We start from the raw sequence: 115343 nt of genomic DNA, 5'->3' as shown, positions 1-115343 counted from the left end.
GGCGTCGTGGTGGCGCAGGAAGTCGAGCAGAAGATCGGCTTGAGAACCGCGGGCTCCGAGATGGACGTCGGAGATGAACAAGGTGCGAAAGCGCCGCTCCGGGCTCTCGTCACTCATATCGTAACTTCCCATGCGCCAGCCTGTAACAATGTCCCGTGACAGGGGGATGACCGATTGAACCTTGAGGCACCTCAGATACGAATCAAACTTCGCCTCGCCCGCCCCGCGAATATCAGTCGCATGCGACAATCAGGCGACATGGCGCCGCAGAAGGTGATCGTCATGCCCGGGCTTGTCCCGGGCATCCACGTTCTTCGTGCTGCGTGGCAAGGCGTGGATGGCCGGGACAGGCCATGACGATGTGGGGGCTAGCGTGCCCCCAACGTGCACCGCGGCGGCGCTGCCGCGGGCGGCCCGCCTCAGTAGAATCTGTGGAAATGATGGATCGGCCCGTGGCCGTGCCCGACGCTGAAGCGGTCGGCGGCGCCGATCGCGGCGCTGATCCAGGACTTGGCATGGCGCACGGCGTTTTCCAGGTCTTCGCCCTTGGCCAGCCCGGCCGCGATCGCCGAGGACAGCGAGCAGCCGGTGCCATGGGTGTTGCGGGTGGCGATGCGCGGCGCCGCGAGCGCGATGGTGCTTTCCGCACCGACCAGATAGTCGATGCTCTCCGCGCCCTCCCCATGTCCGCCCTTGACCAGGACGGCGCGGCAGCCGAGCGCCAGCAGACGGCGTCCCTGGCTTTCGATCTCGGCCTCGCTCCCCGCGACCGGCTGGTCGAGCAGAGCCGCGGCCTCCGGCAGGTTCGGCGTGATCACGGCGGCCAGCGGTATCAGCCTGGTGCGCAGGGCGTTGACGGCCTCCGCGGCCAGCAGGCGGTCGCCGGAGGTCGCCACCATCACGGGATCGAGCACGATGTGCCGGGGCCGCCAGCGCGACAGCGCGGCCGCGATGGCATCGATGCTGGCGACTTGGGCCACCATGCCGATCTTCACCGCGCCAATTTCGAGATCGGAGAACACGGCGTCGACCTGTTCGGTGACGAACTCGGCCGGCACCGCGTGAATGCCGGTAACGCCGCGCGTGTTCTGCGCCGTCAGCGCCGTGATCACGGAGGCGCCGTAGACGCCGAGCGCGGCAAAGGTCTTCAGATCCGCCTGGATGCCGGCGCCGCCGCTCGAATCGGAGCCGGCGATGGTGATTGCGACCGGGGTCGTCATGACGATTTTCCGCGTTTTCAAGCCATGGCCCGTCTTAGCAAGCCCGCGCCAAACCCGGCAAGTTCGCTTGCTAAATCCGGCCGGTTTTGGCCTATTAGCCGGAAGAATACGCTTTCGGAGTGCCCGCGATGGTTCCTTTTTTTGTTCAGATCAAATGCAAGCTCGGCCAGTCCTATACGGTGGCCAATGCGCTTGCCGAAGCCGAGATCGCCTCCGAGATCTACTCCACGGCCGGCCAATACGACCTCCTGGTGAAGTTCTACGTCGACAAGGACACCGACATCGGCCATTTCGTCAACGAGAAGGTGCAGGTGCTGCCGGGTATCCAGGACACCCTCACCATCATCACCTTCAAGGCGTTCGGCACGGGCTAGCGTTTGCTACGCTAGCTCGCCTGCTTGCGTTTCGGCGGCGTCGGCCCGTCCACCGGTGGCAGCGATTTGAGATACTCCGCCATCGCCGCGAGATCCTGGTCCGGCAATTGCGAGGTGTTCTTGATCACGCGCGTCATCGCGCCGCCGACGCTGTCGCCGTCCGGCAACTCACCCGTCTTGAGGAAATTGGCGAGATCCTTCGCGCTCCACTCGCCAAGGCGCTTCTGGGTGATGTTCGGAACCCATCCCTCGCCTTCCGGATTCGGACCGCCGGCAAACCGCTGGCCGGCGATGATGCCTCCCAGCGCATTGCGCGGGCTGTGGCACTCGGCGCAATGACCAAAGCTGTTGACGAGATAGGCGCCGCGATTCCATTGCGGCGACTTGCTGCCGTCGGCAACGAAAGGCTTGCCGTCCATGAACAGGAACTTCCAAATGCCGATGTTACGGCGGATGTCGAAGGGAAAGCCGACGTCGTGGTCGCGCACCTTGCCTGCAACCGCCGGCAACGTTTTCAGATACGCGAAGAGATCAAGCACGTCCTCGCGCCTGGCGTGCTGATAGGACGTATAGGGAAACGCCGGAAAGTAATGCTGTCCGGCCGGCGAAACCCCGTGCATCACAGCATTGACGAAATCGGCGTCGGTCCATTTGCCGATGCCGTCGTTCGGATCGGGTGAGATGTTCGGCGCGTAGAACGTTCCAAACGGCGACTTGATCGCGACGCCGCCGCCAAGCCTGAGACGATCAGGCTGATTGGGAACGGCATGGCAGGACGCGCAGCCGCCGGCGTTGAACATCACCTCGCCGTTGGCGAGATCGGGCACATGGGCCGGTGCATTGGCCGCGGCCGCCACCACCGGCGCGCTGAGCCACCAATAGACGCCGGCCGCAGCGACCGCGGCGAGCAGCGCCACCAGACTTGTTCGTTGCAACATGCGCACCCATTCACTCGTTGCGGCGAACCTATGACCGATGTCGTCGCGGCTCCAACCACGAAGAATTTAGCCCGCCCTGGCCGGAGACGGGAATAAACTGAAATGCCGGCTGTTGGAAGTTTGGCAGCCCCATCGGGTTCAACAGGGAGAATGTCATGAACAAGACCGCCATCGCCGTGTTAGCGCTCGGGGCCGTCGCTTTTGCGAGCCCGGCCGGCGCGGAGAAGCTGAAGGCAACGCTCGACGGCAAGGCCGAGGTGCCGGCGACGACCAGCGGCGGCACGGGAACGGCCGATCTGAACTACGACGCCGCCAGCAAGAAACTGTCCTGGACCGTCACCTATTCCGGCCTCTCCGGCCCCGCCACCGCCGCGCATTTCCACGGGCCTGCCGAGGCCGGCAAGAACGCCGGCGTCGCGGTGGCGATCCCGAATGCGGCCTCGAGCCCGGTCAAGGGCGAAGCGACGCTCACGGACGCGCAGGCCGCCGATCTGCTCGGCGGCAAGTACTACATCAACATCCACACCGCGGCCCATCCGGGCGGCGAGATCCGCGGCCAGGTGACGAAGTAAGCTTCAAGGCTGCTTCGTTGCACGCGAAGGCCGGGCGCAAGAGGGGGCGTCCGGCCTTTTCGATTCCCGGGGGGCGCTCAAGCCGCGTTCAGCGCTTGCGCGAGATCGGCGATCAGGTCCGACGGGTTCTCGATGCCGATCGACAGCCGGATCGTGGAATCGAGGACGCCGATCTTGCGGCGGATGTCGGCGGGAACGCCGGAATGGGTCATGGTTGCGGGCAGGCTCGCAAGCGATTCCGTTCCGCCAAGGCTGACCGCCAGCTTGAGGATCTGCAGCGCATTGAGGAATTTGACCGCCGCCTCCTTGCCGCCGGCAATGTCGAAGGAGAAGGTGGAGCCCGCTCCCAGACACTGGCGCGCGAACACGCGCCCCGCGGGCGAGGCCGCCTCGTGATGACCGAGGTAGTGAACCTTGGCGACCTTGGGATGATCGCGCAAGAAGTCAGCCACGAGGCGCGCGTTGTCGTTGGCCTTCTCCATCCGCAGGCTCAGCGTCTCCAGCGAGCGGTTGATCATCCAGCAGGAATGCGGATCGAGCTGGGTCCCGATGGCGCCGCGCAACGCCTTGATCCCTTTCATGATCGCCTTCGAGCCGAGCGCGGCCCCCGCGATCAGATCGGAATGACCGCCGACATATTTGGTCAGCGAATACAGCGAGAGATCCGCACCGTGCTCGATCGGCCGCTGAAACACAGGTCCGAGCAGCGTGTTGTCGCAGGCGATGATCGGAGTGTGTCCCTGCGCCTTGCCGATCGCGTCGGCGATACGGCGGATCATCGCGATGTCGACCAGGCCGTTGGTCGGATTGGCCGGCGTCTCGATCAGGATAATCGAAACCCGTCCCTTGCCCATCGCCTCTTCCGACGCCTGCCTGACTGCCGTTTCGTCGACGCCATCGGCAAAGCCGACGGCGCCGATCGACAGGCGCGCAAGCGTGTTCGTCAGCAAGGTTTCGGTCCCGCCGTACAGTGGCTGGGAGTGCAGGATGACGTCGCCGGGGCGGACGAAAGCCAGGATCGTGGTCGCGATGGCCGCCATGCCGGATGAGAACAGCGCGCAAGTCTCGGTGCGCTCGTAGATCGCGAGCCGGTCCTCGACGATCTCGCTGTTTGGGTGGTTGAAGCGCGAATAGACGAGGCCAGCGCCCATGCCTTCGGGCGGCTCGCGCCGGCCGGCGACGTAGTCGAAGAAGTCCTGCCCGTCCTCGGCCGTCTTGAACACGAAGGTGGAGGTCAGGAACACCGGCGGCTTGATGGCGCCCTCCGACAATTGCGGATCATAGCCATAGGTCAGCATCAGCGTTTCCGGATGCAGCATATGGTTGCCGATATGGGTCTTCGACGGGAACGGTTTTGCCATGGCCTGTCTCGCTGTCCTGATTTGAGATCCTCGCCGCGGGCCGGAACGCCTGACGCCATGAGGCAGTCGGAAACGAGATGCGCCAGCAACCAACAGCTCACACCGACGCGGCGTCGGGAGCAAGGATAACTGCTCCGGCCGCGATCCGTCAGGCCTTGCAAATAATTTCCTGCCGCGTTGGGAGTCGCGGCCATGGTCGCACAAAAAAGGCGGCTGCTTTCGCAACCGCCATCTTCTTGATCCTGGGACCCCGGCTACTTCAGCTTCACCCGATAGGTCTCATGGCAGTCGGCGCAGCGATCGTTGATGCTGGTGTAGGCGGCCTTCAGGCTCGCGACGTCCTTGATCTTGCCCTTGACGGCGGCGATCGCCTTCTGCACCGGAGGAATCTTCGAGTCGAAATCGGCCTTGTTCTGCCAGACCTTTTGCGAGGAGCCGTAGGTCGCGTCGACCACGTCCTGCTTGGGATTGACCTCGAAGGTCTTGGCGATCTTGGCGACGTCGGCCTCGAGATTGGCGATGGCCTCGTCGACCGCCTTCTGATTGTACGGGATGTCGCCTTTCGTCATCTTCTGGATGACCGTGTACAGGCTCTTGGCTTGCGAGCGCATCAGATTGTCCTGCTGAACGGCGATCTCCTGTTGCGCCATCACGGCGCCGGCGCCCAGCAAAAGGCTACCCGCGACAATCATCATTCGTTTCATTGGCTAGCGTCTCCGGCTCGCAGAGGTGAGGATGGGTCCATCATGGATAGAACCCCGCAGGGGACGTTTATTCCCGCCGGGGGAAAATCGCCGCCTACAGGCTGTGGCGGCGATGGTGCTCGTTGATCGCGATCCACACCCGCTCCGGCGTTGCCGGCATGTCGATGTGGTCGATGTTGTACTCGCGCCAGAGCGCGTCGACGATGGCGTTGACGACGGCCGGACAGGAGCCGATCGCACCGGCCTCGCCTGCCCCCTTCACTCCCATCGGATTGGTCTTGCAGGGGATGTTGTGGGTCTCGAACACGAAGGCCGGCCCGTCCGCCGCGCGCGGCAGCGCATAGTCCATGAAGGTCGCGGTGATGAGCTGGCCGTCCGTGGCGCCATACACCACCTGCTCCATCAGCGCCTGGCCGATGCCCTGCATGGCGCCGCCATGCACCTGTCCCGCCAGCAGCAGCGGATTGAGCGTCTTGCCGAAATCGTCGACGATCACGTAGTTGACGATCTTGATGATGCCGGTGGCCGGATCGATCTCGACCTCCGCGACATGGGTGCCGTTTGGATAGGTGCCGTCGGCGCTGGCAAAGGTCGCGCTGCCGTTCAGCTTCGATGGATCGACGCCGGGCCGCTTGGCGAGATCGGCGAACGAGATCGAACGGTCGGTGCCGGCGATGCGCACCACGCCTTCCGAAATCTCGAGGTCGCCGGCACTGGCTTCCAGCGCCTGTGCCGCGATCTCCTTGAGCTTCTGGCCGAGCTCACGCGTGGCTCGTTCGACGCTGACGCCGCCCGAGGGGATCGAGGCCGAGCCGCCGGTGCCGAGGCCCGTTGCGATCTCGTCGGTGTCGCCTTGGTGGATGTGGACGCGCTCGGGCGCGACGCCGAACTGTTCGGCGACGATCTGCGCATAGGCGGTCTGGTGCCCCTGCCCGCTCGATTGAGTGCCGATCAGGACGGTGACGTCGCCATTGGGATCGAGCCGCACATTGGCGGTCTCCTCGCCCATGGTGCCGCACACCTCGACATAGCTCGCAAGGCCAATACCGCGGATCAGGCCGTGCTTCTTGGCGAGCTTGGCGCGCTTGGGAAACTCCTTCCACTCGGCGATCTCCATCGCGCGCTTCAGGTGCGCGGCGAAGTCGCCGGAATCATAGACCTTGCCGGTCGCGGTCTTGTACGGCAGCGCCTTCGGTTGAATGAAATTCTTGCGGCGAATGGCGTCCGGCGTCATGTCGAGTTTTCGCGCGCACGCGTCGACCAGGCGTTCGATCACATAGGCGGCCTCCGGCCGGCCCGCGCCGCGATAGGCATCCACCGGCACGCTGTTGGTGAAGATGGTGCGCACCCGGCAGTGGAAGGCCTGGATGTCGTAGAGGCCCGGCAGCATGCCGGCGCCGCCGTGCGGGATGTAGGGGCCGAAGGTCGACAGATACGCGCCCATGTCGCCCATCAGGTCGCAGTCCATCGCAAGGAACTTGCCGTCCTCGGCCAGCGCCATCTTCGCGGTGGTGACGTTGTCGCGCCCCTGCGCGTCGCCCATGAAATGCTCGGAGCGGTCGGCCGCCCACTTCACCGCCTTCTTCAGTTTTCGCGCGGCGACGGCCATCAACGCGTATTCCCGGTACGGAAACAGCTTCGTGCCGAACCCGCCGCCGACATCGGGGCAGATCACCCGCATCTTCTCGGTGGGGATGTTGAGCACGTTCTGGCACAGGATGTCGCGCAGGCGATGGCTGCCCTGGCTGCCGACCGTCAGCGTCAGATGGTCGCGCTTGGAATCGTATTCACACACCGCGGCGCGCGTCTCCATGAAGCTCGCGACCACACGCGGATTGACGATCGAGATCTCGGCGACCGCATGCGCCTTGGCAAACGCTGCTTCCGTCGCCGCCTTGTCGCCGATCGAGACGTCGAACAGCACGTTGCCGGGCTTGTCCGGCCAGACCAAGGCTGCGCCCTTCTTCACGGCGTTGACGACGCCGGTCACCGCCGGCAGCGGCGACCATTTGACCTCGATCGCCTCGATCGCGTCGCGGGCCTGGTCGATGGTCTCGGCGACCACGAAGGCGATGGCATCGCCGACATGGCGCACCTCGTCCCTGGCCAGGATCGGGTAAGGCGGGCCGGTGAACGGATCGGTCTCGAGGTTGAACAGGCAGGGCAGATTGCCGAGGTCCTTGACGTCGTCGGCGGTCAGGATCAGCGCGACGCCCGGCAGCGTGCGGGCACGGCTCGCATCGATGGTGTATTTGGCATGCGCGTGCGGCGAGCGCAGCACCAGGCAGCGCAATGCGGCCTGCGGCGCGTAATCGTCGGTATAGCGGCCCTTGCCGCGGATGAGCGCGTCATCCTCCTTGCGCAGCACGCTTTGGCCAACGCCGAACTTGATGGGAGCCGCCATTTTATCTTCCCGTTCTCATGGTTGTTTTGCGGGCATATTGCCGTGGAAAAAGGAGCAGTGCAAACGGGTTTAGGCGGGCCGCTCCCTGTCGGGGCCGATGATTCGACGCCACTCTCGACAGTTCTGGCGCGACCAGGCGGGGCAGCCGTTCGGAAGAGCGTCAGTGGCTGAATTTTCTGACCATGAAGTGCTTGTCATACCTGGTCTCCCCCATGCGGACGGCAGCCGGATCAGTGCCGTAGATTTCGAAGCCGTTACGCTGGTAAGTCCTGATCGCAGCCGTTGCTTCGACCAGGACGGCAAGGTGCACCTGTTCGACGCAGGCCTCGGCGTGGGCGATAAGCTCCTTGATGAGCCGATCTCCAATCCCTTGACCTCGGCCGTCCTCTCTGACGTAGACCGTGTAGATGTGGCCCCTGTGCTGCAAACGCTTGTCCGACGAGACATAGAACCCCCCGACACCGATCAGACTGCCGCGCCCAAAAGCGCCAAGGACCATTCCACCCAGCCAACGACGATACGCCGCCATCATCGCCTCACCGCCCTCGTCCTCTTCAGGAGAACTAAAGGTTTGAGGATGAGTTCGAAGCGCCTCCGCGCGAATGTCGCGAAAAACGTCGAGATCATCGACCGTCAATCGTCGGATTTCCACGTCCGCCTGGCGGCGGGCAGCATGCGATATCATGATCGCCTCCTCTCCTTGTCGCAGTAAAGAACGGCAGGAACGATGATCCGTCACAACCCGCCGCGGACCCACATCGTGCTGTCTCTCAATCTCTCGATGACGCGTTCAGGCGCGATGCAGTCGATCTCGCTGCGCGTCAAGCCGATGTCCAGCAGCGCCCTGTCGCTGAGGTCATGCACGGTGATTCGTGCGCGTGGCCGCTCCTGAAACGCACGCCAATATCGCCTGACGAGGCTCAGGACGACGGAGAGGTCGAGGCGAAGTCTCGCGGCGCCTTGCTCCGTCGCGGCTGTGATGTCCGTCTGTTGGGGTGGCATCGGATGCTCCTGCTGTTGAGCCGGCAGGAAACGTGGCCAACGAAAAGGCCCCGTCCGATGCCGGCGGGGCCTGGTGGAAAAGATGTCGTCGTCGAATTCCTAGCGCACGACTCCTCCCACCGCCCAGCCGAAGCGGGTGATGTGATTGCGGTTGAGGGTGCGCGAGCATTTGGTCATGGGGCCATCGATACCACGGCGATCGCGCAAAATCAAGAGATGTGCGGATACTTACCGCACGCTGGAGGCGAGCGACCCTGCTCGCCTAGCCGCGCACCAGCGAGACCAGCCAGCTGCGGCCGAACAACACGAGGATCGCGAGCGCGTAGACGATGGTGCCGCCGACGGCGAGCAGGACCAGCGTCACTTCGTCCCGGAAGTGCATCGCGCCAAGCCAGGAACCGCTGAAGCGCGCGATCAGCCAGAACGCGGCGGCGAGAACGATTCCGGTCAGCAGGAATTTGCCGAGCGACATCAGCCAGGCGCGGTCCGGCACGAGAAAGCCGCGTCGCACGGCGAAGAACAGCACCAGCAGGAGATTGGTCCAGACGCCGACGGCGGTGGCCAGCGCGAGGCCGATCTGGGCGAGCGATCCCATCAAGGCGACCTTCAGCGCGACGTTGACGGCGATGCCGGTCAGCGACGCCCGCACCGGCGTCGCCGTGTCCTTGCGCGCATAGAAGGTTGCGACCGCGCTGCGGATCAGCACGAAGGGGATCAGGCCGATGGCATAGGCGGCGAGCGTGCCGCCGGCAGCGACCGCATCGGCCTTCGAGAAGGCGCCGCGGGCGAACAGCGCGCGCATGATCTCGTCGGGCACGGTGAGGAAGGCCGCCACGAACGGAATCGAGAACAGCAGCGTGAAATCGAAGGCGCGGCGCTGCGCCTTCATCGCGCCGTCATGGTCGTTGGCCGTGATCCGCCGCGACATTTCCGGCAGCAGCACCGTGCCGATGGCGATGCCGATGACGCCGATCGGAAGCTGGTTGAGACGATCGGCGTAGTAGAGCGCCGACAGCGCGCCCGCAGGCAGGAAGGTCGCGATGATGGTGTCGGCGAACAGCGCGACCTGCGTCCCCATCGAGCCCAGCGTCGCCGGACCCAGCGCCTTGAAGAAGCCGCGAACGTCTTCGTCGAGCTTGAGCGGCGCAAAGCGCGGCAAGCCGCCATGGCGGGCCAGATCGCCCGCCAGCAGGAAATATTGCAGGAAGCCGGAGATCAGCACGCCCCAGGCCGCGGCGTGGCCCGCGGTCGGAAACCATGCGGCAAGCGCCAGCGTCATCATCATCGCGACATTGAGAAAGATCGACGCGGCTGCCGCGCTGGCAAAGCGCTGCATCACGTTGAGCATGCCGCCATAGAGCGTCACCAGCGTGATCAGCAGCAGATAGGGAAAGGTGATCCGGGTCAGCTCGATCGCGAGCTTGCGCTGCTCGGCATCCTCGGAAAAGCCCGGCGCGAGGATGCTCATGGCCTGCGGCATGAACAGCCAGGCAACGACCAGCAGCAGAACTTGCGAGGCCAGCAGCAGCGTGAAGATGCGGTCGGCGAACAGGTGCGCGGCCGCCTCGCCCTTCTCGCCATGGACATGCGCATAGGCCGGCACCCAAGCGACGTTGAAGGCGCCCTCGGCGAAGATCGCACGGAAATGATTGGGCAGCCGCAGCGCCACGAAAAAGGCGTCGGCCACCGGGCCGGCGCCGAGAATCGCCGCAAGCATGATGTCGCGGGCAAATCCCGTCAGCCGCGAGAGCAGCGTGTAACCACCGACCGTGAAGATGCGTCCGAGCATGCGCCTGTTTTAGAGCATGGCGCGATTAGGTCTAGGTGCAAGCTGCGGAGAAGGGTTGTCTGGCAAGACTATCGCAAACAAGAAATGTGTTGGCCAGCTTGCCCGCAAGCGCATCCTTCGAGACGCCCGCCTGCGGCGAGCCCTCAGGATGAGGACGGAGTGCGTGGCAACATTTCGAGAGGCCAGGCTGCCGTTTAGCCTCATCCTGAGGAGACCGCGGAGCGGTCGTCTCGAAGGACGAGGCGCTTGCTCAGAATCCGCCGCGGGCCCAGGCGCGCAGATACGATTCGCGCGACGACCTCTCCCACAGGGGGAGAGGGTAAGACATCACCCCGCCAGCGCCCCCCGCACGGCGGCGATGATTCGCTCCTGGTCGGCTTCGGTCAAATAGGCGTGCATCGGCAGGCTGATGACGTCCTGCGACAGGCTCTCGCAACCCGGCAGCCCGCCTTCGGCGACCGGATAGTGCTTGTAGGCGGTCTGCTGATGCATCGACTTGCCGTAATAGATCGCGGTCGGCACGCCCTGGGCCTTCAGCGCGGCGGCGAAGCCGTCGCGATCGGTGCCTCTGGGCAGGCGGATGGTGTATTGCGCCCAGACCGAGGTGTTGCCGGGGCTGAGGTGCGGCACGGTGACCACATTGCCGAGGCCGCGCGCGTAGCGCTCCGCGACCTTGTTGCGGGCGGCGATCTCGTCGTCGAAAATCTTCAGCTTCTCGATCAGGATCGCGGCCTGCATGGTGTCGAGCCGGCCGGTCAGGCCGAGGCGGACGTTGTCGTATTTGTCCACGCCCTGCCCGTGCACGCGGATGCTGCGCAGCGTGGCCGCGAGCTCGTCGTCATCGGTGAAGATCGCGCCGCCGTCGCCGAAGCAGCCGAGCGGCTTGGCCGGGAAGAAGCTGGTGGCCGTGGCGTGCGCCAGCGTGCCGAGCTTGCGGCCCTTGTAGCTCGCGCCAAAGCCTTGCGCGGCATCGTCGAGCACGAACAGGCCTTCGGCCCTGGCGATCTCGGCGATGGCGTCGTGATCGGCGGGTTGGCCGAACAGGTCGACCGGAATCACCGCGACCGGCTTGAGGCCGGCCTTGCGGGCGGCCGCGATGCCGCGCTTGAGCGACTCCGGGCTCATGTTGAAGGTCGTCTCATCGACGTCGACATAAACAGGCGTCGCGCCGGTCCGCGCCACCGGCGAGGCGGTCGCGATGAAGGTGAAGGACGGACACAGCGCGGCATCGCCCGGCCCGAAATTCTTCGCCATCATCACCATCAGGATCGCGTCGGTGCCGCTGGCGCAGCCGATGACGTGCTTGGCGCCGCAATAGGCCGCGAGCTGCTTCTCGAGCTCGAACACCTCCGGGCCATTGACGAACTGGCAATGATCGAGCACGCGCTTGACGGCGGCATCGAGCGAGGCGCCGAGCCGACGCCGCTGCGAGGCGACGTCGATGAAGGGAATGGGTTCGGAACGCAGATGCTGGTTCATAGTCTGGTTCTTGGCGCCTTGTGACGTTTGAGCGGTCGACATGGAAAAGGATCAGCCGGCGATCCGGCGCGGAGCCTTGCGGGCAGGCGCGGTCGCGGCGGGACGCGAGGGCGTCTCCAGGCATTGCGTGGCGATTTCGAGGCTGGCGACGCCTTCATCGCCGGTTACCGCCGGCGTCTCGCCATGTCGCACCGCCTTCAAGAACGCGATCAGCTCGGCGCGCAGCGGCTCGTCATGACCGACAGGCAGATGCCGCATCGAATAGCTGCCGTCGGGCTTGAAGCCGAAGCATTCGGTGACCTGGCGCGTGAGCAGATCGCCCATCACGTATTTGCCGCGGGTCGCGACCGTGACGCTGCGTGCCTTGAACGGCGTCAGCCAGTTGGTGTTGATGTGGGCGAGCACGCCGTTGGCGGTGCGGAACTGCAGAAGCGCGATGTCCTCGCGCTCGGCAACCGCGCTCGACAATTGCGGCTGCACCTCGACGATGTCGGATTCGGTGAACCAGCGGATCAGATCGATGTCGTGCACGGCGAGGTCGATGACGACGCCGACATTGGACATGCGCGGCGGGAACGGGCCGACGCGCGTGATGGCGATGGAGAGAATGTCCTCGCCCGCGATCGCCTGCTTGACGGCGGCGACCGCCGGATTGAAGCGCTCGACATGGCCGACCATCAGCGTCACGCCCGCCTTGTGCGCGGCGGCAACGATCTCGCGACCCTCTTCGACCGTGGACGCGATCGGTTTCTCGACCAGGACATGGATGTTCTTGGCGATGCAGGCAAGCGCGACCTCGTGATGCAGATGCGTCGGCGCCGCGATGGTGACGGCATCGACGCCGGCCGCGAGCAACTCGTCGAGCGTCTCGAAGCTCGGGCAGTTGGCAAGCTCCGTCGCGCGGGTGCGATGCGCGTGCGAAGGATCGACGACGCCGACGAGGCTGACGCCGGGAAGACCGGCAAGCACGCGCGCGTGGTTGCTGCCCATCACGCCGGCACCAATGACGCCGACGCGCAAGCCGACCTTCGCCGGTGCAGATCCTTTGGAACTCATCTGAGCAAACCCCGATTCAACCCAAATCCCCGGCGCCTCTCCTAGCACGGCCGCCACATTTGTGGCGAATGCGGAGCTGGGAGCCCGGACACGATTTGATTCAAAAAGTTACACATTCCCCGGGCCTTAGGCCGCAAAAGATACCGCCTTCCCGGCCCGGGTCGCGTGATTCGGAGTTTGCTGGTTACGACCTTTGATAGTCGTCTTCAATCCGGATGATGTCGTCTTCCCCGAGATAAGAGCCGGTCTGGACCTCGATCAGTTCCAGCTGGATCTTGCCGGGGTTCTCCATCCGGTGGACGGCGCCCATCGGGATGTAGATCGATTCGTTCTCATGCACCATCTTCACCGTCTCATTGACGGTGACCTGGGCCGTGCCGCGCACGACGATCCAGTGCTCGGCACGATGGTGGTGCTTCTGCAGCGACAGCCGCCCGCCCGGCTTCACCACGATGCGCTTGACCTGGTGGCGCTCGCCATTGTCGACCGACTGGTAGCTGCCCCAGGGCCGGTGCACCTTCAGATGCTCCTCGGTGACCTTCGGCGCGACCGCCTTCAGCTTCGTCACGAGACGCTTCAGGCCGTTGGCATCCTTCTGGCGCGAGACCAGAACGGCATCCGCAGTTGCGACCACGACGAGATCGTCGACGCCTTCGAGCGCGACCAGCGCGGAATCGGTGGTGACGTTGCAGTTGCGGGAATCCTCGAACACGGCGGTGCCATGCGCCGCATTGCCTTGCGCGTCCTTGTCCGAGAGCTCCCACACCGCGTGCCATGAGCCGACGTCGGACCAGCCGCACGACACCGGCACCACGGCGGCGCGCGAGGTCTTCTCCATCACCGCATAGTCGATCGAAATCGCCTTCGCCGCGCCGAACGCATCCGGCTCCAGCGTGACGAAACCGAGATCGCGCCCGGCATTGTTGACGGCGTCGGTGACGGCCTCGACGCTCGCGGCATCGACCCTGCGATATTCGTCGAGCAGCACGGCCGCCGGAAACATGAAGTTGCCGCTGTTCCAGAGATAGCCCGAATTGACGTAGTCGGAGGCCTTCACCGCATCCGGCTTCTCGACGAAGCGCGCAACCGCGTGCACTTCGCCGGAGATCACCTCGCCCGGGTTGATGTAGCCGTATTCGGTCGCCGGCCGCTCCGGCTTGACGCCGAAGGTGACGATGCGCCCGGCGCTCGCGGCGGTGAGGCCTTCGCGGCAGGCCGCGACGAAGGCGGCATTGTCCTGCACCACGTGGTCCGCGGCGAGCGCGAGCACGATCGCTTCACTGGCGCGGTTCTGCGCGAACACCGCGCCTGCCGCGATCGCGGGGCCGGAATCGCGCCGCATCGGCTCGAGGATCACGTCCGCCTCGATGCCGATCTCGGCGAGCTGCTCCAGCACCATGAAGCGATAGGACACATTGGTGATGACAATCGGACGATCGAACAGCGAGGGATCGGACACGCGCAGCAGCGTGTCCTGGAACGTCGAGCGCGTTCCGAACAGCGGCAGGAACTGCTTGGGGCGCACCTCGCGCGAAGCGGGCCACAGCCGCGTGCCGGCACCGCCGCACATGATCAGGGGGATTATGCGTTTGTCCATCGTGATCTCAAACCTTGAAGTAGTCCCGATACCAGGTGACGAAATTATGGACCCCATGCTCGATCGGCGTTGACGGTGCAAAGCCGGTGTCGCGCATCAAATCCTCGACATCCGCGAACGTTTCCAGCACATCTCCCGGCTGCATCGGCAGCAATTCTTTGATCGCCGTCCGGCCCAGCTCCCGCTCCAGAAGACCGACGACGTGCATCAGCTCCTCCGGATGGTGATTGCCGACATTGTAGAGCTTAAACGGCGCATTTGCGGCAGCCGGGTCGTCCGCGGGCACAAGATCGATCAGCTTCGATACGACGCGGGTCACATCGTCAATATAGGTGAAGTCGCGGCGCATCTTGCCGTGGTTAAAGAGCCGGATCGGCTTGCCCGCCATGATGGCGTTCACGAACAGAAACATGGCCATGTCGGGCCGGCCCCACGGGCCGTAAATGGTAAAGAAGCGCAGCCCCGTGACCGGCAGGCGATAAAGATGGCTGTAGGACTGCGCCATCAATTCATTCGCCTTCTTGGTCGCAGCGTAGAAGCTCACGGGATGATCGGTGCGGTCCGCAACCGCAAATGGCAGTTTTGTGTTGGCGCCATAAACGGAAGATGACGAGGCGTAGACGAGATGACGACAGCCATTGTAGCGGCAGCCCTCGAGCACGTTGAGAAAGCCCTGGAGATTGGAATCGGCGTAGGCGTACGGCTGCTCGATCGAGTGGCGCACGCCGGCCTGCGCCGCGAGATGCACGACTTTGGCAAAACGATGTTGCGCAAACAGCCTCGCCATCGTCTCGCGGTTGGCGAGGTCGGCCTCGACGAAGGAGAAGCGGGAGTCGCTCTTCAGCAGCGCAAGGCGCGCTCGCTTCAGCGCCGGATCGTAATAGCTGTTGAGATTGTCAAGCCCGACGACGGGACGGCCTTCGCCCAGGAGCTGCCTGGCGACGTGGCAGCCGATGAAGCCGGCGGCACCCGTGACCAAAATCGCCTGATCCATCATCCTGTTCCCTGGGGATCCCTAAAGCATGATCCGGAAAAGTGCGCGGCGGTTTCCCGAAAAGATCATGCTTAAACAACAACCTAAAGCGCGATGACGATTCATCCTAATCGCATCGCGCTTTAGCCGGATCCTGTTTAGCCGCCGGCCTGATGGGGTCGCAATAGGCTCGCCGCCGCTCGTGAGGGCTCTGCCAGCGCCCCCGACGACGGCTATTGCAAGATCGGCGCCAAGACCATACCAAAGCGGCCGAATTCGGCGCCTCGCGTCGGGTTGCCTCAAATCCTCGCAAACCCTGTTCATGCGGACGAGATGCGCCGAATCCTGCTGTCGACGGCCAAGATCCTGATTTCCGCGGCGCTGCTCTATCTGGCGCTGCGCAAGGTCGACCTGTCCGAACTGTTTTCGCGCTTCACCGTGACCAGCCTGTTCTGGATCGGCGTGGCGATCGCGGTCACGTTCCTGCAGATCTTCGTTGGCGTGCTGCGCTGGCGCGAGATCAGCGCGGTCTGCGGTGCGCCGCTCGAGCTCGGCCGCGCCATGCGCTACAACGTGATCGGATCGTTCTTCAACCAGACCCTGCCGTCGGCGATCGGCGGCGATGCGGTCCGGCTGTGGCTGGTCGCGCGCGCCGGCGCCGGGTGGCGCGCGGCGACCTACTCGATCTTCGTCGACCGCGCGATCGGCTTGATCGCGCTCGCGGTCCTGATCGTCGCCAGCCTACCCTGGAGCTACACCCTCATCACCGATCCGCACGGGCGCTCGGCCCTGCTGCTCGTCGACCTCCTGGCGCTCGCCGGCGGCATCGGCTTTCTGATTTTCGGCGCACTGAAATGGCCCTGGCTGAAGACCTGGTGGGCGACGCATCACATTCACGCCTGCGCCGTCATCGCCAATCGCGTGATCTTCAGCCGCACCCGCGGGCCGGTCATCGCAATCCTGTCGGTCCTCGTTCACGTGCTGGCCGTCGTCATCGCCTGGTGCGTCGTTCAGTCGATTGCGGCCCCGGTTCGCTTCAGCGACGTCTTTCTGCTCGTGCCGCCGGTGATGCTGATCACGATGATGCCGATCTCGATCGCCGGCTGGGGCGTACGTGAAGCCACGATGAGCCTTGCATTCGGCTTCGCGGGACTTGCCGCCAGCGAGGGCGTCAACGTCTCGCTGCTGTTCGGCGCCGTGTACTTCATTGTCGGTGTGTTCGGCGGCCTGGTCTGGATCCTCAGCGCGGAGAAAGCAGCGCAAGGGTCGGCCCCGATCGGAGTGCCGGAGTGAACCCTGCCACCGACGCCCTCGCCGCCGCGCCTTCGCTGCTTGCCGTCGCGATCGCCGCGCTGATCTCGGCGCTCGTCACCTGGACCGGCCGCCCGCTGCTGCAGCGCTACGCACTGGCGCGGCCGAACGCGCGCTCCTCGCATCGCATTCCGACCCCGCAGGGCGCGGGCATCGCGGTGATCGCAGCAACGCTCCTGGTCGCCTCGCTGTGGGCCGCCTGGGCGAACGTCGCGATCCCGCCGGTGCTGATCGGCGCGACGGTGCTGATCGCGCTGGTCGGCTTTGCCGACGACATCAAGTCGCTGCCGGTGATCGTGCGGCTGGTGCTGCAGGCGGCCTGCGTCGGCGCCGTCGTGTTCACTTCGCCCGAGACCGCGCGCATCGTGCCGGCGCTGCCGCTTGCTCTGGAGCGCGGCCTCATCGTCCTTGCCGGGGTCTGGTTCGTGAACCTCGTCAACTTCATGGATGGGCTCGACCTGATGACGGTGGCGGAAGTCGCGCCGGTCACCTCTGCGCTGCTGCTGCTGGGAATGCTCGGGGATCTCTCATGGCCGGCCGTGCTGATCGCCACCGCGCTGTGCGGAGCCATGCTCGGCTTTGCGCCGTTCAACCGTCCCGTCGCAAGAGTCTTCCTGGGCGATGTCGGCAGCCTGCCGATCGGCCTCCTGCTCGGCTGGTGCCTGCTGGAGCTCGCCTTTCGGGGACATCCGGCCGCGGCGCTGCTGTTGCCCGCCTACTATCTTGCGGATTCCACCATCACGCTGTTTCGGCGCATCATCAGGCGCGAACCGTTCTGGTCGGCGCACCGCACGCATTTCTACCAGCGCGCCACCGACAACGGGTTCACGGTGCCGCAGGTGATCGGCGAGGTCTTCCTGCTCAACCTCGTGCTCGCCGGGCTCGCCATCCTCACCATCCGCGCCGCAGCCCCGGCGATCATCACGCTTGCGCTCGTCGCCGGCGCGCTCGCGGTCGGATTCGTGCTGCGCCGCTTCTCCCGGCCTCAGGGCTCCTGATCCGACACCGCCAGGCGCAAGCCCTCCTCGAGGGTGACCTGCGGCTGCCAGCCGGTTGCGATCGCCTTCGAGATGTCGAGCTCGAGCGAGCCGATCAGGCCATCATGCATATCCCGACGGCCCATCACGCGAAGGGCCGCGCTGAGCAGGTTTGGCGGCATGCCGAAAAGCCGGGCAGTCCTGCCCGAGGCTCTCGCCAGGCACGCGATGAATTCAGGCGTCGAGACCCGCTCCCGGTCGGCGAGCAGGAAGATCTCGAAATTGCTCGCGGGGTCGGGATGGCCGAGCCGGTGCAGGATGAACGACGACAGGTTCTGCACGGAAAGAAAGTTGCGACGATTGCGGATTGCCGCAAAGGGCAGCGGCAATCCCCGCCTCACCGCGCGCGTCAGCAGCGCGAAATTGCCCTTGGCGCCCGCGCCATAGATCAGCGGCGGCCTGATCACCGAGATTTTCATGTCGCTGTCGCGCGCCAGCGCCCTCAGGCCCGCCTCGGCCTCGGCCTTGGACGTGCCGTAGAGACCGCGCGGCGTCGGGACATCGCTCTCGCTGAACGGCGGACGGCCGTCATTGCTGCGGCCGTGAACGAGAACGGTGCTTATGAAGATGAACTGGCGCACGCCGGCCATCGCCGCGGAGCGCGCCAGATGCAGCGTGCCGTCGACATTGACGTCGCGGTAGAGCTCGACCGCGTGCTCCTCGTTCTTGTAGTGCACCCGCGCGGCGAGATGGACGACGGCGTCGACGCCATCGAGCGCGGCCTGCCAGTCGGTGTCGGGGCCGATCGGCTTGATCACGACCTCGCCGTCGGTCCCGTCCGGGCTGCGGACCGCACGGCGGACCGACCACCCCTCCCGCGTCAGCGCAGGCACGATATGGCGGCCAAGGAAGCCGCTCGCCCCCGTCACCAGCGCGACCGGCCTTGTCTCGCTCATCGTCGCCCCGTCGAAGCAGCGTTGCGCAACAAGTCGGACGAAGCGGCACAGGCGACGACGATCTTGCCTCGAGGCTGCATGGTCAGGCCGCGGTCGATCCGAATTCGGGGACCGCATCCTTCAGGATGGTCCTGATGGTGGCGCGATCGTCGCGCGCGATCGCCTGCTCGAGCGCCGCAATCCATTTGCGCAGCGTCTGCATCGGCGGCTCGTTGGGCTGCGCCGCCATGATGCCGGCCACGCCGATCTCGCGGGTCGGCTCTTCGGAGGCAAACAGGATCTCGTGCAGGCGCTCGCCCGGCCGCATGCCCGTGAACACGATCTCGATGTCGTAGCCCGGCTGAAGCCCGGAGAGCCGGATCATGCGTTCGGCGAGATCGACGATCTTCACCGGCTGGCCCATGTTGAGCACGTAGACAGAGACGTCCGAATGCTGCGCTCCGAGCGCGTGCGTTGCCGCCGTGATGACGAGATCGCAGGCTTCGCGGATGGTCATGAAATAGCGGACCATGTCGGGATGCGTCACGGTCACGGGGCCGCCGGCCTCGATCTGGGCCTTGAACTTCGGCACCACCGAGCCGTTCGAGGCCAGAACATTGCCGAACCGGACCGAGATCAGCCGCATCGGCGGCTTGGCGCCGCTGCTCGCCGCCGCAAGATCACGGTCGAGCGCCTGGCAGTACATCTCGGCGAAACGCTTGGTCAGGCCGAGCATCGACACCGGCTCGATCGCCTTGTCGGTCGAGATCATCACCATGGCTTCCGCGCCGGCGGCGAGTGCTGCGTCGGCCACGTTGATCGAACCGAAGATGTTGGTCTTGACGCCCTCGCTCCAGTCGCGCTCGAGGATCGGCACGTGCTTGAGCGCCGCGGCATGGAACACGATGTCCGGCTTGAACTCGGCCATCAGACGCGCGATGCGCTCGCGGTCGCGAATGTCGGCGATCCGCCCTTCGATCTGAGCCGCCGTGCCATGCGCAGCGAGCGCTTCCGTGACCGCGTAGAGCGCCGGTTCGGAATTCTCTACGATCAACACCCGCGCGGCGCCGAAAGCGACGACGCGCTCGCAGATCTCGGAGCCGATCGAGCCGCCGCCGCCGGTGACGATCACCGCCTTGCCCCTGATCAGGGTTTCGAGGCGTACATGGTCGATCTTCTCGCTCGGCCGCAGCAGGAGGTCTTCGACCGCGACAGCCGTGAGCCGCGGCGTGTCGCCGCTCTCGAGCGAGGGCATGCGGTTGACGATCACGCCCAATTTGCGCGCCCGCATCAGGATCGATTCCGGATGCGCCTCCGGCTCGAACGCCGATGGCGTCATCACGAGGCGGGCTATCGGCTTGTTGCGCTTGGCGAAGTCCGCGATGACGTCCTCGATATCGTCGATGCCGCCCAGCACCGGAAGGTTGCGGATGATCTGGCCCCGATCCGCCAGCGACGGCGACAATACGCCGACTGGCCAAATCCGCTTGATCGCCCCGCTCTCGATTCCACGCAGCAGCACCTCCGCATCCGCGGCGCGGCCGATCAGCAGCGTCGGCGCGGCGTCATCGGTCCTCGCATGACGCCGCACCCGCGTATAGCGGAAATAGCGATAAGCCATGCGCAGCGCGCTGAGAAAGGAGATCTCCAGGAGCCAGTAGAGGACAATCGTCACCTTGCCGAGGAAGAAGGCGCCACGAACGTTGGGCGCGACGAAGACGTAGTCGAGCACGAGCAGCGCAACCGTCAGCACGGTCGCCGCGCGAATGATGTTCAGCGCGTCCGGCAGTGAGATGAACCGCCATTTCGTCGTGGTCAGGTTCAAGACGAAGAACACGACCACGCTGAAGGCAAGAAAATACGGCAGGATCTGGAACAGCAGCGGCAAGCGTTCGAAGAAGCCTTCGCCGCCCTCGAATCGCAGATAGAAGGCGGCAAAGAGCGCCGCCGTGGTCGCCATCAGGTCGTGGAGCGCGATCAGGAAATTGCGCGAGGTGAGATGCGAAAGACGCGTCATCCGCCGACCGATGAAAACCCTGTTAGATGCAACCCGACCGCGCTGATAGCCCATCTCGCCGGGACATGCCAGCGAAGGCTTGCGAGATGACGCTCCCGGTCGAGCCCTGCGGCGGCCGGCGTCGTTCAGGAACCCGCCTCGCCCGGTTTCGCCCCGCCCTGTCGTGCCCGGATCACCATGCCGCCAGCAACGCCGACGCCGATGACGTACATCCAGCCCTCGTGGAAGTCGAACAGATGCGAGTTGAACAGCGACGTGAAGACGTTCTGCACCACCACAAGGAGCCCGATCCAGTCGGCAAGCCCCTCGCCGCGAAACAACAGCAGATGCAGGATCCAGATCGCGTAGAGAATGGCGATGCCGATGAGGCCCCATTGCACGGCGACGTTCAGCGTCTGGTTATGCGGATTGCCGATCACTTCGGCGGACGCCTGGTACTGACCACTGGGTGTCGCGACCCGCTCGAACAATCCGCGCGTCGAGCCGGTGCCGTGCCCCATGATCGGCGCCTCCGCGAAGAAGCCGAGCGATTTCCGCCAGAATTCCAGCCGCAGTCCCATCGAAGTCGGCTCGCCCCGTTCCACATAGCCCCTGTAGTCCCCGGCAAACCTCTCCGCGGTCTGCCGCAGATGCGGCGAGGCCTGCCAGGCAAGAAAGGCCCCGACGAGCAGGGCTGCGGAGATGATCGCAATGCTGCGCCCTCTCAGGTGAAGCAACGCGAACACGCCGAACATGATCGGAATGGTAACGAGCGCCGTGCGCGACACCACCACGAAGACCATGTTGACGAAGAAGCTGAGCGCAAGCGCCGTGAGCAGGGCGGCGAGCCAGTACCGCTTCTCGCGCAGCAGCATCACGATCGGATAGGCGAGCGCGACCGCGCAGAGTGCGAACTCCTGGCTCTGGTCGATGTAGTTCTTGACGAAGATGCCGCGCTCGGCCGGATCGGTCTTGAGCGCAAGATTGGGATAGAAGGCGACCAGCCACGACATCAGCGACAACAGCGCGCAGGACACCAGGAAGGCGATGAACACCCAGTGCCCACGCGGCGAGCGCTCGAAATGATAGAGCAGGACCGGCAGCACGAGCAGTTTGACGGTCGGATTGACCGCATAGAAGCGCGCGCCCCAGGCCGCATCCGACCACAGCGTCCCGACCAGCGCGAGAACGACCAGCGCGATCGGCGCCGCACAGATCGGACGCCTCAGCGATTGCAGGAAGGAGCGGAGGTCGAGGAACGGCACCATGCAGAGCAGCATCAGCGCGTTGAAGATCCCCGCAAGCGACGTCGACCAGGGCAGCGAGGCCGCGGTCAGGATCGCAAACAGGTCGACCGTCTCGCGCCAGGCCGCCGGACTGCGCAGGCGCCGCCGCAACATCTGGCCGGGGGTCTCCCGGGCAAGTGCCGTCGATTGGCTTGTCACTTGCCCCCTCCCCGGGCGCGATGAACCAGCGCCGTCGTGCTGAAGCCCTGGAGGATGTCGACCAGCACGACTGTTCCGCCCGCGGCCTCGACGACCTCGTGGCCGACGACCTGCTCGCGCGTGTAGTCGCCGCCCTTGACCAGCACGCCGGGCTTGATCCTGCTGATCAGGTCGATCGGCGTGTCCTCCGCGAAGATGACGACCAGATCGACGGCCTCCAACGCGGCGAGCACCTCGGCACGCGCGCGCTCGTCCTGCACCGGACGATCGGCGCCCTTGAGCCGCCGCACCGAGGCGTCGCTGTTGAGCCCCACGATCAGACGGTCACAGGCCGCGCGCGCCGCAGTCAGCACCTTGACGTGACCGGGATGGAGGATGTCGAAGCAGCCATTGGTGAAGCCGACGCGCTGGTCTTGCCTCTTCCATTCGGCGAGTTGCGCATCGAGCGTATCAGGATCGAGCACGATCTTCTCCTCGGCCGCGAGAGTGGCATGCGGCAGGATCTTTCGCCGCAGCTCGGCCGTGCTCACGCTGGCGGTGCCCTGCTTGCCGACGGCGACGGCGGCGGCGGCATTGGCCACGCGCAGCGCCGTGTCCCAGTCCGCACCGGCCGCAAGCGATACCGCGAGCGCGGCGGCGACGGTATCACCGGCGCCGGAGACGTCGCGCACCTTCACCGGGAAAGCCGGAACGTGCACGGCCGCGCCGTTGCGCGGCACCAGCGTCATGCCGTGCTCGCCCTGCGTGACCAGGATCGCCTCGCAATCGGCGAGCCGCATCACATCCTCGCTGGCCTCGACGATGCTCTGCACCGTCTCGGCGCGGCTGCGGGTCGCTTCCGAAAATTCCTTGCGGTTGGGCGTAAGCAGCGTGGCACCGCGATAGATTGCCCAGTTCAGGCTCTTGGGATCGACGACCACGGGCTTGCCGAGCTTTCGCGCGGCATCGATGGTGTGGCGGATCACGCGGGCGGTCAGCACGCCCTTGGCGTAGTCGGACAGCAGCACGATGTCGGCGCGCGCGATCCGCGGCAGGATCGCGTCGATCAATTTCGTTTCGATGTCATCGGACGCGGGCAGCGCCTGCTCCCAATCCGCGCGCAGCATGTGCGTGGAAAAATGCTCGGAGACGAAGCGGGCTTTTCGCGTGGTCGGCCGCGAGGGGTCGCACACCAGCACGCTTTCGATGCCGGCCTGCTCACCCAGCGCCGATGCCAGCCGCCTGCCCGCATCGTCCTCGCCGACGAGCCCGACGAAGATGCAGCGCGCGCCGAGCGAAGCGACGTTGCGCGCGACGTTGCCGGCGCCGCCGATGTGAATCTCGCTGCGCTGTGCGGCGATGACCGGCGTCGGCGCTTCCGGCGAGATCCGCGACACCTCGCCATAAACGAACTCGTCCAGCATGATGTCGCCGATGCACAGCACCGTGCGGCCTGAGATCGTTTGCGCGAGGGCGTCGAAATCGAGAATGGGCGTCGCCATGATCAAAAAGCCTCAGCGGAAGCGGTCGGGCCGGTCGAGATAGTCCCCGACATAGGCCTTCACCGCGTCCTCGAGCGTCGTGAAGCCGCCGTTATAGCCGGCGCGGCAGAGGCGATCGACCTCGCTCTGGGTGAAGTACTGGTAGCTGTTGCGGATGCTCTCGGGCATGTCGATGTATTCGATGTTGGGCCTGGTGCCGAGCGCGGCGTAGGCGGCCAGCATGAGGTCCTTGAAGCTGCGCGCCTTGCCGGTGCCGACGTTGAACAGGCCGGACACCGACGGCGTCGCCAGCAGCCACATGATGACGCGCACGACGTCGTCGACATAGATGAAGTCGCGGCGCTGGTCGCCGTCTTCGATGCCCTCGCGATGCGACTTGAACAGCTGCACGACGCGGCCCGCCTTGACGTCGTCGAACCGCCGCGCCAGCACGCTCATCATCGAGCCCTTGTGGTACTCGTTGGGGCCGAACACGTTGAAGAATTTCAGCCCGGCCCATTGCGGCGGGAGCGGATCGCCGTTCGCTACGCGCTGGGCAACGGTGAGGTCGAACAGGTGCTTGCTCCAGCCGTAGAGATTCATCGGCCGCAATTTCTTCAGCGCCGGCAGCGAGGCGTCGTCGTCAAAGCCGGCCTCGCCATTCCCATAGGTCGCCGCCGAGGAGGCATAGATGAATGGCACCGCATTCGCCGTGCACCAGTCCAGGAGGCGCATCGACAGGCGGAAATTGGTCTCGACCACGAGATCGCCGTCGGTCGCGGTCGTCTCGGAAATCGCTCCGAGATGGATCATGGCCTCTAACTTGCGGCCCTTCAGCCAGCCCTCCAACTCGGCCGGGGGGACGATATCCACAAGCTGCCGCTTGGCGAGGTTGCGCCACTTGCCCTCGGTGCCGAGCAGGTCGCAGACCACGACGTCGCTGCGGCCGGCCTCGTTCAGCGCAGCCACGACATTCGATCCGATAAAACCGGCCCCGCCGGTCACCAGCAACATTCCAATTACCTGCCCGATTTTCTTGGTGCCCGGTCCTGCCGTAGCGCATGATCCGCCAAAGTGTAAGCGGTTTTGGGATTGCGCTTCTGCCGGCTTTACCTGCCGGTCCGGAGCGGCTACCGAACCGCCAACATCAGCACGTCTTCAGCCCTATTAACAAATGAATAATGATTCGCAATTTGTTGGAGATGCAGACCGGAGCGACACGCGCCCGATCCTGATTATTCCCTACATGTGGATCGGTGATTTCGTGCGGAATCATACCGTGGTGCGGGTCCTGAAGGAGCGCTGGCCGAACCGGCCGGTCGATCTCCTGACCACGTCGCTGTGCGCCCCGCTGATCGACTACATGCCCGGCGTACGCGCTGGCATCGTCTGGGACATGCCGCGTGGCCGGCTGGCAGTTAGCCGCCAGTTCGGCCTGGCAAAGCTCCTTCGGAAGCGGAACTACGGCACCGCGCTGGTGCTGCCCCGGACCTGGAAGGCGGCGATCGCGCCGGCGCTGGCCGGTATTCCTGAACGGGTCGGCTTCGTCGGCGAGTTCAGGTTCGGCCTGATCAACCGCTGGCGCTGGGGCGAGAAGAAGCTGCCCCGCTTCATCGACAAGAACGCCGCGCTGGCCCAGCCCGACGGCACCCCGCTGCCGCCGGAATGGCCGGTGCCGCAACTGCGGGTCCCGGCCGAGGAGATCGTCCGCTGGCGGCAGGCCAACGGCCTCAGCGCCGGCGCCGCCGTGGCGCTCGCCCCAGGCTCGGTCGGCGTCTCGAAACGCTGGACCTACTATCCCGAGGCCGCCCGGCTACTGGTCGAGCGTGGCCTCGAGGTGTGGGTGGTCGGCGGCCCCGCCGAAAAGGGCCTCGCCCAGGAGATCGTCGCCGCCGGCGGCCCGGGGACCGCTGGCGGCCCGGGGGTGCGTGACCTCACCGGCACCGATCTGCGCAACGGCGTGCTGGCCATGGCCGCGGCCGGCGTTGCGATCTCCAACGATTCGGGCCTGATGCACATCGCAGCCGCCCTGGGCACGCCCACCATGGGCATCTTCGGCCCCACCAGCCCCTATCTTTGGGCTCCCCTCAACGGCCTTGCGGCAACCGTGGTGCAGGACAAGGAGGAGCTGTCCTGCCAGCCCTGCCAAAGCACGACCTGCAAGATGAACGATCACCGCTGCATGCGGAATATCGCGGCGAGCGAGGTGGTGGGGATTGCGGAGAGGGTGCTGATGGAGGCGGGGGCAAGGGCGATGACGTGAGGCGCTCGGGGCTCGCGCCGATGGTGACATCATGCCAGTGTTTTGCCCGACAAGTCAAACGCGATTCGAAAAATCCGCAATCAATCAAGCTCTCGGCCAAGCCATTGATCTTGCTGACCCCGGCTACTGTGCATGGGGTTGTTTTCGCGATTTTTGTTTGCGCCCCCGGAAACCGCGTCAGAGCAGCGGCCGATAGACCTCGCCGATCCGCGCGGCTTCGGCGTCGAGGCTGAACCGTTCAAGCACCCGCGCCCGCCCGCGCTCGCCCATCACTGTGGCGGCGGCCACGTCGCGCATCAGCGGCTCCAGCGCCGCAGCGAGCGCATCGGCATCACCGGTCGGGATCAGCACGCCCGTGACGCCATCCTCCACCACGAGCTCCGCCGCGCCGGCGCGTGACGCGACGAGTGCGCTGCCGGCCGCCATCGCTTCGATCAGCGTCAGGCCAAAACCTTCGTTGCGCGAGGTGAAGGCGTAGATCGTCAGCCGCTGATACCAGCGCTGCACCGCTTCGATCGGCAATTCGCCGGTGATGACGATGCGCGTTTGCAGATTGGCGGCTTCGATCCGCTTCTTCAGGTCGTTGGCAAAGGGCGTTTGCTCTGGCGTGACCTGACCGACGATGACGGCGGTGAAATCGGGATGGCGCGGCAACAGACGGCACATCGCATCGACGAACACATCGGTGCCCTTCTGCGCGCGCACGCGGCCGAAGCAGCCGATGGCGTAGCGGCCCGGCAGGCCGCTTTCGGCAAAGGCCGCAGCGCGATCGGTCGACGGCGCGTAGACGTCGGTGTCGACGCCGTGCGGGATCACCGTCGCCTTCACCTTCAGAAACGAGGCCGAGAGATCTGATGTCGCGATGATCGCGTCCATGCGCCGGATCAGCCAGCGCGTGATCCAGCTGTGATGCCGCTGCGCCGCCGAGGTGAATACGAGCTTCAGCGGCCAGCCGAGCGTGCGCAACGCGACGCCCGCGATCATCTCGTTGTTGCGGCGCGCATGCCAGATCACGGGCCGGTCGCGGCGCCACAATTTCAGAAAATCGGCAATGCTCAGCCGCGCGATCCCCTCCGGCGCGTCCGAACCGAACCAGGCGGCGCGAAACAGCCTCGCCGCCCGCGGCGCCACCATCCGATTGGTGGCGGTGACCCCGGAATAGCGCCTGTGCAGATTTGGCACGATCACTTCGAGATCATCAGGGGGATTCGCCACGTCATGCTCCGTTTGACAGGCCCCCTATACGCAACATTAAGCATAGTGGCCAGTTCAGCCGCGCCGATACCCCCTCTTCACCACGCAAGCGCTAGTTTGCGCGTTGATCGAAGACGGGTGAGATCATGACTGTGCTAGTCACCGGCGGCGCCGGCTACATTGGAAGTCACACGGTCCTGGCGCTGGCGGAAGCCGGCGAGGACGTCGTGGTGATCGACGATCTCTCCACCGGTTTCTCGGCCTACCTGCCCGAAGGCGTGCCGCTGTTCATCGGCGATGCCGGCGACGAAAACCTGCTCGAAGGCGTGATCGCCCAGCACGACATCGAGAGCATCATCCATTTCGCCGGCTCGGTCGTCGTGCCGGACTCGATGCGCGATCCGCTCGGCTACTACCGCAACAACTTCATGACCGCGCGCAACCTGCTCAACGTGGCGGTCAAGCGCGGCATCGGCCGCTTCATCTTCTCCTCGACCGCCGCGGTCTACGGCAATCCGGACCAGGTGCCGGTGCCCGAGCACGCGCCGACGCGGCCGCTGTCGCCCTACGGCTCGTCCAAGCTGATGACCGAGATCATGCTGCACGACGTTGCCGCCGCCTACGGCATGCAATACGTGACGCTGCGTTACTTCAACGTCGCCGGCGCCGATCCGCAGGCGCGCATTGGGCTCGCCACCGTCGGCGCCACGCATCTGCTCAAGATCGCGGTGGAAGCCGCGACCGGCCAGCGCGCCAAGATCGACGTGTTCGGCACCGACTATCCGACGCCGGACGGCAGCTGCATCCGCGATTTCATCCACGTCACGGATCTGTCGCAGGCCCATCGCTCGGCCCTTGCCTATTTGCGCAACGGCGGCGCCTCGACCACGCTCAACTGCGGCTATGGCCGCGGCTATTCGGTGCTGGAGACCATCGACGCTGTGCGCCGCGTTTCGGGCCGCAGCTTCGCCGTGCAATACGCGCCGCGCCGGCCCGGCGACATCATGACCATGGTCGCCGATACCAGCCGCATCCGCGGCCTGCTCGACTGGCGGCCGCAATACGAGGACCTCGAGACCATCGCCGCGCACGCGCTGGCCTGGGAGGACAAGCTGTTCCGCGAGCGCCATGGCGAGCTCCGCCACGCCGCCTCGGCCTAGAATCATCCCAAGCGCAAGCCCTTAATTGGGCTTGAAAAACCCGGCTTGAGCGGGCACAGAGGCCCATCGATCCCTGACGCGCGGGCAGGCTTTGTCCCGCACCGTCAATGGACACCGGATGGCCCAGTTTCCAAAGAAAATCACCGACGATCCCTATGCGGCAGCGGTCCTGATTCGCCGCCTGGTCACGGAACAGGGCATCGTCTACTGGCGGCGCTACCTCGTCGCCTTCGCGCTGATGGCTCTCGCCGCCGGCGCGACCGCAGGCGCGACCTATGTGCTCGGCCAGGTCATCAACCAGGCCTATGTCGACAAGAACATCCCGGGCATCGCGATGTTCTCCGGCATCACCGTCGCGTTGCTCTTCATCAAGGGCGTGGCGACCTACGGCCACATGGTGATCCTGACCAAGATCAGCAACGCCATCCTCGCCACCAACCAGCGCCAGCTGTTCGCCAAGCTGATGCGCGAGAGCGTCGGCTTCTTCTCCGAGCGGCATTCCTCCGAGTTCCTGGCGCGGCTGACGGCCGGCGCGAAATCCATCACCGACGTGCTCAACATGCTGGTCAATGCCATCGGGCGCGACCTGTTGATGCTGCTCGCCATGATCGGCGTGATGGTGTGGCAGGACCCGCTGATGTCGTTCATCGGCCTCGTCGCGGTGCCGCCGGCGATGCTGGTGCTGCGCAAGCTGGTCAAGCGCATCAAGGGCCTCGCCTTCAACCAGTTCACCGGCACCGCCGACATCATGGAGACGATGCAGGAATCGCTGCAGGGCATCCGCACCGTCAAGGCGTTCACGCTCGAAGAGGCCATGCAGGCCCGCATCGACGAGAACATCGCGATCGTCGAGCGCAACGCCAACAAGATGGCCCGCGTCGCCAACCGCTCCAACCCGCTGATGGAAATGCTCGGCGGCTTCGCGGTCGCCGGCTGCCTGATGTACGGCGGCTATGCCGTGGTCGCGCTCAACGCCACGCCCGGCGCGTTCTTCTCCTTCATGACCGCGTTCCTGATGGCGACCGAGCCCGCCAAGCGGCTGGCGCGGCTCAATATCGACCTCAACAGCCAGCTGGTCGGCGCCCGCATGCTGCTCGAAGTCGTCGACAGCCCGGCGAGCGAGCGCTCCGACGACGACAAGCCGGCGCTGAAGCTGTCGGATGCCCGCATCGAGCTCCGCGACGTCAGCTTCTCCTATCGCAATGGCGAGACCGTGCTCAACCGCATGAGCTTCGTCGCCGAGCCCGGCAAGGTCACCGCGCTGGTCGGCCCCTCCGGCGGCGGCAAGTCGACCGTGCTCGCGCTGCTCTTGCGCTTCTACGAGGTGACGCAGGGCGACATCGTGATCGACGGCCAGTCGATCGGCGCGGTCTCGCGCAAATCGCTGCGGGCGCAAACCGCCTATGTCGGCCAGGACGTCTATCTGTTCCGCGACACCATCCGCAGCAATATCGCCTTCGGCCGGCCGGGCGCGAGCGAGAATGAAATCATCGAGGCGGCGAAGGCGGCCTGCGCGCACGACTTCATCATGGGCTTCCCGCTCGGCTACGACACGCCGGTCGGCGAGCACGGCACGCAGCTGTCCGGCGGCCAGCGCCAGCGCATCGCGGTGGCCCGCGCGCTGATCAAGAACGCGCCGATCATCCTGTTGGACGAAGCCACCGCAGCGCTCGATTCGGAGTCCGAGCGGCAGGTGCAGGAGGCGATCGAGCATCTCTGCCGGAACCGCACCACCATCGTGATCGCTCACCGGCTGCACACCATCATGCACGCCGACGCCATCCTGGTGGTCGAGGGCGGCGAGATCGTCGAGCAGGGTCGACATGACGAGTTGCTCCGCCGCGGCGGGCGCTACGCCTCGTTCTTCCGCTTGCAGCACCACGATTCCGGCGCTCTGGCGCCGATCAGCGCAACCGCCTAGAGTTCCTCGTCAACCTCAAGAGCCGCGAGACCTTACATGAACGCCGCCTCCTACGTCATCCCGCTTCCGCCCCAGGCTTCGCTTCCCGTCGTCGGCGAGAGCGGCCGTTATCCGGTGCGCCGCATCTGGTGCGTCGGCCGCAACTATCTCGAGCACATCCGCGAGATGGGCAACGACGAGCGCGCCCCGCCGTTCTTCTTCGCCAAGCATGCCGACATGCTGGTGCCCGATGGCGCCACCATTCCCTATCCGCCGCTGACCAAGGACCTGCACCACGAGGTCGAACTGATCGTTGCGATGAAGAGCGGCGGCCTCAACATTCCGGCCGACAAGGCGCTGGACCACGTCTACGGCTACGCCGTCGGCATCGATCTCACCCGGCGCGATCTCCAGATCGCCTCGCGCAAGAAGGAGCGTCCCTGGGAGATCGGCAAGTCGTTCGACTATTCGGCGCCCTGCTCCGCGGTGCAACCGGCCTCGAAGATCGGCCATCCTTCCAAGGGCAAGATCTGGCTGACGGTCAACGGCAAGGAAGCCCAGAAGGGCGACCTTACCGAGTTGATCTGGAACGTGCCGGAGATCATCTGGCAACTCTCGCAGCAGGTGAAGCTCGCGGCCGGCGACATCATCATGACCGGAACGCCGGCCGGTGTGTCGCAGCTCCAGCCAGGCGACAAGCTCGAATGCGGCGTCGACGGCGTCGGCACACTGAAGGTGAGCATCGGCCAGCCGGAATAGGCTGCACAAGCCCGGCAATCAAAAGGCCCCGGACCATCCGGGGCCTTTTTGTTTTCACCAGGCCTTCACCGGCCGGTTGGCGTGGCTTGCCTGCGGCACACCGCGGTTGAGCGACATGTGGGAATGCACACACAGCCAGCCGTCGGCGGTCTTGGAGAACACCATCGTCGCCCGGCCCGGCCGCGGAAACGCGCCGCCATCGGGATGATAGCCCGTGCTCGTCCACGGCGCGATCACGGTTGCCATCATGCCGTCTGGCGATGCCAGAACGGAAGTCTGATCGAGGACGAAGCGGAAGTCGGTGGTCTTCGGCCAGACGTTGTCCCATTGCGTCTTGACCCATTGATCGAGGCCGGGGATGACGTCGTTGTGGGTGCCGAAGGCGAGCACGTCCGGATGGAAGAGCGGCCGCGCCGAAGCGTAGTCGACCTCGCGGACATAGCCCGCGAAGGCCTCCAGCCAGTTGCGGAAGAACTGCGTGGCCTCCGCGTCAGCAATCGGCAACGAGGCCATTGGCCGGATCATTCATTCACCGCAATGCCGACATCACGATGAGGCCGAGGATCAGAGCCGTCAGCGAGTATTTCAGCGTGTAGTAGACGTTGCGGTTCCACTCCTTGACCTTGCGGCTGCCGAGATGGATCTCGTAGAGCTTGCCGAATACCTTGTTGAGCACGCCGACATTCTCGCCGTCGACGTTCTGCGTTGCAGAGGCCTTGACGATGTGGTGGCTGACCCAGCGGTTGATCGCGGTCATGAAGCCGTACTTCATCGGGCGCTCGACGTCGCAGAACAGGATGATGCGGTTGACGTCTGTCGCATTCTCGGCGCTATGGATGAAGGTCTCGTCGAACATGAAGGCCTCGCCGTCGCGCCAGACGCATTCGACGCCGTCGACCAGGATGCGGCACTTGTTCGAATTCGGCGTGACGAGGCCGAGGTGATAACGCAGCGAGCCTGCGAAGGGATCGCGGTGCGCGCCGAGCTTGCCGCCCGGCGGCAGCATCGCGAACATCGCGCCGTGCACGCTCGGGATCGACTTGAGCAGCTCCACCGTCTTCGGACACAGCGTGTTCGCCGACGGCAGGAAGTCGTCGTACCACTTCAGATAAAACCGCTTCCAGCCGCTCTTGAAGAACGAGTAGAAGCCCCAGTCATTGTTCTTGGCGGCGGCGCGGATGAAACCTTCGTCGAACAGGCGTACCGCCTCGTCGCGGATGGTTTCCCAGTTCTCGCTCAGCGGCTTCAGCTCGGGAAACTGCTCGACCGAGATCACCGGCTTGTTCGGCACCGCCGAGCCCGCATACATCAGCACGTTGTACGGCGCGAGATAGGTCGAGTGATCGCCGAGCTGGCGCGCGAAGCGCAGCCGCTGCTTGCCGCGGAAATGGACGTAAATCGTCGAGGCCGCAAGCACGTAAAGAATGACAAGTTGCGGCGCAAAAAGCTGTTTCAGCATATCCCCGTTCCCCAGTGACCCAGCCGGGGTGTCGTGTAGCTCGCTCAGGCGCCAGCGGCAAGATATTCGCCGGTGGGTTGCGGTCACACTGGGGAGAACAGGAGAATGGAACCGACGCCGAAACGGCCGAAACGAGCCGAATCAAGCCCGCGACAGCGCCTGGAGACCCTTGAATGTCAAACGCTTGGGATCGGTGACGCCGGCGAGATAGAGCCGGCGGATGAATGCGATGACAGCATCCCGGTCGCAATCGGTCAGCGCGACGACGGCGTCGACCGCAATCTTCTGGGCTTCCATTGGGCTCACCTCGGCCTTGCGAGTAACCCCGGCCGAGACAGCCTAGGACTCATCCGTTAAATCGGCGTTAACCGTTCTGGAACCGTCGCCGATTCAGCCGGGCCGACGTATACGCAAAACAACGCATTGCGGGGGCGCGAAGCGGCTCAGCGCGCCTTGATGTTCCGCTTCAGCAACGCAAACTGCTTCCTCAGCCGGGGCACCGCGAAGTCGGTGAAGGCCCGCACCTTCGGCACCGAGAGCCGGCCCTGGGGGCAGATCAAATGCGCGGGCATCTCCGGGTCCTCGTCGCCGGCCAGCGCGATCTCGAGCTCGCCGCGCGCGACCTGCTCGGCGACTTGGTACGAGTACATCCGCGCCACGCCGCGCCCGGCGACGGCAGAGGCCACTGCCGCATAGGTGCTGTTGACGACGAGCCGCGGCGTGAACTGCACCGAGCGCGGCACCGATGAACCCGCCTGCGGCGCGAAGGTCCAGGAATTGGGCAGGTGCGCCATGGCGACGATCTGGTGCTTGGCGAGATCGCCGGGCTCGCCGATGCGCGGATGCTGTTTCAGATAGCGCGGCGCTGCCACGACGACGCGGCTGATCTCGCCGACCCGCATGGCGATCATCGCCGAATCCGCGAGATGGCCAATGCGAAGCGCAACGTCGACGCCCTCCTCGATCAGATTGACCGTGCGATCGAACAGCAGGAGCTTGGCCGACACTGTCGGATAGGCGTCGAGAAATGCGTCGAGGATCGGCCGCAGGACCATCTCCCCCGACACCACCGGAGCGGTGATCGTGAGCAGGCCGCGCGGCGGCGTGCGCGGTCCGGCCGCGATGTCATCGGCCTCCTCGAGCTCGGTGAGCACACGGCGGCAGATCGCGGCATAGCGTTCCCCCTCCTCGCTCAGCTTGATCGAGCGCGTCGTCCGGTGCAGCAGCTCCGCGCCGACGCGCTCCTCCAGAAAGGCGATGGCCCGGCTCACCGCGGCCGGCGAGCGGCCGAGCTTGCGCCCTGCGGCAGCCAAGCTGCCCTCGTCCACCGCAAGAACGAACGCTTTCATTGCATCCAGACGATCCATTCCCTTCCCGTCGCCCCTGAGCTTCCGCCCGCAGGCTAAAGCATGATCCGGAAAAGTGCGCAGCGGTTTTCCGAAAAGATCATGCTTAAACAACAACCTACAGCGCGATGACGATTCATCCTAATCGCATCGCGCTTTAGGCGTTCGGCGCAACCTCGACAACCACCGCCGGGCGCCGAGCCCGCATTCGTTCGCGCCGCGAAAGAGTGTCTGCCGGACGGCGGATATTCGCACCCGGGCCGCCGCGGCGTACCTCAGCACGCAAGCCAGCCGCTGCTGGCGAGGTTTTCAAGCCAACCACAGGAGCCCATCATGGGCATCGAGCAGAAGGTCGCCATCATCACCGGCGCGTCGCAGGGTATCGGCGCCGCCCTGGTGCAGGGTTTTCGCAATCGCAATTATCGCGTCGTCGCGACGGCGCGCTCCATCAAGCCGTCGGGCGACGACGACGTCCTCGCCGTACCCGGCGACATCGTCGACCGGGCCACCGCCGAGCGCGTCGTCTCGCAAGCCATCGCCCGCTTCGGCCGCGTCGACACGCTGGTCAACAATGCCGGCATCTTCGTCGCAAAGCCGTTCACGCAATACACGGCCGAAGACTATGCGGCGGTGATGGGAACGAACGTCGCGGGCTTCTTCAACATTACGCAGCTCGCCATCGCGGAGATGGAGAAACAGGGCTCCGGCCACATCGTCCAGATCACCACCACGCTGGTCGATCAGGCCAATTCCAACGTGCCCTCGGTGCTCGCTTCGCTGAGCAAGGGCGGACTGAACGCCGCGACCAGGTCGCTTGCGATCGAATACGCCAGACGCGGCATCCGCGTGAATGCTGTGGCGCCCGGCATCATCAAGTCGCCGATGCACGCGGTGGCGACGCATGCGCAGTACGGCGCGATGCATCCCCTGGGCCACATGGGCGAGATCTCCGACATCGTCGATGCCGTGCTCTATCTCGAGGGCGCCTCCTTCGTCACCGGCGAGATCCTGCATGTCGACGGCGGCCAGAGCGCCGGCCATTGAGCCGAGGAGACGCACGATGCCCATCGTCACCATTCAAGTGACCCGCGAGGGAGCGACGCCGGGCGCGGCGTCGCTCACGGCCGAGGAGAAGGCCGCGCTGATCAAGGGATCGAGCCAGCTCCTGCTCGACGTGCTCGGCAAGCCGCTCGATTCGACCTTTGTGGTGATTGAGGAGGTCGACACCGACAATTGGGGCTGGGGCGGCCTGCCGGTGCAGGAATTCAGGCGCCGCCGTGCCGCCCAGACAAGATGATCCGCGCCCCCTTGCGCGCGGGAGGATGAAATGACGAACGCAGACACGAAGCGACACGTCGAGACCCGTCCGCAACCGCGGCCGGGCTCGGCCTCCCGAGCAAGCTGGCGGTATGCCGTGGCCGGTTTGTCCGCATCGCTGGTCGGGCTCGGCCTCGCCCGCTTCTCCTACACGCCCCTGATCCCGGCTTTGATCGCCGCAAAATGGTTCAGCCCATCCGACGTCGTCTATCTCGGCGCCGGGAACCTCGCCGGCTATCTCGCCGGCGCACTCGCAGCACGAGCGCTTGCCACCCGCATCGGCACGGTCCGCGCGTTAAGGGCGATGATGCTGCTCGCCACTCTCTCCTTCTTCGCCAGCTCGGCTCCGTTGTCGTTCAGCTGGTTTTTCGCGTGGCGCTTCCTCGCCGGTCTCACCGGCGGCATCATCATGGTGCTGGCGGCGTCCGTCATTCTGCCGCATATCTCGGCCGCGCGGCGCGGCATCGTCGGCGGTGTGATCTTCGCCGGCGTCGGCCTCGGGGTCGCCGCATCGGGCACGCTGGTGCCATTGTTGCTGCAACAGGGCTTGCAGGAGAGCTGGTATGGCCTCGGCATGCTCTCCGCCCTGCTCACGCTCGCGGGTTGGTGGAACTGGCCTGCTGAGACCAGGGCCGATGCTGCGCCTTCGCATCAAGCCAAACCCCATCGCGCCTCGCCAGCCGCCCGCGCGCTGCTGGTCCAGTACGGCCTTAATGCGGTGGCGCTGGTGCCGCACATGGTGTTCATCGTCGACTTCGTAGCGCGCGGCCTTGGCCAGGGCATTGCCGCAGGGTCGCGCTATTGGGTGCTGTACGGCCTCGGCGCGATCGTCGGCCCGCTGGTCACCGGTCATCTCGGCGACCGCTCAGGTTTCGGCCCGGCGCTCCGCGCGGCCTTCCTGATCGAGGCGGCCGCGGTGCTGCTCCCGACCGTCAGCACCGCACCGCTCTCACTGATCGTGTCGAGCGTCGTGGTCGGCGGCTTCACGCCCGGCATCGTACCGCTGGTTCTGGGGCGCATCCATGAGCTCGTGCCTCACTCCAGCCAACAGCAACGCGCGATATGGAGCCATGCCACCACCAGCTTTGCGCTGTTCCAGGCGGCCGCCGCTTACGGCTTCTCCTGGATCTACGCCCAGACGGGCGGCGATTATCTGGCGCTGTTCGGCCTCGGCGGCGGCGCTGTGATGCTGGCGCTCGCGATCGATCTTGGGTTCGCGCTCACCACGCGCAAGGCATAGCTGCCAGCGAGCGGCGCGATCAGGAATATTGCATCACGCCGTCGTCGATCCGGCCGAAGCGCAGGGACACGATGTCGAGCGCATAGTTCTGGTGCAGCCGCCACGGCCGCTTGGATCCCTGCTTCGGCAGCATTGCGACCGAGCGCTGCACGTAGCCCGAGGTAAAATCGAGCGAGGGCTGCGCGGTGACTTCAGGATCGTCATTGTGCGGCATGCACTGGCGGAAATTATGCCGGTCCATGTAGTTGATGAGACGGCAGACATATTCGCAGGTGAGATCGCATTTCAGCGTCCAGGATGCATTGGTGTAGCCGAACGCCGAAGCCATGTTCGGCACGTCGGCATACATCATGCCCTTGTAGGTCAGCGTCTTGGCAAAATCGACGGCACGACCGTCGACGCTGACCTCGAGGCCGCCGACGACCTGCAGCACCAGGCCGGTCGCCGTCACGACGATGTCGGCTTTGAGTTCGCGGCCGTCCTTGAGGCGGATGCCGTCATGCGTGAACGTATCGATCTCGCTGGTGACGACGCTGGCGCGCTGCTCGCGGATCGCCTTGAACAGGTCGCCGTCGGGCACCAGGCAGAGACGCTGGTCCCAGGGATTGTAGCGCGGCGTGAAATGGGTCGCGACGTCGTAGTCGGAGCCGAGCGCCATCCGCACGCCCTTGAGGATGAGGTCCTTCACCTTCGCAGGCCTGCGTCGGCTGAGCTGGAAGAAGAACATTCCCCACATCACGTTGCGCCAGCGGATCAAATGATAGGCGAGCCGCGCCGGCAGATTGCGGCGCAGCTTGTTGGCGACGGGATCCTGCGCCGGCCGCGAGACGACATAGGTCGGCGAACGCTGCAACATGGTGACCTGCGCAGCCTTCCTGGCGAGCTCCGGCACCAGCGTCACCGCGGTCGCGCCCGAGCCGATCACGATGACGCGCTTGCCCGCATAGTCGATATCCCCTGTCCATTTCTGCGGATGCACGATGCGGCCGGCGTAGTCCGCAACGCCCTTGAACTCCGGCGTGTAGCCCGCCTCGTATTTGTAATAGCCCGAGCACAGAAATAAGAAATTGCAGGTGAACCGAACGAGCTCGCTCGCGCCCTCGCCCGCAATGCGCTCGGCCTCGACGGTCCAGCGCGCCTCACTTGTCGACCACGAAGCGCGCTTGACGCGGTGATGATAGCGGATGTGCCTGTCGATGCCGTTCTCGGACGCGGTTTCGCGCACATAGTTCAGGATCTGCGGCCCGTCGGCGATCGCCTTCGGGTCGGTCCACGGCTTGAAGGAGTAGCCGAGCGTGAACATGTCGCTGTCGGAGCGGATGCCGGGATAGCGGAACAGGTCCCAGGTGCCGCCGACGCAGTCGCGCCCCTCGAGAATGACGTAGCTCTTGGCCGGGCACTTCGTCTGCAAATGATAGCCCGCGCCGATGCCTGATAGCCCGGCGCCGACGATCAGCACGTCGACATGTTCTGGTTGCATGGTTTCCTCCGCCGCCGGCGAGTGTCCGCCCGCCGCCGCTGGCCGTCAATCGGCAATCAGCCGTTCTGCAACTGAAAAGCGAGCCGAATTCCATGCGCCGAAACAACGAAGCCCCGGACTGCTCCGGGGCTTCGCGTCGGTGATCGATCAGATCGGTGGATCAATAGCGGTAGTGGTCGCTCTTGTACGGACCTTCCTGCTTCACGCCGATATAGTCGGCCTGGTCCTTGCGCAGCTCGGTGAGCTTGACGCCGATCTTGGCGAGGTGCAGGCGCGCGACCTTCTCGTCGAGCGTCTTCGGCAGCACGTAGACCTTCTTCTCGTACTTGCCGTCCTTGTTGTTGGCGAACAGCTCGATCTGCGCCAGCGTCTGGTTGGTGAAGGATGCCGACATCACGAAGGACGGATGGCCCATGGCGTTGCCGAGGTTCACGAGGCGGCCTTCCGACAGCATGATGATGCGGTGCTTGTCGGGGAATTCGATCTCGTCGACCTGCGGCTTGATGTTGGTCCACTTCAGATTGCGGAGCGCCGCGATCTGGATCTCGTTGTCGAAGTGACCGATGTTGCAGACGATGGCGCGATCCTTCATCGCGCGCATGTGCTCGATAGTGATGATGTCCTTGTTGCCGGTGGCGGTGACGAAGATGTCGGCGCGGGGCGCGGCGTCTTCCATGGTCACGACCTCGTAGCCCTCCATCGCGGCCTGCAGCGCGCAGATCGGATCGACTTCCGACACCATGACGCGGCAGCCGGCCTGGCGCAGCGAGGCCGCCGAGCCCTTGCCGACGTCGCCGAAGCCGGCGACCATCGCGACCTTGCCCGACAGCATCACGTCGGTGCCGCGGCGGATGCCGTCGACCAGCGATTCACGGCAGCCATAGAGGTTGTCGAACTTGGACTTGGTGACGCTGTCGTTGACGTTGATGGCCGGCCACAGCAGCGTGCCCGCCTTCTGCATGTCATAGAGACGATGCACGCCCGTGGTGGTCTCTTCGGAAACGCCCTTGATGCTCTTGGCGATGCCGGCGAAGTAGCCCTTCGGCTTCTCCTTGAGCTGCTTCTTCAGAAGTGCGAAGAAGACTTCCTCTTCCTCGGAGCCGGGCTTGTCGAGGAAGGCGGCGTCGCCGTTCTCGGCGCGCAGGCCGAGATGGACGTACATGGTGGCGTCACCACCGTCATCGAGGATCATGTTCGGGTGACCGCCGCCGTGCCAGTCGAACAGCTTCGCGGTGTAGTCCCAGTATTCGGTCAGCGTCTCGCCCTTGACGGCGAAGACGGGAATGCCGGCGGCCGCGATCGCGGCGGCAGCGTGATCCTGCGTCGAATAGATATTGCAGGAGACCCAGCGAATGTCGGCGCCGAGCGCTGCCAGCGTCTCGATCAGCACGCCGGTCTGGATCGTCATGTGCAGGGAGCCGGCGATGCGCGCGCCCTTCAGCGGCTGCTTCGGGCCGAACTCCTCGCGGGTGGCCATCAGGCCGGGCATCTCGGTCTCCGCGAGCGAGAGCTCCTTGCGGCCGAAATCGGCGAGCGAAATGTCCTTGACGATGTAATCGGTGAAGCCGGGCTTGGCGTTCATAGGGGGTTCCTGTCTGTTTGGCTCGTCATTCCGGGCCGCTCGCGACAAGAGCGAACCCGGAATCCGTAAGGTTCGAGATTCCGGGTTCGCCGCTGTCGCGGCGCCCCGGAATGACGCAAGAGAACTAGAGCGCGCGCTTGAGCTGCTCGACGAGGTCGGTCTTCTCCCAGGAGAAGCCGCCCTCGTTGTCCGGCGTGCGGCCGAAATGGCCGTAGGCCGCGGTGCGCGCGTAGATCGGGCGGTTAAGGTCGAGATGGGTGCGGATGCCGCGTGGCGTGAGATCCATCGCCTGCGCCGCCGCCTTCTCGAGCTGCTCCTCCGGCACCTTGCCGGTGCCGTGGGTATCGATGTAGATCGACAGCGGGCGCGCCACGCCGATGGCGTAGGCGAGCTGGAGCGTGCAGCGGTCGGCAAGACCGGCGGCAACGATGTTCTTGGCGACGTAGCGCGCGGCATAGGCCGCCGAACGATCGACCTTGGTCGGATCCTTGCCGGAGAACGCGCCGCCGCCATGCGGCGCCGCGCCGCCATAGGTGTCGACGATGATCTTGCGGCCGGTCAGGCCGGAGTCGCCATCGGGACCGCCGATGTAGAACTTGCCGGTCGGGTTGATGTGCCAGATCGTCTTCGACGTGATCCAGTCCTTCGGCAGTGCCTCGCGCACATAGGGCTCGACGATGTCGCGCACCTGCTTGGAGGTGAGGTCCTCGATCAGATGCTGGTGCGAAACCACGATCTCGCGCACGCCGACCGGCTTGCCGTTCTCGTACTGCACCGTGACCTGGCTCTTGGAATCCGGACCGAGCACCTTCTCCTTGCCGGAGTGACGGGCTTCGGAGATCAGGCGCAGGATCTTGTGGGCGTAGAAGATCGGTGCCGGCATCAGATCGGGCGTCTCGTTGGTGGCGTAACCGAACATGATGCCCTGGTCGCCCGCGCCTTCTTCCTTGACCTCGCCCGGCTGCAGCGCATCGACGCCCTGGGCGATGTCGGCCGACTGCGGATGCAGCAGGATCTCGATGTCGCAGGTCTTCCAGTGGAAGCCCTCCTGCTCGTAGCCGATGTCCTTGATCGCGCCCCGGACGACGCTCTCGATCTGCTCGTTGTCCACCGACTTCGGACCGCGGGTCTCACCGGCAATCACCACCTTGTTGGTGGTCGCGAGCGTCTCGCAGGCGGCGCGAATCTGCCAGGGATCGATGCCGGCCTTCGGCCCTTCACGATAGAACAGGTCGACGATCTCATCGGAGATCCGGTCACAGACCTTGTCCGGATGGCCCTCGGACACGGACTCGCTGGTGAAGAGATAGGACGCGCGCATCAGTAACCCCTTGTTCCGCCACTAGCCGGCGGGCGTTTGCGATGTTCACTTTTGATGATGTCAATCACGCCGACGCGAGATGACGTAGGATTCGTCGAGAAACCAGAGCCCATTGTACTTTCGCAGCACATCCCTGGCGGCATCCAGGGTGCGGCCGTTTTGAGTCATTTCCGTCAACCGGTCGTCCTCAATCTGAGCGACATACACCGCCGCATTCCACGCTGCAAAGGCCGTCGAGGTTCCGATGGTACCCGTGACCTCGTTGGGCAGCGCTTCCATATCATACCTGAAGATCGAACGGTTGTCCGCGTAGGCATTAAAGTTTAAGTCGCGGCCCACCGATCCAAGTTCATACTTAACTGCGCGCAATAGCTCATGGCGGCTCACGGAGAAAGGATTTTCTCCAGGCCAGATCGCCTGGATCATTTCCATGCCCGGATCCTGGCCGTGGGAGTGGATTCCGATCAGTCGCCCCCCCGGTCGAAGCGCCCGCGCCAGGGGTGCAATGATGCGCTTGGCGCGGAAATTGACCGAGGACAGGGCCCGGTAGGGCTGGGAAGCGATGACGAGGTCGAAATTGGCCTCGGTCTGGCCCGGCCGCGGAATGGTCGAATCCAGGAGGAATCTGTGGTCCTCGCGATAGAGCACGAGGACGACGGGCCGCTCGTAGAGCGGCATGGCCGTGCGGGGGCTGATCGCGGCGCGCCAGTTCTGTTCCAGGAACGGCCTCAGCTCCGCGATCTGCTGCTCGAACTCGCCCGATGAAGCGCCGCGGAGCGGGACCTCGTGCCAGACGATGGCAGCCGCCGCCGCAGGCGATGCCGGCGTGAGCCAGGGCGCCTCCGCGTAGAACATGTTGGTGAAGACGAATACCGACGCCGGATGCTCGAAAATGCGGTCCGGCACCTTCTCCAAGGTCAGGCGCAGGTCCTCCAGGCTGAGCTCCTTGCCGGCGACGTAGAACGGCATGTGCGGGAAGCGCTGGTGCGTTGCGCGCAGTACCCGCGCCAGCACCGTGCCGTCGCCGACGCCGGCGTCGAACATGCGCAGGGCCGGCGGGCGCGGATGGATGGAGGCCAGCTCCAGCGCGACCCTGTCCGCAATCACCCGCTTTTCGCTGCAGGTGTGGACGAACAGCAGATATTTCTGGCGGTTCTCGAAGAAGCGGAAATTGCCGCGCGGATCGCGCTTTTCCGGCGGGACCTGAAGTCCCCGCGGCGGCGGCACGCCGCCGGCCATCGATGCGGCCATATAGGCCTGGATCCGCTCCAGCGTGTCGATGGTGATGCGTTTTCCCTCGCGCAGGCGATGCACGAGCTTCCCATCATTCACCGCGCGCCGGCCGAACGTCGATTCCGCCATGTCCGCCTTGCGGCAGAACTCCGTGATCTGGCTCAGGATTTCGTCGTTCTTCATGGGTGGGAAGCGTTGGGCAGATGAATTGGGTCAGGCTTCCTAGCAAGTTCTGCCCACTTAGGGAATAGCGGGATCGAGGCGAACACGGCGAGCTGGCCGCTTATCGCGTCCACGGCGGCGCGGGCACGCCGCTCGCAACGCCGAAGGTGCTAAAACGTCGTGCTCCTCGGCTCTCGCCCCATGTCGGCAAGCCGGCCTGGAGCTGCAGCAGGTGGTGAAACGGGTGCGGACTGAGTGTCGCGGCAGCGAGGAACACGCAGGTGCCGTGGCCGAACTCGTCGCTGCTCGGCGAGGTTTATTTGGCGGAGAAGTGAGGGCTTGGGTTCGATCGGCCCCGCATGTCGCTTTGCTCATGCGGGCTACGGCCTCGCGCTTCACTCGGTGTCATCGCCCGGCTTGACCAGGCGATCCAATACTTCGTGACGCCAGTGATTGAGCCGAGAAGCCGCGACGGACTGGATTCCCCGCTTTCGCGGGGAATGACAGTGAGCATGTGGTGAGGCCTCGCCGTACTCATGCGCCGGAGCGCGTACGCGTCAATTGCCCCACACTTCCTTCGCGATCTCGACCGCAAGGCTGAGCTTGGCCCATTGCTCCTCCTCGGAGAGGATGTTGCCTTCCTCGGTCGAGGCGAAGCCGCATTGCGGGGAGAGCGCGAGCTGCTCCAAGGGAGCGAACTTGGCGGCTTCCTCCAGGCGGCGCTTGATGTCGTCCTTCTTCTCGAGCTGTCCGAATTTAGAGGTGATGACGCCGACCACAACGACCTTGTTACCCTTGGGCAGGAAGCGAAGCGGCTCGAAGCCGCCGGCGCGGTCGCTGTCGTATTCCAGGAAGTAGCCATCGTAATTGGTGCCGGCGAGCATGGTCTCGGCGACCGGCTCGTAGCCGCCCGAGGAGATCCAGGTCGAGCGGAAATTCCCGCGGCAGACATGTGTCGTCACCACCATGTCGGCCGGCTTCTCGGCCAGCGCGTAGTTGATGATGCGCGCATAGATCTGCTGCAGGCCGTCCGGATTGTCGCCGCGCTCACGCGCCTTCTGCAATTCGTCCTGCGAGCAGAGATAGGCCCAGACGGTATCGTCGAACTGGAGATAGCGGCAACCGGCGTCGTAGAACGCCTTCACCGCCTTGCGGTAGGTCTTGCCGAGATCTTCGTAGAAGGCGTCGAGATCGGGATAGACGTCCTTGGAGATCGACTTGCGGCCGCCGCGGAAGTGGAGCACCGCCGGCGAGGGGATCGTCATCTTGGCGGTGACGTGGGCCTGGTCGGCGTACTTCTTGAGGAAGCGGAAGTGATCCAGCATCGGGTGGTTGTCGGGAAAGTCCAGCTTGCCGATGACGCGGACCGCATCGTGCCGGGTCTGCACGCCTGCGAACTGGATACCGGTGTCGGGGTGGAACAGCTCGCAGCCGGTGAGCTTGGCCAGGAAGTCGAAATGCCACCAGGAGCGGCGGAATTCGCCATCGGTTGCGAGCTTCAGGCCGATCGAGGCCTGCTTGTGCACGACCTTCTCGATCTCCATGTCCTCGATCTTGCGCAGATCGTCGGCCGAGATCTCGCCCTTCTCGAGCCTGGCGCGCGCGTCCTTGATCTTGGCCGGACGCAGGAGACTGCCGACCTCGTCGGCGCGGAAGGGGGCTCTGGTTCGCTGCATTCTTGTGTCTCCCGAAATTTCAGTCGGCGCTCGTTGTACTCCCTCCCCCCGCCTGCGTGGAGAGGCGAAGATCAGTGGGCCGCCCCTGTGACGCCGAGATGGCGCTCCAGGACCGAGGGGTTGGCCTTCAGCGCGGCGCTCGGGGCGTCGTGGACGATCGTTCCGCGCTCCAATATCACAACGCGGTCGGCCAGCCCCAGAATCTTTTGGGCATTCTGTTCGACGATGATCGAGCAGATGCCCCCGGCCCGGGTGATGGTCCCGATTGCCTTCAGTAGCTCCTCGACGATGATTGGGGCAAGACCCTCGGTCGGCTCGTCCAGCAGCAGGACTTTCGGGTTGAGCGTGAGTGCGCGGCCGATCGCCAGCATCTGCTGCTCGCCACCGGAGAGCTGGTTGCCAAAGTTGCTCCGCCGCTCCTTCAGCCGCGGGAACATCTGGTAGACCTTCTCGACCGTCCAGGGGCCGGGCTGCGCCACCGCCGTCATGTTCTCTTCCACCGTGAGCGAGCGGAAGATGTTGCGCTCCTGCGGCACCCAGCCGATGCCGGCGCGCGCCCGCTGGTCGGGCCGGAGCGAGGTGACATCCGCGCCTGCAAGCGCGACCGCCCCAGAGAAGCGGCGGGTGACGCCGACGATGGAATTGATCAGCGTGGTCTTGCCGGTGCCGTTGCGCCCGAGCAGCGCCAGCACCTGCCCCTCGGCGAGGCGCAGTGACATGTTCGGCAACACCACCGCTTCGCCATAGCCGGCGCGAAGTGAATCGATCGCGAGCAGGTCAGACATTGACCGCCTCCTCGCCAAGATAGACCGCCTTCACCTGCGGATCGCGCGCGACCTGTTCGGGCGGCCCCTCCGTCAGCAGCGCGCCCGAGACCAGCACCGAGATGCGGTCTGCGAACGAGAAGACGAGGTCCATGTCGTGCTCGATCAGGAGCACGGTAACGTCGCGCGGCAGCGCGCCGACGACGGCGAGAATGTCGTGGCGCTCGTTCTCGGGAACGCCGGCGGCGGGTTCGTCCAGCAGCAGCACGCGCGGCTTGGCCGCGATCGCGACCGCGATCTCGAGCAGGCGCTGCTTGCCGTAAGGCAGCGTCACCGTCTGCTCGTTCATGACGTCGAGCAGGTGGAAGCGCGTCAGGAGGTCGGCGATCTCGCCGTTGACATCGTTGCGCGTGCCCATGCGCCGCCACCAGTCGCCGCCATGGCCGAGGCGTTCGGAGACGGCAAGGCCGATGGTCTCGAGCGGAGTCAGGTCGGGATAGAGCTGGTTGATCTGGAAGGTGCGCGACAGGCCGCGCAGCACGCGCTTGTGTACGGGCAGATCGGTGATGTCCTCGCCCTCGAGCAGGATGCGGCCCGAGTTCGGCTTCAGCACCCCGGTGAGCTGGTTGATGACGGTGGTCTTGCCGGCGCCGTTCGGGCCGATCAGCGCGTGGCGAGCGCCCTGCTCGACCTTGAGCGAGAGATCGCGGGTGACACGCAGCCCGCCGAACTGCTTTTCGAGATTCTTCGTTTCGAGCGCAATGGTCATGCGTCGCTCTCCGGCACGGCGACGACTGCCTTGCGCCCGGCCACCTGCCTGACGATCAGGTTGGGCACATAGAGCACCCAGCGGTGCAGGCGCTGGCGGCCGACCAGCACGATCACGACCAGCACGAGCCCGATCCAGAACTGCCAGTATTGCGGGGTGATGGTGGAGAACCATTCCTGGAGCATGCGGAAGATCACCGCGCCGATCAGGCCGCCATAGAGATAGCCGGTGCCGCCGATGACGAGGACCAGCATCAGGTCGGCGGATCGCTCGAAGGCGAACACATCGAGCGAGGCGATCGCCGTGGTCTGGGTGAACAGCGCGCCCGCGATGCCGGCATAGAAGGCGGCCAGCGTGTAGATCGCGATCAGGCGGCGGTTGACCGGAATGCCGATGGCGGCCGCCCGCAGCGGATTGTTCTTGATCGCTCGCAGCGACAGACCGAACGGCGAATGCACGACGCGGCGGGCGAACAGGAAGAGGAGGAACAGCACGGCCAGCGAATAGAAGAAGCCGGCCTTGCCGAACATGTCGAACGGAATTTGCCCGAAGATCGGCTGCATCTCGATGCCCTGCAGGCCGTCGGTTCCGCCCGTGATGTTGGAAAAGCGCTCGGCGAGCGCCTCCAGCAGCAGCGCAATGCCGAGCGTCACCATCAAGCGCGTCAGGTCGACGCCGCGGATCACCAGGAAGCTGGTGGCAAAGCCGAGCACCATCGCGGCAAGGCCGGCGGCGATGAGCGCGAGCACGGGCTCGTTGACGATGCCGTGCAAGGCAAGCAGCCCCGCGGCATAGGCGCCGACGCCGAAGAACGCAGCGTGGCCGAGCGAGACGATGCCGGCATAGCCGAGGATGAGATCGAGCGACATCGCGAACAGCGCAAGCCGCAGGATGTCGGTCATGATCAGATAGCGCGTGGGGAATGCGAAACCGCAGGCCAGCACGAGCAGCCAGAAGGCGATTTCGCCGTAGTGCCACCGCGCCTGGCGCTGGGCATGATAACCGACGTCGGAAGAACCGCTCATTTGGCGAACTCAACGCGCGGCCGTGCGACCGAACAGGCCGTTCGGGCGCCAGATGAGGATCACGATCATCATGGTGTAGATCACGAACGGTCCCATCTTCGGCACGTAATATTTGCCGGCGACGTCGCCGATGCCGAGCAGGAGCGAGGCCAGGAACGGACCGGTGATCGAAGAGGACCCGCCCACGGTGACCACGATCAGGAAGTAGATCATGAACTTCAGCGGAAAATAGGGATCGAGGCCGAGGATCTCCGCGCTCAGCGCGCCGCCGAGGCCCGCGAGCCCGCAACCAAAGGCAAAGGTGAAGGCGAACACCTGCGGCACGTTGATGCCGAGGCCGCTGGCGGCGCGGGGGTCGTCGACCGCGGCGCGCAGGCGGCTGCCGAAGCGCGTTTTGGCCAGCACCATCTGAAGCGCGATGGTCAGCAGGCCGCAGATCACGATGATCATCAGCCGGTAGCGGCCGATGCCGACGCCGAACAGGTCGAACTGACCCTGGAGCGCGGCCGGCAAATTGATGAACACCCGCGACGAGCCCTGGATGTAGTCGACCGCAGCAACCGACATGAAGGTCAGGCCGATCGTGAACAGCACCTGGTCGAGATGGCTGCGCGCATAGAGGTGGCGGTACAACGTACGTTCGAGCACGATGCCGATCGCGGCCGCGGAGACGAAGGCGAGCGGCAGGGCTGCGAAGAACGGCCAGCCCATCCGGTTGACCAGCACCATGCAGACGTAACCGCCGGCCATGGCGAACGCACCATGGGCGAGATTGACGAAGTTCATGAGGCCGAGCGTGACCGCGAGCCCGCAGGCGAGCACGAACAGCAGCATGCCGTAGGCAACGCCGTCGAACAGGTTGGTGAGGATTGCGGTCATCGGCGACAGGTGAACCTTGGTAATCACTCGTCATTCCGGGGCAGCGCGGAGCGCTGAACCCGGAATCCATTTCAACAAATTCGAGATCCCCGATGCGCGCTAAGCGCGCTCGGGGATGACGCGCTTTCGCGCGTCACTTCTTGGTCTTGCCGAGGTCCTTGACGGCTTCGAAGGTCGCGAACTCGACGTTGTAGAGTTCGCCGTCGACCTTTTCGACCTTGCGAATATAGATGTTCTGCACGATGTCGCGGGTCTCGGGATCGATCGAGATCGGGCCGCGCGGGCTCTCCCACTTCTGGCCCTTCATGGCTTCGATCAGCTTGTCGCCATTGGTATCGCCGCCCGTCTTCTTCAGTGCCTCGTAGATCAGGTGGATGCCGTCATAGCCGCCCACGGCCATGAAGCCCGGACGGTTGCCGAAGGCCTTCTTGTAGGCTGCGACGAAATCCTTGTTCATCTGCGAGGGATGCGCCGCGGAATAGAGGTGCGCAGTGACGGTGCCGAGCACGGCGTCGCCCATGTTGTTGAGGAGGTCGTCGTCGGTGACGTCGCCGGGACCGATCACCTTGATGCCGGCCTTGTCGAGGCCGCGCTCGGCATATTGCTTCATGAAGTTGCCGCCCTGGCCCGCCGGCACGAACACGAAGATGGCGTCGGGCTTGGCATCCTTCATGCGCTGCAGGAACGGCGCGAAATCGGGGTTTTGCAGAGGCACCTTGACCTCTTCGACCACCTCGCCACCTCCGGCCGTGAAATGCTGCTTGAAGAAGTTCAGCGCGTCATTGCCCGGCGCATAGTCCGAAGTCAGAGTCGCGACCTTCTTGATGCCGTTCTTCGCCGCCCAGTCGCCGATGATGGTGGAGGACTGCGCCAGCGTGAAGCTGGTGCGCACGATATAGGGCGAGCGCTCGGTGATGATGGAGGTGCCGGCCGCCATCACGACTTCCGGAATCTTCGCCTGCGTGGCGAGCGGCGCGGCGGCAAGCGCGGCCGGCGTGACGCCGAAGCCGGCGATGAAGTTGACCTTGTCGTTGACGATCAGCTCCTGCGCGGCGGTCTTCGTCTTGTCCGGGATCGCGGCGTCGTCCTTGACGATGATCTCGACCTTCTTGCCGGCGACGGTGTCGCCCTTCTGCTGCATGTAGAGCTTGATCGCGTTCTCGATCTGCTTGCCGGTCGAGGCCTGGCCGCCGGTCATCGGCAGGATCAGACCGACCTTGACGCTGTCCGCGGCCTTGGCGGGCGCGAGGTCGGCGAGGCCTGCCATGGCCACAACGGCAGCGGCCCAAGCCGCCTTGGAAGTCGCCGTATGAGGCAGTTGTTTGCGTTCGAACATCGGATGTCCCTCCCCTTCATTCCAGACTCTTGTGCCCTGGGCCGAGTGCCCGGCCCTTGCCTTGATTTTAGCCCGCGTGCGAGTGCTCTCGCGCGCCACATGGGCGTCTTTCGCGCCCTCCTTGTCAATCGGACGTTTGGCGGCCTTCGGCGCAGGCCTCGCGTTCCGACCGGGAGCGCGCCGCGGTTACGTCGGAACAACTCGATCGCAATCGCGCTCATTTGTACGAATGTACAAACAAAATGGACTTGTCAACGAAAACCCCTGCCGCGGAGCAAGCCATGTTGTCGCGAGCCTCGCACCGAGTCTAGGAACGGCAGGGATCGCGTGCATGGAGGATTTTGTCTTTCTTTTGCAGAATCTGAACATCCGCATACCTCATGCGGTCGCAACTCGGTAATAAATTACCCACCTCGAATAAGTCTATTTTACCTTGTTGAAGGCTACTCCTCTTCCCGCCGGCCAGAGCCGGCGTCCAATGACCGAACACGCGTGCCCCCACAATGCCCAGGACTCTTCGTTCCGCCCTCGTCCTCGTTGCGCTCGCCGCGGGGCTATCCGGCTGCGGGACGGTCAACGAAAAACTCTCGGCCGGCATGGGCGACTACGTCCCGCAATGGGCCGGCGGCCTTCCCGCCGATGCTCCGCCGCGACCGGGCACACCGCAATACGACGCCTACATGAAGGAACGCGAACGCAAGCGGCTGCTGCCGGCCGCGGATCGCGAAAAGGAAGAGCAGGCCCAGAAGGGCGCGACGGGGACGACGTCGGCCGGCACGGTGCGGTAGGCCGTCATTCCGGGGCGATGCGTCAGCATCGGACCCGGAATCTCGAGATTCCGGGTTCGCCTCTTTGAGGCGCCCCGGAATGACAGCGCATCAATCCACGAACACCACGGTCTTGCGGCCGTTGAGGATGACGCGGTCATCGAGATGGTAGCGGATGGCCCGTGCCAGCACGCGGCGCTCGATGTCCCGGCCCTTGCGGACCAGGTCTTCCGGCGTATCGCGATGGCTGATGCGCTCGACGTCCTGATCGATGATCGGGCCCTCGTCGAGGTCGCGCGTGACGTAATGCGCAGTGGCGCCGATCAGCTTGACGCCGCGCTCATGCGCCTGGTGATAGGGCTTGGCGCCCTTGAAGCCCGGCAGGAACGAGTGGTGGATGTTGATGCAGCGCCCCGACAGCTTCGCCGAGAGATCGTCCGACAGGATCTGCATGTAGCGGGCGAGCACCACGAGGTCGGTCTTCGTGCTGGCGACGAGATCGAGGATCTGCCCCTCCTGCTCGCGCTTGGTCTCCCTGGTGACAGGCAGGTGATGGAACGGGATGCCGCCCAAATCGAGCCCGGCATAGACCTCGCGCGGATGGTTGGAGACGATCGCGGTGGGGATCATCGGCAATTCGCCGGTGCGCCAGCGATAGAGGATGTCGACCAGGCAGTGGTCGGATTTCGACACCAGCAGCATCACCTTGCGATGCGCGGCCCGGTCGCGCATCTGCCATTCCATGCCGAAACGCTCGGCGATCGCGGCAAAGCCGGTCTGGAGCGCCGACAGCCCCACGGCGAGGTCGGCCGCAGTGAACACCACCCGCATGAAGAATTTCTGGGTCTCGACGTCGTCGAACTGCTGGGCGTCGAGGATGTTCTGTCCGTTGTGGGCGAGGAACGTCGACACCGCCGAGACGATGCCGGGGCGATCCGGACAGGACAGGGTCAGAACATATTGATGGTCGGGCATGGCTCTTGATGAAGGTTTGGGCAAATGAAGCGGAACGACCCGCGATTTGCGCCCCGCTCTAGCACTGACCCACTCTTGCGCCAATCCCGGGCGCAGAGTCAGGATGAACGTATCATTGCGATTTTGACCGGAGCACGCCCATGGCCGACCGCTTGAACGGCACCCGCATCCTGATCCTGGAAACGCGTGAGGAGGCGCAGTTTTCGAAGCTTCTGGCCGAGCAAGGTGCCGAGGTCGTGCAGTGCCCAATGTTCACCATTCACGACGCGCCGGACCCGGCCCCGGTCGAGGCCTGGATCCGCCGCGCGATCGACAAGCCGTTCGATGACCTCGTGTTGCTGACAGGCGAAGGCCTGCGACGGATCATGAAGCTCGCCGTCGCTCGTGGCCTCGATCAGGCCCTCGTGGCAGCGCTTGCCAAATCGCGAAAATTCACCCGCGGCCCGAAGCCCGGCAAGGCGCTGCGCGAGGTTGGCCTCGATGCGCAGCAGACCACGGAGAAGCCGACCACCGAGGGCGTGATCGAGATGCTGGGCAGGCTCGGCCTGAAGGGCCACCGTCTCGGTCTCCAGCTCTATCCGGACAAGGACCACAGCGCGCTGACCGGCGCACTTGCCGAGCAAGGCGCCGAGGTCGATACCGTGCTGCCCTACGTCTACGATTCCAAGGCGGCAGATGCCAACATCGTCGCCGCGATCGACGCCATGGCCGAGGGGCGGATCGATTCCATCGCGCTGACCAATCTCGGCCAGGTCCGCCGCCTGTTCGAGGCCGCGAAAGCGCATGGCAGCGAGGCGCGCCTTCGCGCCGGACTCGAGCGGACGCTGATCGCCTCGATCGGCCCGGCGGTCTCGGGCGAGCTCGCCGCGCACGGATTGCGCGCCGACGTCTCGCCGGCGGAAGATCATTATTTCATGCGCCCACTGATCTCGGCGATGGCTGCCGCACTCGCCGAGAAACGACCGAGGGTGGCGGGTTAATCGCCAAGATTCATCGCCAAGATTCCTAGCCTGCCACCTGCGAGGCGGCCGACATCAGCTCCTGTGGACTCGGCGCTCCGAACATGCGCTGGCCGCCGCCGGGAACCTCGGTGAACGTCCAGCGCACGATCCCTTCGCGGTCGAGCAGGAACTGGCCAAACAGCTGCCCCGTGCCTGTTGCCGCCATACGCTCGTCGGCTTCGGTCATCTCGTAACCGTCCTTCTTGTTGAGGTACTCCGCGGCTGCCGGCCGGATCATCGGGCTGGGCAACTCGCCGGGCATATCCACTTGCATGCTCATGACCACGTCCATGCCCACCTTGCGTGGCCACTCGGTTTCGTTCTCCGTGAACTCGATATTAGGCAGGCCGAATGCGCGGTGCGAGACCCGATCGGGGTCGGACGCGGCGAGCAGATTGGGCAATGGATGATAGCGGAAATAGAGCCGCGCCCGGTCGATCGGCGTGTTGACGACCGTGAGACTTTCGATGCCTTTCTCGTGCAGCGCGGCGTCAAGTTGCGCCTGCGCCGCGATATGGCGTCGGCAGAACGGACAGTGCAGACCTCGAAACAGGCCCACCAGGATTGGACTATGCCCCCGATAATCCTCGAGCGCGATCTTTCCGTCGCGCGTGATGGCGTCCAGGACGATATTCGGCGCGCGATCGCCCGGCTGGAGCGGTCCATCGACATGATGTTCTGACATGCTTGAACTCCCTCACGTTAGCTAACCTTATCTAGCCTGCCACCTGCGACGCAGCCGACATCAACTCTTGAGGGCTCGGCGCCTCGAACAGGCGCTGCCCGCCGTCTGGAATCTCGGTAAAGCTCCAGCGCACAATCCCCTCGCGATCGAGCAGAAACTGCCCGAATAACTGACCCAAGCCGGTCGCTTCCATGCGCTTGTCGGCCTCCGTGATCTCGTAACCGTCCTTGTTATTGAGGTACTCGAACGCCGCCAGTCGATTCATCGGCTCGGGCAATTCGCCTGGAATATCGACCTGCATTCTCCTCACCACATCCATGCCCACCTTGCGCGGCCACTCGGTTTTGCTCTCGGTAAATTCAAGGTTAGGCAAGCCGAATGCGCGGTGCGAGATCCGCTCGGGATCGGACGCGGCGAGCAGATTGGGCAGCGGATGATAGCGGAAATAGAGTCGTGCGCGCTCGATTGGGGTGTTGACGACCGTGAGACTCTCGACGCCTTTCTCGTGCAGGGTGGCGTCAAGTTGCGCCTGTGCCGCGATATGGCGTCGGCAGAACGGGCAGTGCAGGCCTCGAAACAGACCGACCAATATCGGACTCTGCCCGCGATAGTCTTCGAGCGCGATTTTTCCGTGGCGCGTGATGGCATCCAGCACGATGTTAGGTGCACGATCGCCCGGCTGAAGTGGTCCACCAACATGGCTTTCGGACATGGTTGAACTCCCTCACATTGGCTAGTCAAGGAACGGCAGTACGATCAGCCCTGCGGGATCGAGCCCGTGCCGGGCGCAGACATCATGGGCCAGCGCGAAATACCGCTCGGCCTCGGCCATGTCGCCTCGATCAAGGTTCAGTGTCGCAAGACCATCATAGCATGGAAACAGCTGCTGCGGCTCGCCGGTCTCGCTCGCCACCTCGATGGCCTCGTTGTAGCAGCGCGCGGCCATGTCGGGGCGGAAGTGGCACTGATGGATCTGCCCGAGCACGATGAGGGGGACCGGGAGATGCTCGCGCTGATCGAGCGCGCGGTCGATCTCGATCGCCTTTTCGGCAGCCGGCACCCCCTCCTCGGTACACCTGTCCGTGAAAGTGCAACAGGCGACGGCAAGGTTGGCAAGAAGGCGCGCCTGAAAGCCGAGATCGCCGATACGACTCGCGACATCGAGGCCGCGCCGGCAAACCGCCATGGCTTGCGCCGGGTCGACGATCGTGTAGAGCACGCCAAGGTTGGTGTAGCCGCGGCACGCCACGTTGAGGAGGCCGGCGGCCTCGGCTGCCGCGACACTTTGCTCCACCTCGTTCACCGCCTCCTGGTGCCGCCCAAGCCGTGCCAGCGCAACCCCCTTGGTGTTGAGCGCCTCCGCAATGGCGCGCGCCGCCTCGAACCCGGCCTGCTCGCCCGCATCGCTCGGCACCGACCGCGCGTAGCCGAGCGCGTCGTCCGCCCACCGCGCGGCGGCGACATGATCGCCCACACGGAACGCAAGACGGCCGCGCTCTTGCTGGAGATGAGCCCACTCCAAGAGGTGTGCCCACTCGATCGGCGCGCCGGTCTCGCCAAGCCGTTCAGCCGCCTCGGCATAATGCGTCTCTGCCCTGACGCGCTTGCCGGCGTCCCACAACAATCGACCGAGCTTGCGAAGCATGCGCGCCTCGCCGATGCGGTCCCCTGCCGTGCGGTGTCCCTCCAGCGCACTCCGGTAGTGCTCCTCGGCGGTGCTTCGGCGGCCAGTCACGCAACAGAGATCCGCGACGCGCTCGTTCAGGATCAGGCGTTCGGGCTCCTGTTCGCCGGCGGTCGACAGCACGGCGAGGGATTGCTGATAGAAACGGAGGGCATCGTCGTTGGCATAGCTCGCACGTGCGCGATCGCCGGCCGCGCGCAAATAGCGCGCGCCTTTCGACTTGCTCGCGCTCAGGCTGAAGTGATGTCCGAGCAATATGAGATCCTCGAGCTGCTCGGGCTCTTTGCCATAGAGCCGCTCCAGCGCGGCGCCAATCCGTCCATGGAGCTCGACCCGACGCTGCAAGAGCAGATTTTGATAGATCACGTCCTGAAGCATGGTCTGCGTGAAGCGATAGGTCCGCAGCGACATCGAGCCCGAGCCCGCGACCTCCTCGATGATCTCGGCGTCGCGCAGAAGTTCGAGCCCTGCTTCGACCCTTGCCGGCTCGGTTGCCGCCGCACCGAGAACAGCCGCATCAAAGCGCGGACCGATCACCGCGGCCTCCTGGGCCACTTGGCGCACCTGATGCGGCAGCCGGTCGAGGCGCGCCAGCAACAACGCCTGAATGCTTGCTGGAATATCGGCGGCGGCTTCATCCGATCTCATCCGCCACTGCGCGCCGTCACGCTCCAGCGCCCCGCCTTCGATGAGGCCGCGGATGATCTCCTCGAAGAAAAGCGGATTTCCGCCTGCGCGATCGAGGATTCGGGTGAACAAATCTCCCGGCGGCTCCCGCCAACCGTGACTGAAATACGCCGCGAGCAGCCTTCGTCCGTCAGCATCGCCAAGCGGAGACAGCCGAATGGTCGTGTGACTGATCCTGCTCGAACCGAACTGATCCACCAGCGCTGGCCGATGTGTAAATAGCAGCATCAGCCGCGTCCGCTCCAGCCGGTCCATCAGAAACCGCAGCGCTTCAAGCGACACCGCGTCGGCCCAATGCAGATCCTCGACGATGATCAGAAGCGGCGACAAGGCGAGGCGGCGTTCGAAGACGGTACGGATCGCGAAGAAGATCTGCCGCCGGAGCTGTTCCGGTTCGACATGCCTGAGCACGGCGTTGGGATCGCCAAGGCCGAGAACGTGCAAGTAGAGAGGCATCAGACGGTCGGCCTCCTCGGCCTCGAGGCCGAGCTCCGATAGCGCGTCCGAGACTTTCGCCTCTGCCTCCGCGGCGCCCGCCTTCTGTGCAATGCCATAGGCGCTACGCAGCACGGCGGCGAGTGCTCCGTAGGATTGTTCGCCGAGCGGCGAGCAGGCCGCCCGCCGGATCGCCACGCCTGCGAAGCGATCCTCATCGCGCATGCGGGCGACGAATTCGTTCACCAGCCGCGTTTTCCCAATGCCCGCTTCGCCAACCAGCCGCACCAGTTGAGCCGCGCCGCCGCACGCGCGATCAAGGCTGCCGATCATTCGCGCAAGCTCGGCGTCGCGCCCGATCAGTGGTGCATCGAGGCCCAGCGTGTCGAGGCCGCGTGCCGCGCGGGGCATATCGAGCGGTCCCTTCAGGCGATGGACCAGAACGCTGCCCATCTTGCCCTTGAGCGAGATCTCGCCGAGCGAGTCATAGGAGAACGCATGCCGCGTCAGACGGTGGGTCAACGGTCCGACCAGCACCTCGTCCGGAGACGCCATCGACTGCAATCGCTGCGCCGTGTTCACGGTATCGCCGGTCACCGAATAGGATTTGGCAACGCCCACGCCTAACCCACCCGCGACGACGTGGCCGGTGTTGATGCCGACGTGGAGCTGCAACGGTGAACCAGCATAGGCCTTCGCGCGCTCGCTGAGGCGCGCCGTCCGGCTGATCATGTCCAGGGCAGCGCGGACCGCCCGCTCGGGGTCGTCCTCGTGCGCAGCCGGCGCGCCAAATAGCGCGAGCAGCGCATCGCCGATGAACTTGTCCACGAAGCCGCCAAAGCTCTGCACCGCCGCCGTCAACTCCTCGAACAACTGGTTCTGAAGCGTCTGCATGACCTCTGGGTCGAGCCGCTCGCTCATCGCAGTGAAGCCGCTGAGGTCGGCAAACAGCACGGTGATGGTGCGGCGGTTTGCTTCGCTATCGACATTGTCCGACTGCGATCGAAATGCGTGTTGAGCCGTCTGCGGGAGCGGTGGCGAGGACGATCTGATTGGGAGTGTCGCCGGGCTCGTCTGCGCCGATGCGTGTCCGCCGTCGTTGGTGGCCCCGCTGATGAGGGAGCCGCATTTCGGGCAGTAGATAAAATCCGGTGCACATGGAAAGCCGCAGCCGGGGCACGCGTTCGGCTGCTTCGTGCCGCACTTCGGGCAGAAGGCAAAGCCGCTCTGAACCTCGAAACCACAGCCCGAGCAGTTCATGGCTCAAGACCTCGCGGAAGCCGCGATGGCGCGATGTGCAGGCCCCTACCGAATGGGTCCCAGCACGCAGACCAGAATGGGCTCTGCGCGCCGGAAGAGCAAGCGGCGGCGGCCTACCTCTCAGTATGGGCGACGAAGCAATGCTGCGGGCGCACAGGCGCACCGCACATCGTCGGCAGAGCATGGTGGCATGCGGTAGCGTCAATTGACAGGGGCATTGCCGGGGCTACCCTGCCGAACAGAAGAACAAATAAATGAGGGCAGGGAATCGCCTTGAAACCCGTCACCGCATCTTGAGCACATCCGCACGACCTTCCGCGCTCGCGCCATTTCGCATCCGCAACTATCGTTTCCAGTGGCCGTCCGACCTGCTCACCTCCTGGGCCTTCGAGGTCGAGACGTTGGTGCTCGGCTGGTACATCATTGTCGAGACCGGCTCGGTGCTGCTGCTCACCGTGCTTGCGTCACTCCAGTTCGTGGGAACACTGGTCGCGCCCGTGTTCGGCATGATCGGCGACCGCATGGGTCATCGCGATCTCCTGGTCGCGATGCGTCTTGCCTATACGGCGCTCTCGTCGACCATCATGGTCCTGGCGCTGACCGGTCAGCTGTCGCCGCTGAGCGTCATGATCATCGTCGCAATCATGGGCCTGATCCGCCCTTCTGATCTCGGCGTCCGGGGCGCGCTGCTTGCCGAGATCATGCCGGCCGAGCAGCTGGTGGGCGCCATCAGCGTCGCGCGCACGACCCAGGACAGCGCGCGCATCGCCGGAGCATTGACCGGCGCCGGGCTGTTCGCCATCCTCGGCATCGGCCTGGTCTATGTGGCGATCGCCGGTCTCTACCTCGCGGCCGCGCTTCTGATGCTCTGCCTGACCCGACCGAAAAGGACCGTCACCACAAGTGATCTCCCGGCGAACAGCCACGCCGTTTCGAGATTGCTGGGCGATCTGAAGGAAGGCATCGTCTATGCCTGGAATGGCCCGGGAATGCGCGCGGCGCTGTGCGTCGCGTTCCTGGCCAATCTCACAGCATTTCCCTTCACGGGCGGACTGTTGCCCTACATCGCCAGGGAGATCTTTCATACCGACCAGACCGGCCTCGGCTATCTCTCGGCGAGCTTCGCCGTCGGTTCGCTGATCGGCTCCATCACGCTCAGCCTGGTCAGTGGAGTGCGGATTGCCCGGCTTCTGATCGGCGCGACACTGGCGTGGTACGCCATGCTGCTGGTATTCGTCGAGATCAGGACCTTGCCGGTGGCGATGGCCTGCCTCGTCCTCGCCGGCATCGCCCAGAGCATGTCGATGATCTCGGCCGCCGTCATTCTGATGCGCACCGCGAGCGCACATCTGCGAGGCCGCGTCATGGGCGTCCGCATGATGGTGATCTATGGCTTGCCGATCGGACTGCTCGCGGCCGGCAGCCTGATCGACATCATCGGATATTCCGCGACGGGTTCGCTCTATGCCGTCGCCGGCTTCATCGCGATGATGGCGATCGCCGTGCGCTGGCGCGCCGACCTCTGGCCGGAACATGCCCCCGCCAATGCGCGGTGACGAGGCGGAGGTCCACGCCTCCTAATCCCCGTAGCCGCGCAGCCGCTCGACGTCGAGGATGGTGACCCCGCCATATTCCAACCGCAGCAGTCCCTCCTTCTCGAGCCGATTCAGCGCGCGGTTGGCGTTCTGGCGGGACATGCCGGAAAGCGCGCCGATCTCCTCCTGGGTGATCTCCAGATGCGCGGTCGATTCCGGATAGAGGATCGGGTTGAACAGCGAGGCGATGCTGCGGGCGAGGCGCGCGGTGGCATCCAGGGTACGGTTGACCTCGAGCATGCCGATGAACTGGCCGAGCCGCTCGTTGAGCTGGCGCACCAGGAAACGGTTGAAGCCGACGCTGTTCTCGAACAGCCACATGAAGGCGCTGCGTTCCATCAATGCGACGCGGCTGTCGCGCAGCGCGACCACGTCATAGCGGCGCGGCTCGTTCTTGAGCACGCTGCCCTCGCCGAACCAGGCCCCTGCCGTCAGCCCGGCGAGGCTGGTCTCCTTGCCGTCGCGCGAGACTCCGCCCATGCGGGCAAGGCCGCTGACCATGCCGGCCCAATAGGCGAAAATGTCACCGCGCATGAACACGGTCTCGCCGGTGCCGTAGGACCGCTCCGTGATTCCGGCACGCGCGACCTCGATCTCTTCTTGCGTGAGCTCGCGCGACCAGGCGGCGACGCGCTTCAGATGATCTTCTGAAATCATGATCTCGCGGCCAGCCGCACCGTTTCGTCACTCCGCCTTCTGCTGCATTGCAACATGATGGTTTCGACCGCCATTCGACCAAAGATGCAGGCCGCTGCCGCCGGCAAACTTTGTCGCAGAATTGTCAGCCGGGAGACATTTAAAAATAGCGCTTTCCCCTATTGAGGACCACCTCGGGCGATACGGCTTTCGGTCCCAAACGGGAACGAGAGTGGCGCGGCTCCGGTCGAGACCATCTGCTGCATGGCCTCACCGCCACCGCCGTACTAGGATCGCTCGACAGAACGGACGAAGAGCGCCGCAAAAAAGCGCCATCACCGGGAGGGATTCGTTTGGTGGCTACCAGTCTCGAAGTGCGCGGCGTGTCCTTGCGATTCGGCGGCGTCCGAGCGTTGACCGACGTGGGCTTCGCCATCAAGGAGGGCGAGCTGTTCTCGATCATCGGCCCCAACGGCGCCGGCAAGACCTCGATCGTGAACTGTATTTCCGGTCGCTACAAGCCGACCGAAGGCCAGCTGTTCTACCAGGGCCGCGACATTACCGGCCTGACACCGAATGCCCGCGCTTCGCTCGGCATCGGCCGCACCTTCCAGAATTTGGCGCTGTTCCACCACATGAGCGTGCTCGACAACATCATGGTCGGCCGCCATCACCTGCTGAAGAACAATTTCCTCACGGGCTCGCTGTACTGGTTCACCGGGGCGCGCAAGGAGGAACTCGAGCACCGCCGCAAGGTCGAGGAGATCATCGACTTCCTCGATCTCCAGTCGGTGCGCAAGGCAACCGCCGGCACCCTCTCCTACGGCCTGCGCAAGCGCGTCGAGCTCGCTCGCGCCATGGCGCTGGAGCCGCGCCTGATTCTTCTCGACGAGCCGATGGCCGGCATGAACTTCGAGGAGAAGGAGGACATGGCCCGCTACATCGTCGATCTCAACGAGGAGTTCGGGATGACGGTGGTGATGATCGAGCACGACATGGGCGTGGTGATGGATATCTCCCATCGCGTCATGGTGCTGGATTTCGGCAAGAAGATCGCCGAGGGCGATCCGGGCACGGTGCTCGCCGATCCCCACGTCAGGCGCGCCTATCTCGGCGAGGAGGACGAGGTGCTGGTCGATCCCGACGATGCTTCGCCGGCGCAGGAGAGCGCGGCATGATGGATTATGCGGGCCGGGTCGCCCAGGCCGATACCTATCCCAAGATGCTCCGGCTCAACGCGAAGGAGCACGGCAACGAGATCGCACTACGCGAGAAGGATCTCGGGCTGTGGCGCATCTTCACCTGGAACGACTATCAGATCCGCGTGCGCGATTTCGCGCTTGGCCTCGTCGAACTCGGCCTTGGCCGCGGCGACGTCATCGGCATCATCGGCGACAACCGGCCGGACTGGGTCGCGGCGGAAGTCGCAACGCATGCCATTGGGGGCCTCAGCCTCGGGCTCTATCGCGACGTGCTCGACGAGGAGGCCTCCTATCTCCTCAACTACGGCGAGGCGCAACTTGTCTTTGCCGAGGACGAGGAGCAGGTCGACAAGCTGCTCGCCCTTGCCGAGCGTGCGCCGAAGCTGAAGCACATCATCTATTCCGATCCGCGCGGGATGCGGAAATATGACGATCCCAGGCTGATCTCGGCCGATAGGTTCGCCGAGCTAGGCCGGGCACGTGCCGCGCGCGAGCCGGAGCTTTACGACAGACTGGTCGATGCCACCAACGGAGAGGACGTCGCGATCCTCTGCACGACGTCGGGCACCACATCCCATCCCAAGCTCGCGATGCTCGCCGCCGGCCGCGTGCTCGGCCATTGCGCGACCTATCTCGCTTTCGACCCCAAGGGACCGGACGACGAATACGTCTCGGTGCTGCCGCTGCCCTGGATCATGGAGCAGGTCTACGTGCTCGGCAAAGGCCTCTTATGCCGGATGAAGATCAACTTCGTCGAAGAGCCCGATACCATGATGAACGATCTGCGCGAGATCGCGCCGACATTCGTGCTCTTTGCTCCACGGGTCTGGGAATCCATCGCCGCCGACGTCCGCGCCAAGGTGATGGACGCAACGCCCTTCAAGCAGCGCCTGTTCGATATCGGCATGAGGAGCGGCCTCGCCGCGCTCGAACAGGGCAAGCGGTCCGGCTTTGCCGACGCCATCCTGTTCCGCGCGCTGCGCGACCGCCTTGGCTTCACCCGGCTGCGGTCGGCCGCGACCGGTGGCGCCGCGCTCGGGCCTGATACGTTCAAGTTCTTCCAGGCCATGGGCGTGCCGCTGCGCACGCTGTACGGCCAGACCGAGCTGTTGGGGGCCTACACGCTGCACCCCGAGGGCAAGGTCGATCCCGACACCACCGGCGTGCCGATGGCCGACAACGTCGAGATCCGCATCGACAATCCCGACGTCCACGGCGTCGGCGAGATCGTGGTGCGGCATCCCAACATGTTCCTCGGCTACTACAAGAACCCCGAGGCGAGCGTGGCCGACATCAAGGACGGCTGGATGCTGTCGGGCGATGCCGGCTATTTCAACGCCGACAGCCAGCTCGTCGTCATCGACCGTATCAAGGATCTCGCCGAAACCTCGCGCGGCGAGCGCTTCTCGCCGCAATTCATCGAGAACAAGCTGAAGTTCTCGCCCTATATCGCCGAGGCCGTGGTGCTCGGGGCCGGCCGTGACGCGCTCGCGGCGATGATCTGCATCCGCTACTCCATCATCTCGAAATGGGCGGAGAAGAACCGCCTCTCCTTCACGACCTACAGCGATCTCGCCTCGCGGCCCGAGGTTTACGCGCTGCTCCAGAAGGAGGTCGAGACCGTCAACGCCACGCTGCCGCAGGCCCAGCGCATCTCACGCTTCCTGCTGCTCTACAAGGAGCTGGATGCCGACGATGGTGAGCTCACCCGAACGAGAAAGGTGCGCCGCGGCGTCATCAACGAGAAATACGAGGGCATCATCGACGCCATCTACCGCGGCGATTCCGACATCCCCGTGGACACCGTGATCCGCTTCCAGGACGGCACCACGCAGCGGGTGCGAACGACGCTGCGCGTGGTGGACCTCGGCGGGCACGGGCACATGGCGGAGGCTGCGGAGTGATGTCGTTTCACAGCGCGCTGCCAGTCGGTGCGCCCTCTCCCCTTGTGGGAGAGGGCTTCTCCGCAGCCAACCACACCCTCACTCGGGTGAGGGGTCCTCTCTCCGCACTGTCGCTGCCGAGGGAGCCCCTCACCCGTCTTCGCTTCGCGAAGCCCCCCTCTCCCACCATGGGAGAGGGGAAGAGCGCGCCGGACTCGTCATCGAGCATCACAACATGAACACCGCCTTCCTCATTCAGCTCCTGGTCAACGGCCTCGTGGTCGGCACGCTCTATGGCGTGGTCGCGATGTCGTTCGTACTGATCTACAAGGCGACGCAGGTCGTCAATTTCGCGCAAGGCGAGCTGCTGCTGGTCGGCGCCTGGGTGTGCTGGGCGCTGCTGGCGAAATACCAGGTGCCGTTCTGGATCGGCATGCCGATCACGCTGGTGTTCATGTTCGTGTTCGGCATCGCGGTGCAGGTTCTCATCCTGCGGCCGATGATCGGCGAGCCCATCATTTCGGTGATCATGGTGACGATCGGCCTGTCGACCGTGCTGCAGGCGACGCTGAAATGGATGTTCGGCGTCAACCCGCAGCCGTTCCCGCGCGTGTTCGAGAGCCAGTCGGTCGGCCTGTTCGGACTGCAGATCCAGACTGTCTATGTCATGAGCCTCGTGGTCTCGGTCGCCATGATGATCGGCATGGCCTGGTTCTTCCGCGCCTCGAAATATGGCCTCGCCATGCGCGCCACCGCGTTCAACCAGCAGGTCGCGCAATCGCTCGGCATCTCCGTCAAGAGCGTGTTCGCGATGGCCTGGGCGATCTCGGCCACGGTGTCGGCGGTCGCGGGCGTCGTGGTTGCGGTCGTGAACGGCGTGTCCTCGGGGCTTGCGGCCTACGGCATCAAGGTGTTCCCGGCGGCCATCCTCGGCGGGCTGGATTCCGTCGGCGGCGCCGTGCTCGGCGGCATCATCATCGGCCTGCTCGAGAACGTCGCCCAATATGTCGACAGCGAGTATCTGCACTGGGGCAATCTCTACGAGATCGCGCCGTTCTACGTCCTCATCATCGTGCTGATGATCAAGCCCTACGGCCTGTTCGGCACCCACGACATCGAGCGGATCTGACCCATGGCCGGCCCTACCCTCATTCCTGCTGGTGATTTCCGCACCTCCTATGCGGCCGACACCACGATCTTCCCGACCACCACCAGCCGCAACTTCGCGATCGCGGGCGTTGCGCTGCTGTGCCTCGCGCCGCAATTCTTCAGCGGTTACTGGCTCAGCATCCTGATCCAGATCGGCATCTTCTCGATCGCGGCGCTCGGCCTCAACATCCTGGTCGGCTTCACCGGCCAGATCTCGATCGGGCACGCCGCCTTCTTCCTGCTCGGCGCCTTCACCTCGGCCTACATTTCCAATAACGCGCCGATCCCCGTGTTCTTCGCGATCCCGCTCGCCGGAATCGTTACTGCGCTGGTCGGGCTGATCTTCGGCATCCCGGCGGCGCGGCTGAAGGGACTCTACCTCGTCATCGCGACGCTGGCCGCGCAATACATCCTGCTCGACTTCTTCTCCCGCGCCGAATGGTTCTCGGGCGGGTCGGTGCCGGCCAGCGCGGAGCCGTTCTCGATCTTCGGCTACACGCTGCGCGGCGACAGGCAGTATTTCTACGTCGTGCTGGCCTATGTGCTGGCGAGCTACATCCTCGTCACCAATCTGATGCGCACCCGCGATGGCCGCGCGCTGGTGGCCATCCGCGACCATTATCTCTCCGCCGAGATCATGGGCATCAATCTCACCAAGTACCGTACGCTGTCGTTCGGCCTCGCCGCCTTCTTCGCCGGCATCGCCGGCGCGCTCTATGCGCACTACCAGCTCGTCGTGTCGCAGGAAGGCTTCGGCATCGAGCGCTCGATCCTGTTCCTCGCCATGATCATCATCGGCGGCACCGGCTCGGTCATGGGCACGCTGATGGGAACCGCTTTCGTGGTGCTGCTGCCGGAATCCATGGAATTCATCAGCCTGTATTTGAAGGGCGGCGCAATCGACAAGGCGCTGTCGCTCAACACCAACATCACCTTCCTGCGCGAGATCGCCATCGGAGTGATCATCATCGCATTCCTGATGTTCGAGCCTGACGGGCTCGCGCATCGCTGGCGGCAGATCAAGGCGTACTGGAAACTCTACCCGTTCTCGCATTGAGCGCGGGCAACTTCACTTAAACAATAAACAGGAGGAACCGACCCATGAAGACAAAGTCCCTTTTGAGCACCGCATCGCTCGCCCTTGCGATCGCCGCGTTCTCGGCAAGCGCAAAGGCGCAGATCGCGATCGGGCATCTCGCCGATTATTCCGGCGGCACCTCGGACGTCGGCACCCCCTTTGGGCAGGCCGTCGCCGACACCTTTGCCTGGGTCAACAAGAATGGCGGCATCGGCGGCAAGCAGGTCAACCTCGACACCAACGATTATGGCTATCAGGTGCCGCGCGCGATCGCGCTCTACAAGAAATGGTCGGCACCGGACAGCAAGGTCGCCGCGATCATGGGCTGGGGCACCGCGGACACCGAGGCGCTGACCGGCTTCCTCGCCCAGGACAAGATTCCCGACATGTCCGGCTCCTATGCCGCCGCCCTCACCGATCCCGAAGGCGTCAGCGGCAAGGCCAAGCCCGCTCCCTACAATTTCTTCTACGGCCCGAGCTATTCGGACTCGCTGCGCGCGATGCTGATGTGGGCCGCCGAGGATTGGAAGGCCAAGGGCAAGCCCGGCAAGCCGAAATTCGTGCATATGGGCGCAAACCACCCCTACCCGAACGCACCGAAGGCCGCCGGCGAAGCGATGGCGCAGCAGCTCGGCTTCGAGGTGCTGCCGCCGCTGGTGTTCGCGCTCGCGCCGGGTGACTACAGCGCGCAGTGCCTGAGCCTGAAATCCTCGGGCGCCAACTATGCCTATCTCGGCAACACCGCGGCCTCCAACATCTCGGTGATGAAGGCCTGCAAGACCGCCGGTGTCGAGATCCAGTTCCTCGGCAATGTCTGGGGCATGGACGAGAACGCCGCCAAGACGGCCGGAGATGCCGCCAACGGCGTGATCTTCCCGCTGCGCACCGCAGTGAGCTGGGGCGGCGATGCGCCCGGCATGAAGACGGTGATGGAGATCTCGAAGATGTCCGACCCGACCGGCAAGGTCTATCGTCCCGTGCACTACGTCGCGGCCGTCTGCTCGGCGCTGTACATGAAGGAGGCGATCGATTGGGCCGCTAAGAACGGCGGCGCCACCGGCGAGAACGTCGCCAAGGGCTTCTACCAGAAGAAGGACTGGGTGCCGGCCGGAATGGAAGGCGTCTGCAATCCCTCGACCTGGACCGACAAGGACCATCGCGGCACGCTGAAGGTCGACCTCTATCGCACCAAGGTGTCAGGCGCGACCGACGGTGACCTCAACGATCTCATGACCAAGGGCACGATCAAGCTCGAGAAGGTCAAGACCGTCGAGCTGCCGCGCAAGCCGGAACTGCTGGGGTGGTGAGCCACGTTGCCCCACACACAACTGTCATCCCCCCGCGAAGGCGGGGGATCCAGTACGCCGCGGCTTCTCGATGAGTCTCCGGCGCCTCTGGAATACTGGGTCGCCCGGTCAAGCCGGGCGACGACAGCGGAGTAACAAAGCATGACCGAGACCGCAGAGGCCGTTCGTCCCACTCCCACCGCCGTGCCGCCCGCCGCCCTCCTCGCCGTGCGCAACATCGAGGTCGTCTACGACGACGTCATCCTGGTGCTGCGCGGGCTCAGCCTCGACGTGCCCAAGGGCGCGATCGTCGCGCTCCTCGGCGCCAACGGCGCCGGCAAGTCGACGACGCTGAAGGCGATCTCCGGGTTGCTCAAGACAGAAGACGGCGAGGTGACGCGCGGCGAGATCCTGTTCGAAGGTGAGCGGATCAACGGCATCGACCCCGACAAGATCGTCCGCCGCGGCATCTTCCAGGTGATGGAGGGCCGGCGCATCGTCGCCGACATGACGTCGCTGGAGAACCTCAAGCTCGGCGCCTTCACCCGCAGGGACCGCGAGGTCGATGCCGACCTCGACATGGTCTTCAACTACTTCCCGCGCCTGAAGGAGCGCACCGGTCTTGCCGGCTATCTCTCCGGCGGCGAGCAGCAGATGCTCGCGATCGGCCGCGCGCTGATGGCGCGCCCGAAGATGATCCTGATGGACGAGCCTTCGATGGGCCTGTCGCCGCTGCTGGTGAAGGAGGTGTTCTCGATCATCCAGAAGATCAACCGCGACCTCGGCGTCACCATTCTGCTGGTCGAGCAGAACGCGCGCGCTGCGCTCTCGGTGGCGAGTCACGGCTACATCATGGAACAGGGCAAGGTCGTGCTCGACGGCAGCGCGGACGAATTGCGCGACAACGAGGACGTCAAGGAATTCTATCTCGGCGGCGCCGGCGACCAGCGCAAGAGCTTCAAGAACCTCAAGAGCTTCAAGCGGCGCAAGCGCTGGCTCTGACAAAGCGTTTTCGAGCGAAGTGGGGACCGGTTCGCGTGAAGAAAACGCGTCAAAACAAAAGAGCCTTACTCGAGCACCTGCTCCGCTTCCGTGACTGCGCAGAGAACATGATAGAACGACGACGCAGGAATGACGTCGATCAGCGATTTGCCGTCGCGATCGAACTGATCGTACCAGCCGCCCTTCACGGGATGGCTGAGATAGTGCCGTTCGAGCCGCACCAGCGCCGCGCGCGCCTCGTCCGCCGCGCCCGCCTCGCCGGACTCCGCCTGCGCAATCCACGCCTTCGCGATCTCGGTCTGCGGCCACAGCCGGCGCGTGCTGCGACGGATGTTGCCGACGTCGTCCCCTTCGTCGATCAGGCAGCCCGTGGCCTCGTCGCGATAGCGCAGCGCGGTCGACAGCAGTTCGGCACGCCGCTGACCGGTCGGGCAGCCCGTGATGCGTTCGAAACCCTTCAGCAGCCAGACCCATTCCGCCTGGTGGCCCGGCTCGACGCTGACCGGCTCGATCTTCGACCAGTCCTCCTCGAAATACTCCGTCAGGATGCGCTTCTGCTTGTCGTAGAGATTGGCCAGGAACAGCGCGAAGAATTCGCCGGCGCGGTTCTGGAACGAGAGATCGTGGGTCGCCTCGAAGCACGCGATCATCGCCTCGAACAGATGCATATGCGGGTTCTGCCGGCGCGGCAGCGAGACCGGAAGGCCCTCGTGAACGCCGCCATGCGGCGAGCGCAGATGGCCGTCGAGGAAGGCGAGCAGCGCATCGATCTCGGCGCGGACCTGCGCATCCTGGTCGAGAGCGTAGACGCTCGCGAGCGCAAACAGGATGAAGGCGTGGTCATAGGCATCGCGCCGGCCATCCAGCACCGTCCCCTCCGGCGTCAGCCGGTGCACATAGCCGGGCCGGCCGTCGGGCGCCTTCGCTCTCGCCAGCAGATGCTCCAGCCCCTTCAGCGCGATGGAGCGCCCCTGAGGGTACCAGCCCATCTGCGCAGCCTTGGCATAGCACCAGATCTGGCGCGCCTGCACAAACACGCGCCGGGGCGCGGCCGCATCCGCCACGCCGTCGCGGTGCAGCCTGTCGATGAAGCCGCCTGCGGCGTGATCCCAGCCGACGGTCGACCACAGCGGCAGCGCCTCGTCGATCATGCGGCGCTTCAGGCGCGCGACGACGTCCGCAGCCTCATCCGCCGCAATGCTTCCTACGTCCGCCATCGGGTCCTCTCTCGGCCTCGCCACTGGCGGTCTGATACCCATGCCGGTGGCGGCGCGCAACGGATGCAAATACGGAAACAACAGCCATGACCGCCCATTACGACGCCCGCGAGACGCGAGAGCCGGCAGCCCGCGAGGTCGATCTGTTCTCCCGCCTGCCGGAGGTGCTGCGAGCCGCGATGGCCGCCCCGGCCTATGCCGAGCGGCTCAAAGGCTTGGATCCCGCCGCCGTGACGTCCAGGGCGGCGCTGGCGGGCCTGCCGGTGTTGCGCAAGTCGGAACTGCCCTCCCTGCACAAGGCCTCTGCGCCCTTCGGAGGCTTCGTGGCGGACGCCCCCGGCTCGTTCGCCCGTCTCTTCACCTCCCCTGGGCCTATCTTCGAGCCGGAAGGGCGGCAGGCCGATCCGTGGCGCGGCGCAAGGGCGCTGTTCGCGGCCGGGTTCCGTCCCGATGACATTGTCCTCAACACCTTCAGCTACCATCTCACCCCCGGCGGCTTCATCTTCGATGCCTCCGCACGCGCGCTCGGCTGCGCGGTCATCCCGGCCGGTCCCGGTAATACCGAGCAGCAATTCGAGCTGATCGAGGCCTACCGGCCGGCGGGTTACAGCGGCACGCCGGACTTCCTGAAGATCCTGCTCGATGCCGCGGCGAGCTCGGGGCGCGACATCTCCTCGATCAAGCGCGCGCTGGTTTCAGGCGCCGCGTTCCCGCCCTCGCTCCAGGCCGAGATCAAGGCGCGCGGCATCGACGCCTACCAAGCCTTCGGCACCGCCGATCTCGGCCTGATCGCCTTCGAGACCGAGGCGCGCGAGGGCATGGTCGTGAACGAGGACCTGATCCTGGAGATCGTCAAGCCCGGCACCGGGGATCCGGTAGCGCCGGGCGACGTCGGCGAGATCGTCGTGACCTCGCTGGACCCGCACCATCCCTGGATCCGGCTCGCGCTCGGCGACCTCACTGCGGCCTTGCCCGGCACGAGCCCTTGCGGACGCACCAATATGCGCATCAAGGGCTGGATGGGCCGCGCCGACCAGACCACCAAGGTCAAGGGCATGTTCGTCCGGCCCGAGCAGATCGCCGAGATCGGCAAGCGCCATTCCGCACTCGGAAGACTGCGCCTCGTCGTCACGCGCCAGGGCGAAGCAGACGCGATGACGCTGAGAGCGGAAACGGCAGCCGCGAACGAGGCCTTGCGTGAAGAGATCGCGGCCAGCTTGCGCGCCGTGACGAAACTCGGCGGAAGCGTCGAACTGGTCGGCCCCGGCACGCTGCCGAATGATGGCAAGGTGATCGCGGACGAACGCTGACTTCAACAGAGTCCGGCAGCGCGGTCGCTTTCGCGAACGCATCGATCAGGCGACCGTACAGCGAGTTGCTGTCCGCATGGCGCCCTGATGCGTGAAGCGCATTCCTTCAGCTGCGATCACCCCGCCGTCGCGCAGCAGCACCGCGCACGTCGTGATGCGCGTATTTGAGCCCGAGCTGATTCCAATCGCGGCCAATTCGTGTGGACCTGTTACGGAGCCATCGATATAAGCCGCGGCCGATGTAAATCGGCCACTGCGCGGCCGAAGCGCTTGCCTGGCGTAATGTCCCCGGGCGCAGGAACCTTGCATCGTCCCTGCCGCTCCCGTATTACCAACCTTGCAACGATATGGCCGGAATCGGCCCTTTCTGGACCCCAAAACGTGCTTGAACGAACCCTCGTCACCATCGCCGAGACCGAAACCATTGAGGAAGCCTTTCGGCGCCTGAATGCGAATATGCTCGGCATCCTGTTCGCGCAGGACGCGAGCGGACGTATCGTCGGCGCCGTGACGGACGGTGACATCCGCAGGCGCATGCTGACCGGCATCACGATCCAGGACCGGGTTGCGTCCTGCATCAATCGCAACTTCGTCTGGGCGCCGACCGGCGGACCGCGCGAGCAGATCCTCAAGCTGCTCGACCAGCGCGTGCACGTGGTGCCGATCCTCGATGGCGAGGGACGGCTGGTCGACGTATTCAGCCGCGAGCTGTTCAATCTGTCGGAAGAGAGCGAGGTGTTCGCCCGCGCCCGCTCGCCGGTGCGGATCAGCTTCTCCGGCGGCGGCACCGACCTGACGCATTACTTCGTGGCGAACGACGGGGGCGCGGTCATCAGCGCCACGATCAAGATGTACGCTCACGCGACGCTGCGGCGCCGGAGCGATCCCAGCATCCGGATCTACTCGCACGATTTCCGCCGCACGATCGAGGCCGACAATCTCGCAGAACTGGGAACGGGCGGAGATCTCGCGCTGATCAAGTCGGTCGTGCGCCTGATCAAGCCGACTTACGGATTCGAGCTCGAGGTGTCCGCCGACTTTCCGGTCGGCTCCGGACTCGGAGGCTCGGCGGTGGTCTCGTCGGCGATCATCGGCTGCTTCAACGAATTCCGCGGGGATCAGTGGGACCGCCACGAGATCGCGGAGATGGCCTTCCAGGCCGAGCGGCTGATGCTCAACATTCCCGGCGGCTGGCAGGACCAGTACGCCACCGTGTTCGGCGGCTTCAATCACATGGAGTTCTTCTCCGACCAGAACACCATCGTGCCGCTTCGCCTCGATCCCAACATCATCGCCGAGCTCGAGGAGAGCCTTGTGCTCTGCTACACCGGCTCGGGCCGCGATTCCGGCGCCATTCACCGCGACCAGAAGGCTCAGCACGAGACCAGCGACGCCGTCGCCGCGGCTGCCAAGCAGAAGGAAGTGACGCGCGACATCAGGCGGCATCTGCTGCGCGGCCAGCTGCTGGAATGCGGCCGGCTGATCGACGAGGCCTGGCACGCCAAACGGAAGCTGAGCTCGAAGATCTCGTCGGAGACGATCGACGCGATCTACGACTTCGCCAAGCAGCACGGCGCGGTCGGCGGCAAGCTCCTGGGCGCCGGCGGCGGAGGTTACTTCTTGTTCTTCGTGCGTCCGTTCGAGCGCTACCAGCTCATCGCAGCGCTGGAACAGCAGGGGCATAGCTGTTCGCGCATCATGTTCGAGGAGAACGGGCTGCGGACGTGGAAGTCGCGCTTTCCCGCGCAGCTCGCGTGACGCATATGAGACGAGAATGTTGATGACATCGCCCAAACAGCCTGCTCCGGTCCGCATCGGCAACCGCCTCCTGGGCGATGGCGAACCCTGCTACGTCATCGCCGAAATCGGCAACAATCATAACGGCGACTTCGACCGCGCCATTGCGCTGGTCGATGCCGCGGTCGCGGCCGGGGCAGATTGCGCCAAGTTCCAGATGCGCAAGCTCGACGAGGTGTATCGCGCCTCGAGCCTGTCCGGGAAGGACGACGACCTCGCCGTCGAATATACGCTCGATCTGTTGCGCCGCTTCGAGCTGCCGACCGCGCAGCAGAAGAAGATCGCCGGGTACTGCGCAGCCAAGGGTATCGAGTACCTCTGCACGCCCTGGGATGCGAAGAGCGTCGCCGTGCTCGAAGGCTTCGGCGTGCAGGCCTACAAGGTCGCCTCGGCCGACCTCACCAACCTGCCGCTGCTCGCTCGCCTCTCCGCCACCGGCAAGACGCTGATCGTCTCGACCGGCATGAGCACGACGGACGAGATCAAGGCCGCCGCGAAATTCCTCGACGACCGCAATGCCAGCTACGCCCTCCTGCATTGCCAGAGCACCTATCCGGCAGCGCTTCACAACATCCATCTGCGTTTCATGGAGACGCTGCGCGAGATTCATCCGGTCGTCGGCTATTCGGGTCACGAGCGCGGCATTGCCGTTTCGACGGCCGCCGTCGCGCTAGGCGCGGTGATCATCGAACGCCACATCACGCTCGACCGCGAGATGGAAGGTCCGGACCATGCCGCGAGCCTCGAGCCCGAGGAATTCAAGGCACTCGTCTCCGGCATCCGCGAAGTCGAGGCGGCACGCGGCGAGAAGCTCGCGGAACGCGCGCTGAGCCAGGGTGAGCTGATCAACCGCGAAAATCTCGCCAAGAGCCTGGTGGCCGCACGCGACCTTCCGGCCGGCACGACGATCTCCGAAGGCGACATCGCGGTGAAGAGCCCCGGCCAGGGCCTGTCGCCGCTGAAGATGCCGGCGCTGCTCGGCCGCAAGCTGACGCGGACGATGGCGGCGGACGACTATTTCTTCCAGAGCGACCTCGACGAAGGCGTCGCAAAGGCACGGCGCTACCGTTTCGACCGGCCCTGGGGTGTGCCGGTGCGTTATCACGATACCGCGCGCTTCCTGGAGATTTGCGAGCCCGACATCATCGAATTCCATCTCAGCTACAGCGACATGGAGCGCGATCCCGCGGCCTATCTCTCCGGCACCTATGATCTCGGCTTCGTCGTCCACGCGCCGGAGCTGTTTGCCGGCTCCAAGCTGATGGACCTCGCAACCCCCGACGAGGCCCTGCGGCGCTACTCGCTGGAGCAGACGCAGGCGGTGATCGACATCACGCGGGGCCTAAAGAAGTTCTTCCCCAGGACCAAGCGCCCGCCCATCGTCGCCAATATCGGCGGCTTCACCATGGACGAGCCGCTGCCGGCGGAGGAGAAAGCCGAGCGCTACCGCATCTTTGCGCAGAGCCTGACCGAGCTCGACATGGACGGCGTCGAGCTGACGCCGCAGACCATGGCGCCGTTCCCCTGGCATTTCGGCGGCCAGCGTCATCAGAACATCTTCATCTTCCCGGATGAGTCGGCCGCGTTCTGCGCCAAGCATGATCTGCGCATGTGCGTCGATATCTCCCACACCAAGCTCGCTGCCAATCATTTCGGCTTCGACTTCGCCCAAGGCCTCGCCCAGCTCGGGCCGCACACCGCGCATCTGCATTTCGGCGACGCCAGGGGGCTCGACGGCGAAGGACTCCAGATCGGCGAAGGCGAGATCGATTTCGACGAGATCGGACAGGTGCTGCGCAAGCATGCGCCGACGGCGTCGTTCATTCCCGAGATATGGCAGGGCCACAAGAACATGGGCGAAGGCTTCTGGACCGCGCTCGAGCGTCTCGAGGGACACATCTGATGGCGCGCAAGACGCTGGCCGTGATCGCCGCGCGCGGCGGCTCGAAGGGCATCCCGCACAAGAACCTGCTCGATCTCTGCGGCAAGCCGTTGATCGCGTGGACCGTCGAGCAGGCCCGCGCGGCGCGCGGCGTCGACGTGGTGGCGGTCTCGTCGGACAGCGACAAAATTCTCGCCGCGGCCGAGGCCGCAGGCGCGGTCGGCGTGCGGCGTCCGGATGACATCTCGGGCGACCTCGCCTCCTCCGAATCCGCCTGGCTGCATGCCCTCGATGCGACCGAGGCGCAGATGGGACGGTTCGAGCGCATCGTCGCGCTTCAGGCCACATCGCCGATCCGCGAACCCGGCGACATCGAGAACGCGCTTGCGACCTTCGATCGCGACCATCTCGACAGCCTGCTCTCGGTCTGCGAGGTCGAGGATTACTTCAACTGGCGGATCGGCGCGAGCGGACCGGAACCGATCAACTACGACTACCGCAACCGCCGCATGCGGCAGCAGATCGAGAAGCGCTACCTCGAGAACGGCTCGTTCTACGTCCTGATCCCGTCCCTCCTGCGCGAGCAGAACAATCGTCTCGGCGGCAAGATCGGCTTCCACCTGATGGAGCGTCACAAGATGTTCCAAATCGACCGTCCCGAGGACGTCAAGCTTTGCGCCGCCATCATGCGCAGTTACGGCTATGCCTGATCTCAGCGCCTTCTCTCTCGCAGGCAAGATCGCGGTGGTCACCGGCGCCTCGCGCGGCATTGGCGCGGCGATTGCGGGCGGCCTGCAGGATGCGGGTGCCGCGGTGTTCGGCCTCAGCCGGTCCGGGACCGCGCCGCAGGGCGTTACCGCCATCGCCTGCGATCTCTCCGACGACAAGGCGATCGAGAGCGCGTTCCGCGCCATCGCCGCACAAGCCGAACGCATCGACGCGCTCGTGAATGCCGCCGGCATCAGTCTTCCGGGCCAAAGCGCCGAAAGCGAGCTCGCGCGCTTCCGCGCCACGGTCGCAACCGACCTCACCGGCGTCTACGCCACGATCCTCGCCGCCTATCCGCTTCTGAAGAACGCCGACTCGGCGGCGATCGTCAACGTCACCAGCATCAATTCGGTCCGCGGCTTTCCCGGCAATCCCGGCTACGTGGCGGCCAAGGCGGGCCTTGCCGGGCTGACGCGCGCACTCGCCGCCGACTACGCGCCCGACGGCATCCGCGTCAACGCGCTTGCGCCGGGCTATGTCGCGACCGAGATGACCGCGAAGAGCTTTGCCGATCCCGTCATGCACGAGGCGAGGCGTCGTCACACCATGCTCGACCGCTGGGGACAGCCCGCCGATATGGTCGGCGCCGCCATCTTCCTGGCCTCGGACGCCTCCGCCTATGTGACCGGCCAGGAAATCTTCGTCGATGGCGGCTGGACCACCAAGGGCCTCGCCATCAGCTCGGACAGAACATCGTGACCGCAACACTGCAACGCATCGGCTTCATGCAGGGACGTCTGTCGGCACTGGTCGACGGCAAGATCCAGGCGTTCCCGTGGAATGAATGGCGCGAGGAATTTCCCCGCGCCAAGGCGCTCGGCCTGACGCGGATGGAATGGACCATCGACCAGGAAAGGCTGCGCGAGAATCCGCTGACCACCGAGCCGGGACAGCAGGAGATTCTGACGCTGTCGCGCGAGAACGGCGTGCGCATCCCGAGCCTGACCGGCGATTGCTTCATGCAGGCACCATTCTGGAAGGTCGATGCCGTGGTGCGCGACGCGCTCGTCGCCGACCTCGATCTCCTGATCGCCGCCTCTGGCCGCATCGGCATCGAGTTCGTGGTGATCCCACTGGTCGACAACGGCAAGATCGAGCGCGGGAGCGAGAGCGATACGTTGAAGCGCGTGCTGCTCGCGCGCGCGGAATCGCTTGCAAGACGAAATGTCAGGATCGTCTTCGAATCCGATCTGCCGCCGCGCGAGCTCGCCCGGTTCATCGAGGAATTTCCGGCGGACGTCTTCGGCATCAACTACGACAGCGGCAACAGCGCTTCGCTCGGCTACGACAGCAGCGAGGAGATCGACGCTTACGCAGCGCGCATTCTCAACGTCCATGTCAAGGACCGCGTTCGGGGCGGCACCACCGTGCCGCTCGGCACCGGCGATGCCGATTTGGCGAAGACGATCCGGCTGATCGAGCGCTCCGGCTACAAGGGACAGTACATTCTGCAGACCGCGCGAGCCGGCGACGGCGATCACGCCGGTGCGCTGGCGAAATATCGCGACATGACCGTTCGCTGGATCGAGGATGCCGCGCGATGAAGCTCGAGCTGAATGATCGCGTCGCTCTCGTCACCGGCGCCAGCCGCGGGATCGGGCTTGCGATCGCGACGGCGCTCACCGCGGAAGGTGCCAAGGTGGCGATGGCCGCGCGCGGCGCCGACGCGCTCGAAGGCGCGCGGATCGCGGTCGGCGGCGGCACGTCGGTACACGTGGCCGATGTCACCGATCCGGCTGCCGCCACGGCGCTGGTGCAGCAGGTCGAACGGCAGTGGGGGCGCCTCGACATTCTCGTCTGCAACGTCGGCAGCGGCGCTTCCGTACCTCCTGGGAAAGAAACCGCCGCGGAGTGGTCGCGGGTGATGGACCTCAATCTCTTCGCCACGACCAACATGATCGAGGCGGCCCGGCCGCTGATGGCGCGCGGCAGCGGCGACCGCGCCATCGTCTGCATCTCTTCGATCGCCGGCATGGCGGCGCTCGGCGCGCCCGTCACCTACCACGCCGCGAAAGCCGCGCTGAATGCGACCGTGCGTGGCCTGGCCCGCCCCCTGGCGCTCGAAGGCATACGCATCAACGCGGTTGCACCGGGCAACATCCTGGCCCCGAACGGCACCTGGGCGCGCAAGCTCGCGGAAAACAGTGCTGCGGTCGAGGAGATGCTTGCGCGCGAGGTGGCGCTGCGCCGGCTGGGCAGGCCGGAGGAGGTCGCCGACCTCGTTACCTTTCTCGTCTCGTCCCGTGCGGCATTCATCACCGGCAGCATCATGGTCGCCGACGGCGGTCAGCTGCGTTAGCCGAACAGGAGCCTCCCGATGGCAAGCCCGTCCTCACGCCATGATCTGACCGGCCACACCGCTCTCGTGACCGGCGCCGGCGGCCTGCTCGGGCGGCAGCATGTCGCCGCGCTTTCGGAGGCGGGCGCGCGCGTCGTCGTCACCGACGTCGGACTTGCGCAGGCCGAAGCAGCCGTTGCCGCGCTCAGGCAGAGCGCGCCGTCCGCCGACCTGATCGCGCTGGCGATCGACGTCACCTCACTCGATTCGGTGCGGGCTGCAAACGAGCAACTTTCCGGCCGCGGCGTCTCAATCGACATCCTCGTCAACAACGCGGCGATCGACCCCAAGGTGACCTCCGCACCCGGCGTAATGCATTCGTCCCGTTTCGAAGCATTCCCGGTGCCGCAATGGCAGACCGAGATCGCCGTGGGCCTGACCGGCGCGATGCTGTGCGCGCAGGTGTTCGGCGGTGAGATGGCCAAACGTGGCCGCGGCGTGATCCTCAACATCGCCTCCGATCTCGGCGTGATCGCGCCGGACCAGCGGATCTACCGCCAGCCACAGGTTTCACGCGAAGAAGAGCAACCGGTGAAACCGGTGACTTACTCGGTGATCAAGCACGGCCTGATCGGGCTGACGAAATATCTGGCGACCTATTGGGCGGACCACGGCGTCCGCGTCAACGCGATCTCGCCGGGCGGCGTCTTCAACAACCAGGACCCGGCTTTCGTCGAGCGACTGACGCGCCTGATCCCGATGGGCCGCATGGCCGAGGTCGACGAATACCGCGCTGCGGTGCAGTTCCTCTGCTCCGATGCCTCCAGCTACATGACGGGGCAGAACCTGGTGATGGACGGCGGACGGAGCGTCTGGTAGCGGCGCTGGAAGCAGTTGAATGCGCAGATTTCCGTCGTGACGGTCTCCTCGTTGCGCCGACGGAGTGCGGCGGGTGGATAGCCGCTCGACACCCTTTCCGATCTGCACTGCCTGAACAGCCGAATCATCGGCTCTCGGACGTCACACCGCGGAACGGCGAAACCGAAGAGGCCTGTCGGTCAGCACCCACGGGAGAATGGGCCGGCCAGACCTCTGCGCCCGTTCCTCCATGATGATTGCCGCGAACAACGCAGCAATCTTCACCCAATATGTCGGCGTCGCGACAAAGTTCAGCATGCCGCCGATGTACATCACGTAGATGCCGTACAGCACGTAGAAAGATAGAGCTGCCGTCAGATATCGTTCGGCGACGATCGACCGGATCATGAGAGCGGAGAGGAGCGCTGTGAGCCAACCGGCTCCCAGCAGAAATATCCAGCCGAAATCGGGACCAAACAGCTCGAAGAAAATTTCGGGAAACCCGCCTGCGAACTGAAAACCGCCTGTAACGTGTTCCGTCGTCCGCGGCTCACCGATGGTCTCGGACATCAGGAACTGCGGGGTCGTGTTTCGTCCCGCCACGATGGGGCGCTCGAACAGAAAATCGAAGGCGTGGCGCGCGTCCCAGTCTCCGTTGACCAGAACGCGCTGATAGGACGCCCATCCTATTTCCGACGGCTGCACCAGAACGCGCTCGATGAAAGTGTCGAGCGCAGCCTGACCTTCGTACCCTCGGACCCTCGTCAAATTCCAATAGAGCGCGAATGCAATCATCGCGGCCGTCAGCGCAATGCCGCCGACACCGGCCAGCACGATGCGGCGGTCGGCAATCCGGGGCATCAGGCTGAACAGGCTCGCGCTTCCGATATCTCGCGCCTGAACGAGCAACACCGCGGAAAACGGTATGATAAAGAACGCACAGGATCGGTAGAAAGGCGAGAAGCGCCCGCCGACGAGAAACATGTAAAAGATGAGGACGGCCAGCAGACTCACAAAGCGGTAATCGTAGCGCTGGCGCCGCAATCGCTCGGCGACGAACATGGTCCCCCACCAGAAGCAGAGCATGTCGCCTCGCTCGATCACCAGGCGATGCAGGAAATTGGCCTGTTCGTTGAAGGTCCATCGCTCGATCTTGGCAAATAGCGGAATGACACCTCCCTGAATCAGGGCACCGAAGAGCAAGATCAAGAAGAGGATGGATGCGTAGAACGTGACGTCCGAAAGGGTCAGTTGAGACTGGGTCGCAGGTAGTCCGGGAGTTGGAGCCGACCGCGCCCACTCATGGAGCGCCCTCGAATTGAAGACCCAGAGGAAGGGAAGAAGCGTCAGAAAATACGCAATCGACTGGAACACCGTCATGACGCCGGGTCCAAGGAACATCTGAAACTGGGACGAGAACACGGGCCCCGAGAGATCGATATAGAGCGACGAAATCGTCCGCCATGCGAAGGTAAACAAAAGGAACGCAAGACAAACGAAGATCGTCGACCTGAACAGTCCCAGCCAGCCGATGAAGAGTAGTACGGAGACTCCAGCCAGAAGGGTCATTGCCGAAGTCCTAGCCGAGACGGGCCGGCCGCCTCAGGAAGAAAGTCAACAGGCTGACGAAAAAAAGGATGCCCAAGCCCGCGAGGATGGCTCTTTGCACGAGATTGATTTCCCTCGGCCCTTCCACGACGGGAGACGAGCCATCCTGTGGACCCGTCATCCTCGCAGTGCGTTCGAGATAAGCCAGTAGAGCGATGCGCGTATCGACGTTGAGCATCATTTCCACGGAAGTCCCTGGGCTCTCCACGAAGGCAGGCCCGGTGGCAATCCCGTCCGGCCGAGCCGGCGTGAAGTCCGTCTTGCTCTTCTTCAACGCATCGTCGAGCAGCACTTTCGCGTCCTGCAGGCGCGCGAGCACCGAATGCAACAACTCCATTCTCGGCTCGAACAATCTCTGGTGTACTGCCTGGATCGCAGAGACAGCCTGTCGAAGCAGGGTCAACGCCTCCTCCTTCGACGCGGAACTCGCCTCCAGACGGATCGACGAATCGCCAACAACGACCCCGCGCAACGAAGCTCCGGCGAACGCCCCTCGCGAATCGGGAAGCGCCTTGCGAGCATCGGCCAGAACAGTGTTTTGAAATTGGACCGCTCCGATTCGCGTCACCAGGTCACGGGTACTCTCCAGGGGTTCAACCGCCGCCCCAGCGAGCCCGCGAATCCCGTCAAGAGTGGGCACTGTACCAATCGCGATCGTCGAGGTCGCGGTCCAGGATTCCACCTTCCGCCCGACGGCAAGGGAACCAAGAGCAGCCAACAGGATCGCCCCGATCACGAGCGAAAGTACCCAATGTGTCCGCACTGCTATGGCAGCAACATGGAACCATCTCGCGAGCTGCAGTGGAGCTCGCGGCGTACGCTCGGCCATCGGCATGTGATTCTTGTCCCCGGCACCCCCCACAACATGTCTGGGGAACCAATCATCATCATACTGAGCTATCTATGGTTGATCAATCGGCCCATAGCAAAAGGCTCTCGATCAACGATCATCGCATGACGGCCCGCTGCCCTCCGCCGGCCGCTTCATTCAACAAGAGGCTCCACGACGTCTCCCTTGCTCGTTGCTTCCGGGCGTCGCTACGCGTAAACAGAGCGCACGACAGTTCCCGTCGCGGCGAGCAGCACGCCATTGACAGGCGTTGGTGCGGGGTCTTTGTCTCTCGGTGTTGCGTCCTCCAGGCCTTATCCAAGATCGACCGACGCTGGGCGAAGATCCGGCCGCCACAGCTCAATCCAACGAGAAGCCAGAACCTTGAGACAGACACTTGCTGCACACCTTCGACTGAGGTTCCGAGGGGGAGAGCCTTCATGTTGAGGCAGGCTGTCGTCCTCGTCGGGGGACTCGGCACCCGCCTCGGCGAACGCACCAAGACCGTGCCGAAGCCGATGCTCGAGGTCGGCGGGCGGCCGTTTCTCGACACGCTGCTCGACGAGCTCGTGCGCTACGGCGTGTTCGATGAGATTCTCCTGCTTGCGGGCCACAAGGCGGAGATCGTCGAGACGCACTACGCCGAGGCCGCGAGGGAGGGCGCGCGAATAATCGTGTCACGCGAGCTCGAGCCGCTCGGCACCGGCGGCGCGCTCGTGAACGCGCGCGATCTGCTGCACGATCGTTTCCTGCTGCTCAACGGAGATTCGCTGTTCGACTTCAACCTGCTCGACCTGATCGCTCGCGCGCAAGGCGGGCGTGTCCACATGGCATTGCGTGACGGCGTGGTCGGGGATCGCTACGGGCGCGTCGTCCTCGACGGTGACATGGTCCGTGACTTCATCGCCCCGGGTGCGGGTGCCACGGGACCGGTCAATGCCGGCATCTACGTCATCGACAAGTCCGTTCTTGCCGACATCACAAAGCTTCCCGCCTCGCTCGAGCAGGACGTCTTCCCTGGCCTGGCCAAGTCCGGCGCCCTGCGCGGCACGGCCTATCGCGGTTACTTCATCGACATCGGCATTCCCGACGACTTTGCGCGCGCCGACCGCGAATTGCGGGACAAGCTGCGGCGGCCGGCCGTGTTTTTCGATCGGGACGGCGTGCTCAACCATGATTCAGGATACACTTTCGAGTCGCACAAGCTCGAATGGATCGAGGGCGCACGCGAGGCCGTGAAGGCCGTGAACGATGCCGGCTATTTTGCCTTCGTCATCACCAATCAATCCGGCGTCGCACGCGGCTATTACGAGGAGCATCACGTGGTCGCGCTGCACCGCTGGATGGCGGGCCAGATGGCGCTGATCGGAGCGCATGTCGACGCATTCGAATATTGCCCCGATCACCCCGACGGAACCGTGGCGCGCTATTGCCGCACGAGCGACCGGCGCAAGCCCGCACCGGGCATGATCGCCGATCTCGCGCAGCGCTTTCCGGTCGACATGACGCGCAGCATGGTGATCGGCGACAAGCCGAGCGACATCGAGGCCGCCCGTGCGGCCGGCCTCCCCGGCCATTTGTTCGAAGGCGGCAATCTGGAGAGCTTCGTGAGACAGCGCCTCATCCCGGTCGGCTAGGCCTCGGCGCGCGTCACAAAAACTGCTGCATCCCCGGGCATTTGGCAGCTATCTGGCGCTGCTCTGTTGCGCGCAACCGCCAGTGTGCTATAGCGCCATCTCGTTGCGAACACTGGCTTAATCGCCTTCTGGGGTCCGGCATGGCAGATCTAAGGGACGCCCGCGTCCTCGTTACCGGCAGCGACGGCTTCATCGGTTCGCACGTCGTCGAGGAGCTGGTGAAGGCCGGGGCCCGCGTCAAGGCGATCGTCTACTACAACTCCTTCAATTCCTGGGGCTGGCTGGACACGGTTCCCGCCGACATCATGAAGTCCGTGGAGGTGGTCGCCGGCGACATCCGCGATCCGCATTTCATGATCGCGGCAGCAAGCGGCTGCACCGACGTGCTGCACCTGGCGGCGCTGATCGCGATCCCCTTCTCCTATGTCGCGCCCGACTCCTATGTCGACACCAACGTGAAGGGCACCGTGAACGTGCTCCAGGCGGCGCGCATGGCTGGCGTACGGCGCTTCGTGCAGACATCGACCAGCGAGGTCTACGGCACGGCGCAGATTGTCCCGATCAAGGAGAACCATCCGCTGGTTGGCCAATCGCCCTACTCGGCCTCGAAGATCGCATCCGACCAGATGGCGCTGTCGTTCCACGCCTCGTTCGACATGCCGGTCGTCGTGATCCGCCCGTTCAACACGTTCGGCCCGCGGCAGTCGGCGCGCGCGGTGATCCCGACCATCATCAGCCAGATCGCGACCGGCAAGCGCAAGATCCGTCTCGGCGCCGTCAGTCCGACGCGCGACTTCTCCTTCGTCACCGACACCGCGCGCGGCCTGATCGCAGGCCTCACCGCGCCGGCCGAGCAATGCGTCGGCCAGACCATCAATCTCGGCAGCGGCTTCGAGATCTCGGTCGGCGCGACCGTCGAGATGATCGCCGACGTCATGGAGACCACGATCGAAATCGAGACCGACGAGGCGCGCCTGCGCCCCGCCAACAGCGAGGTCGAGCGGCTCTGGGCCGACAATTCCAAGGCACGCCAGCAGCTCGGCTGGAGCCCCGAATTCGGCGGTGTCGAGGGCATGCGTCGCGGCATGGTCGAGACTGTCAACTGGTTCACCAATCCTGCAAACCTCAACCGCTACAAGGCCGACGTGTACAATGTCTGAGGCGATGGTGGACAATGTCGTGACCCGGTCAGACTTCAATCCAGAGACGATCGTCGACGCCGTTCGGCACGCGGTGGGAACGCCGAACGGCATCCTCGGGCTGCACGAACCGGTGTTCGCCGGAAACGAGATCGCCTACCTCGAAGAGTGCATCAAGAGCACCTTCGTCTCCTCGGTCGGCCCCTTTGTCGATCGGTTTGAGCGCATGCTGGAGAAGGTCACCGGCGCCAAACGCGCGGTCGCCGTCGTCAATGGTACGGCCGCCCTGCATGCCTGCTTCAGGCTCGCCGGCGTCGAGCCCGGCGACGAGGTCATCTCGCCGGCGCTGACCTTCATCGCGACGACGAATGCGATCGCCTATTGCGGCGCGACGCCGCATTTCGTCGACAGCTCGCTCGAAACGCTCGGCATGGATGCGCGCGCACTCGCGGCGCGCCTCGATGCGATCGCGCGGAAGACTGCGACCGGCACCATCAACCGCGAGACCGGCCGCCGCATCGCGGCGATCGCCCCGATGCACACCTTCGGCCACCCCGTCGATTTGGACGCGATCGCCGCAATTGCAGACGATTGGAACATCGCACTGGTTGAAGACGCGGCGGAATCGCTGGGATCGACCTACAAAGGTCGCGCGGTCGGATCGCAGGCGCGCCTTGCAGCACTCAGCTTCAACGGCAACAAGATCGTCACCACAGGCGGCGGCGGCGCCATACTGACCAATGACGAGGAGCTGGGGCGCCGCGCCAAGCACCTGACGACGACGGCAAAATTGCCGCACAAATGGGCCTTCATCCACGACGAGATCGGCTTCAACTATCGTCTGCCGAACTTGAACGCGGCGCTTGGTTGCGCCCAGCTCGAGCAGCTCGACGGCTTCCTGGCAAGCAAGCGCCGACTGGCGGCCGCCTATGATCGCGCGTTCGCGCATGTTCCGGGGGTATACTTCTCGCGGGAGCCGAAGGACACCACGAGCAACTACTGGCTGAATGCGATCCTGCTCGACGAGGCGCATGCCGAACGGCGCGACGACGTGCTGGCCGCGCTGAACGATGCCGGTTTTGGTGCGCGCCCGGCCTGGACCTTGATGCACCGCTTGCCGATGTTCGCGCAAAGCCCGCGCGGCGATCTCTCCGCTGCGGAGTCCATCGAACGCCGGCTGATCAACCTGCCCAGCAGTGCCAGCATCAGGCCCCGCGATGAGTAGTGGCGCGCGCAAGATCTGCTTCGTCACCGGCGGCCGGGCCGATTTCGGCCTGCTGGTCTGGCCGATGCGCGCAATCCGGCAGACGCCCGGCCTGACGCTTCAGCTCGTCGCAACCGGCATGCATCTCGCGCCGGAGTTCGGCTACACCTTCAACGACATCCGCGAGCAGGGGTTTGAGGTCGACGAGCGCATCGAGACGCTGCTGAGCAGCGACACCGGCGCCGGCGTCGCCAAATCGGTCGGACTCGGCGTGATCGGCTTTGCCGACGCCTTCACGCGGTTGCAACCAGATCTCGTGGTCGTGCTCGGAGACCGGTTCGAGATGTTCGCGGCCGCGCAGGCCGCGATGTTCATGCGACTGCCGATGGCGCATCTGTTCGGCGGAGACGTCACCGAAGGCGCGGTCGACGAATCCACGCGCCACGCCATCAGCAAGATGTCGCATCTGCATTTCACCAGCAATCAGGGCTCGACGCAACGGTTGATCCAGCTTGGCGAGCATCCCTCCCGCATTCACACCATCGGCTCGGTCGGCATCGACGCCATCAAGCATCTCGATCTGATGAACCGCGACGACATCGGCCGCGCCCTCGGGATGCCGCTCGGCGAACGCAATGCGCTCATCACGTTTCACCCCGTCACGGTCGAATCCGGGCGTTCGGTGGCCGAGCTCGACGAATTGTTCGCGGCACTGTCGACTCTCGATCCCGCCTTCCGGCTCATCTTCACGCTCGCGAATGCCGATGCCGAGGGGCGCGCGCTGAACGAGCGGACCAAGACCTTCGCGACCGGCCGGCCGAACACGATCGCGGTCGCCTCGCTCGGGCAGCTTCGCTATCTCAGCCTGATGAGCCATGCGGACGTGGTGATCGGAAATTCCTCGAGCGGCGTGCTCGAAGCTCCCTCCTTCGGTGTTCCCACGGTGGATATCGGCGACCGTCAGAAGGGTCGCGAGCGCGCGGCCTCGGTGTTTCATGCGGCGCCCGAACGTGGCGCGATTGCCGCCGCCATCTCGGCGGGACTCCAGCGCGGCCGCCAAGCCACCGTCAACCCCTACGGCGACGGCGAATCCAGCCGGCGATTTGCCGACATTGTCGCCGACATCCCCGATTTCAGGCAGCTTCTGGCCAAGGGCTTTTATGAACGTCCCGCAAGCGGAGCGCGGCCATGACGACGCACACGCTGATCATCGCGGAAGCCGGCGTCAATCACGACGGCAGCCTGGAAAAGGCGCTGGCCCTGGTCGATGCGGCAGCCGATGCCGGCGCCGACATCGTCAAGTTCCAGACCTTCAATGCGAAGGCATTGGCGGGCGGCGCGGCGAAGAAGGCAGACTATCAGCAGCGCACCACCGACGCCGGCGAGAGCCAGCTGGCCATGCTGGAGCGTCTCGAACTGCCGCAGGCTGCGCATCATACGCTGATCGCGCACGCAAGGGAGCGCGGCATCGAATTCCTGTCGACGCCATTCGACGATGCCTCGCTCGGCTTCCTCCTGTCGCTGAAACTGCCGCGGATCAAGATCGGTTCGGGCGATCTCACCAATGCGCCGCTGCTGCATGCAGCGGCGAGGGCCGGCGCCATGCTGATCCTGTCGACGGGCATGGCGACGCTCGGCGAGGTCGAGGAAGCGCTCGGCGTGTTGGCCCATGGCTATGCACAGCGCAACGATCCCGCAGGCGTCGCCTCGTTCCGCGCTGCGTGGCGCGATCCGGCGGCACGCGCTGCGCTGGCGCGGCACGTCAGCCTGCTCCATTGCACGACCGAATATCCCTGCCCCGTCGCCGACGTGAACCTCGCCGCGATGGCGACGATGCGATCGGCGTTCCAGCTTCCGGTCGGTTATTCCGATCACACCGACGGGTTCGAGATCTCGGTCGCCGCGGTCGCGCTCGGCGCGGCCATCGTCGAGAAGCACCTGACGCTGGATCGCAATGCGTCCGGTCCCGACCACGCGGCCTCACTCGAGCCGGACGATTTCAAGCGCATGGTCGGCGCCATCCGCAATGTCGAGGCCGCGCTCGGCGACGGCGTGAAGACGCCGAAGGAATCCGAGATCAGGAACGTCCCGGTGGCGCGCAAGAGCATCGTGGCGGCGCGCGCGCTGAGAGCCGGCGAGATCATCGGCCCGGCCGATATCACGGCCAAGCGGCCGGGCGCCGGGCGGCCGCCGATCGATTATTGGTCCTTGGTCGGAACGGCGGCGCCGCGGGCGCTCGAGCCTGACGATCCGGTTTAGCGACGAGGCTTTGCAGGAACCCCGCGCAGCACGGACCCCGGCGGCCATGACCCCGTGACGACGGAGCCCATCGCCACCAGCGTATCGTTGCCGATGGAAATGTGATCGCGGACACGGCTGCCGAGCCCCACGAAGCAATTGTCGCCGATCTCTGCACCGCCGCCGACCACGGTTCCGGGAGACAGATGCGTGCAGTGCCCGACGCGCACGTCGTGCTCGACGACCGCGCCGGAATTGATGATGCAGTGATGGCCGATCATGCTTCGTGCATTGACGATCGCACCCGGCATGATGACGCTGCCCGCACCGATCGTCGCCGACGGCGAGACGAACGCGCGCGGATGAATCACCGACGCCCAGCGCTTGAGCTGCAGCCGGCCGATCATCTGCCGGCGCGCGGGCCCCGCCTGCATCGTTCCGATCCCGACCACGAAGGCGGCATCCGGATAGTTCGGCGCAACGTCATCGGTTCCGAGATAGCGCGCATCGCCCAGTGCTCCCGGCTGCCGATCGAGGAAACCGACGACGTTGAACTGGCCCGACAGGAGAGCGGCCTCATAGACCATGAAGGCATGCTCGCCGCCGCCGATGATGATCAGATCGTCCATCGCGATTCCCCTGCACAGGCCAATCCTAGCGACCGGGCTGCGGTACTTCAAACCGCCGGTGCCTGACCGGAAAACACGTGTATTAACAAGGTCCGCGCCAGGGCCCTTGGCGGGGTTGACGCCGCCTCTCGCAGCCGCGATATAGCAGGCTCAGCCGTGGGCCGCCCCCAAATATCTGGCGTATACGAGGCAGATTGCCATGAAATCCTGGCGCAAAGCCGTCGTCGGTACCCAGGCGACCGTGGGCGAGGCCATTGCCGCGATCGAGAGCGGTAGCATCCAGATTGCGCTGGTGCTCGACGACCAGAACCGCCTGCTCGGTGTGGTCACCGACGGCGACGTCAGGCGCGGGCTGCTGCGCGGCATTCCCCTCACCGGACTTGCGACCGACGTCATGAACCGGACGCCAGTGTCGGCCCCTGCGACGCTGCCGCGCGAGGATCGCCTGCAGCTGATGCGGCAGAGATCGATCAAGCAGCTCCCGCTTGTCGACGAGGGCGGCCATCTCATCGTGGTGGAGACGCTCGATGAGCTGCTCGAACCGCCTCATTATCCGAACCCTGTGCTGATCATGGCCGGCGGCCTCGGTGAGCGCCTGGGCGCGCTGACGCGCGAGGTGCCGAAGCCAATGCTCAATGTCGGCGGCCGGCCGCTGCTCGAAACCATCGTCCGCAACGTCGTGCAGCAGGGCTTCGGCAACATCTTCATTTCGGTCAACTACAAGGCCCAGACGATCAAGGACTACTTCGCCGATGGCGCCGCCTTCGGTGCCAACATCCAGTACGTGCACGAGACTGAACGCCTCGGTACCGCCGGTGCGCTCGGGCTGTTTTCGACGCCGCCGGATCTGCCGATGATCGTCACCAACGGCGACATCCTCACCACGATCAACTACGGAGCGCTTCTCGACTTCCACAACGGAACGCCGGCGGAAGCGACGATGGCCGTTCGTGAGCACAAGGTGCACGTCCCCTATGGCGTGGTTTCCACGTCGGAGGGCTTTCTCCAGACCATTCGCGAGAAGCCGACCGAGAGCTGGTTCGTCAGTGCCGGCATCTATGTAGTTGGAAGCTCCGTCTTCCGCCATGTCGCCCCGGGCATCAGCATCGACATGCCGACCGTGCTGGAGCGCGTGATCGCCGATAAGGGGCGCGTCGCGGTCTATCCCATTCGCGAATACTGGCTCGACATCGGCCGCCTAGAGGATTTCGAACAGGCGCACGCAGAGTTTCACGAGGTCTTCACGTGACCACGACAACCGCCGTCGTGGTAGGGCTCGGCTCGATTGGCGCAAGGCATGCGCGTGTCCTGCGCGAGCTCGGCCTTCGGGTCGCGACGGTCAGCCGGCGCGAAGGCGGCGATTACGGATCGATCGCGCAGGCCGTCGCGGCGGCGCATCCGGACTACGTGGTGATCGCCACCGAGACGGCGCGCCATGCGGACAACCTGCAAGAGCTCGGGCAGACCGGATTCCATGGCAAAGTCCTGGTCGAAAAGCCGCTCTTCGCGACACCGGCACCGCCCCCGAAATATCCGTTCCATGTCAGCGTCGGATACAACCTGCGCTTTCACCCCGTGATGACGGCGCTGGCCGAAAGGCTGCGCGGGCGCGAGGTGATCACGGTCGGCGCCTATGTCGGCCAGGACATCAGGGACTGGCGGCCCGGCCGCGATCACCGTGCGACCGCATCCGCCACGGCCGATGCTGGGGGCGGCGTGCTGCGGGATCTCAGCCATGAACTGGACTATCTTTTGTGGCTGTTCGGCCCATGGCATCGCGTCGCGGCGCTCGGCGGCGCCTCCGGCGCTCGCGACATCGACGTCGACGACCACCTCGACCTGCTGCTCGATATGCAGCGGGCGCCATCGGTGCACGTCCACATGGACTATCTCGACCGCCAGGGCATCCGCCGCATTCGCGTCAATGTCGACGACGACACCATCGAGGCCGATCTCGTCGGCAGCCGTCTCACGGTCAACGGCAAGGCAACGCAGATCCCCAGCGAGCGCGATCAGAGCTATCGCGACATGCATGTCGCGGCGATGCATGGCGCCAGCCCGGTCTGTTCGCTGCCCGAGGCGCTCGGCGTCATGCATCTGATCGACGCCAGCGAGCGCGCGCTGCGCACCAAGACCTGGGTATCGCCGTGAGTCTCATCTGCACCATCTGCGCGCGAGGCGGCTCGAAAGGGGTCGTCGGCAAGAACGCGCGCGATCTCCTGGGCAAGCCGGTGCTCGCGTGGAGCATCGCGCAGGCACGCGAGACCGGCCTGTTCGATGCGATCGCCTTCAGCAGCGATTCGGACGCCCTGCTCGGCGCGGCGATGAAGGCCGGCGCCGATATTGCAGTCAAGCGCCCGGACGAGATGGCGACCGACACCGCGCCGAAGCTGCCCGCGATCCGCCACTGTCTCGAGCAGGCCATCGCGCAGACGGGCAAGACGCCGGAGATCTTCGTCGATCTCGACGTCACCTCGCCGCTCAGGCTGGCCTCCGACATCACCGGTGCCGTTGCACTGCTGCGCGAGAGCGGCGCGCGCAATGTGATTACCGGAGCGCCGGCGCGACGCTCGCCCTATTTCAACCTGGTCGAGCAGCGCGCCGATGGCAGCGTCGGCCTCTCCAAATCCGCCGATCCTCCGATCACGCGCCGGCAGGATGCGCCGCGCTGCTTCGACATGAACGCCTCGATCTATGTCTGGCGCGTTGCGCCGTTTCTGGAGCAGCCCGCGGTGTTCTATCCGGACACGCGTCTGTTCGAAATGCCGGAGGAGCGTTCGATCGACATCGATTCCGATCTCGATTTTGCATTGGTGGAACTGTTGCTCCGCCAACGACTGCCGGCCTGAGGAGGCGCAAGCGATGACCACGAGCTTCAAGGCTCTGTTCGATCTGACCGGGCGTACTGCCGTCGTCACCGGCGGGTGCGGCATCCTCGGACGTCGCTTTGCCGAGGGGCTTGCCGAGTTCGGCGCCAACGTCGCGATCGTCGATCTCGATCAGGCCGCAACCAATGCCGCGGCAGCCGAAATCGCCTCACGCCATGCCGTCCGCGCCAGAGGCTACGGCTGCGACATCACCAGTCCTGACGCGGTGCGCAACGCTGCCGATGCGATCGAGGCGAACCTCGGACCGGTCTCGATCCTGCTCAACAACGCCGCCAGCAAGACCCGCGACGTGGACGCCTTCTTTGCACCCGTCGAGACTTTTTCGCAGGACACCTGGCGCGAGATCATGTCGGTCAATCTCGACGGCATGTTCACCGTCGCGCAGATGTTCGGCGGCCGGATGGCCGAGCGCGGCTACGGCGCCATCGTGCAGACCGCATCGATCTACGGCCTGATGGCGCCCGACCAGCGCATCTACGAAGGCTCCGAATATCTCGGCCGCGCCATCAACACGCCCGCGGTCTACACGGCGTCCAAAGCCGGGGTCATCGGCCTGACCAAGCACCTCGCCACCTACTGGGCGGCGAAGGGCGTTCGCGTCAATACCCTCACCCCCGGCGGGGTGGAGAGCGGGCAGAACGAGACCTTCAAGGCGCGCTATGGTGCCCGTATCCCGCTCGGCCGCATGGCTCGCGCGGACGAAATGGTCGGAACGATGCTGTTCCTGGTGTCCGACGCGGCATCCTACGTGACCGGGCAGAACATCGCCGTCGATGGCGGCCTGAGCGCCTGGTGACAATCCACAAATGATCAAGCGCCTGATCCAGAACACGGTGATTTCGGCGTTTGCCTTCGGCGTGTCCGCCTTGCTGGGCCTCGCGGTCATTCCGCTGATCATCGGGACCTGGGGGGTGACCGAGTTCGGCCTCATCGTCATCTCGCGCCTGCTGCTTCCCAGCGGCATGATGGCGGTGCTGGACCTCGGTCTGTCCGAGGTCGCCACCCAGGTGGTCGCGCGCGCGCGCGAGCACCGCAATTGGACGCAGGCCAGCCGCCAGATCGCTTTCCTGGGAGTGGTCTCCATCGCGCTCACCCTGATCCTGAGCGCCACCATCTGGCTCGCGACGCCGCTTTTCGTCATCGTGATGAAGGTTGACGCCGCGCATCTGGAGGCGTTCACCCGGATCATGCACTACACGGCCCTGGCGAACCTGATCTTCGTTCCGGCGCTGGTGTGGGAAGGCATCGTCAAAGGCTTCGAGCGCTACAACCTCCTGCGCGTTGCGGAGGTCACGTCGACGGCGGCCTATGTCGGACTGACATTCGCGGCCTCGTGGGCGGCGGCGGGCTTCGAAGTGGTCGCCTACATCTATCTCGCCACGCTGGTGGCCCGTGCCGCCGCCATTGGAATTGCCGCCTTCGTCGCCCTGCGGCACAAGCACGTGCGATTGCTGCCGTGGACCCCCGACGTCCGGCAGGATATCCTGCATCGTTGCGTGCTGCTGCTGCAAGGCAAGCTGATGGGCGGCGTTTCCGGCCCCTTTCAGCCGTTCCTGATCGGATTGCTGTTCGGTCCGAAGGCTGTCGGGACCTACGACGCGCTGGTCCGATTGTCGCGGATATCCAAGATCGTCGTCAGCCTTCTGACCTCGGCCCTGCTTCCCGTCGCCAGCCGCCTCGATGAGCGCGGCAGCGCGGCGTCGTTCCAGCGCCTCGGCGATCTCGGCCTCATCATGATGCCGATGTTCGTGGTACCGCCGCTTGCCGCGAGCGCAATCCTCTCGCCCGAGATCATGAACCTCTGGATTGGTCCTCTGCTTGCTCCCTACGCGTTCTGGATGGGTGTGAGCTTCCTGGTTCCGATCTGCGCGCAATACGTGACAATCGGCAGCTTGATCTTTCTGACGCGGCCCGAGGTGCAGGCCCGGCTCAACAGGCTGATGGCCGTACAGCTCCTGATCTGGGCGGCAGTCGCTGCCGCGACGTTGCATCTGTTCGCGGAACGCGCCCTGATTCTCGGCCAGGTCATTGGCGGTATCGCCGTCCTGCCCTGGCAGCTTCGGGAATTGCGCAATGCACTCGAACTCGACCGCTATCACTTCGCGAAGGCGATCGGAACTCAGCTTGCAATCCTGGTGCTGGCCAGCATTTCTCTAGCAGCAATTGCAGGTTACATTCGGTTCGACAGCGTGCTAAAGCTCGCGCTCGGTTCCATGGTTTTCTGTCTGGTGACTTGGGTGCTTCAATACTTTCTGGTGCTCGAGAAGCGGCATCGGACTGTATTTCCAGCGGTCGGGCAACTGATGGGACTTACATCCAGAAGCACTTGAATGAACACTCACGCGACAGTCCGCAACGCTATTATCGCAGATTTCGCTCCGGCCTCGTTGCCGGACAGGGTGGCGACCTACGCGCTCGATGCGGCGAGGAGCATCGGACGGCTCGCGCTGCGTCGCGTGAAGCGCACCGCCGACGTCGTCAATTCCGAGTACAATCTTTCGCATTGGCAGCGGATGCTGTCGGCCAAGACCTGGACGACGGCCACGAGCGTCGGCGAATTCCTGATCCCGAGGAATCCCGAGCTGGGTCTGCGCAAGGTCGACAACCGGATTTGCAGGATCGCGGCCGACGACTACTACCGCTATCGTGCCAAGGCGCTCGGCGAACTGCTGGCACGGCACGCCGGTGGCGTCACGGAGATCGTCGAGCTCGGCGCAGGCTACGGCTACAATCTGCTGGCGCTGCACCTCAATCATCCCGAATGGACGCTGCGTGGGTTCGACATTGCGCCGAACGGCGTCGCGGCGGGCCGCGAGATCGCCGCGCATTATGGCCTGTCGGACCGGATTTCGTTCGACAGGATAGACCTGACCGACGGCAACGATCCAAGCTATGCCGCCATCAGGGACAAGGTCGTCTTCACCTATTTCTGCATCGAGCAGATCCCCTACGACGTGCGCAAGGTGGTGGACAACATCATCGCGGCGAGGCCGAAGCGGGTCATCAACATCGAGCCGACGACGGAGTTGCTGAATCTCTCCAATCCGCGAGACATCGTCAGCTTCCTCTACATTCGCTCGGTCGATTACCAGACGCAGCTCTTCTCGACCCTGGACGACTACGAGCGACAGGGCCGCGTCCGCATCCTGGCGCGCGAGCGGATGCCGTTCGCGCCGACGATCCACAATGATGGTTTTTTGTATTGCTGGGAGCCCACATGACAACCATCGAAGCGACGCCCGATCGGCCCGCCCCGAAGAAGCAGAAGATCAACCAGTTTCGTCGCCTGTTGTGGCACATCAACCGGACCGATCTCGGCTGGGTCACCAAGGCGGCCCTGACGACTCTGCAACCGGGCGCACGGGCGAAGCGGGTCGGGCTGCTCAATCAGCTTCCTTCGAAGGCGGAATGGAGCGAGGCGAGCCGGAAGCTCGACCGGGACGGCTACGTCGACGTATCCACGCTGATGGACCGCGGCCTTGCGGAAGCCGTTGCGGCGGTCGCGGACAACAAGGTGAGCCGGCTCAACGAGCTCTCGGACAAGCAGCAGCTCGGTCACAAGTCCTTCTGGGTGAGCCTCCTGGACGAGGATCTCGTCAACGGTGCATTCGCGACCGACCATCCCTTCGTGCGCTATGCGCTGCAGCCGGCGGCACTGCGCATCATCGGCGATTTCATGCATGACCTGCCGCAGCTCTCCGACGTGCTGCTGACGCTGTCCCAGCCGACCCCGAACCAGGCGCTGAGCTATTCCCAGCTCTGGCATCTCGATCACGACGATAAGCGCGTCTGCAAGCTCTTCATCTATCTCACCGACGTTCGCGACACCGCCGACGGTCCGTTCACGTTCATTCCGGCAGGCCCTTCCAGGCCGTTCCGCAACACGTTGAAGAGCCACATGAGCGATGCGCAGGTGTTCGCGAAGACGGGACCCGATGCGGTCAAGGAGATGGTTGCGCCGCGCCTGTCGTCGTTCATCGTCAACACGGCCCGCTGCCTGCACATGGGAAGCCGGATCCAGTCCGACCACAGTCGCCTCCTCTACACTGCGACATACATTCAGCAGCCGCGCATCTATCCCGAACCGCGCCCCCGTTTCCGGGCGAGCGGAGCCCTGACGGACGTCGAGCGCGCCGCGATGCGCCTGTGAGCCGGACCTGCCGGGAGCCCACATCTTGCGCATAGGCCTGGTGGTCGATCACCCCAAGCGTGACCTGCCGGGGGCGGTCATGCTCGGTTATCAGCTCGCGCGGCGCGGCGTCTCCGTCGTGCTGGTGCCGATGTACGAGCAGGCCGTCGACGTCCCGCGGCTCGGACTCGATGCGCTGGTCGTCAACTACGCGCGCCCGGTCAATCTCGACCTGATGCGCAGCTTTGCCAGGGCCGGCCTCGCGCTCTACGTCCTCGACACCGAAGGCGGCGTGCTCGCCGAGAAGGGCGGCAACTCGCCGCCGGCAATGGCCGCCCACATCAAGGGCAGCGGCTACGCGGAGATCCTCTCGGGCTATTTCTTCTGGGGCAGCCGGCTCCACGACGCCTTTCGCGCGGCCGGAACCATGAAGCCGGAGCAGCTCCACCTTACCGGATGTCCGCGCTTCGACTTTGCGGCGCCGCGCTGGCGCCCGCTGCTCGATGGCGAGCCGCGCGGCTACCTGCTCGTCAACGCCAACTTCCCGCTGGTCAATTCGCGCTTCACCGGCAAGCCGGGCGGCGAGCGCGAAGCGATGGTGCGGGCCGGCTGGGACGGTGCCTATGTCGATCGCTTCATCGCGGACCTGAAGCAGGTCTTCGCGAATTATCTCGCCGAGATCGATCGGCTCGCCGCGGCGCGGCCCGACCGCAACATTCTCGTGCGTCCGCATCCGTTCGAGAGCGAGGGCGTCTATCGCGACGCACTCTCGCGTCACGCCAACGTGGTGATCGACGGCACCGGCAGCGTGCTCGACCGCATCCGCAATGCGGCCGCCGTCGTTCATCTCAACTGCGGTACGGCCGTCGAATCGGTCCTGCTGGGAAAGCTTCCGCTCCAACTCGAATATCTGAACACGCCGACCACCGCGGGACACGCCGCGCTGCCCGCGCGCGTGAGCCGGCCGGTCGCCTCGTTCGACGAACTGCTTGGCGCGATCGATCACATCGAGCGCGAGACCGAGACCTTCGATTTCGCCCGCGTCCATGCCGCCGATATCGAGGCCTTCTTCCATCTCAACGACGGCCAGGCCGCCGAACGCGTCGCTGACGTCCTGACTCGCGCGGCGACTTCGCGCCGGCCATACGTGTCGCTGCTGGCGACCGTGAAGGGCACGCGCGACAAGCCGAGTGTCGGCCAGATCGTCAAGGGCGCCGCCAGCGCCGCGCTCGGATCGGCCGTCACGGAACGGCTGCGCAGCCGGTTCAACCCCGCCCGGCGCGACAAGCGGATCGAGCCGGTCTTCGTCAGGAGCCTGCTGCAGCGTATCGCAACTCATGACCGCGCGAGCCCGTCGCAATTCACCGCGGAACGAGCACATTGCGCGACGACGGGCTTGCCGCTCGCGAGCATTGCCATCGAACCCGCCCGATAGACCCATGGCCACATCCGCAAGAACCATTCTCATCACCACGCTTGCCGAATACCAGACCCGGTTCTGGATTCCGGTCGCGCAACGGCTGCGCGCGGCCGGCGATGACGTCGAATTGCTCGCCTTCGACGATCGCAGCGCCGAGATGTCGGCGGCCGAGGGCGTGCCGGTCACGAACATGTACCGCGAGGGCCTCAAGGGCGGCCCCTCGCCCGACGACCGCGGCGCGTTCGACGCACGCGTCGTCGCCTACGGGCTCGACGGGACCAATTTCCTGTTCAGCCATGAGCGCTTCACCTTCGGCATCCGCGACACCGCAGCGCTGCGACGACGGTTCATGATCTACGCCAACGCCATGGAGACGGTGCTCGACCGCCTGGAAAAGCAAGGCAAGCGCCCCGAACTGGTGCAGGAGCTCGGCGGCTTTCTCTCGGTGATCGCGAGCTTCTACGCCGCCAGGCGCCGCAGCATCCGCAACTGGTTCATCGAGCCTTCGTTCTTTCGCGGCCGCATGTACTTCACGCCCGACACTCTCGGCGCGCCCGACGTGATGCCGACGCCGGCGGACGCCGTGTCGCCGGAGGTACGTGCCTATCTCGACGACACGCTGACGCAGCGGGCGATCGTCATCCCCAAGAAGGACCAGCATCATTATTCGGCGGCCTTCAAGAAGGTCGTGAACCTGCGCAACGCCCGCCGCCTCACCGAGAAACTGTGGGACCAGTTCGCGCTCGGCAAACATCAGGAGTTCGGGCACAATCTGCGCCACGCCCGCGTCCACGCGGCGATGGCGCTCAATGCGACGCGTCTGCGCAGGCTCTACAAGCCGATCCCCGAGGTCCCCTTCGTCTACTATCCGTTCCACGTTCCGGCCGACATGGCGCTGACGCTGCGCTCGCCCGACTATCTCGACCAGGTCGCAACCGTCGACTTCCTGCTGCGGACGATCCCGGACTCGCATGTGCTGGTGGTGAAGGAACACCCTGCCCAGATCGGCGCGATCTCGGCCGATCGCCTGTTCGAGCTGGCGCGCCGCTTCGACAATCTCGTGCTGCTGCCGCCGCAGACCAACAATTACACAGTGCTCAACCGCGCCGATGCGGTCATCTCCGTCAACAGCAAGTCCGGCGCCGAGGCCTTGCTGCTCGGCAAGCCGGTCGTGGTGATGGGCGATGCGTTCTACCGCTCCTGCCCGCTGGTCCATGCGGTCGACCGGCTGGCGGACGTGCCCGCGCGGCTGCGCGAGGCGCTCTCCGCCGGGCCGTTCGATCCAGCCAAGGGCGCGCCCTATTTCGAATCGGCCTGGCGCAGATCGTTTCCGGGCGAGCTCTATATCAGCGATCCCGGTCTGCTCGACACGTTTGCGGCCTCCTTGCGCGCCGCGATCGCTGAGCCCGCCCGCGCGAATTGAACGGACCCGTCATGCCGCTCGTCTCGATCATCACCCCATCCTGGAACGTCGAAGGCCTGATCGAGGAGACCATCCGCTCCGTGCAGAGCCAGAGCTTCGCCGATTGGGAGCTCCTGATCGCCGACGACTGCTCGACCGACAGGACACCGCAGATCATCGCTGACATCGGCGAGCGCGATCCGCGCGTCAAGCTGATCCGGCAGGCGAAGAATGGAGGGCCGGCGCTGGCGCGGCAGGCCGCGATCGACCGGGCGCAGGGCCGCTATCTCGCCTTCCTCGACAGCGACGATCTGTGGCTGCCCGAGAAGCTCGAGCGGCAGCTCGCCTTCGCGAAGGCGAAGCGGGCCGCGCTCAGCTACACCGCCTTCCGCCGCATCGACGAGACCAACACGGTCACCGGACGGCTGATCGAGGTGCCGGCCTCGCTCAGCTATGGGCAGCTCCTGAAGAACACCGCGATCGCGACGCTGACCGCGATGGTCGACCGCGAGATCGCCGGCCCCATTGCGATGAAGAACGAGGGCTATGACGATTTCTGCCTGTGGCTCTCGATCCTCGAGCGCGGCCACATCGCCTACGGCCTCAACGAGGATCTCGCGCGCTACCGCGTCAGGGGCTCCTCTGTCTCCAGCCGTCCGGTGCGCTCGGCCAAATGGGTCTGGCAGATCTACCGCAACGTCGAACACCTGTCCCTGCTCCGATCGGCCTGGTGCTTTGCTCATTGGGGCGCGCGGGCCTGGCTGAAGCGGCGGGAGTTCTAGACTGATCGGCCGGGCGTCCGACGCACCCGCCTAAAAAACACGAAAACAACCCCATGCACAGTAGCGGTGTTTAATTACCTCGATCCAAACCCATTTCGCTATTGGCGAGTCCGGCCGTTGCCGATACCACTCAGCCCGCTCCCGCTGCGAACAATCTGGAACCGATCATGCCGTTTGAAAGCTACAAGAACAGCCGCATCCTCGTGACCGGAGGCGCCGGGTTCATCGGATCGCATCTCTGCGAGCGGCTGCTCGATGCGGGTGCCGAAGTGGTGTCCGCGGACAATTATTTCACCGGCAGCCGGCGCAACATTGCCCATCTGATCGCGAATCCGCTGTTCGAGGCTGTCCGGCACGACGTCACCTTCCCGCTCTACATCGAGGTCGACGCGATCTTCAACCTGGCCTGCCCGGCCTCTCCGATCCACTACCAGCGCGATCCCGTGCAGACCACCAAGACCTCGGTGCACGGCGCCATCAACATGCTGGGGCTCGCCAAGCGGCTCAAGGCGCGCATCTTCCAGGCCTCCACCAGCGAGGTCTATGGCGATCCGCTGATCCATCCGCAGACCGAGGACTACTGGGGCAACGTCAACCCGATCGGCATCCGCTCCTGCTACGACGAGGGCAAGCGCTGCGCCGAGACGCTGTTCTTCGACTATTGGCGTCAGCACGGCCTGCCGATCAAGGTCGCGCGCATCTTCAACACTTACGGCCCGCGCATGCAGCCAAATGACGGTCGCGTGGTGTCGTCCTTCATCGTCCAGGCCCTCAAGGGCGAGCCGATCACCGTGTTCGGCGACGGCGGTCAGACCCGTTCGTTCTGCTATGTCGATGACCTCGTCGAAGCCATCCTGCGGTTGATGGTGAGCGCGGAAGACGTCACCGGCCCGATCAATCTCGGCAACAATTCCGAGTTCACCATCCGCGAGCTCGCCGAGAAGGTCATCAAGCTCACCGGCTCACGCTCCAAGCTGGAGTTCAAGCCGCTGCCGCAGGACGATCCGCGCCAGCGCCAGCCCGACCTCACCAAGGCGAAGGCTGTCCTGAACTGGGAGCCGAAGGTCGCGCTCGAGGACGGCCTGAAGGAGACCATCGCCTATTTCAAGCACTCGTTCGAGATCGCCTGATCCGGCTGGACACGATGGCCGCAATGGCGTCAGGCGAGCAGCAAACCGCTGGCGTGCAGGTCGTGGAGAAGGTCAACCGGGCTGACCGGCACGGGAGCATCCTGGTTCGCCGCCGCCTCAGCGGGCACCGACGGCGCGGACGTGACCTCCGCACCAACCCAGCCGGGCATCGGATCAGGCGGCTCCGGCGGGCTGGACAGTGACGTATCATCGAACCTGAACACGAGCGCATCCCCCGCGAGCGGCGCAGCGCCGACGCTGCCGTCGCCATTGAGATCCTGATGGAGGATCGGCTCCAGCGCCTTCAGGGACGGATCGGACCCGAGCACTTCCGGGGCCGCCGCCAGCGTGGTCACGAAGTTGCCGTTGGCGTCCGTGCTCCAGACGGAATAATGGGCGTTCGATGAGCTCTTCCAGACGACGTCGTAGCCGCCGCCCGACACCTGCTCGGCCCCAATGACCGTCCACACCCCCCAATTCGCCGCGATCACCGCAGACCCCGCATATTTCAGCACAGGTCCGGTGCCGGTCGCGATGCTGTTCAGGTGGTAGTTGCCGCCGGACAGGACCACGCTGGTCGATCCGAGCGCCTCGATCGTGGTGCTACTGAGGGCAGGGGCGCCAATCGTGCCGTCGCCGTTGAGATCCTGCTGGAGTGTCGGCTCCAGCGCCTGCAGGGACGGGTCGGTCCCCGGCATTTCGGAGGCCGCGGCGAGCGTGGTCAGGAAGTTGCCGTTGCCGTCCGTGCTCCACACCGAATAATGCTGGGTCGATGAACTCTTCCAGACGACGTCGTAGCCGCCGCCCGACACCTGCTCGGCCCCAATGACCGTCCATACACCCCAATTCGCCGCGACCACCGCAGACCCCGCGTATTTCAGGACAGGTCCGGTGCCGCTCGATATGCTGTTCAGGTGGTAGTTGTCGCCGGATAGGACCACGCTGGTCGACCCGAACGTCTCGATCGTGGTGCCACTGGCGACAGGCACGCCAATCGTGCCGTCGCCGTTGAGATCCTGCTGGAGCGTCGGCTCCAGCGCTTTCAGAGACGGATCGGACCCGAGCACTTCGGAGGCCGCGGCGAGCGTGGTCAGGAAGTTGCCGTTGCTGTCCGTGCTCCACACCGAATAATGCTGGGTCGATGAACTCTTCCAGACGACGTCGTAGCCGCCGCCCGACACCTGCTCGGCGCCAATGACCGTCCACACCCCCCAATTCGCCGCGACCACCGCAGACCCCGCGTATTTCAGGACAGGTCCGGTGCCGCTCGATATGCTGTTCAGGTGGTAGTTGCCGCCGGACAGGACCACGCTGGTCGACCCGAACGTCTCGATCGTGGTGTCACTGACGACAGGCACGCCAATCGTGCCGTCGCCGTTGAGATCCTGCTGGAGCGTCGGTTCCAACGCCTGCAGGGACGCATCGGTCCCCAGCACTTCGGAGGCCGCGGCGAGCGTGGTCAGGAAGTTGCCGTTGCTGTCCGTGCTCCACACCGAATAGTGCTGGTTCGATGAACTCTTCCAGACCACGTCGTAGCCGCCGCCCGACACCTGCTCGGCGCCAATGACCGTCCACACCCCCCAATTCGCCGCGATCACCGCAGATCCCGCATATTTCAGCACAGGTCCGGTGCCGGTCGAGATGCTGTCCAGGTGGTAGTTGCCGCCGGACCGGACCACGCTGGTCGATCCGAACGTCTCGATCACAGTCGTCGTCAGGCTGGCGCTACCGGCCGTGCCATCCCCAAACTGGAAATACTCGACTGCTGCAACGGTATCGGTGCCGTCAGGTGAGCCACTGCGCAGGTCGGTCAGGGTGAAGGTCTGTGCCGCCGCATTGTAAGAAATCGTGTAGCTGGACTGGCTGCCCGAATACACTGCCGTGTCGGTGCCTGAACCGCCATCGATGATATCATTGCCCGCACCGCCGGTGATCGTGTCGTTGCCGCCGCCACCGTTCAACACGTTGGCGATGGCGTTGCCGACGATCGTGTCGTTGCCGGACCCGCCGATGGCGTTGTCGATATAGGAGCGCGCATCGCCGTTGTAGAGATAGGCGTTGTAGACGTTGCCGGACGCGTAATGGCCGTCGCCGAGATAGGCCCGCTGCACCAAGGAGAACAGCGACGAGGCACCGGGATTGAGATTGATGCTCAGGTTCGTCGTGTAGTTCGACAGGTCGTAGGTGTCGACGCCGCCGCCGTCCCAGACGGTCTCGTAAATGCGGTTTGCCGAGCCGCCGGTGCCGCCGCCCGGCGCGAGCTGCCCGACGCCGTCGATGAACTCCTGCCCCGTGTTCGGATCCCAGGTGTAGACGGTGTTGCTGCCCTGGGTCGTGTAGTCCGCGCCGTACATCGTCTGAAGCGCGAGGATATCGTTGGCCATGTAGGTCTGCGGATAGCCGTACGCTTCGTTGGTGTAGCCGGTCGTAGTCGAAGCGCCGACATAGCTGCGATAGCTCATGACGGTATATTCGCTGTCGTCATGCGCGCTCGGCACCGCGACGTTCGCGGGGCCGCCCGTCTCCTGGCTGTGCTTGAGGCCGACGGCATGGCCGAGCTCGTGCAGCGCGGTGGTGAAGTAGTAGTTGCCGAGCTTGGCCAGCGAGAAATTGTATTGAGTGCCGAACCAGATGTCGCCGCCGGACGCATAGTTGCCGGGATAGTAGGCATAGGCAGTCGGATTGGCCGCCGGCGACTGCGCGATCATGATATCGGCGCCGTTCGTGCCTGCGTACTGGATGTCGGCGTTGGTGTAGCTGAGGATCAGTCCGATCGCGTAGTTGATCGCCCCCTGGATTTGGCTGGGCACCGAGGCAAAGCCCGAGGTGGTCGGCTCACTGCTGCCGCCGGTGTACGGATTGGCGTAGTCGCTGGGCGAGTCGGGAAAGCTGTAGGTGATCGCACCCGACCATTTGTAGCCCGACAGCAGGCCGTCGATCTCGGCGTTGTTGGTCTTGGTGACCGTGACAGCGGTGGCCAAAGAGAAACTCCGAAACAGCAGGCCCCGTCGTGTTCGAGGCGTTAACGGATCATTCTAGCTAGAGAGCTGAACGTTTGGTTTAAATTTGGCGAGACCGCCCGGACCTCCGCCATAATGCGCCGTTAGCCATGGAAACCCGTAATCATACGGGCGCGAACGGGGGCTCGCGCCGCCTGTCATTTGCAGGGTTTCATGAGACGACGTTCACTCCCAGCCGGCCTGTTTGGAGCCCTTATGATGCTCGCCGGGCTCGATCACATCACCCTCGGAGGATTGCCCGCCATGGTGGAAAAGGCCAACGCGGATAACAGCGGCAAGGCAGGACGCGCCCCCTCCATGCCAATGGCCCGCGATCCTGCCGTCGCGGTGGCGGAGGAATACGAAGCCGCCCGCAGGAAGGGAACACGGGAAGCGTTCGAGCTCTTCATTGCGAGGCACGGTGATGATCCCCTGGCCGAGCAGGCGCGCGCGGACTTGAAGCGGCTGTCGCGCTGACCCTCTACGCACCGCAGCAAAGCCGCGTCAGGCATGGCGTTTCGGCAGGCGGCATCCGCATCTGACCAGGCTTGCCGCAAGGTCTTTCGGCACTATGGTAGGCGCCGCAATCTGTCCCGGAGCCCTTCAAGATGCCCTTTCCGCATGCCTCGGAAGCCCTGTCGCGTTTCACCGTGCTCGATCTGACCCGCGTCCGCTCCGGGCCCACCTGCGTGCGCCAGCTCGCGGACTGGGGCGCCAACGTCGTCAAGATCGACGCGCTGACCGAGGACGCCGGCGGCGAGCAGCCGGGCGGCCCCCGGCGCGGTTCCGACTTCCAGAATTTGCACCGCAACAAGCGAGCCATGACGCTGAACCTGAAGGACGAGCGCGGGCTCGCCGTGTTCAAGCGCCTCGCCGCCAAAGCCGACGTCGTGGTCGAGAATTTCCGGCCCGACGTGAAGAAGAAGCTCGGCATCGACTATGACAGCCTCGCCGCGATCAACCCGGGGATCGTCTATGGCAGCATCTCCGGCTTCGGCCAGGATGGCCCCTACCACAAGCGGCCGGGCTTCGATCAGATCGCGCAGGGCATGGGCGGGCTGATGTCGATCACCGGGGCGCCGGGCGAAGGCCCGATGCGGGTCGGCATTCCCGTCGCCGACCTCACCGCGGGCCTGTTCTGCGCCATGGGCATCCTCACCGCGCTGCTCGAACGCGAGGTCTCCGGCAAGGGCCAGTGGGTGCAGACCTCGCTGCTCCAGGCCCAGATCTTCATGCTCGACTTCCAGGCCGCGCGCTGGCTGATGGAGAAGGAGGTCGCCAAGCAGGCCGGCAACAACCACCCGACCAGCATCCCGACCGGCGTGTTCAAGACCTCCGACGGCTACATCAACATTGCCACCACGGGGGGGCGGATCTGGGAGCGCTGCGCGCAGGCGATCGGCGCGCCGGAGCTGTACGGCCATCCCGACTACGCGACAGCCCCGGACCGCTCCAAGAACCGCGACGCGCTCAACGCCGAGATCGAAAAGCGCACGGTGACGAAGTCGACCGAGACCTGGGTTCGCGAGCTCAACGAGGCCGGCGTGCCCTGCGGTCCGATCTATGCCATCGACCAGATGTTCGACGACGCGCAGGTCAGGCATCTCGGCATTGCGCAGGACGTGCCCAACGACGAGGGCCGCCATATCCGCCTGGTCGGTCAGCCCGTGACGCTGTCGCGCACGCCGAGCAGGATGGTGGCGCGGCCGCCGGAATTCGGCGAGCAGACCGACGAGGTGCTGAAGGAGTTCGGCTTCGGCGCGGACGAGATCGCAAGGCTCAGGGACGCCAAGGTGGTGTGAACCTCACGCCTACCGTCTCCAATGACAAAGCCCGGCGCGAGCCGGGCCATGCTTCCTGCTGGACGCCTCTGTAGAGATATTCGGGCTTCGCGCTCCAGCTCTGGGGATCTTGCCGTCCGGCGCCCGCTCATTGCGGGGTCGCCCTGGCCCGCTGCGTCCATCCGACGCGACCGAGCAGGCCGTCGATGACCGGCCAGAACAGCAGCACAATCGCCAGCGTCGTGATCGAGCCGACCAGGCCGTTCGACCAGAACACCTTCAAGGTTCCGCCCGAGCCGATCATCGACAGGCGGAAGGCATCCTCGGCGCGGTTGCCGAGCACGAGCGCGAGGGTGAACGGCGCCAGTGGAATGCCGATCTTCTTGAAGACGTAGCCGACTACGCCGAAGCCGAGCATCAGCCAGATGTCGAACATCGCGTTCTGGATCGCATAGGCGCCGATCGCGCAGGACACCACGATCATCGGCGCCACCGCGGCAAACGGCACGCGCAGGATCGAAGCGAAGATCGGCACGGTCGTCAGCACCAGCACGAGGCCGACGACATTGCCGAGATACATCGAGGCGATCAGGCCCCAGACGAAATCCTTGTGCTCGACGAACAGCAGCGGCCCCGGATTGAGCCCCCACACCATCAGGCCGCCGAGCAGGATCGCCGCGGTGCCGGAGCCGGGAATGCCGAGCGCCAGCATCGGCAGCAGCGCCGAGGTGCCGGAGGCATGCGCCGCCGTCTCCGGCGCGAACACGCCCTCGATGCGGCCCTTGCCGAAACTTTCAGGCTGCTTGGCGAAGCGCTTGGCGAGGTTGTAGCCCATGAAGGACGCCGCGATCGCGCCGCCGGGGGTGATGCCGAGCCAACAGCCGATGAAGGAGGAGCGCAGCAGCGTCACCCAGTATTTCGGCAGGTCCTTCCAGACGCCGAGCACGACGCGGAGCGAAATGCCCGCGGCATGTCCTCGCAGCGCCAGCCGCTCCTCCATCGTCAGCAGGATCTCGCTGATGCCGAACAGGCCGATGACGGCGACCAGGAAGTTGATGCCGCGGAGCAATTCCGGCGAACCGAAGGTCATGCGGAGGCTGCCGGAGACGGTATCCATGCCGATGCCGGCGAGCAGCAGCCCCAGCGACATCGAGATGACCGTCTTGTGCTTGGCTTCGCGCCCGAGGCCGACGAAGGAGCAGAAGGTCAGCAGGTAGACCGCGAAGAACTCCGGCGGGCCGAACTTCAGCGCAAAGGACGAGATCATCGGCGCAAGGAACGTGATCAGCAGCACCGCGACCAGCGAGCCGACGAAGGAAGAGGTGAACGCCGCAGTCAGCGCCTCCGCCGCCCTGCCCTGCTGCGCCATCGGATAGCCGTCGAACGTGGTCGCGACCGACCAGGCTTCGCCCGGGATGTTGAACAGGATCGAGGTGATGGCGCCGCCGAACAGCGCGCCCCAGTAGATGCAGGACAGCATCACGATCGCCGAGGTCGGGTCCATCGTGAAGGTGAGCGGCAACAGGATCGCGACGCCATTGGGGCCGCCGAGCCCGGGCAGCACGCCGACGAAGATGCCGAGCACCAGCCCGACCATCATCAGCACGAGCGTCTTCCAGGTCAGCAGGACGGCAAAGCCGTGGAGCAGGAGACCGAGAGCTTCCATCGCGCCGCCCGCCTAGCGGCCGAGAGCCGCTTCGAGCGGCCCCTTCGGCATGATGACGTCGAAGGCGATGTCGAAGGTGACGAACATGATCGCCGTGAACACGAAAGCGGTGAGCAGCGACTTCCACAGCGCGATCTTGCCGACGAGCCGCATGAAGCCCGCGATCAGGAGGAAGCTCGCGACATAGAGGCCGAGGAACTGCGTCACCAGGCAGAACAGCAGCGTCGGCACGAACACCGCCATCACGCGGCGACCCTGCGCGCGCGTGACGAAGGTCTCGCGCGCCGCGCGATGCGCGACGAGCGCCACGATCAGGCCGTAGAGGCTGCCGCCGCCGAGAATGATGGAGAGGTAGAACGGGAAATAGCCGGGTTCGGGCCCGGTCGCATCCCAGGACGCGCCGGTGCGCCAATTGTCGTAGCCGAGCGTGACGGCAAGGGCCAGCAGCAGGAGGCAGACGACGACCTCGATCGTGCCGGAAGACACGACAGAGGGGGAGTCGTCCTCAGGCGCGGTCGGATCGTCGACGACGATTTCAAGATCGGTCTGGGACATGAGCGAGCAACAAATGCTGTGGCCAATCCCCTCTCCCCGCAAGCGGGGAGAGGCGAAAGGGCTACTTCGCGACGAAACCGGCTTCCGACATCAGCGACTTGTTCAGCGCATCGTCCTCCTCGAGGAACTGCACCATGTCCTTGCCGGTGAGGAAGATCGGCTTCAGCGCCTGCTTCTCCATGTACTCCTTGTATTCCGCGGTCTGCGTCACCTTGTGGAACAGATCGACATAGAACGCCTGCTGCTCCGGCGTGACCTTGCCGGGCAGGAACATCGCGCGCAGCATCAGATACTGCACGTCGACGCCCTCCTCCTTGCAGGTCGGGATGTCGGCCCAGGACTGGGTGTCCGTCACCTTGCCGGCGTAGGAGATGCGCTCCTTGTCGAACACGCAGAGCGGACGCACCTGGCCCGCGCGCCAGACTTCGAGATTTTCTGAGGGATTGTTGACGTTGGCTTCGGTGTGGTTGCCGACCAGCTGGGTCGCGGCCTCGCCGCCGGACTTGTAGGGCAGATAGGAGAATTTCGCGCCGGTCTTCTGCTCGAGGAACACCGTGAGCACGTGGTCCTCGCGCTTGGAGCCGGTCCCGCCCATCTTGAACGGCGAGCTCGCGGCCTTCGCGGCTGCGACGAAATCCTTCACCGTCTTGGGACCTGCGCTGTTGTCCCAGAGAACAAACTGGTCGAGCGCGACCACGGAGACCGGGGTCAGCTCACGCCAGTTGAACGGGATCTTCGCCGACAGCGGCAGCATGTAGATCAGCGAATAGGCGATCAGCACCTTGTTCGGGTCGCCCTCGCTGGACTTCATGTACATCAGCGCTTCCGCGCCCGAGGCGCCGCCCTTGAGCGAGACGACCATCGGCTGCTTCATCAGATTGTTCTTCTGGATCGCGGCCTGCATCATCCGCGCCATCTGGTCGGAGGCGCCACCCGCGCCCGCCGCAACCACGATCTCGACCGGCTTCGCCGGTTCCCAGCCGGCGAAGGCCGGCGTGCTCAACAACAGCGCCGTCGCCGCGCCGACGGCTTTCACTGGAATTCGCACGAGTTTCGTCCCCCGATGTTTTTTTGGCTTTGTAGTGCGGAAAATTCTATCCCTGCATTGTGCGGACTAATACTGACGAGTTCAAGCCGGCCGGCAATTCAACGCATATGACTTTCGACTGACGATGCCGAAAGCTCCTGGCGCTTTACCTGCCCTTCCAGACGGGCGCCCGCTTGTTGAGGAAGGCGTCCATGCCCTCGCGGAAATCCTCGCTCATATAGGCCTTGAGGATCAGGTCCTCGCCCTCCTCGCGCGATAGCGTGCGGCGGATGCGGCGCACCGCTTCCTTGGTCGCTTCCAGCGTCAGCGGCGCGTGGCTGGCGACGAGCTTCGCGGTCTCGTCGGCGCGGCGTTGCAGCGTCTCCACGTCGGGCACGACCTCGTTGAGCAGGCCGAGCGCCAACGCTTCCTGCGCCTCGACGAGGCGCGCCTTGAAGATCATGTCCTTGGTGCGGGCGGGACCAACCAGCGCGACGACGCGGCTGATGTTGGACATCGACAGGCAGTTGCCGAGCGTGCGCGCGATCGGGAAGCCCATCCGCGTCGTCTCGGTGCCGATGCGGAGGTCGCAGCAGGCCGCGATGCCGGCGCCGCCGCCGGTACAGGCGCCCGCGATCGCCGCGATCACGGGCACGCGGCACTGCTCGAGCGTGCCGAGCACGCGGTCGATGCGGGCCTCGTAGTCGAGCGCGTCCTGCGCGGTCTTGAACGCGCGGAACTGCGAGATGTCGGTGCCGGAGGCGAACGCCTTGTCGCCGGCGCCGGTCAGGATCAGCGCCTTGATCGAGCGATCGGCGTTGATCTCCTGGCAGATCTCCGCCATGCGGTCATACATGGCGAAGGTCATCGCGTTGCGCGCCTGCGGGCGGTTGAAGGTGATCCGCGCGATGCCGTCCTGGACGGAGTAGAGCAGGTCTTCGTTTGCGGTCGTCGGTGCGTTCATCGCGCAATCTCTTTCTTCAAGTTGGATGGATCAAGCCACCTGGGCCTTGGCCATCGGCATTACGTCGCGTCCCTTCAGGACGTCCATGGCCGCCAACACGCCACCGCTCCTGTGCGGGATCTTTGCAAGATCCAGGCCCATCTCGACGCCGGCGAGCGTGCCCATCAGCATCAGATCGTTGAAATGGCCGATATGGCCGATGCGGAACACCTTGCCCTTGACCTTGTTCAGGCCGGTGCCGAGCGACATGTCGAAATTTTCCAGCACGACCTTGCGGAAGGCGTCGGCGTCGTGTCCCTCCGGCACGCGCACGCCGGTCAGCGCCGGCGAATGCGCGGCGGGATCGGCGCATTGCGTCTCCAGGCCCCAGACCTTGACCGCGGCGCGCGTCGCCGCGCTGTGGCGCTTGTGGCGGGACCAGACATTCTCCAGCCCCTCCTCTTCCAGCATCTTGACCGCTTCGCGCAGGCCGTAGAGCAGGTTGGTCGCGGGCGTATAGGGGAAGGTGCCGAGCTTGTTGAAGTTGATGACTTCCTGCCAGTCCCAGTAGGAGCGCATGCCGGGGTTGGCCTTGGCAACGGCGAGCGCCTTTTCCGAGACCGCGTTGAAGCCAAGGCCGGGCGGCAGCATCAGGCCCTTCTGCGAGCCCGCGACCGAGACGTCGATGCCCCAGGAATCGTGCTCATATTCCATCGAGCCGAGGCCGGAGATGGTGTCGACCATCAGCAGCGCCGGATGCTTCGTGCGGTCGAGAATCTTGCGCACTTCCGCGGGCGGCGTCACGCAGCCGGTCGAGGTCTCGTTGTGGACGACGCAGACCGCCTTGATCGCGTGCTGCTTGTCCGCGGCAAGGCGCTTCTCGATCTCGGCGAGATCGGCGCCATGGCGCCAGTCGCTCGGGATGAAGTCGACGTCGAGCTTGAACTTGTCGGCGATGCCGCGCCAAAGCACGGCGAACTGGCCGGTCTCGCACATCAAAACCTTGTCGCCGGGCGCAAACACATTGACCATCGCCGCTTCCCAGGCGCCGGTGCCCGACGAGGGGAAGATGATCACGGGCTGCTTGGTGCGGAACACTCGCTGCATCGCGGCGAGAACCGCGAAACCGAGCTCGGCGAACTCCGGACCGCGATGGTCCAGCGTCGGCATGTCCATCGCCCGCAGCACCCGGTCGGGCACGTTGGTCGGTCCTGGAATCTGTAGGAAATGCCTTCCAGTATGCACGGTCATCGGCGTCCCTCCCGGTCGTTGAGGCTGTCTTGGCTCCGGCGTCCATCGGCCCGCATTGAGGGCTCCGGCGAGCCGCTCGCATATCACTATTCGCCGGGCTTGTCCCTCGCCCGGCGGGCTCCGTCAATGCGCAGGAAGCAGGGCTCGCTTGCCAAGGGCCGTGACGGGAGGCAAGACGGTGCCGGCGAACAGGCGAGAGCGGACCATGGCGGCGGAAGTGGCTGGAAAATCACCGGAATCGGTTCAAAAGGACGGTCTTGCCGCGCGTCTGGCCCGGGAGATCACCGGCGACGTCCTGTTCGACCGCTTCAGCCGCGCCCGCTATGCCACCGACGCCTCGTTCTACCAGATCGTGCCGGCCGGCGTGGTGGTGCCGCGCAGCATGGACGAGGCGCTGCGGGCACTGGCGATCGCCCGCGACGAGGGGCTGAAGGTCACCCCGCGCGGCGGCGGCACCTCACAATGCGGCCAGACCGTCAATGACGGCCTGGTGATCGATCTCTCCAGGCATCTCAACCGAATCCTGTCGCTCGACGTCGAAGGCCGCACCTGCGTGGTCGAGCCCGGCATCGTGCTCGACGACCTCAACCGCCAGCTGAAGAAGCACGGCCTGTGGTTTCCGGTCGACGTCTCCACGGCCTCGCGCGCCACCATCGGCGGCATGGCCGGCAACAATTCCTGCGGCGGCCGCAGCCTGCGCTACGGCACCATGCGCGACAACACGCTGTCGATGGAGGCCGCGCTCGCGGACGGCACGCTCAGCCGCTTCGGCGAGGTCTCGCGCGACCTGTCCGATCTCAAAGCCGGCGACGGCACCCGCGCCCTGTTCCGCGACATGCTCGATCTCGGTGCGCGCGAGGCCGACGAAATCGCGGCGCGCTTTCCAAAGGTGCAGCGCCGGGTCGGCGGCTACAATCTCGATGCGCTGGTGCCCCGCAATGCGCCGAACAACATGGCGCATCTCCTGGTCGGCTCGGAAGGCACGCTGGCCTTCACCACCAAGGTCGAGCTGAAGCTGTGGCCTGTGATCCGCAACAAGGCGCTTGGGGTCTGCCATTTCGGCAGCTTCTACGAGGCGATGGACGCGGCCCAGCATCTGGTGAAACTCAAGCCGATCGCGGTCGAGCTGGTCGACCGCACCATGATCGCGCTCGGCCGCGACATCGCGATGTTCGCACCCGTCATCTCCGCAGCGATCAAAGGCGATCCGGATGCCGTGCTGGTGGTCGAATTCGCTGAAGAAGACCAGGCGGACAATCTGTTGCGTCTCAAGCAGCTCGGCGAGCTGATGGGCGATCTCGGCTTCGGCTGGAGCAACGACACGCGCAAATGGGGCGGCGTCGTCGAGATCACCGAGCCGGCGCTGCAGGGCGGCATCGCCGATTTCCGCGCCGCCGGTCTCAACGTCATGATGTCGATGAAGCAGGAGGGCAAGCCGGTCTCCTTCGTCGAGGATTGCGCCGTACCGCTGCCGCACCTCGCCGACTACACCGCGCGGCTGAACGAAGTGTTCGCCAGGCACGGCACCAGCGGCACCATGTATGCGCATGCCTCCGAGGGCTGCCTGCACGTGCGGCCCGTCCTGAACCTGAAGCTGGAGAAGGACGTCAAGGCGATGCGCGCCATCGCCGAGGAAGCCTTTGCGCTGGTGCGCGAATACAAGGGCTCGCATTCCGGCGAGCATGGCGACGGCCTGGTGCGCTCGGAATTCCACGAGAGCATGTTCGGCGCGCGTCTCGTCGCCGACTTCAAGGAAGTCAAGCAGCGCTTCGATCCCGACGGCGTGCTCAATCCCGGCAAGATCGTCGACGCGCCGAGGATGGACGACCGCTCGCTGTTCCGCTACCGGCCCGACTATCGCGTCGGCGAGCTGAAGACCAGGCTCGACTGGTCGGCTTATCCCGGTGCCGGCGGCGGCTTCCAGGGCGCGGTCGAGATGTGCAACAACAACGGCGCCTGCCGCAAGCTCGAAGGCGGCGTGATGTGCCCGTCCTACCGCGCCACGCGCAACGAGAAGGATGTCACGCGAGGCCGTGCCAACACCTTGCGCCTCGCGATCTCCGGCCAGCTCGGCCCCGATGCGCTTTCTTCGGACGAGATGATGGAGACCTTGAAACTCTGCGTCTCCTGCAAGGCCTGCCGCCACGAATGCCCGACCGGTGTCGACATGGCCAGGATGAAGATCGAGGTTCTGGCCGCGCGCGCCGCCACCCACGGCCTGACATTGCGTGACCGGCTGGTCGGCTACCTCCCGCGCTACGCCGGCCTCGCCTCACGCCTCGCGCCGCTGGCGAATTTGCGCAACCGCAGCCCGTTTCTGCGAAAGCTGTTCGAGCGCTTCGCCGGCATCAGCGCGCGCCGCGCCCTTCCCGCCTTCCGCCGCGACGTGTTCGTGCCGCCGGCCGCCAGCGTCGGCCCGGAGAGCGGCCGCGAGGTCGTGTTGTTCACTGATACCTTCAATCGCATCTATGAGCGCGAGAACCTCGAGGCCGCGCTGCGCGTGCTCGCGGCCGGCGGCTATCGCGTGCATCTGCCGAAGCCCGCGAGCGGCAGCCGCCCGCTCTGCTGCGGCCGCACCTTCCTCTCCGCCGGCCTCGTTGATGAGGCGAGGACCGAGCTCGACCGGCTGGTGGCTGCCTTCGCCCCGTTCGCCGCGCGCGGCGTGCCGATCATCGGCCTCGAGCCGAGCTGCCTGCTGACGCTGCGCGACGAACTTTCATCGCTGCGCAAGGACGACGACGCCAGGGCGGTCGGCGCGCACGCGCTGACCTTCGAGGAATTTCTGGTGCGCGAAGCGGAAGCCGGCCGGCTGCAACTGCCGCTCGGCAGCGTTGCCGACAAAGCCGTGGTGCATGGCCACTGCCACCAAAAGTCCTTCGGCGCCTTCAAGCCGGTCGAGCAGGTGCTGCGGCTCGTCCCGGGCCTCGCGGTCGAGACCATCGAATCGAGCTGCTGCGGCATGGCCGGCGCGTTCGGTTATGGAGCGGACACCTATGACGCCTCGATCGAGATGGCCGAGCTGTCGCTGCTGCCCGCCGTGCGGCGCGAGGACCAGGATACGCTTGTCGTCGCCGACGGCACCTCCTGCCGGCACCAGATCCACGACGGGGCGCAACGCGAGGCGCTTCACGTCGCGCGCGTGCTGGCGATGAGCCTCGATCGCGCTGAAACCAACTCCACTCCCGTTGCAAAGGAACCCAGCCATGGCTGAACTGACTCTCGACGTTGCCCGCAAGATCCTCGACGCCGCCTTCGCGAAGGCCGGCGAGCTGAAGCTGAAGCCGCTGGTCGTCACCATCCTGGACGCGCGCGGCGTGCTCAAGCTCGCCGCCGCGCAGGACGGCACCAGCCTGATGCGCGCCGAGATCGCGCACGGCAAGGCCTATGGCGCCCTCGCGATGGGCATGGGCTCGCGCGCCCTGTTCCAGCGCGCGCAGGAGCAGGCCTATTTCATCGACGCCGTGAACACGATCGCAAAAGGCGCGCTGGTGCCGGTCCCCGGCGGCGTGCTGATCATGGACGGCGCGACGCTGCTCGGTGCGGTCGGCGTCTCCGGCGACACCTCGGACAATGACGAAGCCTGTGCGGTCGCCGGCATCCAGGCGGCGGGGCTGAAGGCCAACGCGGGCTGAGACGCCGTGATGCCGTAGGGTGGGTTAGCCTTGCGGACCCGCAAAGCGCGGTCGCAGGGCGTAACCCACCTCTTCTGCCTCCACGGACGCGAAAGTGGTGGGTTACGCTGACGCTAACCCACCCTACGCTCCCACGCCACCTACAAGCTCTTGCGCCGCCCGACGGGCAAAACACGCTAGTCCTCGGTCAACCGCCGCTCGCGGAAATATTCGTCTTTACAGAATTTACGATTTCCCGCATCATGCCGCCATCCTGATCCACGAAAGGGGCGGTCGTACGTCGTCACGAACCGCGGATCAGGCTGCGGTGGACGCGAGCGGCGTCGATGCGGAATGTGGCGTGCAGGGCGGGATACCCCCGTGAGCGCGCGACCGGCCGCACACGACGGATGGCGCCGAAGGCGTACGGCGAAAGCGCGTGGTTCTGGCCGTCGTTGCTACGGTCAAGCCTTTGCGAAGGCAATGTCGCTCCAACCGGAGCGGCGTCCGTGAATGTCGCAGAGGTGACGGAGGCAAGAAGGACATTCGTCTCCGGGGAGAGCGCGTATAAGCCGTCAAAACACTGCGCAGGGAAGGCCGGATGTTGGGCTGCCCTGTATCGCTCCTGTGCGTTGCGTGTGCATCATTCTTGCACGGGAGTCTTGCGGGTGCCAGCCGGCACCCGGCCTTCCCTGCGCCCTTTCTTCGAAGAGGGGGTGATGAAGAGAGCAGAGCTCGGGCGGAATACGCCGCGAGGCCGTGAAGGTGTGGCCGCTGTTTGAGATGTGAATCGGGATTGGTGGAAAACACTCTTGCGCCCCGGACGCAGTGCAGCGCCGCTTCGGCGGTGCGCTGCAGAGCCGGGGCCCATCTCGCCGTCTACTTTGCCGCCTCCTGGGTCCCGGCTCTGCGCAGCAACGCAAGAGCGTTGCAGCGCGTCCGGGACACGAGAGAGAAAGCGGCACCGTCACCTCCCTCCATCATTGCTGCGAGCACCAATTTATTCCTCTCACCTCCCCGTCCAGACCGGCTTGCGCTTCTCGCTGAACGCCTTCAGACCCTCCTTGGCGTCTTCGGTCATCGCCAGCAGCGCGATCTGGCTTTCGGTGTAGGCGATGCTCTCGTCGAACGACATCGAGGCGATAGCGCGCATGGCGTACTTGCCGCGCCGGATCGCGGTCGGCGACTTGTCGACGATGCGGCCGATCAGCCAGTCGACCTTGGCATCGAGATCGGCCGCGGGCACGACGTAGTTGAGCAGGCCGGCCGCCTGCGCCGCCCTGGCGTCGAACGGCTCGCCAGTGAGCGCCCATTCGTTGACGAGCCGCGGCGGCGCGATGCTTTGCAGCAGGCTCAGCACCTGCATCGGGAACACGCCGACCTTCACTTCAGGCAGGCCGAAGATGACGTGATCGGCGGCGACCGCCATGTCGGTCATGCACAAGAGGCCCATGCCGCCGGCCATGCAGACGCCACCAACGCGCGCGATCGCCGGCTTGGTCGCGTTCTGCGACAAGCGCAGCAGATCGGCATAATCGACATTTGGCTTGGAATGATCCATTGCGAAGGCTGCGCCGGAATTCTGCAGGTCGGCGCCGGCGCAGAACGCCTTGTCGCCCGCGCCCGTCAGCACGATGATTCGGACGTCCTTGTCGTCATGCGCGTCGCGATAGCCTTTGCTGATGCCGGCGATGACCTCGCCGTTCAGCGCGTTGCGCTTTTCCGGCCGGTTGATGGTGATCCAGAACGCCTGCCCGCGCTTCTCAGTGATGACGGCTGTGGTGTCGGTCATGGCACGCTCGCTTCCTTGGCTCCCGTTTGCTGCCATTTGCGGCAGCTCGGACATGAGGTGCAAGGGCAATCTGCAGCGAGGCTGCCGCTTTAGCGTCTCGACACAATCTGCAGGGCGATCGAGGCGGCGGCGCGCCTCAAGCCGCAACCGCTTTCTTGATCCACACCTTGTTGTCGTGGAACGCGGCCCCGCCGATCGGCGCAATGGTGTCGGCGCCCGTCAGCGTGTTGATGCCGTGGCCGCCGATATGGTTCTTGTTCGGGTGAACGGACTCCGCGATCAGCACGCCGCGCCGCACACCCTCGAACAGCGTTGCGACCAGCGTGGTCTCGCCGCGGCTGTTGCCCAGCGTCACCGCATCGCCATCGGCGATGTCGAGCGCGGCCGCGTCGAGCGGATGGATCATCACACTCGCCCTGCCCTCGCGCGCCTGCGAGGAGGGCGTCTCGTTGAAGGTGGTGTTGAGGAAGCTGCGCGACGGACTGGTCGCGAGCCGGAACGGATGGGCCTGTTCGGCCTGCTCGATCACCGCCCAATGATCCGGCAGATCAGGCATCTTGTCGAAATCGCCCATCGTCTGGCCGAACGGCGGATGCGCCCAGTCTGCCCTGAAGTGGAATTTCCCGTCGGCATGGGCGAACCCGTCGAGATAATGCGAGGTGCGGAAATCCGGCTGCAGGTCGCGCCAGAGATCGGCTTCGAGACCGACGATGTCGCCATGATTGCTGAGCCTCAAGGTCGCGTCGATCAATTCGCGCGGCGTCATCTCGAAACCCGGATGCTTGGCGCCGAGCCGCGGCGCCAGCGCCTGCAACACCTCGTGGTTGGAGCGGCATTCGCCGGGCGGATCGATCAGCTTCGGCCCGACCGAGATGTGCTGATGGCCGCCGCCGTAATAGAGATCGTCATGCTCCATGAACATGGTCGCCGGCAGCACGATGTCGGCCATCTCAGCCGTCTCGGTCATGAACTGCTCGTGCACGGCGACGAACAGATCCTCACGCGCAAAGCCGCGGGCGACCAGCGCCTGCTCCGGCGCCACCGTCATCGGGTTGGTGTTCTGGATCAGCATCGCCTTGACCGGGCCCTTGCCCAGCAGAGCTTCGGCATCGCCGGTGAGGATGCGGCCGATCTGCGACTGGTCGAGCGCGCGCGTCGACTTGTCGATGGCGTCGTGGCCCTCGATGATGGATTCGTTGAAGTGCCAAAGCGCGTAATTGTTGAAGAAGGCGCCGCCGCCTTCATATTGCCAGGCGCCCGTCACCGCGGGAATGCAGGTCGCGGCATGCATCTGCGTCGCGCCGTTGCGCGAGCGGGTGAAGCCGTAGCCGAGCCGGAAGAAGGTCCGCCTGGTCTCGCCGACGGCCTTGGCAAAGGCCTCGATCTCCGCCACCGGCACGCCGCAAATGTCCGACGCCCATTGCGGCGTGCGCGTCTTCAGGTGCGTCTCGAGCTCCGCCGGGCAGTCGGTGTATTTGTCCATATAGGCGCGGTCGGCGTAGCCGTCGCGGAACAGCATGTGCATGACGCCGCAGGCGAAAGCGCCGTCCGTGCCGGGGCGCAGGATGATCTTGATGTCAGCCTGCTTCATGGTCTCGTTGTCGTAGATGTCGACCGCGGCGATCTTCGCGCCCCGCTCCTTGCGGGCACGCGCGGCGTGGGTCATCACGTTGACCTGGGTGTTGACGGGATTGGTGCCCCAGATCACGACGAGGTCGGACAGCGCCATCTCCCGCGGATCGACGCCGGCGATCTTGCCGGTACCGATCGCAAAGCCGATGCGCGCAACATTGGCACAGATGGTCTGATAGAAGCGCGAATACTTCTTCACATGGGTGAGGCGATTGAGACCGTCGCGCATCACGAGGCCCATCGTGCCGGCGTAGTAATAGGGCCAGATCGATTCCGCGCCGAACTCGCGCTCGGCCTCGTTGAAGCGGTGCGCGATCTCATCCAGCGCCTCGTCCCAGGAGATCCGCGCGAACCGGCCGGAGCCCTTTGGCCCAATGCGGCGCATCGGATACATCAGCCGTTCGGGGTGATGGATGCGCTCGGCGTAGCGGGCGACCTTGGCGCAGACCACGCCGGCCGTATAGGTCTGCTGCTTCGAACCGCGGACGCGGCCGATGCTGCGGCCTTCGATCACCTCGACATCGAGGGCACAGGCCGACGGGCAATCGTGCGGACAGGTCGAATGGCGGATTTCGATCTTGGTGTCGATCTTGGCGTGCTGGTTCATGTCCCAGTTCGTAACACCAAAATACCGGCCAGCCGAGCGCATTTCTCCGGCAAGTCCCATGCGATTTGCTCAAGGCGCACGCGCCGCCGGTTCCTGTTGCGACTGCGAAGACGGCTCGCTCTGGCCAAAGAGCGACCATTGCGCGCTGGCGCACCCCCGAACGAGCCGCGCCCTGCCCTATTTGTGCAATTGGGTGAGACCGGTCGGCGGGCCGTCGACCGCGGTCCAGCCGCCGTCGACGAACAGCGTGCTGCCGCTGACATAGCTCGCTGCGTCCGAGGCGAGATAGGCGACCGCGGTGGCGACCTCGTCGGCACTGCTCCAGCGGTTGAACACGGTGTGACCGGCGTAGAGATTGTAGATGTCGGGGCGCTGCTTGAACGGACCGGTGAGCGCGGTCTCCGCGATGCTCGGCGCAATCGCGTTGACGCGCACGCCTGCGTGGCCGACCTCGGAGGCAAAGCCCTTCACCAAGAGGCCGATCGCCGCTTTGGTCGAGCCGTAGACGCCGAGGCCCGGCTCGATGGTGACAGCGCGCACCGAGGAACAGG

The 115343-nt window shown here is 65.0% G+C and carries 99 protein-coding genes (2 of these 99 only partly in view); 48 read left to right on the top strand and 51 right to left on the bottom strand.

The genetic code is table 11. From position 1 onward, the window contains the following. Positions 1 to 132: the 5' portion of a UDP-2,3-diacylglucosamine diphosphatase gene (locus XH87_RS04470; protein ID WP_271586311.1), read on the bottom strand. 681 nt of this gene lie to the left of the window's left edge; the window shows 132 of its 813 coding nt (coding positions 1-132); its start codon is at positions 130 to 132; its stop codon lies beyond the left edge, outside the window. 287 nt (positions 133 to 419) lie between these two features. Next, on the bottom strand, positions 420 to 1220 hold the full coding sequence (gene thiD / locus XH87_RS04465; RefSeq protein ID WP_271586310.1) for a bifunctional hydroxymethylpyrimidine kinase/phosphomethylpyrimidine kinase: 801 nt from the start codon (positions 1218 to 1220) through the stop codon (positions 420 to 422). Positions 1221 to 1348: 128 nt separating this feature from the next. Between thiD and XH87_RS04460 the strand changes: the two genes are divergently transcribed. Further along, positions 1349 to 1594, top strand: coding sequence for an Lrp/AsnC ligand binding domain-containing protein (locus XH87_RS04460; protein ID WP_018642903.1), 246 nt, complete (start codon positions 1349 to 1351; stop codon positions 1592 to 1594). Positions 1595 to 1605: 11 nt separating this feature from the next. On the opposite strand, the gene XH87_RS04455 is transcribed toward XH87_RS04460, so the two are convergent. Then, positions 1606 to 2532: a c-type cytochrome gene (locus XH87_RS04455; protein WP_271586309.1), complete on the bottom strand. Its 927-nt coding sequence runs from the start codon at positions 2530 to 2532 to the stop codon at positions 1606 to 1608. A gap of 155 nt (positions 2533 to 2687) precedes the next feature. Here XH87_RS04455 and XH87_RS04450 point away from each other — a divergent pair, with 155 nt between their 5' ends. Continuing rightward, positions 2688 to 3104 (top strand): CHRD domain-containing protein, encoded by a 417-nt coding sequence (locus tag XH87_RS04450; protein ID WP_035707877.1) that lies wholly within the window; start codon positions 2688 to 2690, stop codon positions 3102 to 3104. Between the two features lie 77 nt (positions 3105 to 3181). Here XH87_RS04450 and XH87_RS04445 read toward each other — a convergent pair whose 3' ends face one another. The 10 genes from XH87_RS04445 to XH87_RS04400 all read right to left on the bottom strand — a co-directional run bounded on the left by XH87_RS04445 (position 3182) and on the right by XH87_RS04400 (position 15493). Continuing rightward, complete coding sequence (locus XH87_RS04445) at positions 3182 to 4465, bottom strand: cystathionine gamma-synthase family protein (RefSeq protein ID WP_271586308.1); 1284 nt, start codon at positions 4463 to 4465, stop codon at positions 3182 to 3184. A 254-nt stretch (positions 4466 to 4719) separates the two neighbouring features. Further along, positions 4720 to 5169 (bottom strand): cytochrome c, encoded by a 450-nt coding sequence (locus XH87_RS04440; protein WP_035707884.1) that lies wholly within the window; start codon positions 5167 to 5169, stop codon positions 4720 to 4722. Between the two features lie 94 nt (positions 5170 to 5263). Further along, a complete protein-coding gene (locus XH87_RS04435) occupies positions 5264 to 7573 on the bottom strand; it encodes a xanthine dehydrogenase family protein molybdopterin-binding subunit (RefSeq protein ID WP_271586307.1) in 2310 nt (769 codons plus the stop codon). Positions 7574 to 7733: 160 nt separating this feature from the next. Further along, a complete protein-coding gene (locus XH87_RS04430; RefSeq protein ID WP_271586306.1) occupies positions 7734 to 8258 on the bottom strand; it encodes a GNAT family N-acetyltransferase in 525 nt (174 codons plus the stop codon). Positions 8259 to 8308: 50 nt separating this feature from the next. Then, positions 8309 to 8575 (bottom strand): DUF1127 domain-containing protein, encoded by a 267-nt coding sequence (locus tag XH87_RS04425; RefSeq protein WP_158670390.1) that lies wholly within the window; start codon positions 8573 to 8575, stop codon positions 8309 to 8311. Positions 8576 to 8837: 262 nt separating this feature from the next. After that, entirely contained in the window at positions 8838 to 10364 is a 1527-nt protein-coding gene (gene murJ / locus XH87_RS04420; RefSeq protein ID WP_271586305.1) for a murein biosynthesis integral membrane protein MurJ, read from the bottom strand. A 327-nt stretch (positions 10365 to 10691) separates the two neighbouring features. After that, entirely contained in the window at positions 10692 to 11843 is a 1152-nt protein-coding gene (locus XH87_RS04415; RefSeq protein ID WP_271586304.1) for a DegT/DnrJ/EryC1/StrS family aminotransferase, read from the bottom strand. 51 nt (positions 11844 to 11894) lie between these two features. Next, positions 11895 to 12899, bottom strand: coding sequence for a Gfo/Idh/MocA family protein (locus tag XH87_RS04410; RefSeq protein WP_271586303.1), 1005 nt, complete (start codon positions 12897 to 12899; stop codon positions 11895 to 11897). Positions 12900 to 13083: 184 nt separating this feature from the next. After that, complete coding sequence (locus tag XH87_RS04405; RefSeq protein WP_271586302.1) at positions 13084 to 14496, bottom strand: mannose-1-phosphate guanylyltransferase/mannose-6-phosphate isomerase; 1413 nt, start codon at positions 14494 to 14496, stop codon at positions 13084 to 13086. 7 nt (positions 14497 to 14503) lie between these two features. Further along, a complete protein-coding gene (locus XH87_RS04400) occupies positions 14504 to 15493 on the bottom strand; it encodes an SDR family NAD(P)-dependent oxidoreductase (RefSeq protein ID WP_271586301.1) in 990 nt (329 codons plus the stop codon). A 309-nt stretch (positions 15494 to 15802) separates the two neighbouring features. Here XH87_RS04400 and XH87_RS04395 point away from each other — a divergent pair, with 309 nt between their 5' ends. Together XH87_RS04395 and XH87_RS04390 are read left to right on the top strand one after the other, a co-directional pair. Continuing rightward, positions 15803 to 16762 carry a lysylphosphatidylglycerol synthase transmembrane domain-containing protein gene (locus XH87_RS04395; RefSeq protein WP_271586300.1) on the top strand — a complete coding sequence of 320 codons (960 nt, stop codon included), beginning with the start codon at positions 15803 to 15805 and terminating at the stop codon, positions 16760 to 16762. Then, complete coding sequence (locus XH87_RS04390) at positions 16759 to 17778, top strand: MraY family glycosyltransferase (RefSeq protein ID WP_158668077.1); 1020 nt, start codon at positions 16759 to 16761, stop codon at positions 17776 to 17778. The genes XH87_RS04395 and XH87_RS04390 overlap by 4 nt, the downstream gene beginning before the upstream one ends. On the opposite strand, the gene XH87_RS04385 is transcribed toward XH87_RS04390, so the two are convergent. The 5 genes from XH87_RS04385 to rfaD form a co-directional block, all read right to left on the bottom strand. Continuing rightward, complete coding sequence (locus XH87_RS04385; protein ID WP_271586299.1) at positions 17766 to 18713, bottom strand: NAD-dependent epimerase/dehydratase family protein; 948 nt, start codon at positions 18711 to 18713, stop codon at positions 17766 to 17768. The genes XH87_RS04390 and XH87_RS04385 overlap by 13 nt on opposite strands. Before the next feature lie 82 nt (positions 18714 to 18795). Further along, positions 18796 to 20709 carry an SDR family NAD(P)-dependent oxidoreductase gene (locus XH87_RS04380; protein WP_271586298.1) on the bottom strand — a complete coding sequence of 638 codons (1914 nt, stop codon included), beginning with the start codon at positions 20707 to 20709 and terminating at the stop codon, positions 18796 to 18798. Between the two features lie 125 nt (positions 20710 to 20834). Continuing rightward, complete coding sequence (locus XH87_RS04375) at positions 20835 to 22088, bottom strand: O-antigen ligase family protein (RefSeq protein WP_271586582.1); 1254 nt, start codon at positions 22086 to 22088, stop codon at positions 20835 to 20837. Positions 22089 to 22129: 41 nt separating this feature from the next. After that, positions 22130 to 23614, bottom strand: a complete 1485-nt coding sequence (gene rfaE1, locus XH87_RS04370; RefSeq protein ID WP_271586297.1) for a D-glycero-beta-D-manno-heptose-7-phosphate kinase — start codon at positions 23612 to 23614, stop codon at positions 22130 to 22132. Between the two features lie 12 nt (positions 23615 to 23626). Beyond that, entirely contained in the window at positions 23627 to 24607 is a 981-nt protein-coding gene (gene rfaD, locus XH87_RS04365) for an ADP-glyceromanno-heptose 6-epimerase (protein ID WP_271586296.1), read from the bottom strand. A 160-nt stretch (positions 24608 to 24767) separates the two neighbouring features. Between rfaD and waaF the strand changes: the two genes are divergently transcribed. Continuing rightward, positions 24768 to 25856 (top strand): lipopolysaccharide heptosyltransferase II, encoded by a 1089-nt coding sequence (gene waaF / locus XH87_RS04360; RefSeq protein ID WP_271586295.1) that lies wholly within the window; start codon positions 24768 to 24770, stop codon positions 25854 to 25856. A gap of 177 nt (positions 25857 to 26033) precedes the next feature. On the opposite strand, the gene XH87_RS04355 is transcribed toward waaF, so the two are convergent. Further along, a complete protein-coding gene (locus tag XH87_RS04355; protein ID WP_271586294.1) occupies positions 26034 to 27071 on the bottom strand; it encodes a glycosyltransferase in 1038 nt (345 codons plus the stop codon). Positions 27072 to 27196: 125 nt separating this feature from the next. Between XH87_RS04355 and galE the strand changes: the two genes are divergently transcribed. The 3 genes from galE to XH87_RS04340 all read left to right on the top strand — a co-directional run bounded on the left by galE (position 27197) and on the right by XH87_RS04340 (position 30869). Beyond that, positions 27197 to 28210 (top strand): UDP-glucose 4-epimerase GalE, encoded by a 1014-nt coding sequence (gene galE / locus XH87_RS04350; RefSeq protein WP_271586293.1) that lies wholly within the window; start codon positions 27197 to 27199, stop codon positions 28208 to 28210. Between the two features lie 118 nt (positions 28211 to 28328). Next, entirely contained in the window at positions 28329 to 30131 is a 1803-nt protein-coding gene (locus XH87_RS04345; protein ID WP_271586292.1) for an ABC transporter ATP-binding protein, read from the top strand. Between the two features lie 36 nt (positions 30132 to 30167). Beyond that, complete coding sequence (locus tag XH87_RS04340) at positions 30168 to 30869, top strand: fumarylacetoacetate hydrolase family protein (RefSeq protein WP_028179464.1); 702 nt, start codon at positions 30168 to 30170, stop codon at positions 30867 to 30869. Between the two features lie 54 nt (positions 30870 to 30923). Here XH87_RS04340 and XH87_RS04335 read toward each other — a convergent pair whose 3' ends face one another. From XH87_RS04335 to XH87_RS04320, 4 genes are all read right to left on the bottom strand, one after another. After that, on the bottom strand, positions 30924 to 31382 hold the full coding sequence (locus tag XH87_RS04335; RefSeq protein ID WP_271586291.1) for a YybH family protein: 459 nt from the start codon (positions 31380 to 31382) through the stop codon (positions 30924 to 30926). Positions 31383 to 31398: 16 nt separating this feature from the next. Continuing rightward, complete coding sequence (locus XH87_RS04330) at positions 31399 to 32328, bottom strand: aspartyl/asparaginyl beta-hydroxylase domain-containing protein (RefSeq protein ID WP_271586290.1); 930 nt, start codon at positions 32326 to 32328, stop codon at positions 31399 to 31401. 141 nt (positions 32329 to 32469) lie between these two features. Continuing rightward, positions 32470 to 32625, bottom strand: coding sequence for a hypothetical protein (locus tag XH87_RS04325; RefSeq protein WP_014493894.1), 156 nt, complete (start codon positions 32623 to 32625; stop codon positions 32470 to 32472). Between the two features lie 146 nt (positions 32626 to 32771). After that, the gene (locus tag XH87_RS04320) at positions 32772 to 33695 is read right to left on the bottom strand and encodes a LysR family transcriptional regulator (RefSeq protein ID WP_271586289.1); all 924 of its coding nucleotides are present in this window, start codon (positions 33693 to 33695) and stop codon (positions 32772 to 32774) included. A gap of 312 nt (positions 33696 to 34007) precedes the next feature. Between XH87_RS04320 and XH87_RS04315 the strand changes: the two genes are divergently transcribed. Genes XH87_RS04315 through XH87_RS04305 form a run of 3 tightly spaced genes read left to right on the top strand, consistent with a single transcriptional unit; the run spans position 34008 to position 36231 of the window. After that, a complete protein-coding gene (locus tag XH87_RS04315) occupies positions 34008 to 34718 on the top strand; it encodes an SDR family NAD(P)-dependent oxidoreductase (RefSeq protein ID WP_158668086.1) in 711 nt (236 codons plus the stop codon). Positions 34719 to 34734: 16 nt separating this feature from the next. Next, positions 34735 to 34971, top strand: coding sequence for a tautomerase family protein (locus tag XH87_RS04310; protein WP_271586288.1), 237 nt, complete (start codon positions 34735 to 34737; stop codon positions 34969 to 34971). A gap of 30 nt (positions 34972 to 35001) precedes the next feature. Further along, positions 35002 to 36231: an MFS transporter gene (locus XH87_RS04305; RefSeq protein WP_271586287.1), complete on the top strand. Its 1230-nt coding sequence runs from the start codon at positions 35002 to 35004 to the stop codon at positions 36229 to 36231. 19 nt (positions 36232 to 36250) lie between these two features. On the opposite strand, the gene XH87_RS04300 is transcribed toward XH87_RS04305, so the two are convergent. The 10 genes from XH87_RS04300 to XH87_RS04255 form a co-directional block, all read right to left on the bottom strand. Then, positions 36251 to 37711 carry a flavin-containing monooxygenase gene (locus XH87_RS04300; protein WP_271586286.1) on the bottom strand — a complete coding sequence of 487 codons (1461 nt, stop codon included), beginning with the start codon at positions 37709 to 37711 and terminating at the stop codon, positions 36251 to 36253. Positions 37712 to 37871: 160 nt separating this feature from the next. After that, positions 37872 to 39293, bottom strand: coding sequence for an adenosylhomocysteinase (gene ahcY, locus XH87_RS04295; protein ID WP_035707996.1), 1422 nt, complete (start codon positions 39291 to 39293; stop codon positions 37872 to 37874). Between the two features lie 124 nt (positions 39294 to 39417). Then, entirely contained in the window at positions 39418 to 40614 is a 1197-nt protein-coding gene (gene metK / locus XH87_RS04290) for a methionine adenosyltransferase (RefSeq protein ID WP_271522494.1), read from the bottom strand. A gap of 60 nt (positions 40615 to 40674) precedes the next feature. Beyond that, complete coding sequence (locus XH87_RS04285) at positions 40675 to 42030, bottom strand: hypothetical protein (protein ID WP_271586285.1); 1356 nt, start codon at positions 42028 to 42030, stop codon at positions 40675 to 40677. Positions 42031 to 42566: 536 nt separating this feature from the next. Continuing rightward, positions 42567 to 43685, bottom strand: coding sequence for a cobalamin-independent methionine synthase II family protein (locus XH87_RS04280; protein ID WP_035708013.1), 1119 nt, complete (start codon positions 43683 to 43685; stop codon positions 42567 to 42569). Between the two features lie 71 nt (positions 43686 to 43756). Beyond that, positions 43757 to 44470: an ABC transporter ATP-binding protein gene (locus tag XH87_RS04275; RefSeq protein WP_271586284.1), complete on the bottom strand. Its 714-nt coding sequence runs from the start codon at positions 44468 to 44470 to the stop codon at positions 43757 to 43759. Next, the gene (locus XH87_RS04270; RefSeq protein WP_271586283.1) at positions 44463 to 45218 is read right to left on the bottom strand and encodes an ABC transporter ATP-binding protein; all 756 of its coding nucleotides are present in this window, start codon (positions 45216 to 45218) and stop codon (positions 44463 to 44465) included. The genes XH87_RS04275 and XH87_RS04270 overlap by 8 nt, the downstream gene beginning before the upstream one ends. After that, entirely contained in the window at positions 45215 to 46243 is a 1029-nt protein-coding gene (locus XH87_RS04265) for a branched-chain amino acid ABC transporter permease (RefSeq protein WP_271586282.1), read from the bottom strand. Before XH87_RS04265 ends, XH87_RS04270 begins: the two co-directional genes overlap by 4 nt. Before the next feature lie 9 nt (positions 46244 to 46252). After that, positions 46253 to 47122 carry a branched-chain amino acid ABC transporter permease gene (locus XH87_RS04260; protein WP_028180555.1) on the bottom strand — a complete coding sequence of 290 codons (870 nt, stop codon included), beginning with the start codon at positions 47120 to 47122 and terminating at the stop codon, positions 46253 to 46255. Between the two features lie 133 nt (positions 47123 to 47255). Beyond that, the gene (locus XH87_RS04255) at positions 47256 to 48458 is read right to left on the bottom strand and encodes an ABC transporter substrate-binding protein (RefSeq protein WP_271586281.1); all 1203 of its coding nucleotides are present in this window, start codon (positions 48456 to 48458) and stop codon (positions 47256 to 47258) included. A gap of 503 nt (positions 48459 to 48961) precedes the next feature. On the opposite strand from XH87_RS04255, the gene XH87_RS04250 reads away from it, so the two are divergent. Beyond that, a complete protein-coding gene (locus tag XH87_RS04250; protein WP_035708028.1) occupies positions 48962 to 49246 on the top strand; it encodes a hypothetical protein in 285 nt (94 codons plus the stop codon). A gap of 90 nt (positions 49247 to 49336) precedes the next feature. On the opposite strand, the gene purU is transcribed toward XH87_RS04250, so the two are convergent. Continuing rightward, complete coding sequence (purU, locus tag XH87_RS04245) at positions 49337 to 50200, bottom strand: formyltetrahydrofolate deformylase (RefSeq protein WP_035708031.1); 864 nt, start codon at positions 50198 to 50200, stop codon at positions 49337 to 49339. 140 nt (positions 50201 to 50340) lie between these two features. Between purU and XH87_RS04240 the strand changes: the two genes are divergently transcribed. Next, on the top strand, positions 50341 to 51180 hold the full coding sequence (locus tag XH87_RS04240) for a uroporphyrinogen-III synthase (RefSeq protein WP_035708034.1): 840 nt from the start codon (positions 50341 to 50343) through the stop codon (positions 51178 to 51180). A 25-nt stretch (positions 51181 to 51205) separates the two neighbouring features. Here XH87_RS04240 and XH87_RS04235 read toward each other — a convergent pair whose 3' ends face one another. From XH87_RS04235 to XH87_RS04225, 3 genes are read right to left on the bottom strand one after another with little or no spacing between them, the layout of a single operon-like run. Continuing rightward, on the bottom strand, positions 51206 to 51886 hold the full coding sequence (locus tag XH87_RS04235; RefSeq protein WP_035708037.1) for a redoxin domain-containing protein: 681 nt from the start codon (positions 51884 to 51886) through the stop codon (positions 51206 to 51208). Between the two features lie 31 nt (positions 51887 to 51917). Next, positions 51918 to 52598: a redoxin domain-containing protein gene (locus XH87_RS04230; RefSeq protein ID WP_271586280.1), complete on the bottom strand. Its 681-nt coding sequence runs from the start codon at positions 52596 to 52598 to the stop codon at positions 51918 to 51920. A gap of 21 nt (positions 52599 to 52619) precedes the next feature. Beyond that, positions 52620 to 55952, bottom strand: coding sequence for an adenylate/guanylate cyclase domain-containing protein (locus XH87_RS04225; RefSeq protein ID WP_271586279.1), 3333 nt, complete (start codon positions 55950 to 55952; stop codon positions 52620 to 52622). 293 nt (positions 55953 to 56245) lie between these two features. Between XH87_RS04225 and XH87_RS04220 the strand changes: the two genes are divergently transcribed. Further along, positions 56246 to 57508, top strand: a complete 1263-nt coding sequence (locus tag XH87_RS04220) for an MFS transporter (RefSeq protein WP_271586278.1) — start codon at positions 56246 to 56248, stop codon at positions 57506 to 57508. Between the two features lie 21 nt (positions 57509 to 57529). On the opposite strand, the gene XH87_RS04215 is transcribed toward XH87_RS04220, so the two are convergent. After that, entirely contained in the window at positions 57530 to 58204 is a 675-nt protein-coding gene (locus XH87_RS04215; protein WP_271586277.1) for a Crp/Fnr family transcriptional regulator, read from the bottom strand. Positions 58205 to 58539: 335 nt separating this feature from the next. Between XH87_RS04215 and XH87_RS04210 the strand changes: the two genes are divergently transcribed. The 6 genes from XH87_RS04210 (at position 58540) to XH87_RS04185 (ending at position 65783) form a co-directional block, all read left to right on the top strand. Beyond that, complete coding sequence (locus XH87_RS04210) at positions 58540 to 59361, top strand: ABC transporter ATP-binding protein (RefSeq protein ID WP_271586276.1); 822 nt, start codon at positions 58540 to 58542, stop codon at positions 59359 to 59361. After that, the gene (locus XH87_RS04205; protein ID WP_271586275.1) at positions 59358 to 61289 is read left to right on the top strand and encodes a long-chain fatty acid--CoA ligase; all 1932 of its coding nucleotides are present in this window, start codon (positions 59358 to 59360) and stop codon (positions 61287 to 61289) included. The genes XH87_RS04210 and XH87_RS04205 overlap by 4 nt, the downstream gene beginning before the upstream one ends. Positions 61290 to 61503: 214 nt before the next feature. Next, entirely contained in the window at positions 61504 to 62397 is an 894-nt protein-coding gene (locus XH87_RS04200; protein WP_271586274.1) for a branched-chain amino acid ABC transporter permease, read from the top strand. A 3-nt stretch (positions 62398 to 62400) separates the two neighbouring features. Next, a complete protein-coding gene (locus XH87_RS04195) occupies positions 62401 to 63474 on the top strand; it encodes a branched-chain amino acid ABC transporter permease (protein WP_271586273.1) in 1074 nt (357 codons plus the stop codon). 44 nt (positions 63475 to 63518) lie between these two features. After that, entirely contained in the window at positions 63519 to 64802 is a 1284-nt protein-coding gene (locus XH87_RS04190) for an ABC transporter substrate-binding protein (protein WP_271586272.1), read from the top strand. A gap of 141 nt (positions 64803 to 64943) precedes the next feature. After that, on the top strand, positions 64944 to 65783 hold the full coding sequence (locus XH87_RS04185; RefSeq protein WP_158671348.1) for an ABC transporter ATP-binding protein: 840 nt from the start codon (positions 64944 to 64946) through the stop codon (positions 65781 to 65783). A gap of 65 nt (positions 65784 to 65848) precedes the next feature. Here the strand turns inward: XH87_RS04185 and XH87_RS04180 are convergent, their stop codons facing one another. Next, a complete protein-coding gene (locus XH87_RS04180; RefSeq protein ID WP_271586271.1) occupies positions 65849 to 67000 on the bottom strand; it encodes an AGE family epimerase/isomerase in 1152 nt (383 codons plus the stop codon). Between the two features lie 86 nt (positions 67001 to 67086). On the opposite strand from XH87_RS04180, the gene XH87_RS04175 reads away from it, so the two are divergent. The 8 genes from XH87_RS04175 (at position 67087) to XH87_RS04140 (ending at position 75914) form a co-directional block, all read left to right on the top strand. Further along, positions 67087 to 68310 (top strand): phenylacetate--CoA ligase family protein, encoded by a 1224-nt coding sequence (locus XH87_RS04175; protein WP_271586270.1) that lies wholly within the window; start codon positions 67087 to 67089, stop codon positions 68308 to 68310. A gap of 381 nt (positions 68311 to 68691) precedes the next feature. Continuing rightward, the gene (locus XH87_RS04170; protein ID WP_271586269.1) at positions 68692 to 70068 is read left to right on the top strand and encodes a GHMP family kinase ATP-binding protein; all 1377 of its coding nucleotides are present in this window, start codon (positions 68692 to 68694) and stop codon (positions 70066 to 70068) included. A 22-nt stretch (positions 70069 to 70090) separates the two neighbouring features. Next, positions 70091 to 72010 carry an N-acetylneuraminate synthase family protein gene (locus XH87_RS04165; RefSeq protein WP_271586268.1) on the top strand — a complete coding sequence of 640 codons (1920 nt, stop codon included), beginning with the start codon at positions 70091 to 70093 and terminating at the stop codon, positions 72008 to 72010. Then, positions 72010 to 72699: an acylneuraminate cytidylyltransferase family protein gene (locus tag XH87_RS04160; RefSeq protein WP_035708075.1), complete on the top strand. Its 690-nt coding sequence runs from the start codon at positions 72010 to 72012 to the stop codon at positions 72697 to 72699. Before XH87_RS04165 ends, XH87_RS04160 begins: the two co-directional genes overlap by 1 nt. Beyond that, entirely contained in the window at positions 72692 to 73456 is a 765-nt protein-coding gene (locus tag XH87_RS04155) for an SDR family oxidoreductase (RefSeq protein WP_271586267.1), read from the top strand. Before XH87_RS04160 ends, XH87_RS04155 begins: the two co-directional genes overlap by 8 nt. Further along, a complete protein-coding gene (locus tag XH87_RS04150; protein WP_271586266.1) occupies positions 73453 to 74301 on the top strand; it encodes a sugar phosphate isomerase/epimerase family protein in 849 nt (282 codons plus the stop codon). Before XH87_RS04155 ends, XH87_RS04150 begins: the two co-directional genes overlap by 4 nt. Then, positions 74298 to 75056, top strand: coding sequence for an SDR family NAD(P)-dependent oxidoreductase (locus XH87_RS04145; RefSeq protein ID WP_271586265.1), 759 nt, complete (start codon positions 74298 to 74300; stop codon positions 75054 to 75056). Before XH87_RS04150 ends, XH87_RS04145 begins: the two co-directional genes overlap by 4 nt. An 18-nt stretch (positions 75057 to 75074) precedes the next feature. Further along, on the top strand, positions 75075 to 75914 hold the full coding sequence (locus XH87_RS04140; protein ID WP_271586264.1) for an SDR family oxidoreductase: 840 nt from the start codon (positions 75075 to 75077) through the stop codon (positions 75912 to 75914). Positions 75915 to 76055: 141 nt separating this feature from the next. Here the strand turns inward: XH87_RS04140 and XH87_RS04135 are convergent, their stop codons facing one another. Together XH87_RS04135 and XH87_RS04130 are read right to left on the bottom strand one after the other, a co-directional pair. After that, positions 76056 to 77462, bottom strand: a complete 1407-nt coding sequence (locus XH87_RS04135; RefSeq protein ID WP_271586263.1) for a DUF6418 domain-containing protein — start codon at positions 77460 to 77462, stop codon at positions 76056 to 76058. 10 nt (positions 77463 to 77472) lie between these two features. After that, positions 77473 to 78336: a hypothetical protein gene (locus XH87_RS04130; protein ID WP_271586262.1), complete on the bottom strand. Its 864-nt coding sequence runs from the start codon at positions 78334 to 78336 to the stop codon at positions 77473 to 77475. Between the two features lie 434 nt (positions 78337 to 78770). Here XH87_RS04130 and XH87_RS04125 point away from each other — a divergent pair, with 434 nt between their 5' ends. The 5 genes from XH87_RS04125 (at position 78771) to neuB (ending at position 84569) form a co-directional block, all read left to right on the top strand. Further along, positions 78771 to 79967, top strand: a complete 1197-nt coding sequence (locus tag XH87_RS04125; RefSeq protein WP_035708097.1) for an HAD-IIIA family hydrolase — start codon at positions 78771 to 78773, stop codon at positions 79965 to 79967. Between the two features lie 140 nt (positions 79968 to 80107). Continuing rightward, positions 80108 to 81127: an NAD-dependent 4,6-dehydratase LegB gene (locus XH87_RS04120; RefSeq protein WP_035708100.1), complete on the top strand. Its 1020-nt coding sequence runs from the start codon at positions 80108 to 80110 to the stop codon at positions 81125 to 81127. A 19-nt stretch (positions 81128 to 81146) separates the two neighbouring features. Beyond that, entirely contained in the window at positions 81147 to 82331 is a 1185-nt protein-coding gene (locus tag XH87_RS04115) for a LegC family aminotransferase (protein WP_271586261.1), read from the top strand. After that, the gene (gene neuC, locus XH87_RS04110) at positions 82324 to 83502 is read left to right on the top strand and encodes a UDP-N-acetylglucosamine 2-epimerase (protein ID WP_271586260.1); all 1179 of its coding nucleotides are present in this window, start codon (positions 82324 to 82326) and stop codon (positions 83500 to 83502) included. Before XH87_RS04115 ends, neuC begins: the two co-directional genes overlap by 8 nt. Then, positions 83499 to 84569 carry an N-acetylneuraminate synthase gene (gene neuB / locus XH87_RS04105; protein ID WP_271586259.1) on the top strand — a complete coding sequence of 357 codons (1071 nt, stop codon included), beginning with the start codon at positions 83499 to 83501 and terminating at the stop codon, positions 84567 to 84569. The genes neuC and neuB overlap by 4 nt, the downstream gene beginning before the upstream one ends. On the opposite strand, the gene XH87_RS04100 is transcribed toward neuB, so the two are convergent. Beyond that, positions 84566 to 85177 carry an acetyltransferase gene (locus tag XH87_RS04100; RefSeq protein WP_158671803.1) on the bottom strand — a complete coding sequence of 204 codons (612 nt, stop codon included), beginning with the start codon at positions 85175 to 85177 and terminating at the stop codon, positions 84566 to 84568. The genes neuB and XH87_RS04100 overlap by 4 nt on opposite strands. A 199-nt stretch (positions 85178 to 85376) precedes the next feature. Between XH87_RS04100 and XH87_RS04095 the strand changes: the two genes are divergently transcribed. From XH87_RS04095 to XH87_RS04045, 11 genes are all read left to right on the top strand, one after another. After that, complete coding sequence (locus XH87_RS04095) at positions 85377 to 86426, top strand: nucleotidyltransferase family protein (protein WP_271586258.1); 1050 nt, start codon at positions 85377 to 85379, stop codon at positions 86424 to 86426. Then, entirely contained in the window at positions 86423 to 87328 is a 906-nt protein-coding gene (locus tag XH87_RS04090; RefSeq protein ID WP_271586257.1) for a Gfo/Idh/MocA family protein, read from the top strand. The genes XH87_RS04095 and XH87_RS04090 overlap by 4 nt, the downstream gene beginning before the upstream one ends. Then, positions 87325 to 88026, top strand: a complete 702-nt coding sequence (locus XH87_RS04085; protein ID WP_271586256.1) for an acylneuraminate cytidylyltransferase family protein — start codon at positions 87325 to 87327, stop codon at positions 88024 to 88026. Before XH87_RS04090 ends, XH87_RS04085 begins: the two co-directional genes overlap by 4 nt. A gap of 13 nt (positions 88027 to 88039) precedes the next feature. After that, on the top strand, positions 88040 to 88861 hold the full coding sequence (locus XH87_RS04080; protein WP_271586255.1) for an SDR family oxidoreductase: 822 nt from the start codon (positions 88040 to 88042) through the stop codon (positions 88859 to 88861). A 10-nt stretch (positions 88862 to 88871) separates the two neighbouring features. Beyond that, positions 88872 to 90395, top strand: a complete 1524-nt coding sequence (locus XH87_RS04075; protein WP_271586254.1) for a lipopolysaccharide biosynthesis protein — start codon at positions 88872 to 88874, stop codon at positions 90393 to 90395. Next, a complete protein-coding gene (locus XH87_RS04070) occupies positions 90396 to 91286 on the top strand; it encodes a class I SAM-dependent methyltransferase (protein ID WP_271586253.1) in 891 nt (296 codons plus the stop codon). After that, positions 91283 to 92215, top strand: coding sequence for a hypothetical protein (locus XH87_RS04065; protein WP_271586252.1), 933 nt, complete (start codon positions 91283 to 91285; stop codon positions 92213 to 92215). The genes XH87_RS04070 and XH87_RS04065 overlap by 4 nt, the downstream gene beginning before the upstream one ends. A 25-nt stretch (positions 92216 to 92240) precedes the next feature. Further along, positions 92241 to 93629: a surface carbohydrate biosynthesis protein gene (locus XH87_RS04060; protein WP_271586251.1), complete on the top strand. Its 1389-nt coding sequence runs from the start codon at positions 92241 to 92243 to the stop codon at positions 93627 to 93629. A gap of 4 nt (positions 93630 to 93633) precedes the next feature. After that, positions 93634 to 95037, top strand: a complete 1404-nt coding sequence (locus XH87_RS04055; RefSeq protein ID WP_271586250.1) for a capsular polysaccharide export protein, LipB/KpsS family — start codon at positions 93634 to 93636, stop codon at positions 95035 to 95037. Between the two features lie 11 nt (positions 95038 to 95048). After that, positions 95049 to 95798 (top strand): glycosyltransferase family 2 protein, encoded by a 750-nt coding sequence (locus XH87_RS04050; RefSeq protein WP_271586249.1) that lies wholly within the window; start codon positions 95049 to 95051, stop codon positions 95796 to 95798. A 167-nt stretch (positions 95799 to 95965) separates the two neighbouring features. Then, a complete protein-coding gene (locus XH87_RS04045; RefSeq protein WP_158667592.1) occupies positions 95966 to 96928 on the top strand; it encodes a UDP-glucuronic acid decarboxylase family protein in 963 nt (320 codons plus the stop codon). A gap of 29 nt (positions 96929 to 96957) precedes the next feature. Here XH87_RS04045 and XH87_RS04040 read toward each other — a convergent pair whose 3' ends face one another. Beyond that, positions 96958 to 99909 carry a M10 family metallopeptidase C-terminal domain-containing protein gene (locus XH87_RS04040; RefSeq protein ID WP_271586248.1) on the bottom strand — a complete coding sequence of 984 codons (2952 nt, stop codon included), beginning with the start codon at positions 99907 to 99909 and terminating at the stop codon, positions 96958 to 96960. A 192-nt stretch (positions 99910 to 100101) separates the two neighbouring features. Between XH87_RS04040 and XH87_RS04035 the strand changes: the two genes are divergently transcribed. Then, positions 100102 to 100404, top strand: a complete 303-nt coding sequence (locus tag XH87_RS04035; protein ID WP_035716611.1) for a hypothetical protein — start codon at positions 100102 to 100104, stop codon at positions 100402 to 100404. A gap of 131 nt (positions 100405 to 100535) precedes the next feature. Continuing rightward, positions 100536 to 101729 carry a CaiB/BaiF CoA transferase family protein gene (locus XH87_RS04030; RefSeq protein ID WP_271586247.1) on the top strand — a complete coding sequence of 398 codons (1194 nt, stop codon included), beginning with the start codon at positions 100536 to 100538 and terminating at the stop codon, positions 101727 to 101729. 127 nt (positions 101730 to 101856) lie between these two features. Here the strand turns inward: XH87_RS04030 and XH87_RS04025 are convergent, their stop codons facing one another. The 5 genes from XH87_RS04025 to XH87_RS04005 form a co-directional block, all read right to left on the bottom strand. Then, positions 101857 to 103374 (bottom strand): tripartite tricarboxylate transporter permease, encoded by a 1518-nt coding sequence (locus XH87_RS04025; protein ID WP_271586246.1) that lies wholly within the window; start codon positions 103372 to 103374, stop codon positions 101857 to 101859. A 12-nt stretch (positions 103375 to 103386) separates the two neighbouring features. Beyond that, complete coding sequence (locus XH87_RS04020; protein ID WP_035716616.1) at positions 103387 to 103929, bottom strand: tripartite tricarboxylate transporter TctB family protein; 543 nt, start codon at positions 103927 to 103929, stop codon at positions 103387 to 103389. A 61-nt stretch (positions 103930 to 103990) separates the two neighbouring features. Next, positions 103991 to 104977, bottom strand: coding sequence for a Bug family tripartite tricarboxylate transporter substrate binding protein (locus tag XH87_RS04015; RefSeq protein ID WP_271586245.1), 987 nt, complete (start codon positions 104975 to 104977; stop codon positions 103991 to 103993). 145 nt (positions 104978 to 105122) lie between these two features. Further along, positions 105123 to 105920, bottom strand: a complete 798-nt coding sequence (locus tag XH87_RS04010; protein ID WP_035716622.1) for an enoyl-CoA hydratase/isomerase family protein — start codon at positions 105918 to 105920, stop codon at positions 105123 to 105125. A gap of 30 nt (positions 105921 to 105950) precedes the next feature. Further along, entirely contained in the window at positions 105951 to 107150 is a 1200-nt protein-coding gene (locus XH87_RS04005) for a pyridoxal-phosphate-dependent aminotransferase family protein (protein ID WP_271586244.1), read from the bottom strand. A gap of 205 nt (positions 107151 to 107355) precedes the next feature. Between XH87_RS04005 and XH87_RS04000 the strand changes: the two genes are divergently transcribed. Both XH87_RS04000 and XH87_RS03995 read left to right on the top strand, forming a co-directional pair. Then, complete coding sequence (locus tag XH87_RS04000; protein ID WP_271586243.1) at positions 107356 to 110361, top strand: FAD-binding and (Fe-S)-binding domain-containing protein; 3006 nt, start codon at positions 107356 to 107358, stop codon at positions 110359 to 110361. Then, entirely contained in the window at positions 110354 to 110782 is a 429-nt protein-coding gene (locus XH87_RS03995) for a GlcG/HbpS family heme-binding protein (RefSeq protein WP_035716630.1), read from the top strand. Before XH87_RS04000 ends, XH87_RS03995 begins: the two co-directional genes overlap by 8 nt. 988 nt (positions 110783 to 111770) lie before the next feature. Here XH87_RS03995 and XH87_RS03990 read toward each other — a convergent pair. The 3 genes from XH87_RS03990 to XH87_RS03980 all read right to left on the bottom strand — a co-directional run. Next, positions 111771 to 112553, bottom strand: coding sequence for an enoyl-CoA hydratase/isomerase family protein (locus XH87_RS03990; RefSeq protein WP_271586242.1), 783 nt, complete (start codon positions 112551 to 112553; stop codon positions 111771 to 111773). Positions 112554 to 112689: 136 nt separating this feature from the next. Then, positions 112690 to 114792 carry a molybdopterin oxidoreductase family protein gene (locus tag XH87_RS03985; protein ID WP_271586241.1) on the bottom strand — a complete coding sequence of 701 codons (2103 nt, stop codon included), beginning with the start codon at positions 114790 to 114792 and terminating at the stop codon, positions 112690 to 112692. Positions 114793 to 114969: 177 nt separating this feature from the next. After that, on the bottom strand, positions 114970 to 115343 hold the 3' portion of the coding sequence (locus XH87_RS03980) for an SDR family NAD(P)-dependent oxidoreductase (RefSeq protein WP_271586240.1). It continues 433 nt past the right edge of the window; the window shows 374 of its 807 coding nt (coding positions 434-807); the start codon falls outside the window, past its right edge — the gene reads right to left on this strand; the stop codon is at positions 114970 to 114972.

The sequence above is a fragment of the Bradyrhizobium sp. CCBAU 53415 genome, from assembly GCF_028128735.1.
Classification (GTDB): Bacteria; Pseudomonadota; Alphaproteobacteria; order Rhizobiales; family Xanthobacteraceae; genus Bradyrhizobium.
Note: the sequence above shows the minus strand (reverse complement) of the source record. Positions and strands in the feature narration are given on the sequence as shown.

What these genes read in the sequence shown, in the direction of transcription:
- thiD (WP_271586310.1), bottom strand. Translation starts at nt 1,220, where the DNA reads ATGACGACCCCGGTCGCAATCACCATCGCCGGCTCCGATTCGAGCGGC.
- XH87_RS04460 (WP_018642903.1), top strand. Translation starts at nt 1,349, where the DNA reads ATGGTTCCTTTTTTTGTTCAGATCAAATGCAAGCTCGGCCAGTCCTAT.
- XH87_RS04455 (WP_271586309.1), bottom strand. Translation starts at nt 2,532, where the DNA reads ATGTTGCAACGAACAAGTCTGGTGGCGCTGCTCGCCGCGGTCGCTGCG.
- XH87_RS04450 (WP_035707877.1), top strand. Translation starts at nt 2,688, where the DNA reads ATGAACAAGACCGCCATCGCCGTGTTAGCGCTCGGGGCCGTCGCTTTT.
- XH87_RS04445 (WP_271586308.1), bottom strand. Translation starts at nt 4,465, where the DNA reads ATGGCAAAACCGTTCCCGTCGAAGACCCATATCGGCAACCATATGCTG.
- XH87_RS04440 (WP_035707884.1), bottom strand. Translation starts at nt 5,169, where the DNA reads ATGAAACGAATGATGATTGTCGCGGGTAGCCTTTTGCTGGGCGCCGGC.
- XH87_RS04435 (WP_271586307.1), bottom strand. Translation starts at nt 7,573, where the DNA reads ATGGCGGCTCCCATCAAGTTCGGCGTTGGCCAAAGCGTGCTGCGCAAG.
- XH87_RS04430 (WP_271586306.1), bottom strand. Translation starts at nt 8,258, where the DNA reads ATGATATCGCATGCTGCCCGCCGCCAGGCGGACGTGGAAATCCGACGA.
- XH87_RS04425 (WP_158670390.1), bottom strand. Translation starts at nt 8,575, where the DNA reads ATGCCACCCCAACAGACGGACATCACAGCCGCGACGGAGCAAGGCGCC.
- murJ (WP_271586305.1), bottom strand. Translation starts at nt 10,364, where the DNA reads ATGCTCGGACGCATCTTCACGGTCGGTGGTTACACGCTGCTCTCGCGG.
- XH87_RS04415 (WP_271586304.1), bottom strand. Translation starts at nt 11,843, where the DNA reads ATGAACCAGCATCTGCGTTCCGAACCCATTCCCTTCATCGACGTCGCC.
- XH87_RS04410 (WP_271586303.1), bottom strand. Translation starts at nt 12,899, where the DNA reads ATGAGTTCCAAAGGATCTGCACCGGCGAAGGTCGGCTTGCGCGTCGGC.
- XH87_RS04405 (WP_271586302.1), bottom strand. Translation starts at nt 14,496, where the DNA reads ATGGACAAACGCATAATCCCCCTGATCATGTGCGGCGGTGCCGGCACG.
- XH87_RS04400 (WP_271586301.1), bottom strand. Translation starts at nt 15,493, where the DNA reads ATGATGGATCAGGCGATTTTGGTCACGGGTGCCGCCGGCTTCATCGGC.
- XH87_RS04395 (WP_271586300.1), top strand. Translation starts at nt 15,803, where the DNA reads ATGCGCCGAATCCTGCTGTCGACGGCCAAGATCCTGATTTCCGCGGCG.
- XH87_RS04385 (WP_271586299.1), bottom strand. Translation starts at nt 18,713, where the DNA reads ATGAGCGAGACAAGGCCGGTCGCGCTGGTGACGGGGGCGAGCGGCTTC.
- XH87_RS04380 (WP_271586298.1), bottom strand. Translation starts at nt 20,709, where the DNA reads ATGACGCGTCTTTCGCATCTCACCTCGCGCAATTTCCTGATCGCGCTC.
- XH87_RS04375 (WP_271586582.1), bottom strand. Translation starts at nt 22,088, where the DNA reads ATGTTGCGGCGGCGCCTGCGCAGTCCGGCGGCCTGGCGCGAGACGGTC.
- rfaE1 (WP_271586297.1), bottom strand. Translation starts at nt 23,614, where the DNA reads ATGGCGACGCCCATTCTCGATTTCGACGCCCTCGCGCAAACGATCTCA.
- rfaD (WP_271586296.1), bottom strand. Translation starts at nt 24,607, where the DNA reads ATGTTGCTGGTGACCGGCGGGGCCGGTTTTATCGGATCGAATGTCGTG.
- waaF (WP_271586295.1), top strand. Translation starts at nt 24,768, where the DNA reads ATGAATAATGATTCGCAATTTGTTGGAGATGCAGACCGGAGCGACACG.
- galE (WP_271586293.1), top strand. Translation starts at nt 27,197, where the DNA reads ATGACTGTGCTAGTCACCGGCGGCGCCGGCTACATTGGAAGTCACACG.
- XH87_RS04345 (WP_271586292.1), top strand. Translation starts at nt 28,329, where the DNA reads ATGGCCCAGTTTCCAAAGAAAATCACCGACGATCCCTATGCGGCAGCG.
- XH87_RS04340 (WP_028179464.1), top strand. Translation starts at nt 30,168, where the DNA reads ATGAACGCCGCCTCCTACGTCATCCCGCTTCCGCCCCAGGCTTCGCTT.
- XH87_RS04335 (WP_271586291.1), bottom strand. Translation starts at nt 31,382, where the DNA reads ATGGCCTCGTTGCCGATTGCTGACGCGGAGGCCACGCAGTTCTTCCGC.
- XH87_RS04330 (WP_271586290.1), bottom strand. Translation starts at nt 32,328, where the DNA reads ATGCTGAAACAGCTTTTTGCGCCGCAACTTGTCATTCTTTACGTGCTT.
- XH87_RS04325 (WP_014493894.1), bottom strand. Translation starts at nt 32,625, where the DNA reads ATGGAAGCCCAGAAGATTGCGGTCGACGCCGTCGTCGCGCTGACCGAT.
- XH87_RS04320 (WP_271586289.1), bottom strand. Translation starts at nt 33,695, where the DNA reads ATGGATCGTCTGGATGCAATGAAAGCGTTCGTTCTTGCGGTGGACGAG.
- XH87_RS04315 (WP_158668086.1), top strand. Translation starts at nt 34,008, where the DNA reads ATGGGCATCGAGCAGAAGGTCGCCATCATCACCGGCGCGTCGCAGGGT.
- XH87_RS04310 (WP_271586288.1), top strand. Translation starts at nt 34,735, where the DNA reads ATGCCCATCGTCACCATTCAAGTGACCCGCGAGGGAGCGACGCCGGGC.
- XH87_RS04305 (WP_271586287.1), top strand. Translation starts at nt 35,002, where the DNA reads ATGACGAACGCAGACACGAAGCGACACGTCGAGACCCGTCCGCAACCG.
- XH87_RS04300 (WP_271586286.1), bottom strand. Translation starts at nt 37,711, where the DNA reads ATGCAACCAGAACATGTCGACGTGCTGATCGTCGGCGCCGGGCTATCA.
- ahcY (WP_035707996.1), bottom strand. Translation starts at nt 39,293, where the DNA reads ATGAACGCCAAGCCCGGCTTCACCGATTACATCGTCAAGGACATTTCG.
- metK (WP_271522494.1), bottom strand. Translation starts at nt 40,614, where the DNA reads ATGCGCGCGTCCTATCTCTTCACCAGCGAGTCCGTGTCCGAGGGCCAT.
- XH87_RS04285 (WP_271586285.1), bottom strand. Translation starts at nt 42,030, where the DNA reads ATGAAGAACGACGAAATCCTGAGCCAGATCACGGAGTTCTGCCGCAAG.
- XH87_RS04280 (WP_035708013.1), bottom strand. Translation starts at nt 43,685, where the DNA reads ATGCAGCGAACCAGAGCCCCCTTCCGCGCCGACGAGGTCGGCAGTCTC.
- XH87_RS04275 (WP_271586284.1), bottom strand. Translation starts at nt 44,470, where the DNA reads ATGTCTGACCTGCTCGCGATCGATTCACTTCGCGCCGGCTATGGCGAA.
- XH87_RS04270 (WP_271586283.1), bottom strand. Translation starts at nt 45,218, where the DNA reads ATGACCATTGCGCTCGAAACGAAGAATCTCGAAAAGCAGTTCGGCGGG.
- XH87_RS04265 (WP_271586282.1), bottom strand. Translation starts at nt 46,243, where the DNA reads ATGAGCGGTTCTTCCGACGTCGGTTATCATGCCCAGCGCCAGGCGCGG.
- XH87_RS04260 (WP_028180555.1), bottom strand. Translation starts at nt 47,122, where the DNA reads ATGACCGCAATCCTCACCAACCTGTTCGACGGCGTTGCCTACGGCATG.
- XH87_RS04255 (WP_271586281.1), bottom strand. Translation starts at nt 48,458, where the DNA reads ATGTTCGAACGCAAACAACTGCCTCATACGGCGACTTCCAAGGCGGCT.
- XH87_RS04250 (WP_035708028.1), top strand. Translation starts at nt 48,962, where the DNA reads ATGCCCAGGACTCTTCGTTCCGCCCTCGTCCTCGTTGCGCTCGCCGCG.
- purU (WP_035708031.1), bottom strand. Translation starts at nt 50,200, where the DNA reads ATGCCCGACCATCAATATGTTCTGACCCTGTCCTGTCCGGATCGCCCC.
- XH87_RS04240 (WP_035708034.1), top strand. Translation starts at nt 50,341, where the DNA reads ATGGCCGACCGCTTGAACGGCACCCGCATCCTGATCCTGGAAACGCGT.
- XH87_RS04235 (WP_035708037.1), bottom strand. Translation starts at nt 51,886, where the DNA reads ATGTCAGAACATCATGTCGATGGACCGCTCCAGCCGGGCGATCGCGCG.
- XH87_RS04230 (WP_271586280.1), bottom strand. Translation starts at nt 52,598, where the DNA reads ATGTCCGAAAGCCATGTTGGTGGACCACTTCAGCCGGGCGATCGTGCA.
- XH87_RS04225 (WP_271586279.1), bottom strand. Translation starts at nt 55,952, where the DNA reads ATGAACTGCTCGGGCTGTGGTTTCGAGGTTCAGAGCGGCTTTGCCTTC.
- XH87_RS04215 (WP_271586277.1), bottom strand. Translation starts at nt 58,204, where the DNA reads ATGATTTCAGAAGATCATCTGAAGCGCGTCGCCGCCTGGTCGCGCGAG.
- XH87_RS04205 (WP_271586275.1), top strand. Translation starts at nt 59,358, where the DNA reads ATGATGGATTATGCGGGCCGGGTCGCCCAGGCCGATACCTATCCCAAG.
- XH87_RS04200 (WP_271586274.1), top strand. Translation starts at nt 61,504, where the DNA reads ATGAACACCGCCTTCCTCATTCAGCTCCTGGTCAACGGCCTCGTGGTC.
- XH87_RS04195 (WP_271586273.1), top strand. Translation starts at nt 62,401, where the DNA reads ATGGCCGGCCCTACCCTCATTCCTGCTGGTGATTTCCGCACCTCCTAT.
- XH87_RS04190 (WP_271586272.1), top strand. Translation starts at nt 63,519, where the DNA reads ATGAAGACAAAGTCCCTTTTGAGCACCGCATCGCTCGCCCTTGCGATC.
- XH87_RS04185 (WP_158671348.1), top strand. Translation starts at nt 64,944, where the DNA reads ATGACCGAGACCGCAGAGGCCGTTCGTCCCACTCCCACCGCCGTGCCG.
- XH87_RS04180 (WP_271586271.1), bottom strand. Translation starts at nt 67,000, where the DNA reads ATGGCGGACGTAGGAAGCATTGCGGCGGATGAGGCTGCGGACGTCGTC.
- XH87_RS04175 (WP_271586270.1), top strand. Translation starts at nt 67,087, where the DNA reads ATGACCGCCCATTACGACGCCCGCGAGACGCGAGAGCCGGCAGCCCGC.
- XH87_RS04165 (WP_271586268.1), top strand. Translation starts at nt 70,091, where the DNA reads ATGACATCGCCCAAACAGCCTGCTCCGGTCCGCATCGGCAACCGCCTC.
- XH87_RS04160 (WP_035708075.1), top strand. Translation starts at nt 72,010, where the DNA reads ATGGCGCGCAAGACGCTGGCCGTGATCGCCGCGCGCGGCGGCTCGAAG.
- XH87_RS04155 (WP_271586267.1), top strand. Translation starts at nt 72,692, where the DNA reads ATGCCTGATCTCAGCGCCTTCTCTCTCGCAGGCAAGATCGCGGTGGTC.
- XH87_RS04145 (WP_271586265.1), top strand. Translation starts at nt 74,298, where the DNA reads ATGAAGCTCGAGCTGAATGATCGCGTCGCTCTCGTCACCGGCGCCAGC.
- XH87_RS04140 (WP_271586264.1), top strand. Translation starts at nt 75,075, where the DNA reads ATGGCAAGCCCGTCCTCACGCCATGATCTGACCGGCCACACCGCTCTC.
- XH87_RS04135 (WP_271586263.1), bottom strand. Translation starts at nt 77,462, where the DNA reads ATGACCCTTCTGGCTGGAGTCTCCGTACTACTCTTCATCGGCTGGCTG.
- XH87_RS04130 (WP_271586262.1), bottom strand. Translation starts at nt 78,336, where the DNA reads ATGCCGATGGCCGAGCGTACGCCGCGAGCTCCACTGCAGCTCGCGAGA.
- XH87_RS04125 (WP_035708097.1), top strand. Translation starts at nt 78,771, where the DNA reads ATGTTGAGGCAGGCTGTCGTCCTCGTCGGGGGACTCGGCACCCGCCTC.
- XH87_RS04120 (WP_035708100.1), top strand. Translation starts at nt 80,108, where the DNA reads ATGGCAGATCTAAGGGACGCCCGCGTCCTCGTTACCGGCAGCGACGGC.
- neuC (WP_271586260.1), top strand. Translation starts at nt 82,324, where the DNA reads ATGAGTAGTGGCGCGCGCAAGATCTGCTTCGTCACCGGCGGCCGGGCC.
- neuB (WP_271586259.1), top strand. Translation starts at nt 83,499, where the DNA reads ATGACGACGCACACGCTGATCATCGCGGAAGCCGGCGTCAATCACGAC.
- XH87_RS04100 (WP_158671803.1), bottom strand. Translation starts at nt 85,177, where the DNA reads ATGGACGATCTGATCATCATCGGCGGCGGCGAGCATGCCTTCATGGTC.
- XH87_RS04095 (WP_271586258.1), top strand. Translation starts at nt 85,377, where the DNA reads ATGAAATCCTGGCGCAAAGCCGTCGTCGGTACCCAGGCGACCGTGGGC.
- XH87_RS04080 (WP_271586255.1), top strand. Translation starts at nt 88,040, where the DNA reads ATGACCACGAGCTTCAAGGCTCTGTTCGATCTGACCGGGCGTACTGCC.
- XH87_RS04075 (WP_271586254.1), top strand. Translation starts at nt 88,872, where the DNA reads ATGATCAAGCGCCTGATCCAGAACACGGTGATTTCGGCGTTTGCCTTC.
- XH87_RS04070 (WP_271586253.1), top strand. Translation starts at nt 90,396, where the DNA reads ATGAACACTCACGCGACAGTCCGCAACGCTATTATCGCAGATTTCGCT.
- XH87_RS04065 (WP_271586252.1), top strand. Translation starts at nt 91,283, where the DNA reads ATGACAACCATCGAAGCGACGCCCGATCGGCCCGCCCCGAAGAAGCAG.
- XH87_RS04055 (WP_271586250.1), top strand. Translation starts at nt 93,634, where the DNA reads ATGGCCACATCCGCAAGAACCATTCTCATCACCACGCTTGCCGAATAC.
- XH87_RS04050 (WP_271586249.1), top strand. Translation starts at nt 95,049, where the DNA reads ATGCCGCTCGTCTCGATCATCACCCCATCCTGGAACGTCGAAGGCCTG.
- XH87_RS04045 (WP_158667592.1), top strand. Translation starts at nt 95,966, where the DNA reads ATGCCGTTTGAAAGCTACAAGAACAGCCGCATCCTCGTGACCGGAGGC.
- XH87_RS04035 (WP_035716611.1), top strand. Translation starts at nt 100,102, where the DNA reads ATGAGACGACGTTCACTCCCAGCCGGCCTGTTTGGAGCCCTTATGATG.
- XH87_RS04030 (WP_271586247.1), top strand. Translation starts at nt 100,536, where the DNA reads ATGCCCTTTCCGCATGCCTCGGAAGCCCTGTCGCGTTTCACCGTGCTC.
- XH87_RS04025 (WP_271586246.1), bottom strand. Translation starts at nt 103,374, where the DNA reads ATGGAAGCTCTCGGTCTCCTGCTCCACGGCTTTGCCGTCCTGCTGACC.
- XH87_RS04020 (WP_035716616.1), bottom strand. Translation starts at nt 103,929, where the DNA reads ATGTCCCAGACCGATCTTGAAATCGTCGTCGACGATCCGACCGCGCCT.
- XH87_RS04010 (WP_035716622.1), bottom strand. Translation starts at nt 105,920, where the DNA reads ATGAACGCACCGACGACCGCAAACGAAGACCTGCTCTACTCCGTCCAG.
- XH87_RS04005 (WP_271586244.1), bottom strand. Translation starts at nt 107,150, where the DNA reads ATGACCGTGCATACTGGAAGGCATTTCCTACAGATTCCAGGACCGACC.
- XH87_RS04000 (WP_271586243.1), top strand. Translation starts at nt 107,356, where the DNA reads ATGGCGGCGGAAGTGGCTGGAAAATCACCGGAATCGGTTCAAAAGGAC.
- XH87_RS03995 (WP_035716630.1), top strand. Translation starts at nt 110,354, where the DNA reads ATGGCTGAACTGACTCTCGACGTTGCCCGCAAGATCCTCGACGCCGCC.
- XH87_RS03990 (WP_271586242.1), bottom strand. Translation starts at nt 112,553, where the DNA reads ATGACCGACACCACAGCCGTCATCACTGAGAAGCGCGGGCAGGCGTTC.
- XH87_RS03985 (WP_271586241.1), bottom strand. Translation starts at nt 114,792, where the DNA reads ATGAACCAGCACGCCAAGATCGACACCAAGATCGAAATCCGCCATTCG.